Annotated in this window: 99 protein-coding genes and 2 pseudogenes (2 of these 101 running past the window's edge); 38 read left to right on the forward strand and 63 right to left on the reverse strand. The window is 58.4% G+C overall.

The annotated features are described in order from the left end of the window. Positions 1-589, forward strand: partial view of a M16 family metallopeptidase gene (locus ACWYRN_RS01275; protein WP_488690757.1) — the 3' portion only. Its footprint begins 827 nt before the window's first position; the window shows 589 of its 1,416 coding nt (coding positions 828-1,416); the start codon falls outside the window, past its left edge; its stop codon occupies positions 587-589. Between the two features lie 205 nt (positions 590-794). Here the strand turns inward: ACWYRN_RS01275 and ACWYRN_RS01280 are convergent, their stop codons facing one another. The 11 genes from ACWYRN_RS01280 to rpsO all read right to left on the reverse strand — a co-directional run bounded on the left by ACWYRN_RS01280 (position 795) and on the right by rpsO (position 14,291). Then, positions 795-2,330: a BCCT family transporter gene (locus ACWYRN_RS01280; RefSeq protein ID WP_488690758.1), complete on the reverse strand. Its 1,536-nt coding sequence runs from the start codon at positions 2,328-2,330 to the stop codon at positions 795-797. Between the two features lie 95 nt (positions 2,331-2,425). After that, on the reverse strand, positions 2,426-3,388 hold the full coding sequence (locus ACWYRN_RS01285) for a hypothetical protein (protein WP_488690759.1): 963 nt from the start codon (positions 3,386-3,388) through the stop codon (positions 2,426-2,428). A gap of 606 nt (positions 3,389-3,994) precedes the next feature. Further along, on the reverse strand, positions 3,995-5,884 hold the full coding sequence (locus ACWYRN_RS01290) for a hybrid sensor histidine kinase/response regulator (protein WP_488690761.1): 1,890 nt from the start codon (positions 5,882-5,884) through the stop codon (positions 3,995-3,997). Next, complete coding sequence (locus ACWYRN_RS01295; RefSeq protein WP_488690762.1) at positions 5,881-7,227, reverse strand: ATP-binding protein; 1,347 nt, start codon at positions 7,225-7,227, stop codon at positions 5,881-5,883. Before ACWYRN_RS01295 ends, ACWYRN_RS01290 begins: the two co-directional genes overlap by 4 nt. Beyond that, entirely contained in the window at positions 7,224-8,255 is a 1,032-nt protein-coding gene (locus ACWYRN_RS01300; RefSeq protein ID WP_488690764.1) for an ATP-binding SpoIIE family protein phosphatase, read from the reverse strand. Before ACWYRN_RS01300 ends, ACWYRN_RS01295 begins: the two co-directional genes overlap by 4 nt. Continuing rightward, complete coding sequence (locus tag ACWYRN_RS01305) at positions 8,243-8,704, reverse strand: anti-sigma regulatory factor (protein ID WP_488690765.1); 462 nt, start codon at positions 8,702-8,704, stop codon at positions 8,243-8,245. Before ACWYRN_RS01305 ends, ACWYRN_RS01300 begins: the two co-directional genes overlap by 13 nt. Beyond that, entirely contained in the window at positions 8,701-9,060 is a 360-nt protein-coding gene (locus tag ACWYRN_RS01310) for an STAS domain-containing protein (protein ID WP_488690767.1), read from the reverse strand. The genes ACWYRN_RS01305 and ACWYRN_RS01310 overlap by 4 nt, the downstream gene beginning before the upstream one ends. A 3-nt stretch (positions 9,061-9,063) precedes the next feature. Then, positions 9,064-9,924 (reverse strand): STAS domain-containing protein, encoded by an 861-nt coding sequence (locus ACWYRN_RS01315; RefSeq protein WP_488690768.1) that lies wholly within the window; start codon positions 9,922-9,924, stop codon positions 9,064-9,066. A 170-nt stretch (positions 9,925-10,094) separates the two neighbouring features. Continuing rightward, entirely contained in the window at positions 10,095-11,300 is a 1,206-nt protein-coding gene (locus ACWYRN_RS01320) for a DUF1444 family protein (RefSeq protein WP_488690769.1), read from the reverse strand. A 446-nt stretch (positions 11,301-11,746) separates the two neighbouring features. Beyond that, the gene (gene pnp, locus ACWYRN_RS01325) at positions 11,747-13,849 is read right to left on the reverse strand and encodes a polyribonucleotide nucleotidyltransferase (RefSeq protein WP_488690770.1); all 2,103 of its coding nucleotides are present in this window, start codon (positions 13,847-13,849) and stop codon (positions 11,747-11,749) included. A 172-nt stretch (positions 13,850-14,021) separates the two neighbouring features. Next, entirely contained in the window at positions 14,022-14,291 is a 270-nt protein-coding gene (gene rpsO, locus ACWYRN_RS01330; protein WP_229438611.1) for a 30S ribosomal protein S15, read from the reverse strand. Between the two features lie 184 nt (positions 14,292-14,475). On the opposite strand from rpsO, the gene ACWYRN_RS01335 reads away from it, so the two are divergent. Beyond that, a complete protein-coding gene (locus tag ACWYRN_RS01335) occupies positions 14,476-14,973 on the forward strand; it encodes a hypothetical protein (RefSeq protein ID WP_229438612.1) in 498 nt (165 codons plus the stop codon). A 31-nt stretch (positions 14,974-15,004) separates the two neighbouring features. On the opposite strand, the gene ACWYRN_RS01340 is transcribed toward ACWYRN_RS01335, so the two are convergent. After that, positions 15,005-15,892 carry an alpha/beta hydrolase gene (locus ACWYRN_RS01340; protein ID WP_488690771.1) on the reverse strand — a complete coding sequence of 296 codons (888 nt, stop codon included), beginning with the start codon at positions 15,890-15,892 and terminating at the stop codon, positions 15,005-15,007. A gap of 133 nt (positions 15,893-16,025) precedes the next feature. On the opposite strand from ACWYRN_RS01340, the gene ACWYRN_RS01345 reads away from it, so the two are divergent. Further along, complete coding sequence (locus ACWYRN_RS01345) at positions 16,026-16,784, forward strand: hypothetical protein (protein ID WP_488690773.1); 759 nt, start codon at positions 16,026-16,028, stop codon at positions 16,782-16,784. Positions 16,785-16,843: 59 nt separating this feature from the next. On the opposite strand, the gene pssA is transcribed toward ACWYRN_RS01345, so the two are convergent. From pssA to ACWYRN_RS01390, 9 genes are all read right to left on the reverse strand, one after another. Beyond that, positions 16,844-17,710, reverse strand: coding sequence for a CDP-diacylglycerol--serine O-phosphatidyltransferase (gene pssA / locus ACWYRN_RS01350; protein ID WP_488690775.1), 867 nt, complete (start codon positions 17,708-17,710; stop codon positions 16,844-16,846). A 152-nt stretch (positions 17,711-17,862) separates the two neighbouring features. Further along, positions 17,863-18,633, reverse strand: a complete 771-nt coding sequence (locus ACWYRN_RS01355) for an SIMPL domain-containing protein (RefSeq protein ID WP_488690777.1) — start codon at positions 18,631-18,633, stop codon at positions 17,863-17,865. Between the two features lie 376 nt (positions 18,634-19,009). Beyond that, positions 19,010-20,026, reverse strand: coding sequence for a ketol-acid reductoisomerase (ilvC, locus tag ACWYRN_RS01360; RefSeq protein WP_229438617.1), 1,017 nt, complete (start codon positions 20,024-20,026; stop codon positions 19,010-19,012). A gap of 176 nt (positions 20,027-20,202) precedes the next feature. After that, on the reverse strand, positions 20,203-20,694 hold the full coding sequence (gene ilvN / locus ACWYRN_RS01365; RefSeq protein ID WP_488690779.1) for an acetolactate synthase small subunit: 492 nt from the start codon (positions 20,692-20,694) through the stop codon (positions 20,203-20,205). Next, a complete protein-coding gene (locus tag ACWYRN_RS01370) occupies positions 20,695-22,434 on the reverse strand; it encodes an acetolactate synthase 3 catalytic subunit (protein ID WP_488690781.1) in 1,740 nt (579 codons plus the stop codon). A gap of 626 nt (positions 22,435-23,060) precedes the next feature. Further along, positions 23,061-23,951, reverse strand: coding sequence for an ABC transporter permease (locus tag ACWYRN_RS01375; RefSeq protein WP_488690782.1), 891 nt, complete (start codon positions 23,949-23,951; stop codon positions 23,061-23,063). Then, positions 23,948-24,775: an ABC transporter ATP-binding protein gene (locus ACWYRN_RS01380; RefSeq protein WP_488690784.1), complete on the reverse strand. Its 828-nt coding sequence runs from the start codon at positions 24,773-24,775 to the stop codon at positions 23,948-23,950. Before ACWYRN_RS01380 ends, ACWYRN_RS01375 begins: the two co-directional genes overlap by 4 nt. A 1-nt stretch (position 24,776) precedes the next feature. Then, positions 24,777-25,781: an ABC transporter substrate-binding protein gene (locus ACWYRN_RS01385; RefSeq protein WP_488690785.1), complete on the reverse strand. Its 1,005-nt coding sequence runs from the start codon at positions 25,779-25,781 to the stop codon at positions 24,777-24,779. 12 nt (positions 25,782-25,793) lie between these two features. Next, positions 25,794-26,669, reverse strand: coding sequence for a TauD/TfdA dioxygenase family protein (locus ACWYRN_RS01390; protein ID WP_488692757.1), 876 nt, complete (start codon positions 26,667-26,669; stop codon positions 25,794-25,796). 223 nt (positions 26,670-26,892) lie between these two features. Here ACWYRN_RS01390 and ACWYRN_RS01395 point away from each other — a divergent pair, with 223 nt between their 5' ends. The 4 genes from ACWYRN_RS01395 to ACWYRN_RS01410 are packed head-to-tail and all read left to right on the forward strand — an operon-like array spanning position 26,893 to position 29,225. Further along, positions 26,893-27,462, forward strand: coding sequence for an RNA polymerase sigma factor (locus tag ACWYRN_RS01395; RefSeq protein ID WP_229438623.1), 570 nt, complete (start codon positions 26,893-26,895; stop codon positions 27,460-27,462). Beyond that, entirely contained in the window at positions 27,459-27,872 is a 414-nt protein-coding gene (locus ACWYRN_RS01400; RefSeq protein WP_229438624.1) for a DUF3619 family protein, read from the forward strand. The genes ACWYRN_RS01395 and ACWYRN_RS01400 overlap by 4 nt, the downstream gene beginning before the upstream one ends. After that, positions 27,869-28,705 (forward strand): DUF3106 domain-containing protein, encoded by an 837-nt coding sequence (locus ACWYRN_RS01405; RefSeq protein ID WP_488690786.1) that lies wholly within the window; start codon positions 27,869-27,871, stop codon positions 28,703-28,705. The genes ACWYRN_RS01400 and ACWYRN_RS01405 overlap by 4 nt, the downstream gene beginning before the upstream one ends. Then, entirely contained in the window at positions 28,692-29,225 is a 534-nt protein-coding gene (locus tag ACWYRN_RS01410; protein WP_488690787.1) for an RDD family protein, read from the forward strand. The genes ACWYRN_RS01405 and ACWYRN_RS01410 overlap by 14 nt, the downstream gene beginning before the upstream one ends. Here the strand turns inward: ACWYRN_RS01410 and ACWYRN_RS01415 are convergent. The 13 genes from ACWYRN_RS01415 to ACWYRN_RS01475 all read right to left on the reverse strand — a co-directional run bounded on the left by ACWYRN_RS01415 (position 29,204) and on the right by ACWYRN_RS01475 (position 39,683). Then, on the reverse strand, positions 29,204-29,473 hold the full coding sequence (locus tag ACWYRN_RS01415; protein WP_488690788.1) for a hypothetical protein: 270 nt from the start codon (positions 29,471-29,473) through the stop codon (positions 29,204-29,206). The two genes, ACWYRN_RS01410 and ACWYRN_RS01415, sit on opposite strands and share 22 nt — an antisense overlap. Positions 29,474-29,800: 327 nt before the next feature. Next, positions 29,801-30,544, reverse strand: coding sequence for an RNA pseudouridine synthase (locus ACWYRN_RS01420; RefSeq protein ID WP_488690789.1), 744 nt, complete (start codon positions 30,542-30,544; stop codon positions 29,801-29,803). Next, positions 30,544-31,572, reverse strand: a complete 1,029-nt coding sequence (gene ltaE, locus ACWYRN_RS01425) for a low-specificity L-threonine aldolase (protein ID WP_488690790.1) — start codon at positions 31,570-31,572, stop codon at positions 30,544-30,546. Before ltaE ends, ACWYRN_RS01420 begins: the two co-directional genes overlap by 1 nt. A 5-nt stretch (positions 31,573-31,577) precedes the next feature. Then, entirely contained in the window at positions 31,578-32,492 is a 915-nt protein-coding gene (locus ACWYRN_RS01430) for a class I SAM-dependent methyltransferase (RefSeq protein WP_488690791.1), read from the reverse strand. Beyond that, positions 32,479-32,673 (reverse strand): Fe-S cluster assembly protein IscX, encoded by a 195-nt coding sequence (gene iscX / locus ACWYRN_RS01435; RefSeq protein ID WP_488690792.1) that lies wholly within the window; start codon positions 32,671-32,673, stop codon positions 32,479-32,481. The genes ACWYRN_RS01430 and iscX overlap by 14 nt, the downstream gene beginning before the upstream one ends. Before the next feature lie 22 nt (positions 32,674-32,695). After that, complete coding sequence (gene fdx / locus ACWYRN_RS01440) at positions 32,696-33,037, reverse strand: ISC system 2Fe-2S type ferredoxin (protein WP_229438633.1); 342 nt, start codon at positions 33,035-33,037, stop codon at positions 32,696-32,698. Between the two features lie 246 nt (positions 33,038-33,283). Further along, on the reverse strand, positions 33,284-35,173 hold the full coding sequence (gene hscA / locus ACWYRN_RS01445; protein ID WP_488690794.1) for a Fe-S protein assembly chaperone HscA: 1,890 nt from the start codon (positions 35,171-35,173) through the stop codon (positions 33,284-33,286). Positions 35,174-35,517: 344 nt separating this feature from the next. Then, positions 35,518-36,033, reverse strand: a complete 516-nt coding sequence (hscB, locus tag ACWYRN_RS01450; RefSeq protein WP_488690795.1) for a Fe-S protein assembly co-chaperone HscB — start codon at positions 36,031-36,033, stop codon at positions 35,518-35,520. Between the two features lie 5 nt (positions 36,034-36,038). After that, complete coding sequence (iscA, locus tag ACWYRN_RS01455; protein ID WP_488690796.1) at positions 36,039-36,362, reverse strand: iron-sulfur cluster assembly protein IscA; 324 nt, start codon at positions 36,360-36,362, stop codon at positions 36,039-36,041. A 40-nt stretch (positions 36,363-36,402) separates the two neighbouring features. Then, positions 36,403-36,789 carry a Fe-S cluster assembly scaffold IscU gene (iscU, locus tag ACWYRN_RS01460; protein ID WP_229438637.1) on the reverse strand — a complete coding sequence of 129 codons (387 nt, stop codon included), beginning with the start codon at positions 36,787-36,789 and terminating at the stop codon, positions 36,403-36,405. A gap of 36 nt (positions 36,790-36,825) precedes the next feature. Next, entirely contained in the window at positions 36,826-38,082 is a 1,257-nt protein-coding gene (locus ACWYRN_RS01465; RefSeq protein WP_229438638.1) for an IscS subfamily cysteine desulfurase, read from the reverse strand. Between the two features lie 34 nt (positions 38,083-38,116). Then, on the reverse strand, positions 38,117-38,608 hold the full coding sequence (gene iscR / locus ACWYRN_RS01470; RefSeq protein WP_229438639.1) for a Fe-S cluster assembly transcriptional regulator IscR: 492 nt from the start codon (positions 38,606-38,608) through the stop codon (positions 38,117-38,119). Between the two features lie 304 nt (positions 38,609-38,912). Then, positions 38,913-39,683, reverse strand: a complete 771-nt coding sequence (locus ACWYRN_RS01475) for a uracil-DNA glycosylase family protein (RefSeq protein ID WP_488690797.1) — start codon at positions 39,681-39,683, stop codon at positions 38,913-38,915. Positions 39,684-39,862: 179 nt separating this feature from the next. On the opposite strand from ACWYRN_RS01475, the gene ACWYRN_RS01480 reads away from it, so the two are divergent. Further along, positions 39,863-40,294, forward strand: coding sequence for a CBS domain-containing protein (locus tag ACWYRN_RS01480; protein ID WP_488690798.1), 432 nt, complete (start codon positions 39,863-39,865; stop codon positions 40,292-40,294). 129 nt (positions 40,295-40,423) lie between these two features. On the opposite strand, the gene maiA is transcribed toward ACWYRN_RS01480, so the two are convergent. Both maiA and ACWYRN_RS01490 read right to left on the reverse strand, forming a co-directional pair. Further along, on the reverse strand, positions 40,424-41,068 hold the full coding sequence (gene maiA, locus ACWYRN_RS01485; protein WP_488690799.1) for a maleylacetoacetate isomerase: 645 nt from the start codon (positions 41,066-41,068) through the stop codon (positions 40,424-40,426). Continuing rightward, positions 41,065-42,090, reverse strand: a complete 1,026-nt coding sequence (locus tag ACWYRN_RS01490) for a fumarylacetoacetate hydrolase family protein (protein ID WP_488690800.1) — start codon at positions 42,088-42,090, stop codon at positions 41,065-41,067. The genes maiA and ACWYRN_RS01490 overlap by 4 nt, the downstream gene beginning before the upstream one ends. 93 nt (positions 42,091-42,183) lie before the next feature. On the opposite strand from ACWYRN_RS01490, the gene ACWYRN_RS01495 reads away from it, so the two are divergent. The 4 genes from ACWYRN_RS01495 to ACWYRN_RS01510 all read left to right on the forward strand — a co-directional run bounded on the left by ACWYRN_RS01495 (position 42,184) and on the right by ACWYRN_RS01510 (position 44,717). Further along, positions 42,184-43,098: a LysR family transcriptional regulator gene (locus tag ACWYRN_RS01495; RefSeq protein WP_488690801.1), complete on the forward strand. Its 915-nt coding sequence runs from the start codon at positions 42,184-42,186 to the stop codon at positions 43,096-43,098. A gap of 67 nt (positions 43,099-43,165) precedes the next feature. Next, the gene (locus ACWYRN_RS01500) at positions 43,166-43,759 is read left to right on the forward strand and encodes a gamma-glutamylcyclotransferase (RefSeq protein ID WP_488690803.1); all 594 of its coding nucleotides are present in this window, start codon (positions 43,166-43,168) and stop codon (positions 43,757-43,759) included. 65 nt (positions 43,760-43,824) lie between these two features. Beyond that, positions 43,825-44,247 carry a hypothetical protein gene (locus ACWYRN_RS01505; protein ID WP_488690805.1) on the forward strand — a complete coding sequence of 141 codons (423 nt, stop codon included), beginning with the start codon at positions 43,825-43,827 and terminating at the stop codon, positions 44,245-44,247. Then, the gene (locus ACWYRN_RS01510; protein WP_488690806.1) at positions 44,244-44,717 is read left to right on the forward strand and encodes a hypothetical protein; all 474 of its coding nucleotides are present in this window, start codon (positions 44,244-44,246) and stop codon (positions 44,715-44,717) included. The genes ACWYRN_RS01505 and ACWYRN_RS01510 overlap by 4 nt, the downstream gene beginning before the upstream one ends. A gap of 31 nt (positions 44,718-44,748) precedes the next feature. On the opposite strand, the gene lpxD is transcribed toward ACWYRN_RS01510, so the two are convergent. From lpxD to ACWYRN_RS01525, 3 genes and pseudogenes are all read right to left on the reverse strand, one after another. Then, positions 44,749-45,798 (reverse strand): UDP-3-O-(3-hydroxymyristoyl)glucosamine N-acyltransferase, encoded by a 1,050-nt coding sequence (lpxD, locus tag ACWYRN_RS01515; RefSeq protein WP_488690808.1) that lies wholly within the window; start codon positions 45,796-45,798, stop codon positions 44,749-44,751. A 170-nt stretch (positions 45,799-45,968) separates the two neighbouring features. Then, positions 45,969-46,871: pseudogene (locus ACWYRN_RS01520) on the reverse strand (PA0069 family radical SAM protein); the annotation flags it as partial. A 199-nt stretch (positions 46,872-47,070) separates the two neighbouring features. Further along, on the reverse strand, positions 47,071-47,280 hold the full coding sequence (locus ACWYRN_RS01525) for a helix-turn-helix transcriptional regulator (protein WP_488690809.1): 210 nt from the start codon (positions 47,278-47,280) through the stop codon (positions 47,071-47,073). Positions 47,281-47,635: 355 nt separating this feature from the next. Between ACWYRN_RS01525 and ACWYRN_RS01530 the strand changes: the two genes are divergently transcribed. The 4 genes from ACWYRN_RS01530 (at position 47,636) to ACWYRN_RS01545 (ending at position 54,516) form a co-directional block, all read left to right on the forward strand. Next, entirely contained in the window at positions 47,636-47,932 is a 297-nt protein-coding gene (locus ACWYRN_RS01530; RefSeq protein WP_488690810.1) for an H-NS histone family protein, read from the forward strand. 3,093 nt (positions 47,933-51,025) lie between these two features. Further along, entirely contained in the window at positions 51,026-52,561 is a 1,536-nt protein-coding gene (locus tag ACWYRN_RS01535) for a sensor domain-containing diguanylate cyclase (protein WP_488690811.1), read from the forward strand. Between the two features lie 75 nt (positions 52,562-52,636). Beyond that, the gene (locus ACWYRN_RS01540) at positions 52,637-53,659 is read left to right on the forward strand and encodes a cyclic GMP-AMP synthase DncV-like nucleotidyltransferase (protein ID WP_488690813.1); all 1,023 of its coding nucleotides are present in this window, start codon (positions 52,637-52,639) and stop codon (positions 53,657-53,659) included. Positions 53,660-54,240: 581 nt separating this feature from the next. Beyond that, positions 54,241-54,516 (forward strand): TehB-like domain-containing protein, encoded by a 276-nt coding sequence (locus ACWYRN_RS01545; protein ID WP_488690815.1) that lies wholly within the window; start codon positions 54,241-54,243, stop codon positions 54,514-54,516. Positions 54,517-55,711: 1,195 nt separating this feature from the next. On the opposite strand, the gene ACWYRN_RS01550 is transcribed toward ACWYRN_RS01545, so the two are convergent. After that, positions 55,712-56,875, reverse strand: a complete 1,164-nt coding sequence (locus ACWYRN_RS01550) for a hypothetical protein (RefSeq protein WP_488690816.1) — start codon at positions 56,873-56,875, stop codon at positions 55,712-55,714. Positions 56,876-57,757: 882 nt separating this feature from the next. Then, the gene (locus ACWYRN_RS01555) at positions 57,758-58,219 is read right to left on the reverse strand and encodes a hypothetical protein (RefSeq protein WP_488690817.1); all 462 of its coding nucleotides are present in this window, start codon (positions 58,217-58,219) and stop codon (positions 57,758-57,760) included. 416 nt (positions 58,220-58,635) lie between these two features. Between ACWYRN_RS01555 and ACWYRN_RS01560 the strand changes: the two genes are divergently transcribed. The 3 genes from ACWYRN_RS01560 (at position 58,636) to ACWYRN_RS01570 (ending at position 61,799) form a co-directional block, all read left to right on the forward strand. After that, a complete protein-coding gene (locus ACWYRN_RS01560; protein WP_488690819.1) occupies positions 58,636-59,640 on the forward strand; it encodes a nucleotidyltransferase domain-containing protein in 1,005 nt (334 codons plus the stop codon). Positions 59,641-59,841: 201 nt separating this feature from the next. After that, positions 59,842-61,329: a ThiF family adenylyltransferase gene (locus tag ACWYRN_RS01565; RefSeq protein WP_488690820.1), complete on the forward strand. Its 1,488-nt coding sequence runs from the start codon at positions 59,842-59,844 to the stop codon at positions 61,327-61,329. A 62-nt stretch (positions 61,330-61,391) separates the two neighbouring features. Continuing rightward, entirely contained in the window at positions 61,392-61,799 is a 408-nt protein-coding gene (locus ACWYRN_RS01570) for a Mov34/MPN/PAD-1 family protein (RefSeq protein ID WP_488692758.1), read from the forward strand. Between the two features lie 619 nt (positions 61,800-62,418). On the opposite strand, the gene ACWYRN_RS01575 is transcribed toward ACWYRN_RS01570, so the two are convergent. Further along, positions 62,419-63,513 (reverse strand): SAVED domain-containing protein, encoded by a 1,095-nt coding sequence (locus ACWYRN_RS01575; protein WP_488690821.1) that lies wholly within the window; start codon positions 63,511-63,513, stop codon positions 62,419-62,421. Positions 63,514-64,163: 650 nt separating this feature from the next. Between ACWYRN_RS01575 and ACWYRN_RS01580 the strand changes: the two genes are divergently transcribed. The 6 genes from ACWYRN_RS01580 to ACWYRN_RS01605 are packed head-to-tail and all read left to right on the forward strand — an operon-like array spanning position 64,164 to position 69,355. Continuing rightward, positions 64,164-64,886, forward strand: coding sequence for a c-type cytochrome (locus ACWYRN_RS01580; protein ID WP_488690823.1), 723 nt, complete (start codon positions 64,164-64,166; stop codon positions 64,884-64,886). A gap of 6 nt (positions 64,887-64,892) precedes the next feature. Further along, entirely contained in the window at positions 64,893-66,179 is a 1,287-nt protein-coding gene (locus ACWYRN_RS01585; protein ID WP_488690824.1) for a c-type cytochrome, read from the forward strand. A 9-nt stretch (positions 66,180-66,188) separates the two neighbouring features. Further along, positions 66,189-66,359, forward strand: a complete 171-nt coding sequence (locus ACWYRN_RS01590) for a hypothetical protein (protein ID WP_488690825.1) — start codon at positions 66,189-66,191, stop codon at positions 66,357-66,359. Beyond that, positions 66,356-66,943 (forward strand): cupredoxin domain-containing protein, encoded by a 588-nt coding sequence (locus tag ACWYRN_RS01595; protein ID WP_488690826.1) that lies wholly within the window; start codon positions 66,356-66,358, stop codon positions 66,941-66,943. The genes ACWYRN_RS01590 and ACWYRN_RS01595 overlap by 4 nt, the downstream gene beginning before the upstream one ends. After that, positions 66,930-68,549, forward strand: coding sequence for a cbb3-type cytochrome c oxidase subunit I (locus ACWYRN_RS01600; RefSeq protein ID WP_488690827.1), 1,620 nt, complete (start codon positions 66,930-66,932; stop codon positions 68,547-68,549). The genes ACWYRN_RS01595 and ACWYRN_RS01600 overlap by 14 nt, the downstream gene beginning before the upstream one ends. After that, positions 68,549-69,355, forward strand: coding sequence for a c-type cytochrome (locus ACWYRN_RS01605; protein ID WP_488690828.1), 807 nt, complete (start codon positions 68,549-68,551; stop codon positions 69,353-69,355). Before ACWYRN_RS01600 ends, ACWYRN_RS01605 begins: the two co-directional genes overlap by 1 nt. A 91-nt stretch (positions 69,356-69,446) precedes the next feature. On the opposite strand, the gene ACWYRN_RS01610 is transcribed toward ACWYRN_RS01605, so the two are convergent. From ACWYRN_RS01610 to ACWYRN_RS01620, 3 genes are all read right to left on the reverse strand, one after another. After that, the gene (locus tag ACWYRN_RS01610; RefSeq protein WP_488690829.1) at positions 69,447-69,911 is read right to left on the reverse strand and encodes a response regulator; all 465 of its coding nucleotides are present in this window, start codon (positions 69,909-69,911) and stop codon (positions 69,447-69,449) included. Between the two features lie 708 nt (positions 69,912-70,619). Continuing rightward, positions 70,620-71,525 carry an OST-HTH/LOTUS domain-containing protein gene (locus tag ACWYRN_RS01615; protein WP_488690830.1) on the reverse strand — a complete coding sequence of 302 codons (906 nt, stop codon included), beginning with the start codon at positions 71,523-71,525 and terminating at the stop codon, positions 70,620-70,622. 16 nt (positions 71,526-71,541) lie between these two features. Then, positions 71,542-71,991, reverse strand: a complete 450-nt coding sequence (locus ACWYRN_RS01620) for a response regulator (RefSeq protein WP_488690831.1) — start codon at positions 71,989-71,991, stop codon at positions 71,542-71,544. Positions 71,992-72,479: 488 nt separating this feature from the next. On the opposite strand from ACWYRN_RS01620, the gene ACWYRN_RS01625 reads away from it, so the two are divergent. From ACWYRN_RS01625 to ACWYRN_RS01640, 4 genes are all read left to right on the forward strand, one after another. Next, the gene (locus ACWYRN_RS01625) at positions 72,480-74,111 is read left to right on the forward strand and encodes an SAVED domain-containing protein (RefSeq protein WP_488690832.1); all 1,632 of its coding nucleotides are present in this window, start codon (positions 72,480-72,482) and stop codon (positions 74,109-74,111) included. A gap of 8 nt (positions 74,112-74,119) precedes the next feature. Further along, positions 74,120-75,325, forward strand: a complete 1,206-nt coding sequence (locus ACWYRN_RS01630) for a nucleotidyltransferase domain-containing protein (protein WP_488690833.1) — start codon at positions 74,120-74,122, stop codon at positions 75,323-75,325. Positions 75,326-75,814: 489 nt separating this feature from the next. Beyond that, on the forward strand, positions 75,815-77,116 hold the full coding sequence (locus ACWYRN_RS01635; RefSeq protein ID WP_488690834.1) for a HesA/MoeB/ThiF family protein: 1,302 nt from the start codon (positions 75,815-75,817) through the stop codon (positions 77,114-77,116). Between the two features lie 4 nt (positions 77,117-77,120). Then, on the forward strand, positions 77,121-77,588 hold the full coding sequence (locus tag ACWYRN_RS01640; protein ID WP_488690835.1) for a Mov34/MPN/PAD-1 family protein: 468 nt from the start codon (positions 77,121-77,123) through the stop codon (positions 77,586-77,588). A gap of 243 nt (positions 77,589-77,831) precedes the next feature. Here the strand turns inward: ACWYRN_RS01640 and ACWYRN_RS01645 are convergent, their stop codons facing one another. Continuing rightward, positions 77,832-78,218, reverse strand: a complete 387-nt coding sequence (locus tag ACWYRN_RS01645) for a group III truncated hemoglobin (protein WP_488690836.1) — start codon at positions 78,216-78,218, stop codon at positions 77,832-77,834. A gap of 409 nt (positions 78,219-78,627) precedes the next feature. Between ACWYRN_RS01645 and ACWYRN_RS01650 the strand changes: the two genes are divergently transcribed. The 4 genes from ACWYRN_RS01650 to ACWYRN_RS01665 all read left to right on the forward strand — a co-directional run bounded on the left by ACWYRN_RS01650 (position 78,628) and on the right by ACWYRN_RS01665 (position 83,491). Beyond that, positions 78,628-78,870 carry a hypothetical protein gene (locus ACWYRN_RS01650; protein WP_488690837.1) on the forward strand — a complete coding sequence of 81 codons (243 nt, stop codon included), beginning with the start codon at positions 78,628-78,630 and terminating at the stop codon, positions 78,868-78,870. A gap of 257 nt (positions 78,871-79,127) precedes the next feature. Next, complete coding sequence (locus ACWYRN_RS01655; RefSeq protein WP_488690839.1) at positions 79,128-80,330, forward strand: GGDEF domain-containing protein; 1,203 nt, start codon at positions 79,128-79,130, stop codon at positions 80,328-80,330. Positions 80,331-80,951: 621 nt separating this feature from the next. Continuing rightward, positions 80,952-82,073: a sensor histidine kinase gene (locus tag ACWYRN_RS01660; RefSeq protein WP_488690840.1), complete on the forward strand. Its 1,122-nt coding sequence runs from the start codon at positions 80,952-80,954 to the stop codon at positions 82,071-82,073. A 440-nt stretch (positions 82,074-82,513) separates the two neighbouring features. Continuing rightward, a complete protein-coding gene (locus tag ACWYRN_RS01665; protein ID WP_488690842.1) occupies positions 82,514-83,491 on the forward strand; it encodes a sensor histidine kinase in 978 nt (325 codons plus the stop codon). Between the two features lie 76 nt (positions 83,492-83,567). Here ACWYRN_RS01665 and ACWYRN_RS01670 read toward each other — a convergent pair whose 3' ends face one another. Then, positions 83,568-84,002, reverse strand: coding sequence for a response regulator (locus tag ACWYRN_RS01670; protein WP_488690843.1), 435 nt, complete (start codon positions 84,000-84,002; stop codon positions 83,568-83,570). Positions 84,003-85,588: 1,586 nt separating this feature from the next. Here ACWYRN_RS01670 and ACWYRN_RS01675 point away from each other — a divergent pair. Next, positions 85,589-87,508 (forward strand): sensor histidine kinase, encoded by a 1,920-nt coding sequence (locus tag ACWYRN_RS01675; RefSeq protein WP_488692759.1) that lies wholly within the window; start codon positions 85,589-85,591, stop codon positions 87,506-87,508. Between the two features lie 128 nt (positions 87,509-87,636). On the opposite strand, the gene ACWYRN_RS01680 is transcribed toward ACWYRN_RS01675, so the two are convergent. Beyond that, positions 87,637-88,518: a hypothetical protein gene (locus ACWYRN_RS01680; RefSeq protein ID WP_488690845.1), complete on the reverse strand. Its 882-nt coding sequence runs from the start codon at positions 88,516-88,518 to the stop codon at positions 87,637-87,639. 661 nt (positions 88,519-89,179) lie between these two features. Between ACWYRN_RS01680 and ACWYRN_RS01685 the strand changes: the two genes are divergently transcribed. Further along, positions 89,180-89,470: a helix-turn-helix domain-containing protein gene (locus ACWYRN_RS01685; protein WP_488690846.1), complete on the forward strand. Its 291-nt coding sequence runs from the start codon at positions 89,180-89,182 to the stop codon at positions 89,468-89,470. Positions 89,471-89,678: 208 nt separating this feature from the next. On the opposite strand, the gene ACWYRN_RS01690 is transcribed toward ACWYRN_RS01685, so the two are convergent. From ACWYRN_RS01690 to ACWYRN_RS01755, 14 genes and pseudogenes are all read right to left on the reverse strand, one after another. Then, positions 89,679-90,191: an HAD domain-containing protein gene (locus tag ACWYRN_RS01690; protein ID WP_488690847.1), complete on the reverse strand. Its 513-nt coding sequence runs from the start codon at positions 90,189-90,191 to the stop codon at positions 89,679-89,681. A gap of 1,197 nt (positions 90,192-91,388) precedes the next feature. Continuing rightward, the gene (locus ACWYRN_RS01695) at positions 91,389-93,350 is read right to left on the reverse strand and encodes a hybrid sensor histidine kinase/response regulator (RefSeq protein ID WP_488690849.1); all 1,962 of its coding nucleotides are present in this window, start codon (positions 93,348-93,350) and stop codon (positions 91,389-91,391) included. Positions 93,351-94,111: 761 nt separating this feature from the next. Next, positions 94,112-95,158, reverse strand: a complete 1,047-nt coding sequence (locus tag ACWYRN_RS01700; RefSeq protein ID WP_488690850.1) for a nucleotidyl transferase AbiEii/AbiGii toxin family protein — start codon at positions 95,156-95,158, stop codon at positions 94,112-94,114. Then, positions 95,121-95,546, reverse strand: coding sequence for a DUF6088 family protein (locus tag ACWYRN_RS01705; protein ID WP_488690851.1), 426 nt, complete (start codon positions 95,544-95,546; stop codon positions 95,121-95,123). The genes ACWYRN_RS01700 and ACWYRN_RS01705 overlap by 38 nt, the downstream gene beginning before the upstream one ends. Positions 95,547-96,360: 814 nt before the next feature. Further along, the gene (locus ACWYRN_RS01710) at positions 96,361-96,696 is read right to left on the reverse strand and encodes a hypothetical protein (protein WP_488690853.1); all 336 of its coding nucleotides are present in this window, start codon (positions 96,694-96,696) and stop codon (positions 96,361-96,363) included. A gap of 124 nt (positions 96,697-96,820) precedes the next feature. Then, positions 96,821-97,093: a hypothetical protein gene (locus ACWYRN_RS01715; RefSeq protein ID WP_488690855.1), complete on the reverse strand. Its 273-nt coding sequence runs from the start codon at positions 97,091-97,093 to the stop codon at positions 96,821-96,823. Between the two features lie 410 nt (positions 97,094-97,503). After that, positions 97,504-97,983 (reverse strand): hypothetical protein, encoded by a 480-nt coding sequence (locus tag ACWYRN_RS01720; protein WP_488690856.1) that lies wholly within the window; start codon positions 97,981-97,983, stop codon positions 97,504-97,506. Continuing rightward, on the reverse strand, positions 97,976-100,135 hold the full coding sequence (locus ACWYRN_RS01725; protein ID WP_488690857.1) for a site-specific integrase: 2,160 nt from the start codon (positions 100,133-100,135) through the stop codon (positions 97,976-97,978). The genes ACWYRN_RS01720 and ACWYRN_RS01725 overlap by 8 nt, the downstream gene beginning before the upstream one ends. Before the next feature lie 14 nt (positions 100,136-100,149). Next, positions 100,150-101,955, reverse strand: a complete 1,806-nt coding sequence (locus ACWYRN_RS01730; RefSeq protein ID WP_488690859.1) for a hypothetical protein — start codon at positions 101,953-101,955, stop codon at positions 100,150-100,152. 92 nt (positions 101,956-102,047) lie between these two features. Further along, entirely contained in the window at positions 102,048-103,334 is a 1,287-nt protein-coding gene (locus tag ACWYRN_RS01735) for a tyrosine-type recombinase/integrase (RefSeq protein WP_488690860.1), read from the reverse strand. Between the two features lie 178 nt (positions 103,335-103,512). Beyond that, positions 103,513-103,800 (reverse strand): annotated as a pseudogene (locus ACWYRN_RS01740) (hypothetical protein); the annotation flags it as partial. Positions 103,801-103,877: 77 nt separating this feature from the next. Continuing rightward, positions 103,878-104,516, reverse strand: a complete 639-nt coding sequence (locus ACWYRN_RS01745) for a tRNA-uridine aminocarboxypropyltransferase (protein ID WP_488690863.1) — start codon at positions 104,514-104,516, stop codon at positions 103,878-103,880. Between the two features lie 51 nt (positions 104,517-104,567). Next, positions 104,568-105,134, reverse strand: a complete 567-nt coding sequence (locus ACWYRN_RS01750) for an NADPH-dependent FMN reductase (RefSeq protein WP_488690864.1) — start codon at positions 105,132-105,134, stop codon at positions 104,568-104,570. Positions 105,135-105,237: 103 nt separating this feature from the next. Next, on the reverse strand, positions 105,238-107,517 hold the full coding sequence (locus ACWYRN_RS01755) for a response regulator (protein ID WP_488690865.1): 2,280 nt from the start codon (positions 107,515-107,517) through the stop codon (positions 105,238-105,240). A 312-nt stretch (positions 107,518-107,829) separates the two neighbouring features. On the opposite strand from ACWYRN_RS01755, the gene ACWYRN_RS01760 reads away from it, so the two are divergent. Further along, positions 107,830-109,161 (forward strand): dienelactone hydrolase family protein, encoded by a 1,332-nt coding sequence (locus ACWYRN_RS01760; protein ID WP_488690866.1) that lies wholly within the window; start codon positions 107,830-107,832, stop codon positions 109,159-109,161. A gap of 142 nt (positions 109,162-109,303) precedes the next feature. Further along, positions 109,304-110,485, forward strand: coding sequence for an esterase/lipase family protein (locus ACWYRN_RS01765; RefSeq protein WP_488690867.1), 1,182 nt, complete (start codon positions 109,304-109,306; stop codon positions 110,483-110,485). A 12-nt stretch (positions 110,486-110,497) separates the two neighbouring features. On the opposite strand, the gene ACWYRN_RS01770 is transcribed toward ACWYRN_RS01765, so the two are convergent. After that, on the reverse strand, positions 110,498-112,402 hold the full coding sequence (locus tag ACWYRN_RS01770; protein ID WP_488690868.1) for a hybrid sensor histidine kinase/response regulator: 1,905 nt from the start codon (positions 112,400-112,402) through the stop codon (positions 110,498-110,500). 284 nt (positions 112,403-112,686) lie between these two features. On the opposite strand from ACWYRN_RS01770, the gene ACWYRN_RS01775 reads away from it, so the two are divergent. Next, a protein-coding gene (locus ACWYRN_RS01775) for an ATP-binding protein (protein WP_488690869.1) crosses the window boundary here: on the forward strand, positions 112,687-114,912 show its 5' portion. 27 nt of this gene lie beyond the right edge of the window; the window shows 2,226 of its 2,253 coding nt (coding positions 1-2,226); the start codon lies at positions 112,687-112,689; the stop codon falls past the right edge of the window.

Genomic DNA, 114,912 nt, shown 5'->3' on the forward strand with positions numbered 1-114,912 from the left:
GCGCGGCGGCAGCGTGCAGTCAACGATCCGCATCGGCGGCCCCGGCATCGCCGCCAGCGCGGGTGATCAGGTGCCGCTGCGCCTGGCCAGCACCATCCTCGGCGGCGGCTTCTCGAGCCGCGTGAACATCAACCTGCGCGAGGAAAAGGGCTATACCTATGGCGCCTCGGCCGGCGCGCGCATGAGCCGCGCGGGCGGCGCCATCGTCGGCGGCGCCGACGTGCGCAACGAAGTCACGGGCGCCGCGCTGACTGAATACTTCAACGAGTACAAGCGCATCGGCAGCGAGGCCGTGCCGGCCGACGAAATGACGATGAACAAGCGCTACGTCGCCGGCGGCTATTTGATCAGCAACCAGCTGCAACGCGCCGTGGCCGCCACCCTGGCCCAGAACTGGCTGGTCGGCCTGCCGCCGGAATTCCTCGGCCAGTACGTGCCGCTGATCGAGAAGGTGACGCCGGCCCAGGTGCGCGCGGTTTCGGCCAAGTATTTCGCGCCAGAGAAGCAGTCGATCGTGGTGGTCGGCGACCCGGCCGCGGTGGGCGAGCAGCTGAAGCAGTTCGGCAAGTTCACCGTGACCGACAAGTAAGGACGTTTTTGTCCGCATGTCGGATGGATGCAGCGCCCGCCTCGTGCGGGCGTTTTTCATGGTGCGGTCTGCATGGACACGAAAGACCGCGTGGGCACCAGTGCCTGCGCGGCCCGGCCCACCCTACAACGGCCGGGTTTCTTAGGGTGGACACCTGTGTCCACGCGGTATGACACCGCCGATCATGCGCGGCGCCGAACAACATTCACGACTCCTTCGACGACTCCTTCGCCGCCCATTCCCTCACCTTCTTGCGCAAGGCCTTTTCCTTGCGCTCGAGCTGGCGCTGGTCGTGCTGCATGGTGCGCCACAGCGACCACACCATCAGCACGATCACCAGCGCGAACGGCAGCGCAAACACGATGGTCGCCGTCTGCACGCCTTTCAGCCCGCCGGCTAGCAGCATGCTGATCGCGATCCCCGCCACCAGCACGCCCCACACGATCTTCACCCGCGGCGCCGGGTTAGGATTGCCGCCGGAACTCATCATGCCCAGCACCAGCACCGCCGAATCGCCCGATGTCACAAAGAACACCAGCACCAGCACGGTCGCCACCACCGACATCACGGTCCCGAACGGCAGCGCATCGAACAGGGTGAACAGCGCGGTCGAGGCGTCGGTTTTCACCGCTTCGCTCAGCGGCACGTGCTGCCAGATCTCCATGAACAGCGCGGTGCCGCCGAAGATCGAGAACCACACGAAGCCGGCCAGCGACGGCGCCAGCACGGTGCCGATGATGAATTCGCGGATGGTGCGCCCGCGCGAGACGCGCGCGATGAACAGGCCCACGAACGGCGACCACGCGATCCACCAGGCCCAGTAGAACACGGTCCAGGCGCCGACCCAGTTACTGTCGCGGAAAGGCGTGGCGCGCAGGCTCATGCGCACCAGTTCGCTCAGGTAGCTGCCCAGCGTGGTGCCGAAGGTGTCGACGATCGCCACCGTCGGCCCCACCAGGAACACCGCCAGCGCCAGCAGCCCTGCCAGCCCCATGTTGAAGTTCGACAGGTACTTGATGCCGCGGTCGACGCCGCTCACGGCCGAGGTCACGAACAGCATGGTGGTAATCACGATGATCGCCACCTGCGACAGCGGCGTCGTGTCGATCCCGAACACGGCCGCCAGGCCGCTGTTGATCTGCAGCGCGCCCATGCCCAGCGAGGCCGCCACGCCGAAGGCGGTGGCCACCGTCGCCAGCCCGTTGAAGGCGCCGGCAAAGCGGCGCAGCGGCGCCCAGGGCAGCGCGCGGATCGATTCGCTGATCAGCGCGGCGCGGCCGTGGCGGTACTGGAAGTAGGCGATCGCCAGCGCCACGATGCTGTACACCGCCCACGGGTGCAGGCCCCAGTGGAAGAAGGCGTAGCGCATCGCCGCCCCCGCCGCCTCGGGCGTGGCCGCCGTCAGGCCCGGCGGCGCGGTGGTGAAGTGCGAGATCGGCTCGGCCACGCCCCAGAACACCAGGCCGATGCCCATGCCGGCGGCGAACAGCATCGAGAACCAGGTGGCGTTCGAGAACTCGGGCTCTTCGTCGTCGTCGCCGAGCTTCAGGTTGCCGTAGCGGCTAAAGGCGAGGAAGCCCGCGAACAGCACCAGGCCGAGCACCAGCCACAGGTAGAACCAGCCGAAATTGCGCGTGATGGAGGCCAGCAGCAGGTCGAACAGGGCCGCCATGCTGGCCGGGGAAAAGATCCCCCAGAGGACGATGAGGAAGATGAAACCGGTTGTGAGGAGTAACTGCATGCGAAGGAGTCGGCACCGAAGCCTTGACAGAAGATTATCACATCCTACGCCTTTCGTGCCTGACTGTCAGTTGCAGCGCGCCAGCCGTGCGCGCCTCAGTGGCGCAGCGCAATGCCGGGTTTGCGCCGCAGCGCGCTGAGCACCTCGCGCACCGGCAGGTGCCAGTTCAGTTCCGTGTTCGTGTGGTGCCAGGCATTGCGCGGCCGGTACTCGACGCTGATCGCCATGTTCGAATTCATCTCCCCGAACCAGTCGACCTCGCCCATCACGTCGATGATGTTGCGGTAGCGCGGCGGCATGGCGATCGCCGCCGAGATCGTGACGATGGCCAGGTCGCCCAGCTCGTCGTCGCGGTGCTCGTCGTGCAGTGCGTACAGCGCTTCCGAGATCACCAGGTTGCCCTTCGAATGCCCGGTCAGCAGGCCAAAGCGAAAGCGGCGGTCGGTCAGCAGCTGGCACAGCGTGCGCGTGTCGAGGCTGGCGCGCGCCATGTTCATCGGCTCGGCCGGCCAGCTCATCTCGAAGCGGTTGCCGCGCGCCAGGTCGTCGATCTGCTCGTACAGGTGGCGCATGCGGTTCAGGGCGCCGAACCAGAACCAGCCGCCGAGCGCCTCGGTCATCATGTCGGCCAGGCCGTAGCCCGACACCAGCGCCGCCACCGGCTCGCCGAAGGCATCGGCCACGTTGCGCGCAAAGGCCGCCGTGCCCAGCGCCGAACTGCCGACGCCGGCCACCGCGAGGATGCGGGTATGGATGCCGCCTTTCGCCGCGAATGCATCGATGTCGGCGCACTTGGTCAGCGCGCCGTCGCCGGACGGCGGCACGATCAGCAGCGCGCCTTCGCGCGCCGGCCACGGCGCCACCTCGGCCGCCTCGTCCGGCGTGACCACGCCGACGTCGTAGAATATCGCATCGAGCACGGCGTTGCGGCGCCGGTAGCCCTCGAGCGTCGCCTCGCGCAGCGGCGCCTTTGCCTGCACCACCTCGGTCGCCGTATTGCGTTTCAACTGGACGGACGCCAGCACCAACGGCGTACTGTTCCTGTTCTCCTCAGCCATGACCGACCTCCCATCGGGCATGCGGACCGCACGCGATGCGCGGCCCTACCCGCGTAAGAGAGCATGTGCGGCGCAAAGTTCACCGTCGGGGCAGCATGAGCTGCCTGCTGGCTTGCGTGAACCTGCAGCGTCGACCGTACGGTGGGCACTCCGTGCCCACGCGGAAAGTCGCCCAGTGTTGGCCAGGTTTGAATGTGGTGGCCCGCCCCGAGACACTGTGTCTGAATGAAGGCACTGCGGCTTTAACAAGGCCAACATGACGCACCGTTCCGCGTGGGCACAGCGTGCCCACCGTACGGTTACGGCCGCAGGCCGGAGACGATCCGATCACGGCCGCAGGCCGGAGACGATTCGATCACGGCCGCAGGCCGGAGACGATCCGATCACGGCCGCAGGCCGAAAACGATTCGATCACGGCCGCAGGCCGGAGACGATCCGATCACGGCCGCAGGCCGAAAACGATTCGATCACGGCCGCAGGCCGGAGAGGATCCGATCACGGCCGCAGGCCGAAAACGATTCGATCACGGCCGCAGGCCGCAGACGATTCGGTCACGGCCGCAGGCCGGAAACTATTCGACCACGGCGCAAGCCGATGGCGATCGCCCTAACCGCGCAGCGCCTTCTCCAGATCGTCCAGCTCCGCCGGCTTGACCAGATGCGCATCGAACCCGGCCTCCTGCGCCTTCCTCCGGTCCTCGGGCGAGCCGTAGCCCGTGTGCGCCACCAGCCGCGTATGCTTGAGCTCCGGATGCGCCTTAATCATGCGCGCCAGTTCATAGCCGTCGGCGCCGGGCAGGCCGATATCGAGCACCATCACCTGCGGCTGGTGTTCCAGCGCCAGCGGCACGATCTGGCTGGCGTCGTGGGTGGTCCAGGCCTGGTGGCCCATCTCGGCCAGCAGGAAGCCCATCATTTCCATGGCGTCGATGTTGTCGTCCACCAGCAGCACGCGCAGGCCGCCGGCCGGCGCCGCGGCGGCTTGCTGGGCCGCCTGGTCGGCCGCGGCCCCGGTCACGCGCAGCACCGGCAGCTCCACGGTAAACGTGGACCCCATGCCGATGCCCGGGCTCTCGGCGCGCAGCTGGCCGCCGTGCATCTCGAGCAGGCGCGAGACCAGCGACAGGCCGATGCCCAGGCCTTCCGGCGCGCGGTCCGGCGGTACCGCCGCCTGGGCGAACATGCCGAAGATGCGCGGCAGGCTGTCGGCGTCGATGCCGATGCCGTTGTCGATCACGGCAATGCGCACATGGTCGCCGTCGACCTTTACCTCCAGGCGAATCCGGCCGCCCTTGGGCGTGAACTTGGCGGCGTTGTGCAGCAGGTTGCCCATCGATTGCGCCAGGCGCACCGGGTCGCCCGCCACCCACACCTGGCCGTCGGGCTGCTGCACGTCGAGCTGGTGCTCGCGCGCCGCGATCAGTGGGCCGGCGGTCTCGATGGCCTGGGCAATCACCGCACCGAGGTTGACTTCCTCGCGGCGCAGCACGATCTTGCCTTCCGAGATGCGGGCGACGTCGAGCAGGTCGTCGACCAGGTGCGCCAGGTGGTCGACCTGGCGCAGGATGACTTCGCGCGCGTGCGCCTGGCGCTCCGAGGCGTTTTCGCCGGCGATGCCGAGCAGCGTGGCGGCATTCCGGATCGGGCTCAGGGGATTGCGCAGCTCGTGCGCCAGCGTGGCCAGGAACTGGTTCTTGTTGGCGTCGGCCGCGCGCAGCAGCGCTTCCATTTCCTTGCGCGCGCTGATGTCGCTGGTCACGCGCGCCACGCGGTAGACCTCGCCGCGCGCATTCCTCACCGCGAACACGCGGTCGCGTACCCAGCGCGTGACGCCATCGGGCAGCTGCAGGCGGAATTCCTCGTCATAGTAGGGTTGCGTCGCCAGCGCCGCCCAGCGCCCGGCCAGGCGCGCGCGGTCTTCGCCGTGCACGGCTTCCAGCCAGCTGCCGTGCTTGTTACGCAGCGACTCGGTGCTGCGGCCGAAGATGGTGGCATACGCCGGGCTCACATAGGCCAGCACGCCGTCCGGCGCCGAGAACATCCAGAATACGTCTTCGATGTTGTCGGTCAGCTGGCGAAATCGCTCCTCGCTCTCGCGCAGCTCGTCCTGGGTCTGGCGCATGCGCAGCAGCGCATTCACGTTGGCGATCAGCTCGTCGGCCTCGATCGGCGCGGCCAGGTAGTTGTCGGCGCCGCCTTCCAGGCCGCGGATCTTGTCGGCGCGGCCGGTCAGCGCGGCCGAGGTCTGCAGCACCAGCACGCAGTTGGTGTCGGGGTCGGCCTTGATGCGGCGGCAGACCTCGATGCCGTTGATGTCGGGGAGCTTGACGTCGAGCAGCACCAGCGCCGGGTCTTCTTCGCGCACCATCGCCAGCGCGTCGGTGCCGTTGGCCGCTTCCATGACGCGGAAGCCCGCGCTTTGCAGGATGCGGGTCTTGGCGTAGCGGGCGCCGTCGTTGTCGTCGACGTTGAGGATGAGTGTCTGGTTCGCGGTCATGATTCGGTGTCGTCTGCGCTGCCGATCAGCGCGGCAGGAAAGCGGCGCGGCAGCGTGAGGGTGAAGGTCGAGCCGACGCCGGTCCGGCTGACCACGTCGACGCGCCCGCCGAGCAGGTCGGCCAGGCGCCGGCACAGCGGCAGGCCGAGGCCGGTGCCCTTGATGCGGCGCTGCAGCGGGTGCTCGACCTGGGCGAATTCTTCGAAAATCAGTTGCAGGTGGTCGGGCGCGATGCCGATGCCGGTGTCGGTCACGGCAAACACGATGTCATCGGTGTCGGCCTCATACGAAGCCGTCACGCGTACCGAACCCTGCTCGGTGAACTTCAGCGCGTTCGAGATGAAGTTGCGCAGGATCTGGGAAATCTTGCCTTCGTCGGACTCGAAGGCTTCCTCCACGCCGCCGTTGTCGAACACCAGTTCCACGCGCTCGGACGTCACCAGCGGACGCAGCATGCCCTTCAGGGCGCGGAACAGGTTGTCCACGACCACCGGCGCCAGGTGGGTCTCGACCTTGCCGGCCTCGATCTTGGCCAGGTCGAGCAAGTCGTTCACCAGCTCCGACAAATCGGTGGCGGCGTTCTCGATGAAGCGCACCTGCCGCTCCTGCTCCGGCGTCAGGTCGCCGTCCATGCGGTCGAGCAGGAGTTTTGAGAGCGCGCGGATCGAGGACAGCGGCGTGCGCAGTTCATGGCTGGTGTTCGACAGGAAGCGCGACTTCATTTCGTCGGCCTTGCGCAGGCGCTCGGCCTTGTCCTCGATCTCGGCGTACAGCGCGACGATGCCGCGGTTGGTGTCTTCGAGTTCGCGCGTCAGCGACAGCAGGTCTTCCTGACGCTCGCGCAGTTCGGCCAGGGTTTCGACCAGTTCGCGGTTCTGCTGCTGCACTTCCTGCCAGGTATTGGGCGTGGGCGCGGCCGCCAGTTCGGCGCCGATCTGGGCCAGGCGCGCGCTGTTCAGCGGCGGCTGCGGCGGCAAGGCCTTGCGCATCACCACCGCCGTCGTGCCGGCGCCGTCGGCGATCTCGCAGGCGTCCATCAGGCGGTGCGCGGTGACGATCGCCGGGTCGCCGGCCAGGCTGGCCTCGACGCTGCCGAGATGGGCGCCGGCGTTGATGCTCACTTCGAGCTGCTGGGCGCCGCGCCCCTCGGCCAGGCAAAACACGGCGCGCGCGCCGGGGCCGCCGAGCGAGGCGGCGCGCGCCACTTCGGAGACGGCGGTGGCGATGCGCACCTGGTCCTGTTTCGAGAAGCCGAGCAGGTGCGAGACCTGGCGCGCACGCTGGCGCACTAGCACCACGTCCTGGTCGCTCTCCAGGGCCACGTTCAGGATACGCTGGCTCATGAATGGTCTTCCCTTCTGCGCACCACCAGCACCATGGCGTCGTCGCGGCGGCGGATGTAGTCGCGCATCAGCACTGCCGCGATCAGCGCCGGGCTGTGCCCGAGCAGGCCCGGGTATCGATCGAGGTCCCACTGGGTCTGGATGCCGTCCGAATGCATGATCACCAGGGCGCCCGGCGGGCAAGGCACGCTGAACTCCTGCACCTTGCGCACGTTGTGGCCGACGATGCCGTTGTGCGAGATGAGCGCGCGCCGCGCTTCGCCATCGATCACGTAGGCGCCGATGTTGCCGATGCCGGCAAAGCGCAGGGTGTCGCTCTCGAAATCGATGCGCGCCGCTGCCAGCGCCGCGCCGCGCGTGATGCGCAGCGCCTGGTGGGAGGCGTCGACCAGCTGCGCCGGCTCCGACGCCGGGCGGTGCTGCAGTTCGGCGATGGCGGCGTGCGCCGCCGTCGCCGCTTCCGGCCCGTGGCCGAGGCCATCGGCGGCGAGCAGGGTCGCCCCCGCGCCGTCGCAGGCCACGCCCCAGCCGTCGCCGCAGGCATCCTCGCCGGCCAGCGGCACGCTCAGGGCGCCGACTTCGACCCGGCACAGGCCGGGCGCCGCCTCGTCGCGCCACAGCCGCATGAAGAACAGCGCGCCCTGCCCGGGGCAGGAGTACACGTCGAATTCGCTGGCCAGGCGGCGCAGCGCGCCCAGGCCCGTGCCCGCGGTGCCGGCGGTGGACATGCCGTCGCGCAGGCAGGCGTCGAGATCGACGATGCCGGGGCCGTTGTCGACCGCCAGCACATCGATCCCGGGCACGCCTTCGGCCTGGGCCAGGTTCAGGTAAATGGTGCCCTCTTGCGCATGCTTGAGGAGATTGGTGCCGGCTTCGGTGACGATCAGCGCCAGCTGGCCGGCGCGGGTTTCGTTGAAACCAAGGTCGACCGCCAGCCGCTGCCCGGCGCGGCGCGCGGCGGCGATGTCGCTGGCATGGGTGATGGCAAACGACAGCTGGGTATCCAGCGACGAAATCAGCGTTTCCATTTCACGACCGCGACCGCGGTGCCCTCTCCCACGCGGGTGTCGATCTCGAACTCGTCGACCAGGCGCTTCGAGCCGCTCAGGCCCAGGCCCAGGCCGCCGCCGGTGGTATAGCCGTCGCGCAGCGCCAGGTCCAGGTCGGGGATGCCGGGCCCGTTGTCGACGAACAGCAGGCCGATGCCGTTGCGGAAACCGTCGGCCAGCTTGTCGAGGTGGCAGGCGCCGCCGCCGCCGTACTTGATGGTGTTGCGTCCGAGCTCGCTGGCGGCGGTGACCAGCTTGGTCTGGTCGACCAGCGACAGGCCGATGGCAACTGCGCGCTCGCGCACCTGCTTGCGCAGGCCGACCACGTCCTCGTCGCCGCGCAGCGGCAGCGTGACACGGTCGACGCGCAGCCGGGCGTTCAGCTCCAGCAGCCCGGTATCGAATTCAACTGCGGTTGCAGCATTCATCTAGTCAGGTTCTTTCCGAGCAGGGCCATGCCCTTTTCGACGTTCAGCGCCGTCTTGACTCCATGCAGGGTCAGGCCCAGCTCCACCAGGGTGATCGCGACGGCCGGCTGCATGCCGACCACCACGGTCTGGGCATCGAGCACGCGCGCCATCGCCGCCGTATTGCTGATCATACGCCCGATGAAGGAGTCGACCAGGTCCAGCGCCGAAATATCGATCAGCACGCCCTTGGCGCTGTCGCGCACGATGCGCTCGGTCAGGTCGTCCTGCAGGGTCATGGCCAGGCGGTCGTGCATGTCGACCTGGATGGTGACCAGCAGCAGGTCGCCCATCCGCAGAATTGGAATGCGTTCCATCGTTTATGCCTTGGCAACCAGCGCGGTACCGGTGCGCTCCAGCGCCACCACGAAGGCGTCGGCCAGGGTGGCCTTGGTCATCACGTCTTCCAGGTTCACGCCCAGGTGCACGATGGTCTGTGCGATCTGCGGGCGGATGCCGCTGATGATGCAGTCGGCGCCCATCAGGCGCGCAGCGGCGATGGTCTTCATCAGGTGCTGGGCGACCAGGGTGTCGACGGTCGGCACGCCGGTGATGTCGATGATGGCGATAATGGCGCCGGTGTCGACGATCTTTTGCAGGATGTTTTCCATCACCACCTGGGTACGCGCCGAGTCCAGGGTGCCGATCAGCGGCAGCGCCAAGATGCCGTTCCACAGCTTCACGACCGGGGTCGACAGCTCCAGCAGTTCCTGCTGCTGGCGCACGATGATCTGGTCTTTCGCCTTCTGGAAGACTTCGATGGTGTACAGGCCGAGCTTGTCGAGCAGGCTGCTGACCGACCACGAGGCGGCGGCCAGGGCTTCCGGCTCGCCTGTGAAGCCGGCGGTCATCTGGGCGAAGATCGGCTGCTTCAGCGAGAAGACAAACGTGGCGGTTTCGCTCGGGGTCGAACCCGACTTGGCGCGGCTGGACGAAATCTCGGCCAGCAGGTCGCGCACTTCATCCCACGAACGGTGGTCGACGTTTTCCAGTTCGCCGGCGCGGGTGGCGGCAGCGAATGCAGCCAGGAACTGCTGGCAGTGGCCGCGCAGTTGCGCCTTCGAGCTGGCAGTGCCGCGCACGGTCAGCGCCTCGAGCTGCGCAATCCATTGCGAGCCGATCTCGGCTTCGTGTTCCTGGATGAGCTGGCTGATGCGGGCGGCGTTGTCCTTCGTGGTCATCTCTTCGTCCTTGGTCGGTTTTTTGGAGTATTGGTCCGGGTCGTGTGCGCCGGTTGGACGCACCGCTCCCATGATTGGAAAAATGGCCAACTATAACACCTATTCAACTTTCACCACGGCACGCTTGTGCATACGAAAAGCGCGGAGATACACAATTGACAGGCTGTTTTTTATTCCGTGGCAAGCGCGCTCAGGGTGGCTTCATCGGGGAAAGCGGTGACGCGCCAGCGCGGCAACTGGAACCCCTCCTGGCGCACCATCAGGTGGCCGGCGGCGGCAACCAGGTCGGCCCAGGCCACGTTCCAGCGCCGCCCTTCCCGGCCCGGCTCGTCGGGGTAGCCGAGGACGATGCGGTCGGTCTCGGGCAGCAGCGCCTCGACGCCGGCGGTCCAGGTCGACACACTGAAGATGCGCTCGCCCTCGCCTTTCACCAGCATGTAGGTGGCGACGAAGACATCGGTTCCGTCCTTCTCGTAGCGCTGGTCGAGCAGGGTTTTCTGCTCGGCGTAGTCTTCCTGCAGCGCCATGCGCCGCAGGTCGGCCAGCTTGCGCGCCACCTCCTCGTCGGCCGGCAGATACCGGACCGCCTTGCCGTCGACGTACTCGTACATCAGGGTCGACACGCGCCGCCCTTCGGTCTGGATCGCCGACTGCGCGTAGGTCACCAGGGTCAGCAGGTCTTCGCGGTCGTGCGAGGCCGACAGCAGCATGCGCCCGCGCGTCGGGATCATCACGATCGGATGCTGGCCGGCCACGCGGTGCACCAGGTCGGGCAGCAGGATGCGCGAGGAATCGTAGGCGTCGTTCCAGTCGCTGGCGTACAGGTTGGCGCCCAGCTGGATGAATTGCTCGGCCGCCAGGTCGCGCAAATTGTCGAGGGCGATGGCGTTGGCGGCTTCCTTCGTCACGCCCCATTTGTCGAGCTGGCTGGTGTCGAGGATGCGGGTCAGGTGCTCGGTGTCCCAGGCCAGCAGCATCACAGTGTCGAGGCTGAAGTCGCTTGCTGCGAAGCCGGTGTTCAGAGCGGCGTCGGCTATCGGGCCGAGCTGGGCGGCCTGGAGGAAGGCGCCGGTGCGCAGCACAGGCAGCAGCTTGCGCTTTGCGCCCTCGAAGGTGTCCGGGATATCGGCCTGGACGAACAGGTTCGAATACTTGTCGACCACGGCGCGGCGGCCGGCGCGCGAGGCCTGGCAATAGTCGTGGTAGAAGTTGTGCAGGTTGACGGCGCCGCCTTCGGCGCCCGGCATCAGGATGCGGAAGTTGGGGGCGTCGAATTCCATCGGGCCCTGAAAACCGCGCTCCCTGGCGGCCTGCATGGCGATCTGCGCAAATTTTTCAGGTGAGGGCTTGCGGAAGAAAAGGTCGAGGATTCCCACGGTGTGCTCCGAGATGGCGATAGCTCGGCAGTGTAGAGGGACGGGAGCATGGCGTCCATTGATCAATCGTGTGTGCTCAGCTCCGAACCATTCGCAAGGCTGCGGGTTCCGGATCAATCGCGCTGCAACCCGTACGGTGGGCACCCCGTGCCCACGCGGTTACGTGCGCGTCCTTTTGCCGGCGGCAGCGACTATTCGCCCGCCGGCTCGAAGCCTGGATGCAAGCGCCGGCAAGACTCTTTTTGATGCGCCGCGAAGACGCAGCAATATCGATCAAATCGGCGCCAACAATAAACATCGTTCCGCGTGGGCACAGGGTGCCCACCGTACGGTTGCGGCCAACGGCTTCGGACACGTTTGCACAATCGAGACGACCAATAAAAAACCGCCAGGCTCACGCACTGGCGGTTTTTGCTATCTCAGCGGCAGCGCCGCCCGACAACTGATTACTGCGCCGCAGCCTCAGCCGGATCAGCCGCCTTCATCGACAGCTTCAGACGACCACGCTCGTCGGTCTCCAGCACCTTCACGCGCACCTGCTGGCCTTCTTTCAGGTAATCGGCAACGGCGTTCACACGCTCGTTGGCGATCTGCGAGATGTGCAGCAGGCCGTCTTTACCCGGCATGACTTGCACGATCGCGCCGAAGTCCAGCAGCTTGAGCACGGTGCCGTCGTAGGTCTTGCCCACTTCGACCGATGCGGTCAGCTCTTCGATGCGGCGCTTGGCTTCCTGGCCGGCGGCGGCGTCGACCGAGGCGATGGTCACGATGCCTTCGTCGGTGATGTCGATCTGGGTGCCGGTTTCTTCGGTCAGCGCGCGGATGACGGCGCCGCCCTTGCCGATCACGTCACGGATCTTCTCAGGGTTGATCTTGATGGTGATCAGGCGCGGTGCGAAGTCCGACAGCTCGGTCTTCACGGTCGGCACGGCTTTCTGCATCTCGGCCAGGATGTGCTGGCGGCCTTCCTTGGCTTGCGCCAGCGCCACCTGCATGATTTCCTTGGTGATGCCCTGGATCTTGATGTCCATCTGCAGCGCGGTGATGCCCTGCGCGGTGCCGGCGACCTTGAAGTCCATGTCGCCCAGGTGGTCTTCGTCACCCAGGATGTCGGTCAGGACGGCGAACTTGCCGCCTTCCTTGATCAGGCCCATGGCGATGCCGGCGACGTGCGCCTTCATCGGCACGCCGGCGTCCATCAGTGCCAGGCAGCCGCCGCAGACCGATGCCATCGACGAGGAACCGTTCGATTCGGTGATTTCCGACACCAGGCGCACCGAGTACGAGAACTCTTCCGGCGATGGCAGCGCTGCAACGAGTGCGCGCTTGGCCAGGCGACCGTGGCCGATTTCGCGGCGCTTCGGGGTGCCCACACGGCCGGTTTCGCCGGTGGCGAACGGAGGCATGTTGTAGTGCATCATGAAGTCGTCGGTGTACTCGCCCATCAGCGCGTCGATCTTCTGGCTGTCGCGCGCGGTGCCGAGGGTGGCGATGACCAGCGCCTGGGTTTCGCCGCGGGTGAACAGGGCCGAGCCGTGGGTACGCGGCAGGACGCCCGTGCGGATCGAGATCGGACGCACGGTGCGGGTGTCGCGGCCGTCGATGCGCGGCTCGCCTTCCAGGATCTGCGAACGCACGACCTTGGCTTCCATGTCGAACAGGATGTTGCCGACTTCGGCGGCGTCAGCCTGCACGCCCTGCTCGCCCAGGGCGGCCAGGACTTCGTTTGAGAGCGACTTCAGCTTTTGCTGGCGTGCCGATTTTTCGCGGGTCTGGTAGGCGTCGCGGATTTTCGCGTCGGCCAGGGCAGCCACTTGGCCGATCAGGGTTTCGTTCTTGGCCGGGGCGGTCCACTCGACTTCCGGCTTGCCGCCTTCGGCCACCAGGTCGTGGATGGCGTCGATGACGGCCTTCATCTGGTCGTGGCCGTAGACGACCGCGCCCAGCATGATTTCTTCCGACAGTTGCTGGGCTTCCGATTCCACCATCAGGACGGCGGTTTCGGTACCGGCAACGACCAGGTCCATCTGCGAGGTCTTCAGCTGGGTGGTGGTCGGGTTCAGGATGAACTGGCCATTCGCGTAGCCGACGCGGGCGGCGCCGATCGGGCCGCTGAACGGGATGCCCGACACGGCCAGGGCAGCCGAGGCGCCGATCATCGCAGGGATGTCCGGATCGATTTCAGGGTTGACCGACAGCACGTGGATGATGACCTGGACTTCGTTCAGGTAGCCTTCCGGGAACAGCGGGCGGATCGGACGGTCGATCAGGCGCGAGGTGAGGGTTTCCTTTTCGGAAGGACGGCCTTCGCGCTTGAAGAAGCCGCCCGGGATTTTACCGGCTGCATACGTTTTCTCGATGTAGTCGACGGTCAGGGGGAAGAAGTCCTGGCCCGGCTTCGCGTCTTTCTTTGCGACCACGGTAGCCAGCACGACGGTGTCTTCGACCGACACCATGACGGCGCCGGATGCCTGACGGGCGATTTCACCAGTTTCCAGGGTGACGCTGTGTTGGCCGTACTGGAAGGTTTTCGATACTTTATTAAACATGGGTAATCCCTTTCTATTTGCCGACAGATTTTCAGGAGCTGTCGTTCACCTCATTACTGACGCCCGGAAAGCGGCGTATTTACTTCGATGCTGCAAACGGCTGAAACAAAAAATGCCCGCGTCAGTGAGAACTGGCGCAGGCATTTCATGGCTAAACCGGCTGGCGCAAAAATTACTTACGCAGGCCGAGTTTGGCGATCAGGTCACGGTAACGGTTCAGGTCTTTGGCCTTCAGGTAAGCCAGCAGGCTCTTGCGACGGTTGACCATACGGATCAGGCCGCGGCGCGAGTGGTGGTCTTTCTGGTGGGTCTTGAAGTGACCGTTCAGTTCGTTGATGTGTGCGGTCAGCAGTGCAACTTGGACTTCCGGCGAGCCGGTGTCGTTCTGGCCACGAGCGTTGTCCGCGATGATCGCGGCTTTGTTGATGTTTTCTACGGACATGATGTTACCTTTCACATGCGGTGCAAGAGTCGCAACCCAACGCACCGTGATTGTTCGAAATTCTGCCCAAAACGGACAGACCCGCCAGTATATGCGAAAACAGTTGGCGTCACCAGCGTTTGCCATCGCAAAGCTGGGGCATCATGGCGTTCATGGCAATGATGCGAGGTGAATGATGCACAAAATGATAAAAATGGCAACGCTGTGTGCGGCAATCGTGCTGGGCGGCTGCACCGGCCCTTTCCTGCGCGAGGCGCCGAATGTGGGCGAGCCGGTGGCGGCCGTTACTGCCAAGCTGGGCCAGCCGACAAGTACCTACCCCGCCGCCGACGGCGGCCAGATGCTCGAATACGCTACCGGGCCGATGGGCCAGTTCACCTGGATGGCCCATATCGGGCCGGACGCGCGGTTGCTGTCCTACGAGCAGGTACTCACCGGCGAGAAATTCGCGACGATCAAGATCGACAAGGCGACCAAGGCCGACGTCCTGCGCACCATCGGGCGCCCGGCCGAACGTTCGGGCGTCGCCATGCACAACTACGAGGTCTGGTCTTACCGCTACAAGGAAGCGGGCGTGTGGAATTCGCTGATGCACGTGCACTTCGACCAGGCCGGCATTGTGCGCCTGATGCAGAACGGGCCCGATCCGATGTTCGAGCCGCGCGAACGCTTCAGCTGGTAATTCAACTGCTCATTCAAATCGTCAACCGCGCCTAACGCGCAGCAGCCTGGCGCCCGCCGTCGCTGCGCACGAAGTCGTCGATGGCGTCGAGCGTCGGCGCCAGCGTGTGCAGCGCGCGCGACAGCGAGGCCACCAGGGTGGCGTGGCTGACGCCGTCGTAGTACAGCTCGCGCACCGGCACGTGTTTTTCGCGCAGGCGCATGGCCAGGGCACCGGTGTTGCGCACCGGGTTGACGGTCTTGTCTTCGTAGGCGGCAATCAGCAGGGCCGGCGGCGCACCGGCGCTCACGTGCCGCACCGGCTGCGAATCCGGCGGCGTGTCCGGGTAGTTGAATACCGGGCGCGTGGTCTTGTTCTGCACCGGCAGGAAATCGTAGGGACCGGCCAGGCCGATCCAGCCGCGCAGCGCATCCGGCCGGACACCCTGCTTGCCGAGCCAGCGCTTGTCCAGCGCCAGCATGGCCGCGTTGTAGGCGCCGGCGCTATGGCCCATCACGAACACGCGCTTCGGGTCGCCGCCGTACTTGGCGATGTCGCGCGTGGTCCAGGCCACGGCCTGGGCGGAATCGTCAAGGAAGTCGGGATAGCGCGCTTCCGGATACAGCCGGTAATCGGGCACCACCACGACGTAGCCGCGTTTCGCCAGCGCCTGGCCGACGAAGGCATAGTCCTCGCGCTTGCCGCTTACCCAGTTCCCGCCATAAAAGAAGACGATGACCGGCGCTGCTCCGGCCTGCGCTGCCGGCTGGTAGACATCGAGTTTCTGGCGCTCGCCATTGCCGTAGTGGATGGCACTGGTGGCACGCGCATCGCCATCGGGCGAGACGGCATTCACCAGTTTCAGGGGAGAACAAGCGGACAGGCTGGCGGCCAGGACTGCCAGGGCCAGGACGGACAGGAAGGTCAAGGGTCGGAACATGGCGTCTACGTTGCAGGAAAGATGAGTCCAGTATATCCGGCTGGCATGCTTTTTTTGCATATGACAGCCCGATATTTGCGGTTCAGGCATACAAATGATTCAGGCGAATGTTCCAGCCCTATACTGTTACCTTATGGATAACACATACGCTTCCCTGCACCGGCCGCGCCAGGCTGCCGGGATCGGTATCTCGCTGGCCGTGCACGCCATGCTGCTGGCCATGTGGCAATTGTCGCGGACGACGCCTGCACTTGACACCACGACGCCCGAGGCCATGGTGGTGCGGCTGCTTTCCACGCCCTCCTCTGCCCCCTCATCAGAGCCAGCCCCTGCCGGCCCGGCGCGGGAAACCATGCCGTCACTGCGGCGCGGCGCCACGCCGGCAGCGGCACAGCAGCCGCCCGTGCAGGCGGCCGGCATGGCCCCGCCTGTAGGAAAGGTGACCGCGGAAGCGCCTGCGGAAGCAGCCGCCGCCGAAGCGGCGCCAACGGTAGCCAGCGACGTCCCTGCCCCCGCGGCATCCGGCAGCATGCTGGAACGGGCGCGCGCTGCCGCCGGCGGCGCCGACCGCGCCCTGCGCAAGGAGAATCCGACGCGCGGCATCGTGGCGCCGGTGGTCACGGCGCAGATGAAGCTGTCCAAAGGCATCGCCGAGGCCGCCGACCTGGTGCCGAACAAGTGGTATGAAGCGCCGAAGGTCACGGAAGTGCTCGACCCGGGCGGCTACGGCCGCAGGCGCTACCGCGTGGTCGGTGCAGCCGGCACCTATTGCGTGACCTACGAATCGAACCACGCGCCGGATGGCCTCGACACCATGCGCGACGGCATCAAGCCGAAAAAGACCACCTGCGACCCCGACTGGGGGCCAGCGACCATCCAGAAATGGGATTGAACGTTTTGAAATAAAAACGGCGCGTGCCGCACGCGCCGTTTTTATTCCAGCCTGAACGCTCAGCGCAGTCGCGTGTCGTCGATCGGATCGTCGTCGGTCGGGATGATGCTGACCGGCTTGCCCTTGGCGCGCTGCAGGACATACACCGCATAACCCGACAGGCCGTACAGCACGAAGATCGGCCACAGCACCTTGGTCGGGTCGCTCGCCACCAGCGCAAAGGCCAGCACGATCAGGAACACGACGATGAAGGGCACCGACTTGCGGAAGTTCACGTCCTTGAAGCTGTAGAACGGCACGTTCGAGACCATGGTGAGGCCGGCGAACACGGCGATGCACCAGCTCACCCAGTCGACCTGGCGCGCGCTGATGTTGATGTCCGGGTCGGTCATGAACATGATGAAGCCGACCACCAGCGCCGCCGCCGCCGGGCTGGGCAAGCCCTGGAAGAAGCGCTTGTCGACGACTTCGATATTCGTGTTGAAGCGGGCCAGGCGCAGCGCGGCGCCGGCGCAGTACACGAAAGCCGCGATCCAGCCGAGTTTACCGAGGCCGCGCAGCGACCATTCGTAGATGACCAGGGCCGGCGCTGCGCCGAACGAGACCATGTCGGACAGCGAGTCATACTGGGCGCCGAACTCGGACTGGGTATTCGTCAGGCGCGCCACCCGGCCATCCAGGCCGTCGAGCACCATGGCCACGAACACGGCCCAGCAGGCATAGTCGAAGCGCTGGTTCATGGCCATCACGATCGCGTAAAAACCGCAGAACAGGGCGCCGGTCGTGAATGCATTCGGCAGCAGGTAGATGCCGCGGCCGCGCTGCTTCTGCTTGTCCTCGGCCCGGCGTCCGAAGCGCCTGAGGCGGGAGAATCGTGGCGCGCGCGGCGCCCCTCCGTTTTTTTTGCGTCGTGGGAAGGCTGGCATAGTTGTCCGTATTCAAAGCTGCGCGATCGAGCGCCGTTCCCCGCATTATAGAGGCGCGGACGGCTTGTTAGCGAACGGATACTATTAGGAATGTGCTCATGCAGGCGCCGGCCCGTGCCGGCGCCCCTTGGCATGGGCGGCTCACCTGCGTGTTACTTGAACTTCACCTTGCCGACCAGGCGCATTTGCAACGTGGTTTCGCCCGGTTCGAAGCTCGGCTCAGGCATCTCGCTCGACACGTCGCGCTTGGAACGCGACATCATCATCGGGGCCGCAGCTTCCTGCTGCACGTAATTGCCCGAGCCCTCGAAGTCGACCACGTCCAGCGTTGCGTCGCCCGGCTGGCGGCCCATGGCGCGCGCGATCGAAACGATGCGCTCGTTCAGGTTGCGGTAGGTTTCGGCGATGCGCTGGTCATCCAGGCGCTTTTCCAGCGCCGGGCTGAGGCCGAAGCTGATGTTGTTGATCGACAAAACCTTCTGGGCGGAGGCGACGGTTTTTTCGAGCGTGGCGAGATTGGTCGTCTTCACTTCCAGGTACTGGCCGACGCGCCAGCCGATCGGCACCGGCTGCACCGGGGTGCGCGTGGCTGGCAGCGGCTGCACCGGCGGTTCCGGATAGACCGGATAGGTGAAGTAGCCCATGGTCTTGAGCTCGGCCTTCGGATCGGCGCGGCGCACGATCTCGGTGCCCTCTTTCATCTTGCGGTTGACGCGGGCGGCGGCGGCCTGCTTGTCCTTGTCGTGCTCTTCCACAATGAAGCTGACGATGGCCTGGTCGTTGGCGGCGCGCACTTCGCCGGTGGCGGGCACGACGACGACCGTGCCGCTTGTTGCGGGCATGCTGGTCGCGGGCGCGGTCTGCGCTTGTACGTGGGACGCCATCATCAGGCTGGCCAGGAGGATCATTTTTGGAAGGGACATCGGTTTTCTCCTATAAGAATGCATGTGTGCATGACTTATACGATACCGTCCCGTTCCTAGATAGAGTGATTTTGTAATGGAAAGTTGCAAATGGATGTTTGAGCGGTCGCGCCGTGCGCTTAAGCCGCACCGGCATCCGTACGGTGGGCACTCCGTGCCCACGCGGTTACGTGCGCATCCTTGCACCGATAACGGTGACTACTCGCCCGCGAAAATCAACAACGGCCACGACCCAATAAAGGGTTCGTGGCCGTTGCATGCACCGCGAGCGAGTCGGGTCTGCCAACGGTGCAAGGAAACGTGCGTACCGCGTGGGCACAGAGTGCCCACCCTACAGGATCTGCCAGCATAGACCAGCGGATCACACCCGCCGCAATCAGTTCTTCGACTGATCCACCAGCTTGTTCTTCGCAATCCACGGCATCATCGCGCGCAGCTTGGCGCCGACTTCCTCGATCTGGTGCTCGCTCGTCAAACGGCGGCGCGAGATCAGCGTCGGCGCACCGGCCTTGTTCTCGAGGATGAAGCTCTTCGCGTACTCGCCGGTCTGAATGTCCTTCAGGCACTGGCGCATCGCATCCTTGGTGGCCGAGGTGACCACCTTCGGACCGGTCACGTACTCGCCATACTCGGCGTTGTTCGAGATCGAGTAGTTCATGTTGGCGATGCCGCCTTCGTAGATCAGGTCGACGATCAGCTTCAGCTCGTGCAGGCACTCGAAGTAGGCCATTTCCGGTGCGTAGCCCGCTTCCACCAGGGTCTCGAAGCCGGCCTTGATCAGTTCGACGGTGCCGCCGCACAGCACGGCCTGTTCGCCGAAGAGGTCGGTCTCGGTCTCTTCGCGGAAGTTGGTTTCGATGATGCCGGCGCGGCCGCCGCCGTTGGCCATGGCGTACGACAGGGCGATGTCGCGCGCGGCGCCGGATTTGTCCTGGTAGACCGCGACCAGGTGCGGCACGCCGCCGCCCTGTTTATAGGTGTTGCGCACGGTGTGGCCCGGGGCTTTCGGGGCGATCATGATGACGTCGAGGTCCGCGCGCGGCACGACCTGGCCGTAGTGGACGTTGAAGCCGTGGGCAAAGGCCAGCACGGCGCCCTGCTTGGCGTTCGGCTCGACGTTTTCCTTGTAGACCTGGGCGATGTTTTCGTCCGGGAGCAGGATCATGATGACGTCGGCGTTTTTGACTGCCTCGTCGACTTCGGCGACCTTCAGGCCGGCTTGCTCGACCTTGTTCCAGGAAGCGCCGCCGCGGCGCAGGCCAACGGTGACGTTGATGCCGGACTCGGAGAGGTTTTGCGCGTGGGCGTGGCCTTGCGAGCCGTAGCCAATGATGGCGACGTTCTTGCCTTTGATGAGGGAGAGGTCGCAGTCTTTGTCGTAGAAAACTTTCATGGTCATTTCCTGTATTTGGGTTCGTTGTTTTTGCCAGAGTGGGTGGCTGTTCATTTGTGCGGCAAGTGGCTGATCATCGTTCCGCGTGGGCACGGGGTGCCCACCCTACGGACCGTGGCTCCGATCAGGGTCGGTGGCCAGCGGGCCGTGGCTTCGGTCGCGATGCTGGCCGTTCGTTAAACCTTCAAGATCCGCTCGCCGCGGCCGATGCCGGAGCCGCCGGTGCGGACGGTCTCGAGGATGGAGCTGCGGTCGATGGCGTCGATGAAGGCGTCGAGCTTGCTCTTGGCGCCGGTCAGTTCGATCGTATAGGTCTTTTCCGTGACGTCGATGATGCGGCCGCGGAAGATGTCGGCGGTGCGCTTCAGCTCTTCGCGCTCCTTGCCGACCGCCCTCACCTTGATCAGCATGAGCTCGCGCTCGATGTGCTGGCCTTCGGTGAGATCGACCACCTTCACCACCTCGATCAGGCGGTTCAGGTGCTTGGTGATCTGCTCGATGATGTCGTCCGAGCCGGTGGTGACGATCGTCATGCGCGACAGGGTCGCGTCTTCGGTCGGCGCCACGGTCAGGGTTTCGATGTTGTAGCCGCGTGCGGAGAACAAACCAACGACGCGAGATAAGGCACCGGCTTCGTTCTCAAGAAGAACCGAGATGATGTGTCTCATTTACAGGTCCTCCGAGCCGAGCAGCATTTCAGACAGGCCCTTACCCGCCTTGACCATCGGCCAGACGTTCTCGCTCTGGTCGGTGATGAAGTTCATGAACACGAGGCGGTCCTTCATGTTGAATGCATCCACCAGCGCGCCCTCGACGTCGCCCGGCTTCTCGATGCGCATGCCGACGTGGCCATAGGCCTCGGCCAGCTTCTCGAAGTCCGGCAGCGAATCCATGTAGGACTCGGAATAGCGCGAACCGTAGTCGATCTGCTGCCACTGGCGCACCATGCCGAGGAAGCGGTTGTTCAAGAGGATGATCTTTGGCGTCAGGTGGTATTGCTTGCAGGTGGCGAGCTCCTGGATGCACATCTGGATCGAGCCTTCGCCGGTGACGCAGGCGACCGTCGCATCAGGATTCGCCATCTGCACGCCCATCGCATACGGCAAACCGACGCCCATCGTGCCCAGGCCGCCTGAATTGATCCAGCGGCGCGGCTTGTCGAAGGGGTAGTACTGGGCGGCCCACATCTGGTGCTGGCCGACGTCGGACGTGATGAAGGCGTCGCCTTTCGTGACCTTCCAGAGCTTTTCGACGACCGATTGCGGCTTGATGACGAGGTCTGAATCCTCGTACTTCAGGCAGTTGCGGCCGCGCCATTCGTCGATCTGCTTCCACCAATTGCGCAGCGCGTCCGGGTTGGCGCGTACGCCGGCGGTATCGAGCTGGGCCAGGAATTCCGTTAATACGTCCTTCACGTTGCCGACGATCGGGATATCGACCTTCACCCGCTTCGAGATCGACGACGGATCGATGTCGATGTGGATGATCTTGCGCGGATGGGTGGCGAAGTGTTTCGGGTTGCCGATGACGCGGTCGTCGAAGCGGGCGCCGATGGCGATCAACACGTCGCAGTGCTGCATTGCCATGTTGGCTTCATAAGTGCCGTGCATGCCGGGCATGCCGACGAAATGCTCGCTGCTCGAGCGCGAGCCGCCCAGGCCCATCAGGGTGTTGGTAACTGGCGCGCCGAGCTTGTCGACCAGGCGGTTCAGTTCGGGCGAGGCATTCGCCAGGATCACGCCGCCGCCCGCGTAGATCATCGGGCGCTCGGCCTGTTGCAGCAGTTGCACGGCCTTGCGGATCTGGCCGGCATGGCCCTTGTCGACCGGCTTGTACGAGCGCATCTCGATTTCGCGCGGGTAGTCGTAGGCGCACTTGTGCATCGAGATGTCCTTCGGGATGTCGACCAGCACGGGGCCGGGACGGCCGGTGCGGGCGATGAAGAAGGCTTTCTTGATGGTGGTGGCCAGCTCGCGTACATCCTTGACCAGGAAGTTGTGCTTGACAACGGGGCGGGTGATGCCGACGGTGTCGCATTCCTGGAAGGCGTCCTGACCGATCGCGTGGCTCGGCACCTGGCCGGAAATCACGACCATCGGCACCGAATCCATGTAGGCGGTGGACAGGCCGGTAACGGCATTCGTCACGCCAGGACCGGAAGTGACGATGGCAACGCCGACGGTGTTGGAGCTGCGCGAATAGGCATCGGCCGCGTGCACGGCTGCCTGCTCGTGGCGGACCAGGACGTGCTGGAACTTGTCCTGGTTGAAGATGGCGTCGTAGATGTAAAGGACTGCGCCGCCGGGGTAACCGAAGACGTGCTTGACGCCCTCCTCGGCCAGACAACGGACGACGATTTCAGCGCCGGTGATCTGATTGGATCCCTGGCCTGATGCTTCGTTATTCATGAATCGTTCCTTTCAAGACCCATAGGGAGATTGATCGGATGCTCGTTCCTAACGAAATACGGTTTGCCCCACAGCGCTCCAGCTTCCCTTCTTTCTGCGCGCACGACGTTCGATCCGGGTATCGGCAGATACCGTTCACAACGACGCAAAACGCAACTCGTTTGGCTGAGTGTCTGTAGCGGCTCGACGCATCTCTCGCGCTTGTGGCGCGGGTTGGAGCAAACTGCCTACAAATGAAAGCGTGTCAAACAGTCCGACTTTGTGTGCCGGAAGGGATGACGGTGAAGCTTCGGGGGTGCAAAGCGTAAGGAACACCTTACTGCGTTGCACCATTTTGGTCAAGATAAAAAGAAAGAAACAATTTGCCGAGTAGAGGATGTGCTCGGTTGTGGAATTGGGTGCACTGGGATGGTGCGCTGCGGGGTTGTGCGTGCGTTTAGAATGGTGGGTTCAAGAACCCACCCTACATGCGTTCGCCGATGTTCTTAAGGTGAGACAGCGTGGGCACAAGTGCCCACCCTACAACGGCGGCGATTCCGTAGGGTGGGCACTTGTGCCCACGCTGTCGAACTCACGCACACCACAACCGTAGGGTGGGTTCTCGAACCCACCACTGCGAGCCCTGATTAACGCTGCATCCCCCACCGCCGCACCGTCACCCGCTCCAGCGTCTGGAACACCACCTGCTCCACCGCCAGCCCGATGATGATCACCGCCGCCAGCCCCGCAAACACCTTGTCCGTGAACAGCTCATTGCGGCTCTGGAAAATGAACCACCCCAGCCCGCCCTGCCCCGAAGTCGTCCCGAACACCAACTCCGCCGCAATCAGCGTGCGCCACGCAAACGCCCAGCCAATCTTCAACCCCGACAGGATCGCCGGCAGTGCCGCCGGAATCAAAATCTGCAGCACCAGCCGCAAACCTCCCAGTCCATAGTTCCGCCCCGCCATGCGCAGCGTCTCCGGCACCGCGCGAAAACCGGCACAGGCATTCAATGTCAGCGGCCACATCACCGAATGCATCAGCACCATGATCAGCGAACCCTTGCCCAGCCCGAACCACAGCAGCGCCAGCGGCAAGAGCGCAATCGCCGGCAGCGGATTGAACATCGAGGTCAGCGTCTCGATCAGCTCGCGCCCCACGCGGTTCGACACCGCCAGCCAGGTCAGCAAAAAGGCGCCGGCAATTCCCATCACATATCCTTGCGCCAGCACCGCGAACGACACGCCCACGTAACCGAACAGCTCACCGCTCAGGATGCCGTCGACCAGCGCCCTGCCCGTGGCCAGCGCCGTCGGCAGCAACAGATCGTTGTCGTACCAGCGCGCCAGCGCTTCCCAGAGCGCGGCCAGCACCAGCAGCAGCGCCGCCTTGCGCAGCCAGGCCAGCTCGCCAAAGACAGGCCGATGGGCAGGCGCGGGTTGGGCGGACGGCCCGAGCGGCGCGCCACCCAGGCTGGGCAGCGGCAAGGCCAGTTCGTATTCGGGACGGATCGGCGGTTCGCGGAAAGCGCTCATGGGTGTGCGTAGGCGGGAATGGAAACGGTGGATCGGGAAGCGTCATCGCCGAACAGCAGACGGTGAATCCGTTCGTTGGCCGCCTGGAATTCAACGCTGCCGGCACTGCCGAGGTCGAACTGGTGGCTGTTGAGTTCCGCACGCACGCGGCCGGGATGCGGCGACAGCAGCAGGATGCGATTGCCCACCACCAGCGCCTCCTCGATCGAGTGGGTCACGAACAGCATCGTGAATCCGATCTCTTCCCACAGCACCTGCAACTCTTCCTGCATCTTGCGGCGTGTGAGTGCGTCGAGCGCGGCAAAGGGCTCGTCCATCAGCAGGATTTCCGGCTGCATGGCCAGCGCCCGCGCAATCGCCACCCGCGCCTTCATGCCGCCCGACAGCGTGTGTGGATAGGCGTCGGCAAAGCGCGCCAGCCCGACCTTGCCGAGCCAGTGGCGGGCACGTTCGCGGGCCTCCGGCTTATTCATGCCGCCCGCCAGCAGCGGAAACATCACGTTCGCTTCCACCGTCTTCCACGGCGGCAACTGGTCGAATTCCTGGAACACGACGATGCGGTCCGGCCCCGGCGCCGTGATGGGTTTACCGCCCAGGCGCAGGCTGCCTGCGCGCGGCGCGATGAAGCCGCCTACCGCCTTCAGCAAGGTCGACTTGCCGCAGCCGGAAGGGCCCAGCAACACGAAACGGTCGCCGCGGTGCACGTCGAAACTCACGTCCTCGGTGGCGCGCACGGTGCCGTGCTCGCCGGCGTACTCGATCGTCACGTGCTCGGCGCGCAGCAGCGGGCCTTGCGGAACTACTTGCAGGGTGGGCAGGTTCACGTCAGCTCCCCTTGTCCAGGGCCGGATGCGTGAAGAAGTAATCGCGCCAGCTTTCCGGCTTCTTGCGGATCGCGCCCACCTGGTGCAGGAACTGCGCCAAGCCCAGCGTGTTCTGCGGTGCCACGCTGAACTGCACCTTCGGGTTCTTGATCACTTTCACCAGCAGCGCGCGGTCGATGCTGTTCTTGTTCACGCGCAGGTAGGCGTCGGCAGCCGCCTCCGGATTGGTCGACGCCAGCTGGGCCGCTTCCACCAGCGCATCGAGGAAGGCGCGGTAGGTCTTCGGGTTCTCCTTGACCCACTTCTCGGTGGCGTACAGCACCGTGGCCGAACTCGGCCCGCCCAGCACCTGGTAGGAGTCGAGCACGATCTTCGCATTCGGATTACCGGCCAGTTCCTGCTCCTGGAACGGGGGATTGGCGAAGTGGGCGTTGATCTCGGTCTTGCCCGCAATCACGGCGGCGGCGGCGTCCGGGTGCGGCAGCGCCTGGGTCAGTGGGTCGAGCTTGCGGAACTGGGCCTCACCCCACTGCCTGGCGGCGGCCATCTGCAGGATGCGCGCCTGCACCGACACCGTCACGGCCGGCAGAGCGATCCGGTCTTTCGGCCCGAAGTCGGCAATCGACTTCACGGCCGGGTTGGTGCTGATCAGGTAATACGGAAAGCTGCCGAGCGAGGCCACGGCGCGCACGTTCTGTTTACCTGCGGTGCGGTCCCAGACCGTGAGCAGCGGGCCGAGCCCGGCGCCGACCACATCGACCGAATTCGACAACAGCGCATCGTTGGTGGCCGCGCCGCCGGACAGCTTGATCCAGTCGACGTCGATGTCGACGCCCTGCCTCTTGCCGTGCTTTTCGATCAGCTTCTGGTCCTGCGCCACGTTCAGCAGCAGGTAGACCACGCCGAACTGCTCGGCAATGCGGATCTTGCCTTCGGCCCGCGCCGATGCGGAGGCAACCAGGGACAGGGCCGCCAGCACGGCGGCAAACTTGGTCAGGCGCTTCATGGATTCTCCTGGTCAGAACGGGACGTCGCCCGCGATCGTCGTGCGGTACAGCTTGCGGCGCTGGTCGGGCGGGCAGCCGGCGGCCAGGTGCATCAGCGAGCGGTTATCCCAGAACACCATGTCCCCGGCTTTCCACTGGTGGCGGTAGATGAATTCCGGCCGGGTGCTGTGCTCGAACAGGGCGTCGAGCAGCGCGCGGCTGCGCTCTTCGGGAATGCCGACGATGCGCGTGGTGAAATGCTCGCTGACGAACAGCGCGCGGCGCCCGGTTTCCGGATGCGTGCGCACTACCGGGTGGCGCACCGGCACCACTTCGTCGATCTGGGCTTGCGTGAGTTTGGGGCGCCAGGGGTTCAGCTTGCGCAGGTCTTCGTAGCGCGCCAGGTAGCTGTGCTCGGCCTGGGCATGCTCGACTTCGCGTTTCAGCCAGCCGGGCAGCGTGTCCCAGGCCAGGTGCTGGTTGGCGAACAGGGTGTCGCCGCCATCGGCCGGCAGCTCCTGTGCGTGCAGCATCGAGCCCAGGCTGGGCGTGGCTTTATAAGAGAGGTCCGAGTGCCACAGGTGGCCGGCGTCGCCCAGGCCGATCGGCTCGCCGTTTTCGCGGATGTTCGAGATGACCAGCACTTCCGGGTGGCCGGCCAACTGGAACTGGCGCAGCACGTGGATCTGCAGCTCGCCGAAGCGGCGGCTGAAGTCGACCTGCTGGGCCGGCGTGATATTGGTATCGCGGAACACCAGCACGTGGTAGTCGAGGTGGGCGCGGTGCACGCGGGCCAGGTCGGCGGTGCCGATCGGGCGCGAGAGGTCGAGGCCGAGGACTTCGGCGCCGAGCGGGGCGTTCAGGGGCCGGATGTCAAAGTCCTGGCGCTGGGTGGTGTCGAGTGGCATGGCAGTCAAGATGAATAATCGTTCAACTCAGCTTAGCCACGCCCCCTTGGCGCGACAACGAATCATTTCGACTATCGTCATGCAGTTTTTGACAAGACAGCACGCCTCCTGAAAAGGCTGGACTGAGCAATTCCGCTGCATGGCCGGTGGTTTTTTGCTAGGATTCGACAGTTTTCCATAAAGCACAGGCCAAGTACCTGCGCGCATCACCCCCTTTCATCGCATGGCGACAGACAAAGAACTCAACGACTTCCTCGAGAATGTCGAACGGCGCGCTTTCAAGCAAGCCGTGTACGCCGTGCGCAAGGACGAGGCCGCGCTCGACATCGTGCAGGACGCGATGATCAAGCTCGCCGAGAAATATGGCGACAAGCCGCCCGCCGAACTGCCGATGCTGTTCCAGCGCATCCTGCAGAACACCATCCTCGATTACTTCCGCCGCGAAAAGGTGCGCAACACCTGGGTCAGCCTCTTTTCGGGCTTCGGCCGTAAGGATGAGGGCGATGAGGACTTTGATATACTCAACGCGTACGAGGCGGAAGAAGGGTCGGCCGCGGCCGAGTCGAGCATGGACCAGGTCGAGCGGGCGCAAACCTTGCGCCTGATCGAAGCGGAAATACAAAAGCTCCCAACGCGTCAACGCGAAGCCTTCCTTATGCGTTACTGGCAGGATATGGACGTGGCCGAAACGGCCTTAGCGATGGGCTGTTCCGAGGGCAGCGTCAAAACGCACTGCTCGCGCGCGACACATGCGCTTGCCGATGCCCTGCGGGCCAAGGGAATTAAACTATGAATACCGACGACATCAACCTGGCGTACAAGCTGCGCCACGCCTTGAACGAGAATCTCGACGCGCTGCCGGCTTCCACCACCGAGCGCCTGGCCGCCGCACGCGCACTGGCGCTGTCGCGCAAGAAGCCGGATGCCGCAAGCACGGCGCCATTCGCGAAAAAAGACTGGCGCCGCAGCTGGTTCGATGTCAATTCGCTGTTTTCGAATGCCGCGCTGGGCCGCCTGGCGGTCGCGGTGCCGCTGCTGGCCCTGGTCGTCGGCCTGGGCGGCGTGTATCAGTATGAACAACAGCAGCAGATCGCCGAACTGGCCGAGCTCGACGCCGCCGTGCTGGCCGACGAGCTGCCGCTGACCGCCTACCTCGACCACGGCTTCAATGCCTACGTGGAGTCGCAACAGCGCCGCCAATGACGAAACGCACCTCCAAACCCCGCCGCGCCTGGATTGCAGTCGCAGCGGTGGCGGTGGCCATCATCGCGGCCTGGGCCATTTCTGAACGATGGAGCATCGTCTCCCCAGACGCGGCGTCGGCCAGCACCGCGGCAAGCGCCGGCGCTGCCCCGAACGCAGGCAAGAGCGGCCCCCTGATCCTCGACAAACCCCTGTGGCGCGACCTGACGCGCGCCCAGCAGCTGGCGCTGGGGCCGCTGCAGGCCGAGTGGGACGAAATGGACGGTGCGCGCAAGCGCAAATGGCTGGAGATGTCGCGCCGCTTCGCCTCGATGAACCCGGAAGAACAGGGCCGCGTGCACGAGCGCATGCGCCAGTGGATCCGCCTGACGCCGGAAGAACGCAACCTGGCGCGCGAAAACTATAGCAAGGTACGCAAACTCGCACCGGGCGAAAAGGCCGCCAGTTGGGAAAGCTACAAGCAGCTGAGCACCGACCAGAAGCGGCGCCTGGCGCGCACGCCGGTACGCAAGCCCGATGCCACGCCGACGCCGTCCGAACCGACCATCGTGGCGCCGACCAGTTGCCCGCCCGGCACCACCCGCCGCGGCGCGTCCTGCATCTCGCTGCATGCGCCGGGCACGCTGCCGAACGCGCCGGCGCTCACGCAGCCAGCCACGCAGCCGGCGCCCGCATCTGCTCCCTCCTCTGTTCCCGCCCCCGCTCCTTCCGCTCCGGCACCGGCTGAACCGGCGGCGCCGGCGCCCACCTCGCCGGCCGCGCCGGCAGTAACCGCGCCCGGCACGAGCGTCCAACCCGCAACCAATTCCACCGTATCGAATGCAAACGGCTAATCCATCCGCGATCGGCACGCCCACCGTCAAGCGTCGCCTGATCGCGATGGTGTACGAGGCTTTCCTGCTCACCGCCATCGAGGCGCTTGCCGTTTTCATCTTCATCTTCGCCACCGGCAACCGCCAGGAACCGGCCTGGCGCGCCGGCCTGATGGCTTTCCTGTTCCTGGTGACCGGCGCCTATTTCGTGCATTCCTGGCGCGGCGCCGGCTTCACGCTGGCCATGAAGACCTGGCGTATCAAGGTGGTCAAGGTGGGACATGCGAAAGTGCCGTTCAGGAATGCGGCAATCCGCTACCTGCTGGCCTGGGGCTGGTTCGCGCCGGCACTGGCCATCGGCGCCCTGCTCGATTTGCATCATTTCAAGGAATGGGCGATCCTGCTGTCGGCCGGCATGGTGGCCTGGGCGCTGACGGCCTTTCTCGACAAGGACCGCCAGTTCCTGCACGATCGGATCGCGGGCACGCGCCTGATTGCGTTGCCGAAGGCGCAGAAGGTTCAGAAGGCCCAGGCGAAGTAGCCGACCAGGAACAGCATGCCGGCCAGGGCGCACAGCACGCCGCCGAGCGTGACCTGGTAGCGGCGCGTGAGCAGGCTGGTCCAGGAACCGACCGGATCGCCCTCATACCAGTTCGCGCGCCAGGTCGTGAGCGCATACAGGTGCAGCGCCATCGACGCCGCCAGCAAGGCAATCGGTTCGCTTTGAACGGCAAGGACGACCGCCGCCAGGACCAGGCAAAACGATGCAGCTTTGCATTGCGTTTTCATACTCAGTTCCGCCCGCTTCACAGATGCCGGTTTTAACGATCGCGCCAGCACGGATATCAACAGGAACAACAAACGTCACAACTCATTGACTGAAGTTAATTCAATCAATTACGTGAGTCTATTTCTTTTGGGTGAAGTGCTGAGGCAGATCAAAGCGATCTCTGCCATCAAGACTGGCGGTCAGCGCAGCAGGCGCGCAGATGGTGAGACAGCGTGGGCTCGAGAGCCCACCCTACGAAAATCGGATTCCCGTAGGGTGGGCTCTTGAGCCCACGCGGAATGGTACCGCTGAAAAACCACAAAAGCGACCGAAGTCGCTCCTGCAGATCAAAAACGCTCATACTCCGCCAGATAGCGCCACTGGCCCTCAGCCAGCCCCGCCATCGGCATGCGCCCCACGCGCAGGCGCTTCAGTTCCGTCAGCGTCAAACCGACTTCCGCACACATGTGCTCGATCTGCCCCGGCACCACGCCCTTGGCGGCGAAGCGCAGGCGCCCTTCGCTCTGCCAGCTGACCTTCATCGGCGCGATCGGCTTGCGGTTGAAGGTCAAGCCATGGTTCAGCAGCGCCAGGCCGCCGTCCTTGATGCCGCCGTCGACCTCGGCCACGTATTCGTATTCCACACGCACCGCATCGTCGACCAGCTTGCGCGCGACGCGGAAGTCCTGGGTGTAGACGACCAGGCCGCTGGCATCGGTCTCCAGCGGCGTGCACAGGGTCAGGCGCGCCAGGTGGCGCTTCAGGAAGCGCGGCGCGCCGTGCGTGGCCACCAGCGATTCGGCCGTCACGCACTCCAGCGCATTCGCGCCACGCATGCCGACGCCGGCATTCGCGCCCGAGGGCTTGTGCAACAGGATCGTTACCGGCGCCGGTTCCTCGGCGCGGGCGTTCGGCAGCAGCACGACCTGCTGGCCCGGGTTCACGCGCGTGGCCGGGTCTTCCTGCACCACGCCGTCGACGCTGACCCAGCCGCCGGCGATGTAGCGCTCGGCCTCGGCGCGCGAGCACGGCACCAGTTCCGCCACGCGCTTGGCCAGGCGGATGCCTTCCGCGGACTTCTGTTCAACCATCACGCCTGCCAGTTCTTAAAGAAGGATTTGAAGGCGCCGATCGTGCGGTCGACATCGGCGGCCGACACATCCAGATGCGTCACGATGCGCATGCGCGGACCGACCGTGGCGCGGATGCCCGCTTCAAGCAGGGCTTTGCGCAGCGGATCGCAGGCGGCGGCCGGCACGTCGAGCCAGAAGATGTTGGTCTGCGGCGTGCCCACGTTCAGGACTTCGATCTCGGACAGGCCACGCGCCAGCGCGGCGGCGTTGTCGTGGTCGTCGGCCAGGCGCTGCACGTTGTGCTCGAGCGCGTACAGCGCAGCCGCGGCGATGACGCCGGCCTGGCGCATACCGCCGCCCAGCATCTTGCGCCAGCGCTTGCCCTGCTCGATGAAAGCCTTCGGTCCCAGCAGCACCGAACCGACCGGCGCGCCCAGGCCCTTCGACAGGCAGACCGACACGGTGTCGAAACCGAGCACCGCTTCGCGCAGGCCGATGCCTTGCTTGACGGCGGCGTTGCAGATGCGCGCGCCGTCGAGGTGGGTGGCCAGGCCGCGCACGTGCGCCAGCGTGGTGGCGGCGGCGACGTATTCCTGGCTCAGCACGCGGCCGCCGATGGTGTTTTCCAGCGCCAGCAGGCGGGTGCGCGCGAAGTGCATGTCGTCGGGCTTGATGTAGGCCTCGATGTCGGCCAGCGCGATCGAACCGTCCGGCCCGTTCGCGATCGGCTGCGGCTGGATCGAGCCCAGCACGGCGGCGCCGCCGCCTTCGTACTTGTAGGTATGCGCTTCCTGGCCGACCAGGTATTCGTCGCCGCGGCCGCAATGGGTCATCAGCGCGATCAAATTGGTCTGCGTGCCGCTCGGTGCGAACATGCCGGCTTCATAGCCGAACAACTCGGCCGCGTGTTCCTGCAGGCGGTTGACGGTGGGGTCGTCGCCATAGACGTCGTCGCCGACGTCGGCTGCCGCCATCGCGGCGCGCATGGCTTGCGAGGGTTGGGTGACGGTGTCGCTGCGCAGGTCGATCGGGTGTTGTTCGCTCATGGTGTTCAATTGTCGGTTGTTACAGCTGCTTCAGATTGGGCTCGCTCTGCCTGCGAGGTATAGAAACGCTGGCCCATCTCTTCCAGGCCGAGCGTGGACAGCACTTCCTGCAGGCGCTCGCTCGGGCGGCGGCGCGGCAGGTTCTTGTACGTGGCGACGATCAGCTCGTTCTTCATCGAGTGCTCCCAGCCGACCAGCTCCGTCACCGTCACCTGGTAGCCGTGGGCTTCCAGCTGCAGGCAGCGCAGCACGTTCGTCACCTGGCTGCCGAACTCGCGCGTGTGGATCGGATGGCGCCAGATTTCGGTGAGCGCGCTCTTGCCCAGGTCCTTGCCCTTGTTCTTGCGCAGCACGGTGGCTACTTCGGCCTGGCAGCACGGCACCAGCACCATGTGCCTGGCCTTCTTCTTCAGCGCGAAGTCGATGGCGTCGTCGGTGGCCGTGTTGCAGGCGTGGAGCGCGGTGACGACGTCGAGGGTCTCGGGCAGCTCGCTCGAGGTGGTCGATTCCGCCACCGACAGCGGCAGGAAGGACATGTTCTGGAAACCCAGGCGCGCCGCCAGTTCCGTCGATTTCGCCACCAGCTCTTCGCGGGTCTCGATGCCGTAGATGTGCGAGGCGTCGTCCAGCGTTTTGAAGAACAGGTCGTACAGGATGAAGCCGAGGTAGGACTTGCCGGCGCCATGGTCGACCAGCGAGACCGTGCCCTTCTCGGCGCGCACGTCGTTCAGCAGCGGCTCGATGAAGTTGACCAGGTGGTAGACCTGCTTGAGCTTGCGGCGGCTGTCCTGGTTCAGCTTGGCGTCGCGCGTGAGGATGTGCAATTCCTTCAGCAGCTCGATCGACTGGCCGGGGCGAACCTCGGGAGGGAGCTCCGGTGCTGCCGGGGCCTTGGTGGTGTTGTGCTTAGCGTGCTTCATCGATCCATGCTGCCTGAATGGCTTCCAGTACGCGCTCGCCGCCGCGCGTGCGGTCGTCGTCGAAGCCGTCCAGCGCGACGACCCAGTTGTGCAGGTCCACGAAGCGCACCGTCGCCGGGTCGACGTCGGGATACTGTTCGTAGAGTGCTTCGGCGATGCTCGTGACGTCGGTCCACTTCATGGCAGATCCTGTCAGTGGTGTATTAATGGTTCTTTTCGGCTGCGTGGTTGATCGTGTATTTCGGGATCTCGACGACCAGGTCTTCCTCGGCGATGATCGCCTGGCAGGACAGGCGCGAATTCGGCTCCAGGCCCCAGGCCTTGTCGAGCATGTCTTCTTCTTTTTCTTCCAGCTCGTTCAGCGAGTCGAAACCTTCGCGCACGATCACGTGGCAGGTGGTGCAGGCGCAGACACGGTCGCAGGCGTGTTCGATCTCGATGTCGTTCTCGAGCAGGACGTCGCAGACGGACTTGCCGGCCGGGGCTTCCAGGACGGCGCCGTCGGGGCAGAACGTCGGGTGGGGCAGGATGACGATTTGTGGCACTTTGTTACCTCGTAAATTATTTATACTATATTTGACTTGGGCGCAGGATCTCGCCAGGGTCGCTGACCGTAGGGTGGGCACCCTGTGCCCACGCGGAACGACGCGCTAACGAGACGTTTTTCCACGCGCGAACAATGCGCAGAGTTTGCAGTTCAAAAAGCGTCACCGCGGCGCATGCTTCCGCGTGGGCACGGAGTGCCCACCCTACGGTCGCCGCTGCGTTTCATTTCATACGGCTGCAGCCGATCAAACCTCGTCCAGCGACTTCCCGGCCAGCGCGCTGCGCACGCTCTTGTCCATGCGGCGCGCGGCGAATTCCTCGGTGCCGTGGGCGAGCGCCTGGACCGCATCGTGCAGCGCGTTCTGGCGCGCGCCCGGCTCCACGTCGGTGTCGTTCGAGCGGTGCACCGCGTCGCGCACGCCATGGATCAGCTTCGCCACCGCATCCTGCTCTTCAACGCTGAGCAGATCGGCATCCGAATCCAGCGCCGACTGCGTCGCCAGCAGAATCCGCTCGGCCTCGACCTGCTCTTCGCGCAGCGCGCGCATCTGCATGTCGACCTGTGCCGAGCTGTACGAATCCTGCAGCATGCGCGCCACTTCGTCGTCGCCCAGGCCGTACGACGGCTTGACCGTGATCGAGGCTTCCACGCCCGAACGCGTTTCGCGCGCCGACACCGACAGCAGCCCGTCCGCATCCACTTGATAGGTCACGCGGATACGCGCCGCGCCGGCCGCCATCGGCGGAATGCCGCGCAGCTCAAAACGCGCCAGCGAGCGGCAATCCGACACCAGCTCGCGCTCGCCCTGCACCACGTGCACCGCCAGGGCCGTCTGGCCATCCTTGAAGGTCGTGAACTCCTGCGCACGCGCGCACGGAATCGTCGAATTGCGCGGGATGATCTTCTCGACCAGGCCGCCCATGGTCTCGATGCCGAGCGACAGCGGGGTCACGTCCAGCAGCAGCCAGTCGTCACCTTCGGCGCGGTTACCGGCCAGCAGGTTGGCCTGGATGGCGGCGCCCAGCGCCACCACCTTGTCCGGGTCGATGTTCGCGTGCGGGATGGTGTGGAAGTAGTCGCCCACCGCGCGGCGCACGTGCGGCATGCGCGTCGCGCCGCCGACCATCACCACGCCGTCGACGTCTTCGACCGACACGTTGGCATCGCGCATGGCCTTGCGGATCGCGTTCATGGTCTTGGCCACCAGGTGTTTGGTGATCTCGGCAAAGGTCGCGGCAGTGATCGTCACGTGGACGATCTCGCCCGAGTTCAGGATGGCGTCGATCGTGGTGTCGTCGTTGGTCGACAGCAGTTCCTTGGCCTGGCGCGCTTTCACCATCAGGGTGGCCGTGTCTTCGTCGGACAGCGGGGCCAGCTTGGCCTGCTCGTTGATCCAGCAGAACAGGCGGTGGTCGAAGTCGTCGCCGCCCAGGGCCGAGTCGCCGCCGGTGGACAGCACTTCGAACACGCCCTTCGAGAGCTTCAGGATCGAGATGTCGAAAGTGCCGCCGCCGAGGTCGTAGACGGCGTAGACGCCTTCCTTGCCGTGATCGAGACCGTAGGCAATCGCCGCGGCGGTCGGCTCCGACAGCAGGCGCAGCACGTTCAGGCCGGCCAGCTGGGCCGCGTCTTTCGTGGCCTGGCGCTGGGCGTCGTCGAAGTAGGCAGGCACGGTGATGACCGCGCCGACCAGTTCGTCGCCGAGCGAATCCTCGGCGCGCTGGCGCAGCGTGGCCAGGATCTGGGCCGAGGTCTCGACCGGGCTTTTCACGCCGGCGACGGTCTTGATCTGGACCATGCCTTCGCCGTCGACGAAGTCGTAGGGCAGGTTCTCGGCGTGGGCGATGTCCTTCAAGCCGCGGCCCATGAAGCGCTTCACCGAGACCACGGTGTTCTTCGGGTCGGTGGTCTGGTGGGCGCGCGCCTTGTGGCCGATGTGGGCGTGGCCGTTCGGCAGGTAACGCACGATCGACGGCAGCAGCGCGCGGCCGTCTTCGTCGCTCAGCACTTCAGGGCTGCCGCTGCGCACCGTGGCGACGAGCGAATTGGTGGTGCCCAGGTCGATGCCCACCGCCAGCCGGTGCTGGTGTGGCGCGGTCGACATGCCGGGTTCGGAAATCTGCAAAAGTGCCATTGTGTGTTACCTGGTTGTTATTCTTGGGGTGCGTGACCTGTGCCGTGAACGTCTGCATGGCGATGGTTTCGTAGGGTGGGCACTTTGTGGTGCTGGCATTTAGCCAGCCCCACTGCCCACGCGGAACGATGCGCTAACGCGGCTCACTTTCATACGCGAACGCTGCGCGGAGTTTGCGGCTCAAGGAGCGTCAACGCGACGCATGCATTCGCGTGGGCACAGCGTGCCCACCGTACGGTCGAATTCGCGGCCGATTCATTCGGCACGACATTTCACCCGCCCATTGTACTAGTGGGCGGCATTTGCCGCCCACCTCATATCCCTCCGGCGCCGCGCGCCGCCACTTACGCCTCGATCGCCTCGAATGCGTACTGCACCTCATCGCCGAACTTGTCGAGGAACATCAGCGCGCGCACGCCTTCGGCCGCCTTCCCGTACTCCCCCGCATCGATCTGCGAACCGACCTGCGCCAGCATCGCCTTGCGTTCGGCGCGCACCTGGGCATCGAGCTCGTCCAACGCCGACGCATCCTTTGAAGCACGCGCGTCGCCAAGTGCTTCACGCCACTCCATCTGCTGCATCAGGAAGGCCATCGGCATCGCCGTGTTCGACTCGGTCTGCAAATCGACGCCGTTCAGCTCGATCAAATACTGCGCGCGTTTCTGCGGGTTCTTCAGCGTTTGGTAGGCCTCGTTGGCCCGCGTCGCCCACTGCATCGCAACGCGCTTCTCGGCGTCGGTGGCGTTCACGAAGCGGTCGGGGTGCACGCGGCCCTGCACTTCGCGGTAGGCCGCATCCAGCGCGGTCAGATCGACATCGAAACGCGCAGGCAGCCCGAACAGCTCGAAATGGTTCTGCATCAGACTCAGATCCGGAAGCTCTCGCCGCAACCGCAATTGTCCTTGACGTTCGGGTTGTTGAAGCGGAAGCCTTCGTTCAGGCCCTCGCGGGCGAAGTCGAGTTCGGTGCCGTCGATGTAAGGCAGGCTTTTCGGGTCGACGAAGACCTTCACGCCAAAGGACTCGAAGATATTGTCCTCATCCGCTGCTTCGTCGACGTACTCCAGCTTGTAGGCCAGGCCGGAGCAGCCGGTGGTGCGCACGCCGAAACGCAGCCCGAGGCCCTTGCCGCGGCGCTCGATGTAGCGGTTGACGTGCTTCGCCGCTTTTTCGGTCAGTGTGATTGCCATGTGGTTCCTCCAGCTAGTTCTACTGTGTACAACTGAGTGCTTACGCGCTCGGGTGCTTGGTCTTGTAGTCGGCGACGGCGGCCTTGATCGCGTCTTCGGCCAGGATCGAGCAGTGGATCTTGACCGGCGGCAGCGCCAGTTCTTCGGCGATCTGCGTGTTCTTGATGGCCAGCGCTTCGTCGAGGCTCTTGCCCTTGACCCATTCGGTCACGAGCGAGCTCGATGCGATGGCCGAACCGCAGCCATAGGTCTTGAACTTCGCGTCTTCGATCAGGCCCTGCTCGTTGACCTTGATCTGCAGCTTCATCACGTCGCCGCAGGCCGGTGCGCCGACCATGCCGGTGCCAACCGATTCGTCGCCCTTTTCAAAGGCGCCGACGTTGCGCGGGTTTTCGTAGTGGTCGAGTACTTTGTCCGAATATGCCATGGTGATGCTCCTGTATTCTTTGAATGCGTCTGTAAATTAGTGGGCTGCCCACTGGATCGAATTGAGGTCGATGCCGTCCTTGAACATGTCCCAGAGCGGCGACAGTTCGCGCAGCTTGCCGACCTTGGACTTCAGCAGTTCGATCGTGAAGTCGATGTCTTCCTCGGTCGTGAAGCGGCCGATGGTAAAGCGGATCGAGCTGTGCGCCAGTTCGTCGCTGCGGCCCAGGGCGCGCAGCACGTACGACGGCTCCAGCGAGGCCGAGGTGCAGGCCGAACCCGACGACACTGCGATGTCCTTGATCGCCATGATCAGCGACTCGCCTTCGACGTAGTTGAACGAGACGTTCAGGTTGTGCGGCACGCGGTGTTCCATGTCGCCGTTGATGTAGACCTCTTCGATCTCCATCAGGCCCTTGGCCAGGCGGTCGCGCAGTGCTTTCACCTTGACCAGCTCGGCGTCCATCTCTTCTTTCGCGATGCGGAAGGCTTCGCCCATGCCCACGATCTGGTGGGTCGGCAGCGTGCCCGAACGCAGGCCGCGCTCATGGCCGCCGCCGTGCATCTGTGCTTCCAGGCGCACGCGCGGCTTGCGGCGCACGTACAGGGCGCCCACGCCTTTCGGGCCATAGGTCTTGTGCGCGGTGAAGGTCATCAGGTCGCACTTGGTTTTTTCCAGGTCGATGTGCACCTTGCCGGTTGCCTGGGCAGCGTCGCAGTGGAAGATGATGCCCTTCGAGCGGCACAGCGCGCCGATCTCGTCGATCGGCTGGATCACGCCGATCTCGTTATTCACCAGCATCACCGAGACCAGGATGGTGTCCGGACGGATCGCCGCTTCCAGCTGGGCGATGGTGATCAGGCCATTGTCCTGTGGCTCGAGGTAAGTCGCCTCGAAGCCGACGCGCTCGAGCTCGCGCACCGTGTCGAGCACGGCCTTGTGCTCGGTCTTCACGGTGATGATGTGCTTGCCCTTCGTTTTATAGAAGTTGGCAGCGCCCTTGATGGCGAGGTTGTTCGATTCGGTCGCGCCCGAGGTCCAGATGATTTCACGCGGATCGGCTCCGACCAGGGCGGCCACATTCGCGCGCGCTTCCTCGATCGCCGCTTCGGCGGTCCAGCCATACATGTGGCTGCGCGATGCCGGATTGCCGAACTGCTCGCGCAGGAAGGGAATCATTTTATCGGCGACGCGTGGATCGATCGGCGTGGTGGCCGAGTAGTCCATGTAGATCGGGAAATGCGGCGCAGTCACGAAGCTCTGCTCGATTTTTTTGTCCAAAGGCGCGTTCATCAGTTCACTCCAGTTTGCTGTGCTTCAGTTTTGTTCAGTTCTGCTCGACTGCCGGGGCAGTGGCAGCTGCGGCGGCACGGTGCACCACCACGACGTTTTGTTCTTTCTGCTTTTGCTGGTCGACCAGGTCTTGCAGGGACACCGAGTCCAGGTAGTCGACCATCTTGGCGTTCAGCGTGGTCCACAGCTCGTGCGTCATGCAGCGCGTGCCGCTGGCGGCATCCGCCCCGTGGCAGTTTTCCTTGCCGCCGCACTGCGTGGCATCGAGCGGCTCGTCGACCGCGATGATGATGTCGGCCACGGTGACTTTTTCGGCTGGACGGGCCAGGCTGTAGCCACCGCCCGGACCGCGGATCGATTCGACGATCTCGTGGCGGCGCAGCTTGCCGAACAGCTGCTCCAGGTAAGACAGCGAAATCGCCTGGCGCTGGCTGATGCCCGACAGCGTGACCGGACCATTGCCCTGGCGCAGGGCAAGATCGATCATCGCAGTAACAGCAAAGCGGCCTTTGGTGGTCAGACGCATCACAACCCCGGTTAATGTTAAAATATTGCTCTTGTTCACTAATCCCATCGGCACCAACACTTCGTTGCTGCTTCTTAAAAACCGGATTAGTTGAACGATTTAGTCAAGTATAGCAAATTCCAGGGGCCTTGTCTTGGCACCCCCAAAAACCGCCGGAGGCCGATCAGCGGCCCATCCGCCGCAGTCTGCGGCCGTGACCGTAGGTGGACAGCTCCACCGGTAACACCAGATCATCCGCTGCGTGAGCGCTGCCCACGCGGTGATACGCGACGTTCGCCCACCACCGCACGCGCCGGTACCCGCTTTAACGTTTCCGCAACAAGCGCATCGGCCCGAACAAGGCCTGCATCCCTTGGTTGGCAATGAACGTCAAGTTATAAGGATGCTCAGCCACCGCCTGCGGAAACCTCCCCGTCTCCGGCAGCTTCCTTAACTCCTCCGCAATCTTCCCCCACAACACCAGCGTCGGCGGCGCGGCCTTCTGCGCCAGCACCTCGAGTACGACTTGCAGGAAAGGCAACCAGGCCCGCGCATCGATCACTGGCTTCACATGCGCCCGGAATACCAGCGACGCATTCAGCAGCAGGAAACCTTCGCCGGTCAAATTCGCCTGCAACTCCGGCAACGTCTGGATCGACCCATTCGACATGGCGGCAGCCGCCACCGGCGCCATCGCCTCGCCCCCGGTGGCGTCCGGCTGGAGTTGCCCATCCGCCACCAGCAGCATTTTCATGAAGTTGCGCAGCGAAGTGGCGCGGTTCACCGGCTTCGACAGCCCGCCTGCGCTCCACAGCGCGCCGACCGCGCCATCCATGAAGCAGACCCCGGTCGCACTCTCGGCGCGCGGATACGGCCCCTCCCCCACCAGCACATAGCGCACCTTTTCCAGCGGCTGGGCAAATGCGGCGAACAGGCGGCCTTCGGTGGGCAGGTAGCTGTCGACGGCCAGCGCCGGCAGGTAGCCCGGGTTGGCCTGCGCCACCGCTTCCAGGCCGCGCAGCAGATGCGGGCGCCAGGAGGCATCGGCAAGGTCGAGGGCATTCAGGATGGCGGCGGGAACAGTGGTCTCGGTCATCGTGTCGGTCATATCATGCAAGCGCGAAAAAAGGAAACGGATTGTAGCCCAGCATGCAGGTGCGGGGCGCCAGGGCGAGCCATGATTCCGCGCTTCAATCTGGCGCAGCGCGGCGGCGATTCAGGGCAGGATGTCCTTCCCGCGGCCTGGCCCGCCAATCGACTAGAAGGAGCGCAAGGATGCAAACGATTCAAGAGGTGATGACGCGTGACGTACAGACCATTTCCACGCAAGACAGCGTGCAGCGCGCAGCCCAGCTGATGGACGAGCTGAACGTGGGTGCGATCCCGGTCGTGGACGACGGCAGGCTGGTCGGCATGATCACCGACCGCGACATCACCGTGCGCTCGGTGGCCGTCGGCCAGGACCCAACGGGCACCCGCGTCGGCGACGTGATGAGCACCGACGTGCGCACCTGCACGGTCGACCAGGGCGTGGAAGACGTGCTGGCGCAGATGGCCGACGTGCAGATCCGGCGCGTGCCCGTGGTCGACGGCAACGGCCGGGTGATCGGGATCGTGTCGCTGGGCGACGTGGTGACCAAGGCGCCGGTCGAGGTCGAGCAGACGCTGGACGAGATTTCGACGCCGTCGGAGCCGGACCGGTCGTGAACCGGGTTGGATCGGGCCGCGACCGGATGGCAGTGCGTGCGGGGCCGCACAAGCGGCAGCGATCGACGCGTGGGCGGCGGACCCGGCAACGATGATCATCGTACCGGGTGGAGCCGACCACCCTACCGATTACTCCGCATCGGGCTGCTTCGAAGGATGGGCGGCGTCGAAGGCCGGCAGCGCGATGCAGTGGGCGTGGATGCGCGCGATGTTCGGATAATCGCTTACCTCGATGCCGAAGCGCTGGGCATTGAAGACCTGCGGCACCAGGAAGCAGTCGGCCATGGTCGGCGAGGCGCCGTGGCTGAAGGGGCCGGCAGCCGGGTCGCGCGCCAGGTGGGCTTCGAGGCCAGCCAGGCCTTCGCGAATCCAGTGCTGGATCCACTCGATCTTGGCTTCCTCGCTCAGTTTCAGTTCGCCCACCAGGTGGCGCAGCACGCGCAGATTGTTCAGCGGGTGAATGTCGCAGGCGATGATCTGCGCCAGCTCGCGCACGCGGGCGCGGCCCGGGGCGTCGCTCGGCATCAGCGGCACGGCCGGGAAGCGCTCGTCGAGGTATTCGATGATCGCCATCGACTGGGTCAGCGTGATGCGGTCGTCCTGGAAGGCCGGCACCAGGCCGCTCGGATTGATCTTGCGGTATTCCTCCTGGCGCTGCTGGCCGCCGTCCTTAAGCAGGTGCACCGGCACCGCGTCGTAGGTCAGGCCCTTCAGGTTCAGCGCGATCCGCACCCGGTAGGCTGCCGAGCTGCGGAAATACGTGTAGAGCTTCATTCCTTCCTCCCGTGGTAGTGCGCGACTTCGTGGTCGATGGCGCCGAAGATGCTGGCACCGGTGACGTCCAGCATCTCGATGCGCACGCTGTCGCCGAAGCGCAGGAACGGCGTTTTCGGCGCCCCGTGTTCGATGGTTTCGTACATCCGCACCTCGGCCAGGCAGCAGTAGCCGACGCCGCCGTTGGCAATGCTCGATCCATGCAAATTGCCCTGCTTGTTCGACACCGTGCCGGAACCGATGATGCTGCCCGCGCCCAGTTCGCGCGTCTTGGCGGCGTGGGCGATCAATTGGGCGAAGCTGAAGGTCATGTCTTCGCCGGCGTTCGGCTTGCCGAAGAGTTGATCGTTCAGGGTGACGCGCAGCGGCAGGTGCAGTTTCGAATCGGCCCAGGCCTCGCCGAGCTCGTCTGGCGTGACGGCGACTGGCGAGAAGGCGCTGGCCGGCTTCGACTGGTAGAAACCGAAGCCCTTGGCCAGTTCGCCCGGAATCAGGTTGCGCAGCGAGACGTCGTTGACCAGCATCACCAGGCGGATCGATTCGGCTGCCTGTTCGATGCTGGCACCCATCGGCACGTCGCCGGTCACGACCGCCACTTCGGCTTCCAGGTCGACGCCCCACTCTTCCGACAGCACGGCGATCGGGTCGCAAGGGCCGATGAAGGCGTCGCCGCCGCCCTGGTACATTAGCGGATCGGTATAGAACGAAGCCGGCACCTCGGCGTTACGCGCCTTGCGCACCAGCTCGACGTGGTTGATGTAGGCCGAACCGTCGGCCCACTGGTAGGCGCGCGGCAGCGGCGAATGGCATTCCATCTCGATAAAGGAGTCGGCCGCGTCGGCCGTGCCGTCGTTCAATTGATCATAGACAGTTTGCAGTTGGGGGGCGACGCGGTCCCAGTCGTCCAGGGCGGCCTGCAGGGTGCGGGCGATCTCCGGGACGGCCTGGCAGGTGACCAGGTCACGGCTGACGACCACCAGCGTACCGTCGCGGCCGCCGGATTTGAGAGTGGCGAGTTTCATGGCGTTCCTTTGTTTTGCATTGTTGCCGCCATTAAAGATGAAAACGGACTATCATACAAACAATATTTTCCGGCTCATTTATCGGATTATCTTATGAATCCCACCCTGCGCCAGATGCGGGCCTTCGTCGCGCTCGCCAAGACAGGCAACTTTACGCTGGCGGCGCAATACATGCACGTCACGCAATCAGCATTGTCCGGTTTGATCAAGGAACTCGAACAAACCCTGAACGCCCGCGTGGTCGACCGCTCCACCCGCAAGATCACCCTGACCGACATCGGCCGCGAGCTGTATCCGCTATTTAGCCAGATGATCGACGATCTCGACGGTGCGCTGGCGAACGTGGCGGACCACACGCAGCTGCGAAAAGGCATTGTCCGCATTACCGCGCCGCAACTGATGTGCTGCACCCTGCTGCCCGAAGCCATCGCCGCCTACCGGACCAATCAGCCCGACATCGAAGTGCGCATCGCCGACAGCGAGGTCGACGGCGTGATCGCGCGCGTGCTCTCGGGCGAATCCGACATCGGCATCGGCCCCGAGCGCGAACCGCTGCCCCAGCTGGAAGCACGCGAACTGTTCGAGATGCCGTTCGCCCTGGTCTTTCCGCAAGGCCACCCGCTGGACGCCGCCGAGCGCGTGACCTGGCAGGACGTAACGCGCTACCCCTTCATCGCCCTGCAAGGGCAATTTACCGAGCGCCTGCTGGCCGACATGCATGCCGTGCTGCGCGAAGTGCCGCTGAAACCGGCGAACGAAGTCACTTTCATGACCACCGCCCTGGCGATGGTCAGCGCCGGCCTCGGCATTACGGTCTGCCTGCCCTACGCCGAGCCACTGGCGCGCCTGTACCAGCTGCGCATGCGCCCGCTCGAGGAACCGGTGCTGACGCGGCGCTTCTACGTCTACACCCGCGCCGGGCGTTCGCTGTCGCCGGCGGCGGAAAGTTTCATCGATTTCCTGTTTCCGTATGTGGCGTCGAAACGCCGGGCCGTCGGGGGCGGCTGACCAGCCGCCTGCCCGCTTTTCCCAGCTGCGCTAGAATCGGGCGATCCTCTTTACCAGGTTCGTACCGATGTCGCACAACACCATCGCCATCAACCAGCGCATGGACAGGTTCAACAGCCACGCCAGCGTCTGGCTGTTCGGCTACGGCTCGCTGATCTATAAAGCCGACTTTCCCTTCCTCGAACGCCGCCCGGCCAGCATCACGGGCTGGACGCGCCGCTTCTGGCAGGGCTCGCACGACCACCGCGGCACCGAAGCCGCCCCCGGGCGCGTGGTGACGCTGGTGCCGGATGCGCAGGCCATCTGCCACGGCATGGCCTACCTGGTCACGCCCGAGGAATTCGCCCACCTCGACCACCGCGAAAAGAACGGCTACCTGCGCCTGGCCACCGAGATCCGCTTCGAGGACGGCAGCAGCGCCGAGGGACTGGTGTACATCGCCACCCACGAAAACGCCGCCTTCCTTGGGCCGGCCAGCGAGCAGGCCATCGCGCGCCAGATCGCTGCCTCGCGCGGTCCGAGCGGGCCGAACAGCGAGTACCTGCTGGAACTGGCCAAGGCCCTGCGCGAGCTGGGCAAGGACGATCCGCACGTGTTCGAAATCGAGCGGCACCTGATGAAACTGGCCCCCTCTCCGGTGAAGGTTGTCGCGCGAACTTAAGTGTCCCTTTCCTGCTCAAAGCAGAGTAGCGATTGCACTCTGCCGCAGGTCTTTCGGGGAACATCGTGCGCAAATGGATCATCAGCGTGTGCTTGCCGCTGGCTTGCCTGCCCGTGCTGGCGCAGGACGGCGCGAGCGGCATGAGCAGCAGCCGTCAACTCGAATCCGCCGGTAACTTCCGGGTGCTGGTGCCGAAGGACCTGCCTGAGGAAAATCGTGAGGAAACGAGACGGCTGCTCAAGCAACTGCAGCAAGCTTGCCCTTCCTGCTCCGACGGCGGCACGGTTGGCACCACCGGCGGGGGCGTCATCATTGGCCCTGGATTGAACCGCCAGCCAGCCAGACCGTTATGGCCGACCGGCAGCGAAACAGCAAAGGACACTTACCTCACACCCTACGTCACCATCCCGCGCAGCGAATACCGGGAACTGAGAGCGACCGCCGACAAATACAACGCCTTGCTGAAAAAGCTGGAGACTGCGCCATGAAAGCCGCTCACTTCCTCGCCATCCTGCTCCTGGCGCCGCTGTTTTTCTGGCTGCATCCGGCGCAAGCCCAGAACCCCTATGTGGAATACCGGGCGCGCACCTATGCCATCCAGGAAGCCTACCTGAAGCGAGTGACCGAGCATCAGGTGCGGGTGATGGAAGACTTCGAGAAAAAGCTGGAACAACAGAAGTGGCAAACTACCGTGGTGTCGATCATGGTGGTCGTCATGGTCGGCTGCGGCGTGGCCCTGAGCGCACTGCAGTTCTATTCCGACTTCCGCAGCCGGGGCCAATCCAGCATGACCCTGAAGATTGGCTCCGGCAGTTTCGAATTGAGCAGTACGGTCATCGGCCTGGTGATCCTGGCAATGAGCTTCTGGTTCTTCCAGACCTACATCGATCGCGTGTATGCAATCAACATTACCACCCTGCAGCCGCTGGATGTGACGACGTTCGGGCTGAACGGGTAAGGCAGCCAGGCCGCGTGCCACACCCACCGCTTTACTTACCTTCGCTCAGTGCCCGGACTGCTTTTTCGAGCGCGCGCACCTTCTCGCGCATGCTCGACAAATTGCGCACCAGCACCGCATTGCGTTCCCACTCCGCATTCCTGGCAACCGGGAAGTAACCGGTATAGCGACCCGGCTCGGTGAGCGAATTCGGCACCATGGTGGCGGCCGTTACGTGGACGTTGTCGACGATCTCGATGTGGCCATTGATCATGGCCGCGCCGCCGAAGGTGCAATGCTTGCCGATGTTGGCGCTGCCGGCCACGCCCACGCAGCCGGCCATGGCCGTGTGTGCGCCGATGCGGCAGTTGTGGCCGATCTGGATGAGATTGTCGAGCTTGACCCCGTCTTCGATGACGGTATCGTCCAGCGCGCCGCGGTCGACCGTGGTATTCGAGCCGATATCGACGTCGTCGCCGATCACCACGCGCCCGGTTTGCGGAATCTTGATGTAGCTGCCGCCGTCCACCGCAAAGCCGAAGCCGTCGCCGCCGATGACGGCGCCCGAGTGGACGATGCCGCGCGCGCCGATGATGCAGCGGGCGTGGAAGGTGACGTTGGCAAAGAAATGCGTGTCTTCGCCGACAACCGCCTCGCGCCCGATGTAGCAGCCGGCGTCGATGACGGCGCCGGCCTTGACGATGGCTCCCGCCTCGACCGTGACATGGGAACCGAGATGGGCGCTGGCGTCGACCCGGGCGCTGTGGTGCACGAAGGCCGTCGGATGCACGCCGGGCTCGGGCGCAGGCGTGCCCAGGGCCACGAAGAATTGCGCCGCGCGTGCGAACCAGGCATACGGATTGGCGGTGACGATGCGCGCGCCCTCGTAGCTGGCCGCCACCTCGGGCTCGTCGCCCGGCGCGAGGATGAGCGCCGCAGCCCGGCTGAGCGCCGCAAGGGAACGCAGCTTGCTGTTGCTCAGGAAGCTGATCTCGGATGCGCCGGCACGGTCGAGCGGCGCGATGGCCGTGACTTCGATGCCGGGGTCGCCTGTCAGCTGGCCGCCGAAACGTTCGATCAGTTCGCCCAGACGGATAGCCATGTTGTTCGCCACGGTCACGCTCCTCGCAGATGATCGTCGATCAATCCGGATTGGACACCCAGCCCAACCCGGCAGTTCCGCAACTGGCCAGGCGCATCGGTCTGTCAATCATCGGCCGCGCATCAGTTCGACCTCAGCCAGGCACCAGCTGTGTCAATATAGAACGCTGATCAGAACAAGTCCAGCTGTCCAGCTCCCGATTTAGCGCCTTTTGCAACGCCCTTTCCAGCGCCCTTGCCCGCCGCCGCCGGCACCACCAGCGGCCGCCGGAACTGCGACGTATCGAGCCGCTCGAAGCGCCCGCGCAACGCACCCAGCCCCATGCGCTCGACGGTTTTATTGAAGCGCTGGCGGATCAGGTCGGACCAGACGCCCTCGCCATGCATGCGCCTGGAAAAGTCGGCATCCTAATCCTTGCCGCCGCGCATGTCGCGGATGCGGTTCATCACGCGCCCGGCGCGCTCCGGGAAGTGGGTCTCCAGCCATTGCTGGAACAACGGGTTGACTTCCCAGGGCAGGCGCAGCACCGTGTAGTGGGCGCTGACGGCGCCGGCGTCGCGCGCCGCCTCCAGGATGCGTTCGATTTCCGGTTCGGTCACGAAGGGGATGATCGGCGCCACGCTCACGCTGACCGGAATGCCGGCATCGGTGAGCGTGCGGATGGCGCGCAGGCGCCGCGCCGGGGCCGCCGCGCGCGGCTCCAGGGTGCGCGAGATGTCGGAATCGAGCGTGGTGAGGGTGATGGCGGCGCAGGCCAGCGAACGCTCGGCCATCGGCGCCAGCAAATCGATGTCGCGCTCGATCAGCGCGGACTTGGTGACCAGCCCGACCGGATGCCGGCATTCGTGCAGGACTTCCAGCACTTCGCGCGTGAGGCGGCGCTCGCGCTCGCAGGGCTGGTAGGCGTCGGTGTTCACGCCGATGGCGATGTGCTCGGGCTTGTACCCGGGATGCGCGAGTTCGCGGCGCAGCAGCTCGGCCGCATTCACCTTGGCGAAGATGCGGGTCTCGAAGTCCAGCCCGGGCGACAGGCCGAGGTAGCTGTGCGTCGGCCGCGCAAAACAATAAATGCAGCTATCTTTTATGTGGACATTAACTGTTCACCGCAGTCAGCCCGTCATAAGTGAAAAATGGCTAAGCGAAGGGAAACAATGTTCATGAACACTCGGGCCCGCAAACTGTACTTGACCGTCTCCGCCGCAGGCGTACAACGAGACTCAGGTAGCTGTGCTATGGGGTCACGTAGCGACTGCCTTCTGACCCGAAGTTGCTCTAATTTTTGGAGCGATGTGGTCCGAACATTGCTACTTGTTCCTCCAGCCAGACCTCGACGTCAGCGCGACGCCATCGAAGCATCTTGGTGCCGGGGATGTGCATTTTGGACGGAACGTTTCTCGCAGCAAGCCTGAGATTTCGTCGGATGGTGGTCGAGCTGGTTCCAAGCAATTCGGCTAGCTCATCAATATCAAGGTAATTCGGCATCGCAATAGATTCCGCAGCGCTAAACTGTCAGCTTCCACGACAGTATTTTTGAAAACTCGTATAGCGCATGCGTTTATACCTGCGAACAAATATGTTTGGGAACGAATAATGCGTTTTCCAACTTAAGCCTCTGTGTGACGCGCTGCTTGAGCACGTACCAGGCCTACACCCCAACCACGAAACCTGAATACAAATGGCGAAGGGCCAGAGAAACAACGCTTTGCCTCATGCATCCCAGTGGCTACGTTGTACCTCATTGTTCTTTTTCGAACACCGTTGTAACCATTACTGCATCTGGTCGTTCTGTGCTATATTTCCTGGCGGTTTCACCTTAACCTAATTGAAGAGTGAAGAAATGCCGACATACAAGGACTATCAAAAACAAATCGCCGAATTGCAAACGCTTGCTGAGCAGGCCCGACAAGCCGAGATTGCGGAGGCGAAAGCGCGTATTAGAGAACTAATGGCCGCCAACGGATTAACCGCCGAGGATTTGCAAGAATCGAAGGGTGCGCCTGCCGTAAAGAAGGGCGCCGTCGAGGCAAAATATAAAGACCCGGCGTCGGGCCAGACATGGACAGGCCGCGGTCGCGCTCCTCGTTGGCTTGATGGCAAAAACAAAGAAGAATTCCGAATTCAAAACGCAGGATAAGCGGGCTGATGCTGAGCGGCTGCTGCTATAGGAGAGCTTCTTCCAGTCGCTTCTAGCCTCGGCTGGCGTTCGATTAGTTTGATAGCAAATAGGTTGCGCCAACAAGACCGACTATCGTCACAATAAAGAGCTCGCGGTGTTGCTACCGCGAGCTCTTTAGTTTCCATACTTGCACTCTTCGTGCAAAAGCCAGACTACAGTTAACGTTTGTTGTCGTTTTTGTGAATTTGGCAACTGGCCTCAGCATGCCATTCAAGTGAACCGCTAAGCGTTTGAGTAAACGCACTCAGCAAATTTCGGCAAACTGGCTGAAGTAAAATCCGCAAATTTCTGCCCGCTTTAAAATGCGCTTCAGCCTAACGAGTGAACTGTTGCGCCCAACTTATTGGGTTCACGGACCTGCATGGGTGGCCGGCAAGCAGTATCCTCGCAATAACTTTGCGAGGTACTCCCTCACGCGCGAGAAGGTTTTCGGCTTGGCGTAAGTCAAATTGCTTGATAACTAACGCCGCATTGACGTAGGCGGCATGCACATGATTGCGCCTGCGGCAGCTAGTCGGATGATTGGCTTCCATGAGCTCATCATGAGCCGCATCGCTCTCAAAGACAACTAGGTTTAGCCAATGCTTCGCCTGTACAACATTATCGGGCCAGCTGCTTCCTAATGGCTAGCTGCTCAGTTCGAGTCAGGATGCCTAGACCTCTCAGACGCTCTTGGCCTACCGCTGGTATCGTCGTTCCTGTGCACAACACAGCATAAGAGTATCCGCACGTCCGCTTTTGTCCGCGCCCCCTGCTCATCTCATCAGTAGTGTTGGATAGGCTTCCATCGATGGACGTAACCGAGCACGAAGTGATGTAGGAACGTTTACTCGTGTAAAAAGGTCGTTGAGAGTGTTCGCTACTGCATCTACCAATGTCGGCCGGTCGTTCTCGTTGGCAGCAAAGTCCGAACCTACACTCGCACTACCTCTGCGGTGTGTTGGAGGTTGTCGAGTGATGGGAGCGGGGTCCCGAACTCGATTTGAGAAAACATCTTCGATGTCAACTGTCGCGTCTACTTGCCCTTGAGTCACCCCCGGCCGAGTTCCCGCTCCAAGCTTCGTACGGCCAATCCGAATGCTCAAAACAGGCCGTCAATGGTTTCGACGTCTTGACGCGCGTTTTCTTTCATGAAGACAACGTAGTCAATCTCTTCGCCTCAGAGAGTATGACGCAAAACGATAAATATGTTGATGTGATATGCCGTCTAGCGTAAGATGGCGACCTGGTAGCGTCCGACCATGAAAGTCCTTCGCTGCGCAAAAAAGCTAGCGCGCAGATGCTTCTCCGTCCCCTTCGCGCGACCTTGAAGCTGCCTGTGGCTCGGCCTGCTGTCTGGACTGTACTTACGGACGTCGGAAGCACTGTCAAGGTTGCGCTGACCGGTCGACAGCACGCACACGGGCTTACGACAAAATTTTCACGAAATGCAACTACTGTGTAAGCACAGTCATGAACAAGATGGCGCCCCAATCAGAAGCAAAACCGCAACGGCACAAGCGGTCGAAATACTCTTCGCCAAAGAAATTGTTCGCCTTCGCTAACGCCAAAATCGTTGGCATCTACAAGTGTTCATGTAATTGCGTTCACTATGGAATAACCGAGCAAGATGCTCTCGCTTACGTAGCCAGCACGAACGCCTATTTGTCGTCGCTTGATGACATGGAACTCCGCGTTTCATCTGGTGCTCGCTCTATCTCGGTAGAACGTTTTAGACGATGCTTTTTTTGCTCTGCCCAGGCTAGCGAAATGACCCTCATATCTCAAGACGAGGAACTTTATTCGGTCTCTCATCAACCAGTCATTGTCGACTCGGTGCAAGACGAGATTGTTTAAACCGCAAGCCCAGTTTGTGAATGCTATGGCTTTACGGGCGGGCTTAGACATCTAAGCGCCGCCATCGCCAACGTCGCCGGGCCTAGAAAGCGACGTAGGCGAGCTTTGCTTGCACCGTACTACAAAGGATTCTTCTGTTGGGCACGGGCGGTCGAGCGCGCCGCCGCGTGCTTCCTCACCCGAAAATGCGTCACCTTCTGGTTGACGCTCAGAGTCTGTACGTTCGAACGAAGGCTGCGAACCTGTGTTTATCGCACATAGTTTGTAGACGGCACTTCGTTGCCAGTCTATATCGTCACCAATACTCCGGCAGCGATTACAGAAGCTCACTGTACATCGGATGACACAATCCGATGACGATGCTCAATCCAGCAACGGCGCTCTACACATTTTTGTGCCTTAGCTAGAAGACGCCACAAGCCATCGACGCAACACTAAATTTCTGAGAGGCACAGACACGAGACTAGCAAACTCAGTGTCCTTGTCTCAACTTTTTTGCGACACAAAGTGATTCATGCACAATCCGCAGTGACTTTGCCTCTAGTCGGCTAAACACACAGCACAATCTGAGTAACTTTGTCTTCATCCGCGTCTACGTTACAGTAGCGCTCATGCACAATTTGGCAGTTTTTTCTATCTTTGGACGAAAAATCAGCAGGAATTTGACGAATTTGCTGCTCTAAAATGTGGCATCTCGCGTCTATCAGCGCTCAGCTCGCTTATAGCTAAACCAGCACAAAATTAGTGACTTTGCGTCTCCGCTCACCCTGTCGTCGAAGACCAGCTCGGCATCTGCATAGGACGTTAGCCAGTCAGTAGCCGGCGCAGGGTTGCCTGGCAGTTCTACAAGTGGAATGTTTGCACATGCACTGTAGAGCTTAGTTCGCCGACCGTAGTAGGCGTACAGCTTCGTCAAGACCGTTACTTTATCCGCAGCAGTTCGCCGCCAGAACAGATTTTGCATACGCGCGTACTGGGTGCATGTACAGGTAGCGCATCCAGGCTCTGAGCCCCAGGTACGTGAAGACGCCAAGTCAACGAGGTTCGATGCTAGCACCTCGTGTAACCACGAAGAGCTCGCCGTCTGGTCGTTTCTACGGCGACGACGGATTGCTGTGTTGGTTTTACCCTTCTATTCTCAAGAACAAATTTTTCCTATGGGAACTATCATCTCAAGTAGGTAGAATCGACGTTGCCGCGCGCCGAGATGGGAAAATGACTAAAAATGAAGCAAAAATGCTGAGAAAATCACTGAAGTTTAAAGCAACCTTGTTGGTCGTGCTAATAACTGCCGTAGTAGTAGTCGCTACCGCGTTGGAAATATTTCTAGATTACCGCGACACGGAGCAACGTAGTTATGAGACCGCAACCGATATCACTCGCGTTGTAGAGCGGCAAACACGTGACACAATTACCTATGTCGACCACGGCCTCGAAGCTGTTTCCAACCTGGTTCGCGCGCCTGGAGGCTTAACTGCAATTCGGCAACCGAGCACTTGGAAAGTTTTACGCGCCTACTGCACGACACTCATTGGCTGTAACGCAATAGGAGTCATCGACGCAAATGGCAAAGTCATTACACAAACCCGCAACATAGACGCTGATATCCACGATGTGTTGGACCGGGTATATTTCCAGCGCGCGAAAGCCTCAGGTGGACGCTATATCGATACAGCAATTGTTTCACGCCTTCCTGGTTCCCCTATCCTTTTTACTATCTCCAAACCGGTGTACGGTCGCCACGGCGAACTTCTCGCAGTGGTCGCTATCGGCATGGAAACGAGTCAACTCACATCTTTCTATTCGCTTTTTGGCTTTTCAGTCGCGCCAACCGTTGCTGTGTATAAAGGCGACGGAGGCTTAGTCGCCCGAAATCCTGGTATGGCTAAATATGTTGGAAGAAGCAATGCGAAAAGCAAAATTTTCACAACGCTTTTGCCAATTGCGCCGTTCGGCCCTTTCGACTCGTTGTCTCCAATAGATGGGAAACGACGACTAGCTGCCTACCGTTCTCTTCCCGACTTGGACCTCGTAATATTCTCGGGTATAGAAAGACCTGCAGCATTTGCGCCATGGGAGGCGCGTACTATGCGCAGACTAGCGATTGTCGCAGGGGTTCTGCTTTTGACATGGAGCGCACTTTTTGCTGCATACCGGGTCATTGCCGAGCAATCTCTTTTGCGTAAGGAGAACAGGTATTTAGACGACTTGGTATTTAGGGACCCGCTGACAGGTATCGGCAATCGACGACTTTTCGAACAGACGCTCAAACGTGACTGGGGTAAGCACTGTCGAAGTGGTGCCTCCCTATCAGTCGTGCTCATCGACGTTGATTACTTCAAGTCGTTCAATGACCATTATGGACACCAAGCGGGAGATGAATGCCTGCGCGCGGTCGCAGAAGCTCTCCAAGACAGCCTGCACCGTGAAGGTGATTTGGTGGCTCGCTACGGTGGCGAGGAGTTTGTTGCTGTGCTTGATTGCGACCATGACGGCGCACTCCTCATGGCTGAAAGGATGCGGCATCAAATAGAATCGCTCCAAATTCATCATGCCTGCTCGGAGATTAGTTCAGTGGTCACAGCGAGCTTCGGCGTAGCGAGCACACAGAACACTCGAATGCAAAACGCCGAAACACTCCTGGCCGCAGCCGACGACGCACTTTACGCAGCAAAGAAAAGCGGACGAAACAAGGTTCTCTCTGCGGAGGCGTCGTCTAGCCACCTCATCGCAACTCCTCGCAATACTTGACATTCTGACAGTATGTGAGATGCTGCAATCAATACTTGAGTAACCGAACTTCATTTTTTTGCGCTCTCGCCACGCATGCAACAACTTATTGGTCTCGCCGCCTTAGTTTTCGGCGCCTCGTGGTTAATGGACGGCCGTCGGGAAAAGATGCCTGCGATACAAGCATCCTTCGAACGCTTTCACGACCGCATACGACTTGGCGAAGAAGACGCGAAAGCAAACTTACGGGAGAAGCGGCACATCATCCTTGATGCCCTGCGGAGTCACCTTGCCCCCGAGGTTCCAAACTTTGAGTATTTTCATCAAGGCAGCTATGCCATGCATACGGGTACGGTCCCGCCAGACGGTGACTACGACATCGATGTAGGGCTTGCCTTCGATTGCGCGGCGTCGAAATATCGCGACCCGGTTGCTTTAAAAGTAGCAGTCCGGGACGCACTCGCGAGGAACGGCCGAACCGTGAGCATCCGAAGGGCTTGCGTCACAGCTTATTACTCGCTCGGCGGTCAGCCCAATTACCACGTCGACTTGGCGGTATACATGAAGCGTCCCGACGGCTTGCTTGATATTGCGAAAGGCAAAGAACACTCACGAGCTGAGCATCGATTCTGGGAGAGGTCTGACCCCAAAGGGCTCACGAAGGCTCTCGGGAATCGATTCCAGGATGCAGAACTGCGTCAGTACCGGCGGTGCATCCGTTACTTGAAACGCTGGCGAGACCTCCAGTTTTCATCCGGGGCACCAGTTAGCATCGCTTTAACGGTAGCAGCGTATCGATGGTTTAAGCCTTATCATCATTTCGTCGGCGGAGCCCCACAGGACCTGCTCGCCTTACGACATTGGACGGGTACGATGCTGGACCAGTTCGCAAGCGTTACAACAGCAGAGGGTACGCACAAGCGTTTGCGTGTTGTGTTACCTGTTGAAACTAGGGTCGACGTACTCGAAAAGATGACAAAAATTCAAATGGCTCGCTTTCAGGTTTCGCTGGTTTCGCTACATGAGGCTTTGAACCAGGCCTATGACCAAGCAAAGACGGAAGACTGTTTGCACATTCTCGCTGAGCAGTTTGGCACTGATTTTTTCTGCGACGTATAACAATAATTCCTCGGCCTTCAGTTAGTGCTAAGCATCGGCCTCCTGCGCGGTTGGCAACGTCATTACGATAGCAAGTGAATACTCTTATCTCATTGTAGATTCAACAATGGCTCATCCAAATATCCAAAAACGAGTACTCATCATAGCTAGCAATACTGAGGCAGCAGAGATTTTAAGCATCCTTCTTCGGGCGCACGAATATGATGTCGTGGTGGAGCACGCCGGGTTAAGCGGTTTAACAGTTGCCAAGTCGTATTATCCGGACGCCGTCATCCTTGACTTAGAAACGTCCGCCACGGACAATTATGAAATAGCTGCACGATTAAGGTCAATGTCGGAATTGCGCCGTGTTTACTTAATATCAGTATCAAATAGTAGTAGCGCACCATCTCTAGACGGTGTGTCTCGAATCGATTCCCACTTAAACAAGCCTATAGGGTATAAAATGATTCCCGTACTACTTTCACATCATTTTTTAAATCGAGAAATCGGATAGAGCAAATAGCCTCACTTCAGCACGAAGTCGGTTGTGACCTCGCAGGTTTTGCAAAGAGCGTCTGTGACACAAACAAGGAGAAATCGTGAAGTTGTTACCCGAGTCAGTTCGATTCTATAAAAGCACCCCGGAATTTAACGAAACTAGCGTTCCCGCAGCCCTTCAGCGCGACCATACCACGGCGGCAGGGGTATGGGCAAAGATAACAATCCTCGAAGGCAATCTTGAGTATTGCATAACCGAACCTGCTCCGGAGCAACATCTTTTGAGTGTCGGAGTTGAGGGAATCATTGAACCGCAGATGAGGCACTACGTGAAGATTTCCGGACCAGTGCGTTTCCGTGTCGACTTCTATCGCTGAGCTAAGCGCAGGTGGTTCAACCGGCCACGCCTGGATGGGAAGACGCAATTCTCAAAGACATTCAACCGCATCTGGCGGACACGGCCAACCCAGCATTTCAGCCGCTCTACGGATTACCCATCTCGCCTCGGATTCTGACGTCCAACGAGTCTGGATTAGCCGTGGAAGGTACTGAGCAAGAATTTCGACTTCGGTCATGTGTGAGCGCTTGCCATTCTTTGATTCGACGGAGCTAGCTGACAGTTGCCTGGCGAGGTCTTCACAGATATCCCATCTTTCGTACAACTCGGGAGGAGTTTGTCCAGGAACGTAAAAATGTCCATTCCACTTAGTCATCAATAGTTTCGGTTGCGCTCCCGGTACCGCACCATGGTACTCAGGTTTTGGAAAATCTCGCGGCACCTTAGAGAATAACGCGAGCTCTTCGTCTGGAGCAAAGTCTTCCATATCAGGTGAGATTAATGATTGTTCATTCCGCTACCGTACCGTCACGACGTATTTCAGTCAACAAGAATAATTACTACGGTTAGCCACGAACAATGGGAATATCTAGCTGGCATATCCTCGCTTGCAAAAAATGCTGGCTTTACTGTGCAAAATTATGAATTGCATATTTTACTGTGCATCGAACTTCTATTCTGGTGGACACTTCTCCTTATATTTGGTTAAGTATTGCTGATAAATACGACAGCTGCAGACCAGCGTGCACGCACCGCATCCTACTTCTATATAGAAGTTGCTTCTTTGGACCAAGTTGCCCCATACACTTCGCGCTCACCGCGAAGTTCGCATCTCAGCCCAAAGAGACATGCTAAATGTCACTCGGACATCTCGGTTCACGCAAATGTGCCGAGATTCCAGCCAGACTTCAGGCGGATTTGCCCGCCCCTACCTCACCTCTAGCTGCTTCCCAGTGTGCGTCCGTGGTATCCCGCTTGACGCGCTTACAGATTTTCGGCAGCGGGGTATCGAGCCCTCTCCTCCGATGTAGCGTATACAACGTCGATTTAGCCTTTTGTTTCGTTTACGTCAGCCTCTGTCGCCCTATCGAAGAAGAGCTGAGGCGGAAAGTATCGTACATAGTCAAACGCGCGCTTCATGTCGGTGGCGCCCGCCAGGGTCTCGTCGTCATACGGCGCTCGACGAGTTTGTACAGGGTGTAAGCCGAACAGCCACTGCGTATCTGTCACGTTCTTCAATGGGACTGCGTAGCCTTCATGAGCACAAAGTGCAGCGAGTTCACGCGATATCTTTCAGCCGCCGTAGGCTCCGCATAACGGGCCAGCGATATTGCATCGACGTAGAGGTCTCGCGCTTTTTTCGGCTCTCGGGAGAACACTGCAATACGCGCGTGCATTGCCTTGACTTGATACTCAGCGATGCCATTGTTCGCTTTGACGAAATGCTTGAGCTCTTCAAGTGCTGACAAAGCCTTCTCACGGTCGTCCGACGCCCTTGTGGTCGACTGCCTGCATAGCAGAAGGTCTAGGATAGTGAACGACTCCGGCACGCCCAAGTTTGTGATACGGCTGTTGGACAGTTCTATAAATGGCCGTCTTGCTGTAGCGAGGTCAAAGCCGCGTCCCAAACATGCTGCAATCTCTCGCCGAAACTCGGGCCCGGCCTCTTCTAACAGCAGTGCAATCCAAAACCAAAGCCGATAGCGCGTGTTTTGGTTCATGCCATACAGGTCCCTAATCAGTGGCAATGAGTCATGACGCGGCCTGCTTCTGTCGTTTTCCCATCTGTCCATCAGCCCCTGCACGTCAACAGGGTCTCTGCCTGAGGCTACTGCGGCTTTTGCAACGGAATGTCCTTCAAGCTTTCGAATCCATCTCAACGCTGTTGCAACTGGACTATAACTCCGAGTGCTAGAGGCATCTGGGGACTTCGGAAGCATACGCGACAGGAGGCCCACACCCCACCGTTGCTCAAGCCAGCTCAGGTCCACCGCGATGCGCTGGGCAAAGAAAATCGGGCGGAGAATAGACATAACTTCGCGAGTCTCAATGTTTGCTGCCGAGATAGCTCTGACGAAATCCTCTAAGTAAGAGCGAATATAGTCAGCAAGTCTCTTTGCTACTTCCGCGGCGATTTCCGGTGTCGCCCATGTTCGAGCCAACTCCTTCTCTAGTGCCGAGGCGACGCTAGGCAAATCTTTGGCATTGTTTTTACTCGCATCCGATGGGCTATCCCAATACCTGTAAAAGCGTCGTTTCCCAGTAGCTAGCTGCCTTATGTCGGCATACATAGGGGCCGATTTCGGTATGAGCTTGCTGGCCCTGACGAAGGCTAGAACAAGCGTTTCTACTGAAGGATACCCATAACTGGTCTTCTCCCTGTCCTTCACTGAATCCATCGCTACTTGGTTCCCCTACGATTGTTTTCATTCTTCATTGCTTTCGACATCGCGTCTGCAGCGAACGATTCTTTCTTCACAGTGCCGTCCCCATGCCTCGCAGTAGCGCTGGCCACGCGGCTCGCCGCTTCTATGGTCCAGGGCGTCGTCCACTTCCCCTGAGCTGATTTAGTACTTGCTTTACCGCTGCCATTCTTACCCACGCTTGTATCGTTTGCCGTTGCTGGATGCGTACTCGCTACCGTGCCGCGGACCTGTTTGCCGGCGCCAGGCGGAGTATGCGATGGCCTGGTGGCCTGCACAGTTGGCGCGACCTTAGCCAGGTTCGCTATTGGTCGTTGTGCTGTGGCTCCGGAGGAGACGGCTTTCTTCGCCGTAAGGATTGGTGGTTTGTTATGGCTATGACGGCCGGGTGTTTTGGTAGCGGACATTCGCTTCTCCAGTATAGGGTCGATGAACTCACGCGTCAGTTCGGTGAGGTGTCTGGCCGTACTATAGGATTACGCAACGGGGTCGGATACCGGCAAATCGGGGAATTCTTTTTGTTTTTGTCCGCGAGACAGGCGCTGTGCGACATTGGCCATTCATCGGTGGAAACGACTGGATAGTACGACCGAACGCTCGCTGCTTGTAGAGCACCTTCAAATCGACTTGCCATTTGGGCTCGTACGGTTCGAACTTGCGCTAGGGTGAACCGCGCGGTGGCATCAAGCTGGACCAACGAGCATTTGGCCGTCCCGACGTTTTCGGTTAGCCGACCTGCTGCAAAATTTTTCCAACCTGATTTTGAAGTGTTGCAACGTCTCAGCCAGTGGCATGTTGCACTGGCGCTTTAGAAGGACCGTCCCGTGATTGCTCACGGAGACGGTCGTTAGAAAATGCTCAGCTCGAGACTTCAGGCTCTGGCGAGGACGCTACGGTTTCTTGGACAACAGGAAGATACTTCTCAATTAATCTCGCCAAGGCTTGAGATTCATCTGGAGCCGGAGGTGGGAAGGGGCATTCTGTTGAGAGGCGATTGCGCTGGCTGTGCATGCGACTAATCAAGAGTAGCTCTGCCGCGTGCATGTCCAAACTTTTGCATACGACATAGCCACCGGATACACGGAGTTCGCCTGATGCTCGCACCTCATAGTACTCGAACATCGCTTGGAGCAGTTGCGACAAACCCTCGTACACAGCTCCAAAAGCCGAGTTGGTCAGGCCTGCCTTGGTAAGAACTTCGTATGCTTCTAGGTGCTCGCGGACATTTTGCAAGAGCGCCTGTGCCGCGCCTTTCGTTGCCGGCGCTTGCTCAAAAAAACCTTTGCTAATAAGGGTGTCGAATTCGACTGGTCGTTGCATATATGTCCTCACTATAGAGCAGCTAGGCCTTGCGACCTTAAGCTGTTGTTGTCGTATGAGCAGCTTAAAAGCTGCCAGCTGCCTCATGTAGCGAGTCAATTTATATGCGGCGCCATTGCGCGAACCTGGCCTGCAGTACCTAAGAGGCATATTTCGCGGCGTCGAATTCGTTGACATAGCAGAAGCGACCGCCCTACCCTAACACTCTATCAACATTTGTTATTAACACGGCATCACATACAGACCAACGTGCTCAAACATTTGCCGGGAACCAACACCATCGGGGCACCGAAGCACAGCGTCTTGACGACGATTTTCCCGATGTGTATATTTGTTAGCACTCTCCCTCGACGAGTGCTAATGCATCAAAGCTCGAGGTCTTTCGGCCGTATGGCTGCATCTACTTTGGGCTCAAAATGGCCGCTATCCAGACACAGTTCGAACATTTTCACGCTAGCATCAAGCTCGGCGAGAACGACGAAAAAGCTAACCTCAGGGCGAAGCGCGACACGTTGATTAACGCGCTCGCAGCTCGTCTCCCAGACGACGTACCGGACTTCGACACCTTCCACCAGGGCAGCTATTCTATGCATACCGGGGTGCGACCACTCGACGGCAACTACGATATCGATATAGGCGTAGTGTTCGATTGCACACGTGATACGTATCCCGACCCCGTCCAGCTGAAAAAGAAAATCAGAGATGCGTTGGACACTCATGGCCGAAGCGTCAACATTCGTCGGCCTTGTGTAACTGTTAATTACATGCGCGGTGGCGAAATTGATTACCACGTTGACCTGGCTATCTATGCCAAACGTGCGGACGGGTTCTTGGACCTGGCCAAAGGCAAAGAGCACTCGACGGCCGAGAACCGGGTGTGGGAGGCCTCTGACCCTGAACAACTGACCGAGCTCATCTGCACTCGATTCGAAGGTGCCAATGTGAAGCAGTATCGCCGTTGCATTCGATACCTCAAGCGCTGGCGCCAAGTTCGTTTTTCGTCCGGCGGACCGCTCAGCATTGCTCTTACCGTTGCCGCATACCGCTGGTTTAAGCCTTACCAAACAACCTCTGGAACGATGGTCGACATCGTTGCTTTGCTCGATTGGGTGAACACGATGCTGCAACACTTCTCGTACGTTCTGACCGATGAGGGGTTTTACCCGCGTCTCACTGTCACGCTGCCAACGACCCCATATTCGGACCTGATGCAAGCGATGACCAAGCTTCAGATGGAGAACTTCAAAGCGGAACTCGAGGGACTGCGAGACGCTCTTCAAGCCGCATACGAAGAGACGCTCCCGGAAGAAGCCGCGAAAAAAATGGTAAAGGTTTTCGGTGACGACTTCCCTGTCCCGAGCAAAGCCTCAACCGCCAAAGCTGTCGGAACCGCGTTCATCGGCACCGGGAACTCCGCCTAAATGGACGTGGTATCGCAGTCGCTAGCAGAATGCTTCGCCAAAACACAGGAGCTGTGCGGCGCTGTAGGAGCTAGCGTTGTCGAAGTGACCTCGAGCCGCAACAATTCGTTAGGACTTGACGTCTCGAGGAACGGCAACCAATGGAAGTTGACTGTCGTCTGCGATTGGCCGCCGCTCGGCTCCCTACCCGCGGTGCACCTGGTGGACAACGAGCAATTGTTAGCCCACGTTTCGTGCACGGGCTGGGTTTGCGTAAACGATTCAGAAGCACTTTCAATCGACCTTTCGCGACATGCGGATACGGTCGCTCAAACCGTGGTCGCCACGCTCGACTTGCTGGAGCACTCGTTAGATGACATCAGCCAGGGATACGTCGAGTTCTTCAACGAACTAGAAGGTTACTGGAGCAACCTCCCGGAAACGATTTTGGGGAAGACCGCCGTCGAGGTCGACGAGTGCTCGAGGGTGGTCAGCTCCTACTCCGAGACGGAAGACATCTCCTCTATTCCGTATTTCTTGGAGGTTTCCGCTAAGAAGCCTATTGAGTTCCCCAAAGAGGAAACTTGCGTTCACCGGGCTATTTATGTCGCGCTGGCATCGCCGGTGTTGCCACCGGCGCCGAAGCAATCGCTGACCGTCGACTACCTGCAGAAACTTGCTGATGGGTTTGACTCATCTCAACAGTCTCTTTGGAACACACTGCTCGGCAATAGCCCAGAGGCAGAGCGAGTGGCGCTGCTTGTTTCGATGCCACGCTCGGCCGGCGGCCGCTCACTCATCGGATTTACTTTCGGCGTGATGAATGGTCAGCCTACCCCCGATTCGCCGATTGTCAATTTGTTGATGGTCAGGCATACAGTTAGTCACATGCGGGAGCGAGGTGGCGCTGATTTACGGCTGGGCAGTCGTCATGTAGCGGTCTTCGGCTGTGGCTCAGTAGGTTCAGAAGTTGCTGATGCTTTGGCTACGAGCGGCGTTGGCAAACTTACGTTAGTGGACCCACAATTATTTGCTTCGGATAACGTATTTCGGCATGCGCTTGGGCCCTTTTGGATTGGAACACCCAAGGCCCGAGCGCTTCAAGCTACGCTCCTGACAAGGTATCCAGGAGTTGAGGTCGAGGCTGTTGCGGACAGTGCTTACCGATGGCTGTTATCCAACACGAAAACAGATGTTGACGGCTTTGTGGTCGCCTTGGGTATGCCAACGTTGGAACGTCAGTTAGCTCGAGCACTACGGCAATGCCATCCAAGTGTTCCGGTAGTGCACACGTGGCTAGAACCCCTCGACTTGGGTGGGCACGCGATATTGGTGAACTCGAGCGGTCGTGGTTGCCTAGACTGCTTATACCGTGACGACGAAGGCATTGACTCGCTCTCTTGCAGGACCTCGTATTTGGAACCAGGTCAGACTTTGACTCGCAATTTAACTGGGTGCGCGAGCACCTTTACTCCCTATGGGGCAATCCAGTCACGCCGCACCGCGCTCCTGGCAGCCGAGCAGATGTTGGAAGCTCTCAACGGCGCCGAAATGCCCCAGTACGCTTACTGGACGGGAACAGGTGCCGCAGCTGCCGCTCATGGCTTACGTGTCACTGCGTGGTGGCGCAAAGCAAAGTCGAACAACGCCCCGGATATGACGAGGTCGATGTTCGGAAGCGGCTGCAAGCACTGTAGGGCAACTACATGAGGTTGACTTTTGCGATTACTGCGGACCAGCGACTCATCATCACTGAGGAAGCAGCTGCTCAGATGCGCGCGTTTGCGCAACACTGCTGGTATCAAAGCGAGGCAGGGGGCGTGTTACTTGGACGCCATCTCCTCGAGTCGGAGGACATAGTAATTGATGAGGTTACTACTCCGCAGCGCAAAGATAAGCGCTCCAGATTCGGGTTCTTCCGGTCGACGAGTCATCATCGGTTGGCGCAGGAGAAGTGGAAGCTTTCTAACGAAACGCTTGCATATCTCGGCCTCTGGCATACCCACCCTGAGGATGACCCTTCGCCCAGCGGAGTAGACCGACACGACTGGGAAAAGGCGGTCGAAACACATGCCTTCCACGGTGACCGGCTTTTCTTTCCTATCGTTGGACGAGAACACATCAGGGTCTGGACCAAAAGCAGAACAGAACCGATTCGCGAGCTGACTGTGCTAGCCTAGCCTGCGCGATTCTTCGGTGACGATGTCCACGTCACGGAGCGGCTCGTTATACGACCGTCGAGCTGACCAGACACTCAGGGGGAGGTATGCGCCTCGTTGCATTCCTTGAGGACGGACGCTTAGACAGTTCAGGACGAGGATACAGAGCGCGCCTTATAGACACGCGCGGAGCGCCTGCTTGCTGGAGCTGTTCGCATGCTGGCGGAACCACTCGAACGCAGGCGAATAGTGCCGCGTTACCGGGCCCGGCCTACCTAAACGCGCAAGGCACAGGCGTAAGAAGCCGGGCTCTAAGGCGCGTTTCGTGGCACCTAAACTATGCGTGTGGCTAAATCAACGAAAAGCAAAAAGGCGGCATGTATGCCGCCTTTTGAAGTCAGCTCAAAGCTCTACTTCATAAGGGAAATGGCCATAACAGCGACAATCAAGCCGACGGCCATGGTTGCTACCGAAGCTTCGATGAGCACTCTCTGTGCCCGGTCCTCATCTTTAAGAAATTCTCGAATCAAACGAGCCATTTTGAGTTCCCCTCCTTGCTAGATACATCATTTTGAGTGTTTTGGCACGTTGCCGCAACCGGGCGAGGCTCCCAGTCTCCCGGTTCGCTACAGTTTGAAAGCTAGGCCGTTTCGACAACACTTGCTTGCGGTTTGCCATGGGACGGCACATGCAGGCCCCAGGGATATACCGGCCTAAGTGACCGCTCGTACTGGTACACGATAAGGTCTGGGTGCAGCCGGCGGTCGTAAGACATCCCCATGCGGATTGCCAAGCTTGACGGCGCCGCCAGGAGAAGGTGAATGCGCTTGACGCCTGTGTTCAACAGATGCTGTACAGCATCTCTAAATTCGACGACGAATGCTACCTGTTTTTCCTCAGACCAGAATCTGTCGGTGAGCTTCTCTTCGGCGTCGAGACGAACGACAGGAAAGCTAGGAAAAGCATCAGCAACGTCTTGCTCATCGATATTGTAAGAGCACGAGACAACTAACACGACCTCCGAGCTCGGTATGTTCACGTTCGACACCATCGGACGAAAACGCTTGCCGTCGTCGAGGCCGCGGGGTACCTGCCAAGCCTTAAAATCACGCTGCCAATCAAAGATTGTGACGTTGGATTCGTCGTCTAACAGGACCCCGGCAAGGAAGAGCGCAGGCACTGCAGCGAGTCCACCAACCGCTACAAACACATCGGAGGAATCCCGACCTGCCGAGTGGCTTTCAATCATTGTCATCAAGGTGGCGAGCTTCTCCAGTACCAGTTGCCTGTCAACGAGGTCACCACTTCGCTTTGGACGAAAATCAAGAATTATCGAATGACGCTGCCCCAAAAAATCGCGCATGACGACGTCTCTTGCAGGGGTGTCGGGCCCCCCATGAAGACCCTTTAGCTCCACTACTAACAGAAGCTGACGCCGCTCCTTCTTGATATCCAGGGCAACCTGACGTACCAACAAGGCAACACCCAGAAAAATCAACCCAGCTCCAAGCAAGTATGCCCCGTTTACAGCAAGCGCAGGCAACCCTCCAGATGTGCCCACATGGACATTGAAAGATGAGTCATCACTTTTGTATTCAGCCCCGAAAACGATGTCCGCGCCGAGTGCAGTCACCAGGATTGCTGCACCATACTTCAAGAGTTGTAGGCCAAGTGAGCGAGGCCGAAAGACCCACTCTATGCCGCGGTCGACGAATTTGTAAAACAGCTGAATCATGTTGATGCTCGAGTGCAGGCCAGAGAGTCCGTAACTCTGCCGTAGGCGTCTCGTCCTGACAAGCACATTATGCTGTTGAGAGCTATCCTCACCTCACAAATCGCCTTCACCACTTCGTACACCCCATGTCATCAGGCAGAAGCGTGCGTAACCTCGTCGAACCTAAACAGGGGAACTTGCCGCTACATGCGCGCTACTGTTGGAAGGATGCAAGAATTGAGCTCGACATTACGTTGACTCTTGTCAAACCACCAAACGTCTGACGCTTTTCTGTTCACGCAAAAAAAAGAAAGCCCTGGCAAGAGCTTTCAAAGCGGAACGAATGGATAGAAACTGAATGGTGAAGGTCATTGTGCCTCACAACAGACAGAGCGTCTACCGTTCGCAGGCTATGCGCTACGCAGGGTTCTATTTCATTCTTGACGTACCAAAGCGCCTAATGATGGAAACATAAATGTGATAAAAGAAAGACGAACTGGAATGTATGCACAACCAATTGTGCGCTATCAAAGTCAGGATATACTCAACGCAATGATTTCAAAATGACACTCTTCGTCACAAGTTGCCAACGAGCATGAACCTTTATCGCATTGATGCTTTCGGGCAAAAGTGTTTGATGTAGGCTCTTCTGTGGAATCGCGAGCATATTTATGAAATTAATAGCAACGTCCTGTTTGGGAGCATTTCTTCTTTGTATAGTCTGGTCTGCCCATGGACAAATACGGACTTCGGACGCTACCCCCGCTTTCAAGAAGCTAGACTCTGTAGAGGCACGCGTCCAAGGTTGCGTGACGTGCCACGGCCAACAGGGACAAGGAACCGCAAATGGCTACTTCCCCCGAATTGCGGGTAAGCCCGCAGGATATCTCTACAATCAGCTCATCGCCTTCCGTAATGGCACCAGGAGCTATCCGCCGATGAATTACCTAGTGGCGTATCTTCCGGATGCTTACCTCAAAGAAATGGCCGAACACTTTGCTGCTCAGAGACCTGCCTACAACAATCAAGAACGACCTGTTCAGGATGCTGCTGCGGCCGCACGTGGGCAGATGCTCGTCACCACTGGAGACGCGAAGAAGGGATTACCCGCCTGTATTGCATGCCATGGCGCGAATCTGACAGGGATGGAACCGGGCATTCCAGGCTTGGCCGGCCTACGTCCAGCATACGTCGTGGGTCAACTTACTAGATGGAAAGTCGGTGAGCGCCGGGCAGCGGAGCCGGACTGCATGAAACGCATTGCGTCTCGCCTTACCGACGAAGACATCTCTGCGGTAGCCGGCTATCTTGCGCAAATAACGCCGCCGGCTAATGCGTCGCCGGAACCCTCCAATTTAGTCCGAATGCCATTTGCATGTGGCAGCCAACGGTAGGTGTCTATGCGTAAAAGTGCTCGTATCGCTCTCATACTAGGTGCTGTCGCTCTTGCTGCGGGAGGCGCGCTTTATTTGCTTCGACCGGGGCCACTCCACAAAGACAGCGCGGCCTTGCGGCTCGATGCATCGACCCAACTCATCAACAAAGGCGAGTATCTCGCTCGTCTTGGCGATTGCATAGCATGTCATACCGAGCCCAATGGCCCTGCTTTCGCTGGCGGCCGAGCTATGCCGACTCCGTTTGGAGCACTTTACGTTCCAAACATTACGCCTGATGATGAAACAGGCATCGGACAATGGACTGCGGATGAGTTCTATCGAATGATGCACACTGGCATCACGCGTGACGGTTCTTTGATGTATCCAGCAATGCCATACCCGTCCTATACGCAGGTGACTCGAGAGGATTCCGACGCGATTTATGCGTATCTAATGTCCATAACGCCGGTTAAGCGGAAGAACCGCGAGCATGAGCTGCGGTTCCCCTATAACAACCGCGACCTGCTCATTGGCTGGCGAACCCTTTATTTTAAGGAAGGGGAATATCAACCCAACCCTAAGCAATCGGCAGAATGGAATCGTGGTGCCTACCTAGTCAAGGGATTAGGACACTGTGCAATGTGTCATACGGCTGTCAACGCCCTCGGCGGCTCAAGTGAAGCGAAGGCGTTTGAAGGTGGAATGATTCCAAACCAAAACTGGTACGCCCCTTCGCTCACGTCAAATAGAGAAGCTGGGTTAGGAAACTGGACCATTAAAGAAATTACTGACTTACTGCAAGCAGGTGTTTCGCACCGAGGAACTGTCTACGGGCCAATGGCTGAGGTTGTATTCAACAGTCTGCAGTATATGACTGACGAGGATGCGAAAGCGATGGCCGTCTACCTAAAGGCTTTGCCACAAAAGGATAGCTCTCCCCCTCCGACGAGTCAGGCTCGACTTGTAAGTCCTGAAACCATGGAACTGGGCAGAAAAACCTATGTCGCTCAGTGCGCCATGTGTCACGGCGAGGATGGGCGCGGCCATCCGCCGGACTACCCCCCCTTAGCGGGGAACCAATCGATAACGATGGAATCCCCCGTCAACTCGATTCGCATGGTTCTCAACGGAGGTTATCCGCCTGGTACGAAAAAAAACCCGCGTCCGCATGGGATGCCGCCCTTTTCGCACATCTTGAACGATGAGGAAGTCGCGGCTGTAACGACCTATATCCGCGTCGCATGGGGCAACAGTGGGACTCCAGTAAATGCAAAGCAGGTCAACGACCTGCGAACCTTACTGCCGGAATGAGGAGAAAGCATGCTTACACCTGAAGAAAACGACGACGAGCTTGGGAAACGAATAGATGAGATTGTTAGTCGCGGCCCCTCGGGCGCTTTCGCAGTGGCGGGCGTCGCGACCGCCATCGTGGTCGCAATGTTCTTTCTCTTCTACTTCGTCGTCTATCTTCCTCGAGGCACTGTTCAATGACACCACTAAATCCTGTCGACCAGAGTGATGATAGACACCACGCGTCCGAGGTCATTGCTAACGCGGCAGAACGCCGTTGGGCCATTATTGTTGTTCTAATTATTGGTTCCTTGATTGCGATGATGGTCTTCACGGGCGTTCACTGGGCGTCGATGCCTCCATCGCGAGTGGAGACAGTGGATGTGAAGACTCTCCATCTAAAGGGTGAATTCGTCGAAAACAACTTGGGCACCTCGATTGAAAAGGACGGTCGAGTCATAGTGAGGCTCATCGCACAGCAATATTCCTTCGCCCCACAGTGTATCGTCGTTCCTGCTGGTATATCAGTGACATTTCGGGGAACTAGCACTGATGCAATTCATGGTTTTGTTGTCGGTCGCACCAATGCCAACACCATGTTGATTCCAGGCTTCGTGTCGACGTTCACGACATCATTCCCGAAAACAGGTGAGCAACTTATGCCTTGCCACGAGTATTGTGGCACTGGTCATGAAGCTATGTGGGCTAAGGTCCAGGTCATTCCTCCCGATGAGTTCTTTGCCAAAGCAAAAGCGGCAGAAAGGTTGAGCTGTGTTCCTCGTTAAGAGACTGGTTCTAGCGCACTTCTGGGTAGCGTTTATCGCCTTTTTTGCCGCTATCCTCTTGGGTGAGTGGCAGATGTTCGTTCGTAGCCCACTGTCGCCGTGGGTGAACAACCCTGAGCATTATTACCGCTCAGTTACGGCTCACGGCACTGTGATGGGTTACGTGCTCCCCACCTTGGTTGCCATGGGTTTCGGTTATGCAATCTCTGAATTGGCGTTGAAGCGTCCGTTAAAGGGTTTGCGATGGGCCTGGGTGGGATTCTGGCTGGTAATCGCCGGGACGCTGATGGCGGCTACGACGACTGCAATTGGCAAGTCATCGGTGCTGTACACCTTTTACCCTCCAATGATTGGAAGCACGTTCTACTACCTGGGTGTGGTGTTAGTCGTTGTGGGTTCGTGGATTTGGGTCGCACTCATGTCGATAAACCTTTATGCATGGAAGAAGGACAATCCAGGTGCGACTGTTCCACTGGCCATGTACGGTAACGTTGCCGGTGCCTACCTTTGGGCGTGGACGTCCGTGGGCGCAGCCGTCGAGATTCTGACGCTCATCCTGCCTGCTTCCATGGGGTTTACTGACACAATTAATGCCGGTCTGGCCCGCGTGTTCTTTTCATGGACGCTGCACGCCATTGTCTACTTCTGGCTCATGCCGGCTTACATCGCCTTCTATACCCTCTTTCCTCGCGCCATCGGCGGACGACTCTACAGCGATACCATGGGACGGGTAGCGTTCGCGCTCTTCCTCGTTTTCTCAATGCCAATCGGTATTCACCATTTGTTCGCTGACCCTCAGGTGGGTGCAGGCTTCAAGTTCGTACACGCTGCCATGACCGCAATGGTGTCCATACCAACTCTGTTGACCGTATTCACCATTGTTGCGACGGCAGAGGTTGTTGGGCGTCTTCGGGGTGGAAAAGGACCGTTCGGATGGGTAAAGGCATTGCCTTGGGATAACCCGATGATGCTCGCGGTGACGTTTGCCTTCATCATGCTCGGATTCGGTGGAGCTGGTGGCATCATCAACATGAGTTACCAGCTCAATGAATCCATTCATAACACGCAGTGGGTTACTGGACACTTCCACCTGATTTTCGCCGGCGCTATCGTAATCATGTATTTCATGGTCGCGTACGAACTGTGGCCTCAACTACGAAATTCAGGTCCGTTGTCTGCAAAATTGGTTAAGACGCAACTGTGGCTCTGGTTCTTGGGGATGATGATTCTGACGATGCCGTGGCACCTCGTTGGCCTGCTTGGAGCTCCGCGCCGCATGGCCTACTACGACTATACCCATCCAGCACTGGAACCCCAAGCGATAACGGTAACGATTTCGACGTTCGGTGGACTGCTTCTTGTAATCTCTGCGGCACTGTTCTTGTTCATCCTGGCGACAGCCAAGCGACAAGCTGCTCCGGTCTTAAGTTTCGCGTTCAGCAAGGCAGTTCATCCGGATACAAAACCTCCTGCTGTTCTCAACTCGCTAGGCTTATGGGTTGCGATGATGATAGGACTTACAGTCGTTAATTATGGCTACCCTATCGTACAGTTAGCACTAACGCCAGAAGCTTTAGTTCCTATCATTCCAGTCGGAGGGCGGTGATGCGAGAACAAGGATTTTTCTCCCGGACGAACAGATGGACATGGGTCAGCGTCGCGGCCCTTGTAGTGTTGACTGTTGCATCAGTCCTAATCGGCTTTGGGCTGTTGCCATCTGCTCAGGCGGACTTCCGAGCGCAGGGTCTCTGGGACAGTATTTGTCGCGCTGCTGGTGTGCCGAGCAAGTGGCTTGACACGACTGAACAGAAATCGCCGATAGTCTCTACAAATGTCGTGCTCTTGCCAGAAATGGCGAAACAAGCGTCGTCCGCTTCTATCGGTCGTGGCGCCACTCTCGCGCTGAACTGCACAATGTGTCACGGTGCACAAGGTATGAGTCGGTCAGACGCTCCGAATCTTGCCGGTCAGTATCCGGAAGTAATCCGCAAACAGCTTTTGGATTACAAAAACGGGGACCGTGCTAATCCAATTATGGTGGCCCTTGCGAAGGGACTTACAGAAGAAAACATTGCAGACCTGGCAGCCTACTACGCTAGTCTTCCAAAAGCGCGTACGGCACCGACAACTTACGACGAGTCCCTGCCAGCTCTTGTACGCGTTGGCGACCCGTTGCGGAACATTGCACCATGTATTTCTTGTCATGGAGGAGTCGACCAAAAGCTCGGTGCACCCTGGCTCGAAGGAATGCCTAAGGAATACTTGGTTCAACAACTGCAAGCGTTCAAAGAAGGGTACCGTCGCAACGACCCGCAACAACAAATGCGAAACGTAGCACGTCCCATGACTGCCGAGGAAATCGATGCTGTCTCGACTTTCTACGCCAGGAAGGCTGCTATCGCTGGGCATTGAACTGTTGACAGGATAGAACACAGCAAAGTTTAACGCTTCGCTGTTTGATTCGAGGTAACGCTAACGGCCGTTACTTTTTCATCCCCGGACTTCAGTGCAAGAACTTGTGAGGAGGTTTGTCGATGTCGATTGTCGAAGTTCCATGCTGTTTTACGAAAAGCGCTAGTTTCTTGCGCTCTTTAATTCTATCCAGCAGCGAGAGCAATACATAAATACTAACCGGCTTCAAAAGATATTTATCAAAACCTGCTACCGCAATTTTTTCCTCGATGGCATTTTCCGAGTGTCCGGTCAGTGCCACAATCATCGTGGAAGCGGTTTCGGGCATTGCCCTTAACCGGCGACAGAGTTCAAACCCATCCATATCTTTAAAGACAATAGAGCTGAAAACAACATCAGGCACCTGCTGTTTTACCATGTCAAGTGCCTCGACCGGTTCACACGCAGCACTGACCGTGCATTCTGCGCCTTTGAAAAGAGTTATAAACAATTTACGGACTTCGTCATCTTGTTCGATGAGAAGAATGTGTACGGGTGCGGCTATGCTCAACTGCATTTTATGTTCACCATGTTAAATGGCTAATGGAGACCAACCATAACTGTACCAAAATTTCTCAGGACGTGAGGCCGCCAACTTTCGGACGAAGCGTTTACAGAACGCGTTTGGGTGGTGGAGCTGAAGGGCCTGGCACAACCGTGCTCTGCTCAGCATTACTATCCATCTCGAGGCTGCCGTCGTGACTTGCTGATATTGCTCGCACATACGGAAGGTCTATGGCCCGGCCTTGCTGACGTGCCAGCTGCGGTTTACTACTCATCTACAAATCCGGAAAGTACTATCCAACTAATACTTATCAATAGGTTCTTTGTAGCAACAATCTGTGATATGCGCGCTCCCTGCCCTGCTTGCCCGCCCGTTTCGATGAGGGCTGCATGGGTTAGCTTTCTCGCGTTTTTTAATCTGTTGCGCACCCTAGCCCCCCCCTCCTGGAAGGACGGCCCCGCGAATGTCAAATACTCGCTGTGAGCGCAACGATAGTCCTTCATGCTCTGATTTCTGGTCAGTTGCCAAGGTCATAGAATGGGTCCTAAGAGCGACTGGAAGCTAGTCCGTCTTCCGAGACTAACTGTAAGTGGACTCCGGGACAAACGGCTGAGCGTTTTAGATGGAGGATTCTGCGCCTTTTACAAGGCTAACGCGTCCGCTCTTCGTTACCACCTTGTCCGTAAAGCCGCGTGCCCAATGCTCCTAGCCACACCTTATCTAACGCGCAGGAGGGAGCCTGCGACTCCGGTACGAAACAACGGTGGTAGCCGACTGCTGAGCCTGCAACGCAGCTATTGGAGCCTGTCTGTAGACGTCGAATTGCTTAGATTCGTGCAGAACCTGTCGCCAACTACTGCAGCCGTAACGGCTAGGCGTTTGTTCAGGAACACGTTGCCCCATCCATACAATAGCAGAGCTTAAGGAAGTCCAGCCATCTTGCGCAAGCTCCGCCTCGGCATCTCGAAGACCTTGGACAATACCACTCACACTCCAGTGCACTGTGCCGTCAGGAGCAATGCCGTCGGAGATAAAGTTTTGGAATGTGGACGACTCAAAAACAGAAGCTATTAAAGTCTGAACCTCAGCCATTGTTTTTGCCCACTGTTTAAGCGTCGAGAAATGGTTATCAATGCTTCGGTAACTGCTCTCCAAGAAGGCATCTGCTGCAGCGCAACTGTCAATGCAAGTGATATCGAATCTTTCTACGAAATGGTGAGCTAGCTCATTCCGCAGGCCCACTAAACTTTTGAGATTCGATTTAATGGACTCGTAGCATCCGACATCGAAAACTAATTGGGTTCGGCTACTAAACCATACGATGTCGCTCTCTTTGGGAAGGCTGTGGTTTAGATGTGGGGAATCTAATATGTCTGGCTGGAGGTATGTCTCGGTTAGCATACCTACCAGAGTCCCCAACGTTCTATTTCTCAAAGAACGGCTTGCCTCATCTATCAGAGCAGGCAGTTGTGCGGGTTGGCCGGAGAACGATGCGTAAGGAAGCAGGCGTTTAAGCATTGCTTCGTACTGTTGCAATCGAAGCATGCAGCGCCCCAATTTACGTTGCACTGAGTGCTGCATCTCGCTTAAACGAGAAGAAAATTCGTCGGTTTGTGATTCATCCATTTGAGGCACACCACCGCTAAATGAGCTGATATTTCCTTATCACGTCGTTAAGGATTGAAACACAGCAGGGCTTAACCACATACCGATGAAATCCCGCCGCAAGCGCTTCGAACTGAATATCGGGCTGACTGTACCCCGAAAGCGCAACGAAGTAAGTAGATTGCAATGCAGGTATCGTTCGAGCCTGACGCACCATGTCACAACCGCTTACGCGCGGCATGGCGATGTCGATGATTACGATGTGTGGTAAGTAGTCACCAATAATTTCAAGCGCGGCAATCGCACCGTACTCGACATGCGTTTCGTGTCCTTCTGAACGGAGGAACATCCCGAGCAGGTCGGCCGAGTCAACGTTGTCGTCAACTACCATAATGCGCAACGGCTTCGTCAAACCCGGCACACCTATGGCTCCGTTGGAAGTCGATTCGATATACGTCGCTGGGCGCGGTACCACAAAATCATTCATGCACCCCAATCTGTAAATACAAGGCTCGAACGCAGTGAGGACATTAGTCTGTGGTTCGAACGCTAGCATAACACCTATGCAAGGCATCTGCGGAATGAGAGGTGCAAATACACGAATGAATCATGACTTACAACGAGCGCAAGCCGCAGTTAAGAATATGGGACTGGCGTCACCCAACTGTTCAGTAATACCACAATCTAGGAGAAATTTTCTTATCATTTGCGAAAGACGAGGACAAACATTCGTTGAACGATATCGAACTGCTTGACTATCCACTGCGCGACGCAAGTCGAATCTCCACTGCGAGAACCGCAGTCTACCGCGGAATGCCTACTCTATCTTGTTGTTAATACCGCTTGTCAATCCAGCATGGACGTGAAATTTCAAGGTCGAAATGGCCGCATGGAAATCCGTATTGCTGTAGCATATCGTTTGGCACCGACGTCCGGTACCGTTGATGATTGTGCAACCGAAAAGAAAGGCGACACATGACTACTTTGCAATCCGCACCAACTGCATCAGTAATCGTTGGGGCGCCAAGTTCTTTACTTGTCACTATCCCGTCGCTTTGGGATGGCGAGTTAGCTTCTAAATTTCGCACCATTCTTGCGGCCGGGAGTAACGTATTGTTCGTCGCGAACAAGTTCAAGGTTGCGATGTTCGAGAAACCCAGCAGTGCGCAAGCCTGGGTGCTTGTTGCAAGCGGAGAGTTTGGTGATGACTGCATCTCCGCTGTGACCGCAAGCGCGAGTACGAAGCGCGTGTATTGGGATGCGACTATGCTTGCTGAGCCGCAGTCCGTAGACCTGTCTATTGTTACGCCAGTTCTCGTCAAGAAACCGCTTATCGCTAGCTGGGCCAAGGTTGCAGACCAAATTACCGGTCGGCTCGGCCATGTATCTCCTGAAGTGAAGAAGGAAGTGGCATACCTCGCGGCGAACCACTGCCAGTTCCCGGGCTGCGGGAAAGACCTCGGCAAGCACGCAGTTACTGGCGAAAAAGGTGTCTTTAGCTATTTCGCTCATATTGTTGCCGCGTCCGCTGACGGACCGCGCGGGGACACGGTGCAGTCGCCGCTGCTTGTTGATGAGCCATCCAATTTCTTATTGCTTTGCGATGAGTGTCACCGACTCATCGACAAGGCAGAACCCGAAAAGTATACGGTCGAAGTGTTGCGAGAGATGCGTACCCAATCCGTCCGCGAAATCAAACGTCTCCTGGGAGCTCTTCGCTATCCGGAGGCTGATGTGCTTTCGTTCCTGGGTAATGTGACCGGGCAGGTCCCGCACATTAGTGACCGCGACATGGACGAAGCGCTTTGGACGGCCGGTTTGCGTCGTTCTAGCAAGAATCCAGAGTCCTGCTTCGCGTTCGGGGGGCAGCATCATGCGCCTCATGAAGCCAGCTACTGGAGCGCTGCCTTCAGCGCATTGAAGTTCGACCTGCCTGCCCTGCAGGCGAAGCTCAACGGCGTACGCACTGGCGGTGGCCCCCGGCCGCGCCTCGCGATTTTTCCGTTCCACGGCACCTCGGTGTTGTTGCTCGCCGGCCGTCTTCTCGGCGACATGGCTGGAACTCATGTGTTCCAACCGCACCGGAACAAGGTTGGAGAGACTTGGGGCACGCGATGGGCATGGCCAGATGATGCCGTGGTGCCGACTCAGGAGAAATACCGGGTCAAGACCTTGAAGGACCACACTGGTGCAGAAGATGAGGCTAATCTCATCGTGTCGCTCACGTTCCCTGTGCCGACTGCAAGGCTCGCTCCGGCTTCGGCAACTGATGGCAATCTAACTCTGCCTACCCTGGAAATCTCGGTTGAGAATTTCGGACACTCGACCGTTCGTCACCCTTCAGATTTGACGCTGTTCGGCGCCGCTGTGGACGAGGCCTTGAGGTGCTTGCAGAACGTGTGGAACGTGAAGACAGTACACCTCTACGTTGGTGCCCCGGCCGCTGCAGCACTGCTCGTCGGTCAAAAAATGCAAGCTCGTCATCACGCGACGTTTGTCTGCTACGAGTCGCTGCCGGGTAATGGCCCGTTCGCTCCGACCATCGAGATTTCGTCGCAAGAGATACGTGCAGTTGACCAAAACTTGGCGGTATCCCTTCAGACCTGAGAACTAACATGACTTCATCGCTAACATTGTCGAAACGAATCGTCGATTCGCTTATCGCCCGCCAAGACGAACAGCAGTGGGAACAGCTCATCACCACGCTCCTGAAGCGGCTCGAACTCAACGCCGCAGATAAGGCTGATGCTGAGCGCGAATACAAAATCCTCGGCGATTCAATCGCACAGAAACTGAAGCTGCCGCGTCACGACGTCATCGTGTCGCCGCAAGGGTCCATGCGCACGCAGACCACCATCAGCCAACGGTATCCCGTTAATTTTGACATTGACATCTTTGTCGAGCTCGCTGGCCCTGGGTACGACACGATGGCTCCGGAGGTGATGTTCCACAGTTTTGGGAAAGCCCTCGAAGGTAACGAATCCGTTACCGGCGAGCGGAAGGAAAAGCGCCGGTGCTGGCGGCTGGAATATCCTGGCAAACCGTTCTATTTCGACGTCACCCCTGCGGTGCGCGGTACTACCTACGCCGGTGGAGTTTTGCGCGTTCGCGACCGCGACACCCAGTGGGCCCCGACCAATCCTGGTGAATTCGCTGAATGGTTTTGTGCTAATGCTGCTCAACGGTTTGTCTTCACAACGCCACTGCTGAAAAGTGAAGGTGTCATCGCACGCTCGGGCGTCGAACCGCTTCCTAGCGAACCTGTAGGACTTGACGACATCTTGCGTCGCACGGTCCAGTTGATGAAACTTCATCGCGATAACATGTACTGGTTTGCAGAAGAGAAGCGTAAGGAGGCGCAGCCGATTTCAATCATCATCGTGACGCTTGTAACGCACGCCTACGCTGAACTCATCCGCACGCAACGCTCGGCATTCCGTTCACCGTTGGAAGTTGTGCTCAAGCTCGTCGAACTGATGCCTGACTTCATCGACTCTCGAAGTGGCAAGTACAGTGTGCCAAACCCGATGCTGCCACTTGAAAACTTTGCAGACCGCTGGAACAGCGATAACGGCGCGCGGGCTGCTGAGTTCAAACGTTGGCACACCAGGCTTGAGAAAGACCTCGACAAGTTGCTCCATAATGCCGCCAAAACGGCCCCGGAAGCTGACATCCGAGAAGTCTTCGGCAACGTTGGCGTCGAAGCGTGGAAAGCGAGCCGCCCCAAGGCCAACGTACTAGACGGTTTGATTTCCAGCGCCGGCCCCCTCTCGAACCCGAAGGCACCAATCAAACCTGGTTCTTCAGACACACTCGGCTAATCCTGCGTGTCGTCTTTCCGTTTCCCCGCCGCCGTACGTACCGTCGAGTCTTGGCTTGACGGAACAGCGAACTCGTTTGCAACGAAGCTGACGCGTAATAGAACATCCACACGCTTGGAATGGGAGCTGGACCTACGGGGACAAGGCTATCCTATTCAAACTGTTCGTCTGCGCTTGGATGCCCTGTTCCCAGCTGTGCCATGTGAGCTCTACGTTTCAGTTGACCTTTGCTTGCAGCTGCCTCATGTGGAAGAAGACGGACGAGTCTGTCTTGGCGAAGAATGCCAGCCTGCAGACTTTGACAGACCCATTGAGGCCGTCGTCAGGGCAATCACGCGATTTCGCACCGAGCTTCTTGAACGCTCGGCGAACCTCGAGTGGTGTGAAGCTGAGCTGCATGCGGAACGACTCTCATATTGGAGCCGGTTCTGCGACCAGCGGCAGATGTCTCCTCGCGGACGCCCAAGGCCACGTACGACGCTTGTCAGCATGGATAAATTCGATAAGTGGGCGCAGGGTCAAATTGCTGCGTTCATCCCGAAGAACAGCCGGTACCATCGTATTCAAACGCAGGTCGTTACGTTAGGCCAGGCTGACCCCAGTGAACTTGCGCGTCGACACGGGTTCACTCCTGGCACCCTCCTTCGAGGTGACGCGGCATTCGTACGGTTGCCCGACGACCTTAAGTGGAGTCCGCTAACATGGCCGAAAAATTTCATAGAGCTCGACCACCTGGTCTGCGCTGTCACGACAAATAAGCATTCGGTTGTGCATTGGCTGGAAGGGCGCGGTTGGAGCGATGGCGCCGCCGAAGCTGAAAAGATATCGAAAACTGATAAGGTCGTAATCGGTCTAAAGCCACTGCTCGTCGTCCTTTGCCATGGCACCGAGCTCTACGGCTACCAGATTACTCAGCCAACCGTTTCCTTGGTTACCCCGCCTCATGCGGCGCCAATTAAACTGAAGCGCATTGACCCCACCTGGGCGCTGACGCGCGACCATGCGACGACCATCTTCAATCAACGACAGGAAAAACGAATCCTGGTGTTGGGCGCCGGCTCCTTGGGGAGCCCGATAATTGACGTGCTTGCCCGCGCGGGCGTCGGTACCATCGACATAGTCGACTCGCAAATTTTTGACTCGCCTAACGTCTCCCGACACTTGCTTGGGATGTCGTCCCTCTTACAGAGCAAGGCGAGCGCTATCGCTACTCGCCTGCGAAAACAGATACCCGGCCTTCAGGTACGAGGCTTTGCCGATGACGCCCGCCGCTGGTGTGCTGAGAACTGCACGCCAGGTAAATATGACCTCGTTGTTGACCTGACTGCCGAATCGTCAGTCCGAATATTTCTGGCCCATACGCGCACGGTATTGTTCGGCCATTGTCCGGTGATTCACGCGTGGGTCGAGCCATATTGTGCTGCGACGCACGTGGTAGCGACAACGTCGAGCGCTCCTTGGCCGGCAACCGACCCGGCCGGAGCAAGAGTAAACGTTGCTGACTATTCTGCTGCGCAGGTCCGCGTCAATCTTCCAGCCTGCAGCGATGGCTTTCATCCATACGGGAGCGCAGACATCCTCCAGGCAGCGGGATTTTCCGCAGAGCGGATTCTCGACATTGTCGACAACGGGCTTCTAGAGTCAACCGTGTGGAGTTCTGTCCGAACACGTGCATTTTTCGATTCGCTCGGCCTGCCGATAACTACGCAGCCCATCGTTCCTGCCACCGGCGGACCGCGTGATGGAGTCATGCTCACTCGCCTGCTAGAGGAAGTACTTCGTGACGAATGAATGCATGAGATTTCGTCTCGACGGCGCAAGCTGGGACCTCGAGTTCGACCCAGGCGCAACCTCAGTGATGTACGCCAACGCCCAAGTCAAGCCGACTTCGGCCGAGTCCGTCGGGCAGCTCTACACTCGCGACCTGACAACCTCAACCGTCCTTATAGAACACGCTAGCCTGCTGAAACCGCAGCGCGCCAGTCGGGGCCGCGTCCAGTTCGACCCCAAGACCGCGTATGCCGAACGTGTTACGCTCTTCAAGCAAGGCCTGCATTGCGTCGGCATTTGGCATACCCATCCCGAACCGTACCCGTCTCCATCTGGCGAAGATAAGTTGCTGGCGCGTGACTATGCAGCTGCTGCGAAGCCTGCGCTCACTGGTATCGTTTTCGTAATCGTGGGGACGCTGCCGCCACCAGATGTATTCAGAGTCTGGGTGGATAACGGACAACAGCTGAGGATTGCGGAGTGTGTCCCTTAGCTTTGCTACCAGTCCTTCCCCCGCGTAGTTAGCTTAATCTTCGGCGTTCGTGGCACAGGCTTGCTCGGTGGGCAGTACGTCGTACAACACAGAAGAAGTAGTCGCTTATACAGTCCCGCCCAGAGTTGCTCTTGGGAACTCAAATCTGCGTACTGTGACTTCCAGGAATTTCCGGTTGAGCACTATAAATCTGGTTTACTCACGTCATGAGCGCCAAGAATACCCAATATTTGACCTTATTTCCTATACCGCTGGAGCGTGAACTTTGACACTGCCAAAGAAGCCAAATTGTAGACTATCGGCAATTCGTTCAGCCACTTGAACTGGCTCCTTCGCATCTTCGTCGCCGAAGACTTCAATCGCCGTTTTCCTGAACAGCGCGAGCCAATGGGCAAAGTGTTCTTTTTCGATACCGCTCAAAACCATGTGCTTTCCAAAAACGTTGCCTTGAAACTCACCGGTTCCTAGTAGAACTTTCGTCCAAAATGCGTACATTCTTGGCATATGTTCATGCCACCTGCCTGCCAATTTATCTTCAAAAACCGGCGATAGCACAACATCCTCTCGGACCCGTGCATAAAATTCATCGACTAAACGTACTATTGATGATTGCGTGATAGCGGCGGTCATGGTTTTCCTCTGTGCAGGTGCTCGTGCAAGGAACGATGGTCTCCCAACAGCAGTCAAAGGAAGAGCATGTTTCCACCAACAGCACAATTCTATCAAAGTTGCGTTTCGAATGCATGTTAATGCTGCCGTTAACTCACACGATAGTCTGCTGGCTCAAGGCAGCAGTTCGCATGTCCAAGCCTCGTCACAGACACAGAGCTAGAGCCAGGTCACGAAAACTGCGTCGCTACATATAGTCCTTCTTCAGTTTGCTGCCCGGGGCACCATCAGTCAGCTGCAAATAGCCTTCACCATCGAGTAGGTCTTCTCTGCAGTTAGTTGCAGTCAATTTATGCAACGGAGCAGATGGAAGACTCAATTTGTTAAGCGGGTGTCGCTATACATGGCAGAGCCAAACAAAGGAACTGACATGCAAGAGTTTATTATTAACGCCGGTATCATTTTCGCCCTCTGCTCACCGACTATCGCAATCATTGCATTTAGCATCTACAAAGGAGATTTTGCGCAAACTAGGGAGGCACCGCTGCCGCCAGACGAACTTGAGTTGCGTAGAAGAGAGAACGAAACCATGCTTCGCCATGAAAGAAGAGCGGCTCATGAGCGTCACTTCAACAACCTTGCGAGGCAACAGATGTCGGCATTCGAAAAGTGATTCAAGCCCCTTGAGCAACCGCTCGAGGGGTTTTTTCCAAGGGTTCAGTAAGCCGGTTGACCAGAGGTCAGCAGGCCCGTCTCGCGCCCCAGTCGAGGGAAGCGGCCGACCGTAGGTCTACTAGAATCAGTAGTTTCGGTTGTCTGTGTTCACATCTCGAACCCGGCGCCCTGATGCTCCGGACTTTCGCCGGAAACCAACAACGACACGCTCCTCATACCCGGTTTTATAGCTTCAACGCTCATGAGCGTGAGACAATGTCCGCACAGAAACCTTTCAGCCCGTTGATGAATCTGCTTGCACAATTGCGGAAGTTGAAGCCTGCACCCTATTTCGTGATTCCCGCGTTCGCCACAGAACGCGGTCAAGCTATCGCACGTCTTTGCTGGGCCCCAGCCTTCGCCACGTATTTGTCTATGCATGTCGAACTTAGAGACACGCCACAGTACACGACAGCATGGATGCTCACAGTCGCCCACCTCGTCTTCGCCCTTGTGACATGGAGCTTGGTGTTCAAGAATTTTGGAAGCAGTCATGTGCGTAGAGCAATCGTCGCGGTTTTGGACCAATTGCTGATTGCAGCAACGCTCTATCTCACTGGGGAAGTTGCAGCTCCTTTCATATTGATGCCTTTGTTGCTCACATTTGGAAGCGGCTTACGCTACGGTAGGACTTATGCCATTTTCTCCAAAGTACTCAGCTCGACATTGACCTGTGCGGTACTGCTACACTCACCCTACTGGAGGCAATTTCCACCAATCCAAGCTGGGTTAGCAATTGCGATTGCCCTCCTCCCCTTCTACGTCTTCCGCTTGACCGATGCGCTTGCTTTAAAGATGCGCACTGACTCGCTGACCGGTCTGCGCAATCGGGTCAGCTTCGATGAACTACTGGACGATGTTTGCCGCGGCGCCGCTACAGCAAGCCGCGGCAGTGCTGTCGTGTTCCTCGACTTGGACGGGTTCAAACAAATTAACGATGTTCAAGGACACGATGGCGGCGATTTGGTGCTCAAGCATGTAGCTCACTGGCTTAGCGTTGAGTTAAGCCCGTTCGGAGTTGCCGCCCGGTTCGGCGGTGACGAATTTGCAGTCATTGCCAGCACGCTAAATGCAAGGGAAGAGCTAGAAATCGCGTTAACCCGATTCCTGAAGCGGACAGTCGATGTGGGCGCGCTTTTCGACAGTCCATTAGGGGCGAGCATCGGGGTCTACTACATTGAGCCGGCCACAGCTACAACTCCAGGATTTGTTTCCAAAGCAGCCGACCAGCTGATGTACAAAGCAAAAAAGCTGGGGAAGAGCCAATTTGTCACCTCGACAAATCGCATTTTCACCAAGGACGGCGAGTTGATTGAGAAGATTGCGATGTCGCTAGCTGTAGAAAAAGATGGGCTCGCTGCCGCCCACTCGGTGCTTCTAGACAACCGACTTGACGACCTGGTGCGTTCACAATTGTAGGACCATATCGCAGAAACGGTCGCCATGGCACCAAGCAGTCAGGTCAAGGCACCCAAATGGCTGTCACTCTGTTCTGCTATTCTAAGTCGACTAGTGTATCCACTAAGGTCGAAATCTTTAGCGTACGAAAGGTTGACCTACCTCCATTTCAAGTTTCCTGATATCACGGCCGGTAACGGGTGAGCCTCGTCTTAAGTACAACCGCTGAGTGTGCCGATTGACAATCCGCTGATGAAGTGTGGCATAGTTCAATCGTGAGTTGCATTTCAATCAGAAGCACTCATAAATTGTTCATGCATGTGAGCGCGGCCTCAAGAACCGAGACCGCTGCTTAATGGTGTCACCTATCGCTCGCATTTTGACTGCGCTCCTAGGTGTCAACTAACAAAATTCTCGAAAAGCGTCGGGACGTGCGAGTTGCGAAAGCCATAGTCCTCTCATCATTTCACTGGCCACCTTCACTTTCGCAATGTCTGGAGGAATAGTACGTCCACATTCTCATCCACATGTACGCCGCCCCATTCTTACCAGAAGTTACGTCCAGGCGACCTTGCTGATGTACACTTAGTCTCTACTCAGAAATTGCATTCGTTCCAATGTAGCAAATCAGGGAGCATACGCATGGACGACTCAACCGCTGTAAACGCATTGTCTGGTGCGGCTGATGTACCTGACCGCCTTTTCGGATTGCGCGACGTCATCTTCAATCGTTGGCAAGATTGCGTTCGCCATACAATCCCTGAAGCATCTAGCCTTGATGACAAGATTCTTACAAATGCACTAAAGCGATTCTTTGACGAACTAGTCTTTGCCATAAGGAAGGGTGCTCCTTATTCCGTTGGAACGTCCGGGGTTGGCCCAAGCGCTTCACATGGCCGGGAACGAGCCAACTCAACTGCATATGGACCAGAAGAAGTACTGCTAGAACTACAATTATTCCGGCAAACCCTTCTCGAGGTCGCCGACGCTAATCACGTGATATTGAATCGAACTCACCGGTCTGTCATCGGACGGTCTATTGACACAGCGATGCGTGATGCAATCAATGCTTTTGCAATTGTTCAGAAAGAGGCCGGAGAAACTTTTATCACCTCTCTCTCTCATGACCTACGCAATCCACTTCATGTTGCAAACGCTTCTGCGCAACTAATTCAACTAAAAACGCATGATGACAGTGTGTTGACCTTAGCTCGTCGAATAAGAAAAAAATTAGCTGATGTTGACGAAATGATTGAAACACTGCTTGATGCAGCATTTATTAAAGGAAGAAAGAAATTACGTTTAGTCATACATCAATTTAATATGGCTGCACTCGCCAAAGAAGTTTGTTCTGATATGTCTTCCGATGAGCGTCCAATACAATGCACTGGAGAAGACGTTGAAGGTTATTGGTGCTCATCGTCAATGAGAAGAGTTTTCGAAAATTTATTATCGAACGCAATAAAGTATGGTTATGCAAACACATCCATCGCCATAAACATAAAACAACTTGACGGGATTGTTTGCATCTCGGTCCATAATGAGGGCCACCCAATCCCTGAACATGAGCGCCATCTATTATTTAGCACATTTCACCGCTTTGAAGATATCACTGTAACTGGATGGGGACTAGGTTTGCCCTTTGTTCGGTTAGTAACAGAAAGCCACGGCGGTGTAATTACTGCAAAGAGCACTGCGGCGGACGGGACCACATTTTGCATCAACATGCCAATTGATTGCCGCTCATATAACGCAAGCAGCTGATAGGTGTGTTTAGCTAACAGAACTTGAAGCTCCGATAGCAATTCTTTCCAAACCTCATCTAGTTACAGCAACTCCGCGATAACTTTGGTTATTCTCTATTTCTAGTTTAGCTTCGATTGTTACCACAACAGCGGTCGGTGCGACAGTTTGTGTCTTGTACCAGTACTGTCATGGTAAAGTTCAGTGTACGCAACCGAGGCTTGGTCTCATCTTCTGTCGTGCACTCGTTTGCTTATGACAAGCAGCCTGCATCTGGAGCCTTGCTTCCTAAAATTTGTACTTGAGAGAGTTTGATGACCTTTGGGACCGACCAAAACAGTAACAATGGTGACCTGTCGGCAACGTCTACGCAGTTCCTAGCTATAAAAGACGCTGTGATGATTCGATGGGAAGCTGAGACGCGTCTACGAGTAAAGGGAGCCGACATATTATTGAGTCCTATGCTGACAAATACACTGCCCGCATTCTTGGAAAATATCGCCGAATCGTTAAGCGCGAACTATCCACGCAATCTTGCGACAAGCAACACAAACGCTGCGGCCGTGCATGGCGGAGAACGTGCTCGTACCACTCATTATGGCCCAGGTCAGGTAATTCAAGAGTATCAGATTCTACGTGAATCGATTATGCTAGAGGCAACTGGGAAGGTAATGCTGACTACGTTAGATTGGGCAATTATTGACGAATCTATCAACTCGGCTGTGCGCGAAGCCGTTCAGGAGTTTTTTACTCAGCAAGACAAGCTTCGCCGAACAGTTGCGGCAGCTCTTTCGCACGACATGCGTACGCCTCTCTCAGTGGTGTCACATGGTGCTCATCTAATACAAACGTCAACAGATATAGCGCTTGCTCATCAAATAGCGGGGAAAATTTCGTCCAGCGCTACTCGACTTAGCGAAATGATGGGCGAGTTACTAAACGCATTAACAATCAATACTGGAGAAAAGCTTCCGTTAAATCTAAGTGAATTTGATATGTCCGACCTTACACGTGAGGTTTGTCTCGAATATAGTAAAGACACCGGTGCGGCAGTCGAAGCCAACGCAGAATCCACCCGCGGCTATTGGTGTCGGAGTGCTGTAAGAAGAGCACTTGAGAACTTATTGAATAACGCAATCAAATACGGCGACGGCAATTTAGTCAATATTGCATCCAAACAGCAGCGCGGCAGACTTATTTTATCGGTTACCAATACCGGCAACCCAATCGAAAAATCTCGAATAGAAACTTTATTTGAACAAAGGTTTCGCCCTGGAGCAAGTCATTCAAGCGGCGGATGGGGAATTGGGTTACCTTTCGTCAAACGTGTCGCAGAGAGCCATGGGGGAAGCGTCGCAATCGATAGCTCTGAAGCAACCGGTACGGCTGTGCTAATCGACATTCCTGTAGACTGCAGACCGTTTGTACATCCAGTATAGTTTTCAATCCTCTCTACAAGCATCTCACCTCAATTTTACTTTGTTGGTAGCTTCCCGCTCCTTTCTCTCTTTGAATTCAATGCTTAAGCGCAAATATTTCAAATAGCCTTTGAATTGCTATTGGTTTCACAAGGTGATAACTAAAACCTTCAGATGCTGATTTTTTTAAATATGCCTCAGAGCCATATCCTGTATGTGCGGCATACACGGCATTACATGTATTGGGTTTTGCACGGAGTTGCGCTGCGAGTTCATAACCATCCATCTGCGGCAATCCAATATCAAGTAAACAAAAATCAAAAACTTTTGTATCGGCGCATTCTAACGCCGCTTGCGGTGTGTGCTCAACTAATACATCGTGTCCAAGATGACGCAGAAGCGCAGCAGTCGTTACCGCTAAATCTACGTTATCATCTACGACAAGAATGCGCAGAGGAACTAATTTAGTTTCGTGATTTTCGCCCAACATGGCTTTAACCCCTTGGCCGCAGCCAATAAACTTGAAACGCATACTTTGCACAATTGAGCCGCGACAGTTGTGCGCACTTCGGCAACTAGGTGAACTGCAGAGATAAAATTTCAAAAGCTGTGAACGCCCGCACGCTCAGCGACGATGTTCATTTAAACCTATACCGCATTGTACGCTTATAATGCGGTGACAGGTGTTCAGAATGCGTCGTTCGCAGCTGAGTGCTCAACTTTCCAAGATATGAGTGGCTCAAAAGCCAATTTGAAGTGCTATTTTAAGCACGCTCGGTGACACTTGGTCGCCATGAAAAGGCCAGTAAGCGAAAACACGAGTTGAGAGATTGATGGAATCAACATCGATTGACTCCGGAAGGCTTCGGAGTATGGACTTTTGGTGCGATGATGTATGGCCCAGGACTATCTCAATACTGTAATCCAGCGTCTACAAAGGCGGGGGCTGGGTGCGGTCGGGTGCGTCGATGCTCGATGGTAAAAAACAAGGGGAATTCCGCACATATATTGAAGTGTTCTAGCACCCGTCAGCGGCCCCTACTGCGCTTGGAATTATTGTATGAGACCGTGTTCGGCTTTCAATTACAAAATCGTTTTGCGGACCACGTAGTTCGAAATCGTTAAATTGAACTAAATATCAGATTGCGATAAATATTTCGCGAGTTCACGCGACGGGCAGCAACAACCCAGGAACAATATAGATTATTTTTTTAATGTCGCTCTTATACCTGGCAAATGTGGAACGCAAACGCACACGTTCGCGTTTAATTTGTCAGCAGCGACTTTGTCGAAGATATAGAAGGCAGGTCACGATGCCTGCCAAATTTAAAAATTACCGATTTCCGTCATTCTTATGACTTTGGCGCCCTGCCTCGGCGTGTTGCTCAGGCGTACCGCCACGGGTTCCGGAACCTGAGTTGGCAGAACCTGATTGCTGGCTACCTGTATTTTTGTGGCTCTGACGCCCTGCTTCAGCGTGCTGTTCTGGAGTGCCGCCACGGGTATTGGAACCCGAGCCGCCGGAGCCAGACTGTTGACTACCATCATTTTTGTGGCTTTGACGACCAGCTTCAGCGTGCTGCTCCGGAGTGCCCCCGCGGGTACCTGACGATTTGTTACCGTTGTTTGAGCTCATTTCAACCTCCTAAGTTAATTTCGCTAAAATCTGAATGTGAACGCGTAATGAACACCATCCATTCCGGCATGATGCGCTCGCTTGCGCTAAGCCGGCGTAGGCGCATACGCTGCTGCCTTGTAGGAGTAATTCACACCTACCAGCAAGGATTTTCTGGTCATCCCGAGCCAGTTGATGAGGGCTCTGGGTACTACGAAACAACAGAGTGATAGTGACGGGTGACGTCACTGACCGCTCATCTTGCACTCCTACCTGAACGGTGGTACTGGAATCCGCGAGCTCACTTCGGTAGCGTTTGCTTCCTTGAACCGCACAGCACGACATGTCAATCGCGCGGGTTTCATGTACAGTCTGTTTGCCTGTTCTAGGTCTGTACGCAGCCACAAGCGGCAGCTTTCCCGCAATTTCGTTTTCGAACACCATCCATGGACCTGTCAGTCTACAAAGCTATCTTCCGGTGCTCTCCGTACCCATATCTTGTTATGGACACAAACTTAACAATTCTTGGCGCCAGTGGAGCTTATCTTCGCTCTGTCGGAAGAACTGAGGTGGAACTTGTAGGCAGGTATGCGTTTGACGCGTTTCCTCCTAACCCTGCAGACCCAGGGTCAACCAATATGGAAGAGGTGAAAGCGTCGATTGCTCGTGCGTTAGCCAAGGGACAGCCCGACACCACGCCATTTCTTAGGTATTCGGTTCCGGTTCAGACGCCAACGGGTACAAAGTTTGAGAAGCGTCACTGGAGCACCGTTCATACTCCTGTGATGGACGAGTATGGCAAACCATTTTTGTTGCTTCAGAATGCCATTGACGTAACGACGTTATATCACGTTGATGAAGAATCAAATGAAGTCGTACTAAAAGAGAAACCTTTCAGCAGTAATCAAACTGAAAACTTCAATCAGGCTCAGATGCATGAGGCCCTCTCACGCATTTTAAATAATGAACGCGAGCACTTGCGTAGTTTATTCGACCAAGCCCCAGGCTTCGTTGCTGTTCTCATGGGCCCCAAACATGTATTTGAGCTTGCTAACAAAGCTTATTATCAGCTCGTTGGTCATCGAGAAATCGTCGGGAAGCCTGTCTGGGAAGCATTACCAGAAGTTGCCGGTCAAGGTTTTGAAGAATTCCTTGAAAGAGTCTACTCATCAGGTGAAACTTGGGAAGCTCGAAATGTACCGATTTCTGTACAGAGGGAACCAAATGGACCTATTACACAGAGATACGTAGACCTTGTTTACGAACCATATCGAGACAAAGACGGCCAAACGATTGGTATTTTTGCTCAAGGATATGATGTCACCTCGGCAGTTGAAGCTGAGGTTGCGCAGCGTGAAAGTGAGGAACGTCTCAAAGATGGATTGGACGCAGCCAAGATGGTAGTGTGGGACTGGAATTTGACATCAGGTGACCTGGAATATTCTGACAATGTTGCTAGCGTCATGGGCTTCACACCAAAGAAAATGGGAGTGGTTGCGGACAATATCCATCCGGATGACCGCGAAATCATCCGAAGAGCTCACGAGAAAGCACTATCTCATGTTGGGTCTTATCAAGTCATCATTCGTTTCGTTCGTCCTGACAATGGCAAGCAAATATGGGTCGATAGCCGAGGACGAGTGCGGTATGACGCTCAGGGCAAGCCTATCGGCATTCGCGGTGTGACCGTCGATATTACTGAACGTCATCGAGCCGAGCTCGACTTACGGGAAAGTAATCGGCGCAAAGACGAGTTCTTGGCAATGCTTGCACACGAACTTCGGAATCCGTTAGCACCTATTTCATCCGCGGCCGAGATGTTGAAGTTTGTGGCGCATGGCGATGCGAAAATCACTCGAGCTAGCGAAGTAATTAATCGTCAAGTTAAACACATGAGTGCACTTGTTAATGATTTACTCGATGCATCTCGCCTCACGCGCGGCCTTGTAGAAATCGAAAAGAAAGTAGTTGACATTCAATCGGTCATAGACAGTTCCGCTGAACAATCAAGACCCCTAATCGAATCGAAAAAACACTCACTCATTATTTTGAATAACGCTCACCATTGTTTAGTGCTAGGAGACCAGACTCGCCTGGTTCAAATCATTACAAATCTTTTAAACAATGCCGCCAAATACACTCCGAACAACGGCGAAATAATTCTAAAAGTTTCGACAGAAAACCAGCGAGTGCGCATTGAGGTAAATGACAACGGAATTGGAATTGATGAAGATTTGCTTCCACATATATTCGACCTCTTCACTCAAGCAGAACGTACCCCTGACCGTTCTCAAGGCGGACTTGGCATAGGATTAGCGTTAGTAAAGACTATGGTGCACCTACATGACGGAGAAATAGAAGTCACTAGTAATGGTCTCGGACGAGGAAGCAAATTCACGGTTCTATTACCCCTTGTGAATTAAGTGCCGCGCCACTTCTCGCCAATCGAACTTATACTTGTGAGATGGTCAGCCTTTTCTATTAGATGTGCATTGTGTTCGCAAGAGAGGAGCATATTCATCACCTCTCTTGTGCCACTATTACTATGAAGTTACTTCAATTTCGAACTGTTGTTGGTGCTGATGCGGGAGCGCAGTTCCGCTAGGCGCTGTGCGACAGCGGCGCAGTCAGCTGCTTGAATGAGGCCTTGGCTGTCCGCCTGATAGAACGGGTAGCGCAGGGTGTAATCGCGCGCGAAGCCGGTGAAGCAAGCAGATTCCATCAGGAAGTCCGGCACCAGGTACTTGCGAACGTACTCGTTTAACCGGGGTGCCGCCAGCGTCCCGTCCGAGCCCGCAACCTTCTGCGAATCCGGGACCTTTGCGTCCATCAGCGCCTTCAGCGTCGTCGGCGCGGCCGGGTCGAAGGTTGCGGCCGTCCAGGCGCCGGCTACGATAGGGGCGCCGCTGCCGTCGACACCTGTCGCGGCATAGTCGCTCTGCGCCGAAGCACCGAGCACGCGCGTCACGTCCTTCGCTGGCAGGTCGAACATCACGCCTAAGGCTTCCAAGCCCTGGAGCAGTTGGCCAGCGTCCAGCGACTGCATGTCGTAGTACTGAACGTCGCTCTTGACCGCGCCCTGGAGCAGGTTCAGGTATACGGTACTGTCCGACAGCAGCGACAGGTTCGCGGAATCCAGTTCGAGCACGTTGCGGGCGCCAGCCGAGAAGGCATTTGCCAGGGTTTCACCCTTTCTGGCGCGGCTTGCCATTGCACTCGCGGCGATGTCGGTTAGCGGCGAAACCTTAAAGTTGTTGTAGCTGGTCGTGACGAACGGAGCCACCAGCTGCTGAGTGCCCGCCGGCTGGGTGGTGTTGTCCAGCGCACGAACCGTAGTGCCGCCGGTTGCCACCAGTCGAATCATGCCCATCGGGGCTTCGTTCGTGTTGACCGTGAAGTAGCCGTCTTTGTCAGCAGTGACCGCAGCACCCAAGGCGGCGCCTGAGGAGCCGTTCGCCTGCACCGCATATGCAGTGACGGTCGCGCCAGCCGCGGCAGTGCCGTGGATGACTTTGGTTGGGCTACCGGGTGCGGCCGTGCCGGTCAGCGGGTTAGTGATGGTGGTCGGGGTCGGAACCGGTTGGGTGGGGTTCGTGCCGCCAACAGGAGGAGTCGGGGTAGCGCTGGTTGAGCTCCCTCCCCCGCCTCCACACCCGGCCAAAAGTGCTAAAAACGCTATCCCTAACGATTTATTTCGTGCATTCATTATTCTACGTAAATTCCGGAGGGGCGCCAGCTCGGCACTGGCACCTTTCATGGATGAGAGAAGTCACACAGCCATATGTACAAAGACGTTCTTGGCACATGAATGTCTATGGACTGACGAAGCAGAATGGCGGCTCAGATTGCTGAAGCAGCAGGGAGCGGCGACCGTCTGTCTTTGTGCGTGCGTCATCTGCAAGATGTTTCGCACCAGCAACTCTACGGCAATTATCGTATTACATCAAGTTTCTTGATGTGTTATGCCATTTGATTTGTGTAGGTAACAGTAGACGATGTTGCATTTTTGTGAGGTCTACATGTCTAGAGTGCCTAAGGCAGCTAGTGGTACCGCCCTTGGCGTTCGAATCGGTCAGAACATAAGGTCTGCTCGCATGGAGATGGGCTTAACTCAGGGTCAGCTTGCAGAGGCGTTGGACATTGAGAACGTGACCATGTCCCGCATTGAAACCGGCGCGCAGATACCATCCATCACTCGACTTCAGCAGGTTGCGGATATACTTGGGACTACGCTTTCAATGCTGGTTGCAGAAACCGGCGAAAATAGCGATATTGCGATACTGCTCGCAGACGTCATCGTCGGATTGCCATCCAGAGAACGAGACTTTGTACGTGATTTTGTTTCGACCTACGCTCGTCATTGGAAAACTGGCCAGCCGAACTAGAGGTTGAGCAATCACTGCGAGCGGTCAGAACTACTCACTCAAACTGGCTTGTTGCTGCGGTATGCTTGCACTCTACGAGCACACACTACGCCAGACTAACGGATTCGAGAAACGCTGCTGACCTGCGCCTGGCTCGAGTGAGGCGACGCAGCGTAAGAAATGAAGTAGGTAGCTTGTTAGTTGCGCTACAACTGCACTCGAAAGAGCGTTAAGGTTTTTGAGCACACAGAGCCGATAGTTTAGCTTGGAGCTCTTCAGCGATACCGGGCTCAGCGAGGCCAAGTAGCCGGTCGACGGGCGCCACGACCCGGTGCAGCTCGTTCTTCGGCCAGCAGTACAGGTCGTCGTCCAAAGCGAGCCATCGTTCGAAGCCCCGCTCTTCTGCGTCAATTTGAATACAATAGTATCGCGCAGGCGGCTGAAAGCGCATGCCTGGGCGCCAAGTTGCGCCGATGACCCGCGCCCGTAGGTTTGGCGTCAGCTGCTCGAGCGCAAACTCTTGACCGAACTCCCTGACCCAAGACGTTGCGAGAATGATGCGTAGCGCTGGAAACGGCTGTAAGAGAGACTCAAGCAATTCGACATGCTCAAAAAGCGGATGAGATGTCGGCTTTCCTCGAATATAGACTTGTGGCCAGCGCAGCGCGTCGGTCGTGACTCGAACATCAGCTGGATGCAAGACGCCGTCATAGTCGAGGTAGAGTACAGTTTCATTGGTCATCTGTCCGAGTATACGCCATCGTTGGTACACTATCTCAATCACTTACAAAATTACACTGAGGCAACCAATGAAGCGCTACATAGACGGATTTTTAGAAAAATACATGTTCACCGTTGCCGGACGCATCAAAGTAATTCAAGCACTAGGGAATTTCGGCGTCGTTGGCGGAATAATTGTGACAGTTTTACTTCTATCAGCGACCTTCCTCTAACCTTCCTTTTTTCACACAATTACGTCGCATGAATACAGTAGAGAACTCTAAAAAAATCGAGTTGGATGACGCTTCATGCGAAACATTACCTAAACGCTTGCGAGGTAGACCAACATTCCAACCTGGATACGTTTATCATGTCACTCGTGGAACAAACCTTCCGAATATCAAACGATGCGGCTTGATTGCGCAAGACAAATCTGAGCATCATTATCCTTCGAAGAAAAATTGGTTCTCACCAAACTTGAGGCAGGCATATAAACTCTACGGCATCGATATAGTATATTCGAGGTATCGCTTCTTCTCATTTTTCGGTGGGAGCAAGTTTTCCGAAAACTATTTTCAAGGTATTGCAGTTTTGCGTTGCCGACCTGCACATCTTCTAGCACTCGACTACGTAGTCGACCGTCAATTGTCATTAGTTGGAGAAAAAAGAGTCGGACCGCAAACCATGGAATTATTTATTGACGGGCGCTGGATGTGGCTCAATAGAGTTAATTTCAAGTGGACTTTGTGGCCAACACTTCATAAGTGTACGAAATTTCTAAGAACTAGACCTTAACTCGAAGATTGCGCCTGACTGTCACCATAAGAACAACGCCAATACTCTCCAGTGCGCCTTGTCAACAGCGCTTGATATGCTTGACGCGTGAAGACACAGTGCCATGAAGACACAGTGCCAATTTGTGTGTTAGCCGCTGACCTCTAGTCAGCGGTTTTTTTTGAATTTATGGATGAGATTACGTCAATGACAAATGATTATAAGAATCGACAAGACTACCGCGCTCAAAATTGACCTTGTAATCAATTTGATGGCATCTCATGGCATATTGGCTGCAGCGCGTTTTCTCGGTAAAAATGAAATCCCACTCGACGTTTCCCTTCGAATACTTGGGCAGACACAGGGCGAGAAGCGCAAAGTCATCAGTTCGGCGTCGAGGTGAGAAAGATTTTAGTCCGTTTGACAGGGTTCGTGTCGTGTTTTGTCAGTGTTCGGTTTTTGAAAATACAGCGAGCACATCGTCGAGCATCACAGGTTTAACCAAAAAGTGGTCAAAGCCGGCATCGCTTGCGCGCTCTCTGTTTTCAGTTTTTCCGTAACCCGTTAACGCAACGAGCGTAGAGAACGCCGTGGCTGGATGCGCGCGCAGCCGACGCGCCAACTCATATCCATCGATATCTGGTAAACCAATATCTAAGAAAAAAACAGCCGGCGCTATTTTGTCAGCGATGGCCAGAGCATCCTGCGCGTTATAAGCAATAGCAACATCATGACCAGTGGCCTCCAACACCAATTGGAGCGTTTCTGCTGCATCTTTGTTGTCATCGACAACTAGCACTTTTGTGGTCATTAACGATAGCGGAGAAGATTTTTCTTCGTCAGATTGTTGAGCTGAATCAACAGGCGAAGCACGGGGCAACCATACGGTAAACCGACTGCCCTTTCCCATTCCGTCGCTATAAGCAGAAACTTTCCCGCTTTGCAGCTCAAGCAAACTCTTCACAAGTGAAAGCCCTAGCCCTAGCCCACCTTGCGCGCGGTCAGGAGTTCTTTCTGCTTGAGTGAATAAATTGAAGATATAGGGTAACAAAGTCGAGGAGATACCTACACCGTTGTCTTCAACAACAATCGTAACCTGGGCATCGTCTGCAACAACATTTAACGCTATGTGACCGTGTTCAGGCGTGTATTTTGCAGCGTTGTTTAAAATATTTGAGAAGACCTGAATCAGACGAGTCTTGTCACCACTCACGAACCACTGTGTATCAGGCACTTGTATGGCCAAGCTCTGCTTCTTCGCCTCGATGAGTGGGCGCACTTGCTCTACAGCCCCATTTACAAGACTACTAATGTTCAGTATTTCTTCCTGTAATGTTACAAGACCTCGAGTGACACGTGAAACGTCGAGCAAGTCGTCGACCAGCTCAGTCATATGCTCAACTTGACGAGTGATGACGTCACTACTCTTTCGCACACGCTCCTCATCAGAAGAGCTCAACTTGAGCAATGCAGCGGCAGTCGCAATTGGAGCGAGCGGATTGCGGAGCTCATGGGCAAGCATGGCAAGGAACTCGTCCTTTCGACGACTTGCCGCCCGTAGTTCATTTTCGCTATTCCGTAATGCTCTGTGGGCCGTCACCGTCGTAGTGACATCGCTGCCCTCTACGAAAATACCGGTAATGCTTCCGCGGTGGTCACGTGTCGGCTGATAGATGAAATTAACGAATCGTTCCTCAAGAGCGCAATTCGATTGACGCTGCAGCATGACCGGAACTTCGTTGCCGAAGTATGGCTTTCCCGTTTCATACACTTCGTCTAGGATTTCGTAGAATCCCTGGTTATAGAGTTCAGGAAGCGCCTCACGAATCGGCTTTCCAAGAATATCGCGACGTCCAACTAGTGACATATATGCATCGTTGGCGATGTCAAAAATATGATTCGGCCCTCTCAAAACCGCGATAATGCCTGGAGCCTGCTGGAACAACTGCTCAAGCCGCGTGATTTCCGCAGCACGATGGCGTTCAGCCAAGACTTGCTCCGTCGTTTCAGTGCATGCGCAAAACATACCGGCCACCTGGCCGCTTTCATCACGTACAGGCGAGTACGAAAAAGTGAACCAAGTCTCTTCGTCGTGCCCCGTCCGGTTCATGGTAAGGGCTAGGTTTTCATGGTAGACGGCCTGTCCACCCATGGCCTGCTCAATGATGGGAAGGATGTCGCTCCAAATCTCTGACCAAATGGTTTGGAAACGGCCACCCAGTGCCTTGGGGTGCTTTGCGCCCAAAATTTCCGCATAGGCATCATTGTATAAAAATCCTAACTCTGCTCCCCAAGCCAGGAACATCGGGAACTTCGAGTTAAGCAGCAATCCCACAACCGCGCGCAATGATTGTGGCCACGAATCGGGAGAGCCAAGAGGAGACGTCGACCAGTCGTGGGCTCGCATCAGAGCACCTACTTCTCCACCGTCGACTAGAAAAGTGTGGATTGGCACAATCGGGGAACCCATGCTGTTGCAACCTTTTTGACGAAACTGCGAGTTGAGAGACCCGAAGTATAGGGGAAGTAGCACGTAAAAAGTACATACTGTTCAGCTCAAACTGGACAAATCCACACAATTTGATGGTGGCTCGGCGATAGCCGCGCCGACGAAGCAATGCCCGCTCCCGTGCCAGCTTGCAGACCATTGGAAGTAGGTTAGCACGAGCTGCGTGCGAAGAAGAGAAGACTGCTCTTGCCTTCAAACAACGACGAACGTGGTGTCGACGGACCTCTGCCGCTTGTCAGAAGTGAAGCAGCTGGGTGAGACGCTCAAAGCGATTGCTACACAAAGCACACCTGCAAAATGCAAAGCAGCACTGTCGGCAGTTGGCGGCCACGGGCGACGGTTAAGAAGTGAGACACTGGGCAGCACGGGTACGTGTTGGCCTAACTCAGCTGCTCTTGGGTCAGCATTGCAACAACGGCTCGTTCTGAGGGAGTGTGTAGGAACTAATGCTCTGCCGAAGAAAAATCGAAGCCGCGAGGTACCTCGTGAAATGTACTTCAGCAGTTGCAGGTAACGCTTGGCGGCGTCGTAACTACAGGTATGGGAAAGAGTATTCCGGCCAGAGCGTATGACGTGCTCGCTAACGGCCGCCTAAACGACGTGTAGCGTTCCAGCCGCTGCGCGTTAGATGACCCTTAATCTTCTTCTCATGCCTTCGGCTAGCATGCTGCAAGGAAGTCGCTAGCTACTTGCTCGAAGACTGTAAAGGCTTCTTGGAAAGAAGGCGGCTCAATATCGTACACAAGTGGCATCAGGTGCTTAGTGTACTGCTCGTCCAGCTTGCCGTTAGTCTTAGCAGCAACGAGCGTGCGTTTGAGAACGCTGGCAGGGTCTGCATCAAACTCAGGGTTTTGCCCTTTAAACTCGTCCCGGTCGCTCTGCACTAATTGTGGGAAGATAAGGCGAGCGTCTTCAAGAGAGGTACCAGAGCTCTCGGCAATACGGGCCACATCGTAGACATGGCGCACCAGCGCTGGGTCCATGTCCCCCTTCGTCTGGTGGCCGTCCCACTTGTACGCGCAGCGGCGCAGTAACGAAAGAACCTTTTCTGCAGCCGTCTCTGCGATGGAAATGCAGTCAATTTCCAATGTTGCGGTAGGTTGCAAATTAGCCAGAGACTCGTAGAGGTAGCCAAATTGACGTCGCTCCACCGGCAACAACGGCTTACGCTGAATAAGCTCGAGTTTGAGCTCAGGACGTAAACTAGGAAACTCTCCGTATGCGCTCTGGTAGCCGGCACCGACGACATAGTAACGATGCCCATCCCGAATGCGCGGATTGTCTGCACCGTCAGCATACTCGAGTAGCGGAAAGCCCAGTTCTTCGAAGAGCTGAGGGATGCGCTCATGCAACGCCTTGAGACGCATTCGGTCGCCCCGCCCCTTCTTCAGAGGCTTCTCTGGCGGTGTGAGGATAACTTTGATATCGATGTCTTCCGACATCCGATTGATGAGACCATGAGCCTTGGAGAGGCACGTACCTCCTGCGAACACCAGTTGAATCCCCTGGTCATGCCGAGTCGTCTGTCCCTTACGCGCGTCGAGGTCACTGAAGTGGTCGTGATGGACCTCGAGTTTGCTCAGTCCTCGGAGTAGCTCAGTGATGTGAATGTCTTTTTCAGCGGTCTGGACTGGAAGGCCGCGTAGAAGGCCTTCTGCGGATAGGTCTTCAAGCGATTGCTTCTGTTCGGCTGAAATTGTTCTCATACTTCACTGAGCGGCCTCCTACCGCAATTTTCCTACTGATACGACGGTTCCCAGTGTTTGCAACAAAAGCACCAGGTAACTGTGTTGTCCGACCAGTGTTGTATGAGACGGCTGCCTGTCCTGCACTAACCTCGACTCCCATTTTTTTGAGAGCTTCTGAAGCTAGCGTTTCCAAGCTTCCTGCTGGGATAGTAGCTCCTGTCACCGAGCTCTTACGTGTCTTGGCATACACACCAGTTCCGATGCGGACAATCACACCGGTCTCTTGAAGGGTCTTCAGCGCTTCAGTGACCTGGCTAGCACTACCAAGCTTTGACACTTCTGCCCGAAGAATAACATTGCCGTTTCGTTGCTTGATAGACCGCAACATTCGCTCTATGAGTTTCATGGTGTAGCCTCCATAGTGTAAGGAGCAAAGTATAGCAACATGGTTTGGTTTGTCAAACATTACCCTTGTAAGACAATGACTTACATATACAAACCTTGCCGGCTACGGGGCAACTTGTGCATGAGGAACGATGCTTGCACATCGCCTTCGGCTGTGTTGATGAGACTGTCCGATGCAATAGTTGCTCTCAACGATTTGACCTCGAAGGAAGAGCACCAGGCCCAACCTCCCTCCAACGCTTGGCGCGGTAGCCAAGACTACCTGCTGGACTGTTAAGCAAGTGACAAAGAACTGTTCAATAAGAGGTCAGTCATGCCCTGCCCTCGCATCGAACAATGAACGTCACCAGGAGTCAGGACGACGACGAGCATGAATGGCGGACGTGCACTCCCACGCTGGCAAACCTCACATCGCAGCAACTTCCTCCACTGCTGCGTCCGTTCCGATTTCGTGAGCTTAGGTAGAGAGGCCGCAACCAGAGAAGGTATCGGCCTAGCACTCATGCCTCGTTAGAGTCCCGAAGCAGATTGAGGCCAGCTAGAGCATCGCGATTCACTGCCTTTGCTTCCAGCATCGTTCTCACGATTTCCGGTCTGAGGACCACTCGGTTGATGAGGCTAGATTTGCCTCATCGAAAATCCCGTTATGCAGAACCATGATTGCGACATCGCTAAACGTCATCTGCAATTGCTGAAGACATATTCACACGCAGTCTCACACCTGCGTTACCCCTTCAGCAGAACATTGAGTCCCATACGCAACTCCCTCACGAGGCTCGTTGCAATACGGGGCCAAGGGATGCTGTATTCATGATTCAAAATTTCAACCCATCACCGACTTGTATTATTTCGTTCGTCCAAGCGATTAAAAGACAAAGACCCAAATTTTTGACTCCCCATTTTCGGTACTCATCGCCCGCGTAACCGCCATAAATTTGGTTAAGCCGAGCTTCGTACTCTTCTCGCGCACCCTCATAGATATTAATCAGCGAAACATCAAAGTCTTCACCGGCTCGCTCTTGAAGCATCTCGACAACACGCTCTTCGTCTATAGCACGATGAACGTCCGAAATCGAAATATCCGAGTATTTCCCTGAATCTACAAGCTTATTCAATTGGAGAATCATTAGAGTCAAAGCATGAATATGCATCGCAATCCTTGTAAAAAAATTTAGCCACAAAATTTATAAGACACGAAAAATGAATTGAAGCAAACCGATTTGCTCGACTCAAGCCTTTTAATGGGACGCCTACTTTTAATAAAAAGCCTCACCTCTACTGAGCACACTCAGAAATTAATCTGAATATGAAAAAGTCGTCATCTGAAGGGAACTGGGCAACTGCGGCCAACGCCTCTGAAGTAGGTGGGATAGCGAAGGATACGCCGCTTTCCAAATAAACCAAAGTAATTCCTCGGCGTCGAATTTCTTGAGAAATAGCTGAGACGCTCGCACTTGAAAATATTACAGTGTCACTGACTGATAAACTGGCCAGCTGCTTGCCGCTGTCTTGCCGGAAAGATAGATAAGCGCTCTTATACAGCTTCATGGCATCGCCCTAAATTTACTAAGTCAACTTTATATCTAGTCAATAGATTGCAAGCATCATTGTCATCAATTTCCCTGGCAGCAAAGACTACTAAACCGAACTTTGCTCCATTTCCTCTCAACGGTAAACACATAGAAGAGTTTCATTAACCTTAAGAAGCCGGAGTGCCATGAATTTTCTCGGCCGGCGGGCAGGCAGCAGTTTTTTTGTGCTGCGCTCGCTTCAAGATATCATCTTCTCGTCAATAATACGCCACATTGAAACAAATTAGAGCACAGGTGACACTGGATTTTCCGAAAGACAATTAGAGCACGAACAGTCGCAAAGGCCGAGCAATATCATGTCAGTAAGTCTACTTACGAAAGACCTCAACCAACCAACGAGATGCCATCAACATTGCCAGTTGAACACTACAAATTATCGTTTCGAACGATGCTGGCAACTTTCCCTAGGTCAGCCAATTCTTTTACGAGTTTCGCATTGGCAGCGTTGGCAATCGCGGCCGCCTTTTCTGCTTTCACCCGTGCTGTGAAGTTTTCAAGAGCCTCGGATTTGTAGAGATTAAGCTGGCGGGACAGTTCTTTCTTATCCGCTCTTAGCGCGACAATAAGCTCAGTATAAGTAGTTGGTAAAGTATTCTTCGCAACCTTTGCCTCTTCAATTTTCTTTCTGACGCGAGGGTAACGGCAATCCTTCTCTTTACCTATCAGAGTTCTTGAGTGTCCTGCTTCAAGCGATACAGTCGATGGGTTAAGTGCCAACGCCTTGCGGGCCGCACGTTCTTTTAATCCTTTATTTCTTGGCTTTCCCTCTTGTATCCGAACAATTGCGTCAAGGAAGTCTTGTTCTATGGCGTCGATAGGTGGTTCAGTTATACGTTTCTTAGGCATCCATCTTCTCCAATTCGCGTGCAAGCTTGGAATCTATGTCCTCCATCTCCACGCCTATTTTTTTCAGAATTGCGAGCGCTTGATTCGCACGAAACTCGATTACACGCAGCTCTGGCGCAAGGCTACCGCGCTGTTTCCGCTCGACCGCTAACGAAAGAGCGTAGCCGACATATCGGTTGACCCAAAAATCTTTATGGCTTCTGTCCATGACCGCGTTCGCGCAACCAGCACATAAACTGGGCTCGCGGGTTTCGAGGTTCGGCTGATGCCGGACCCAAATTGGCGTTTCGGTCTCGTCGTGACACCGCATTTCGCTACGTTTGAGCGGTGCACACGTTGCGTACGGAGAGATAAACATCTTAATCTGGTTTTCGTCTATCCACTCTACGGTCTTGCTCCATCGCTCCGAAACAGGTAACCCATCCATTCTCTCTCGTAGCTTCTGAGCCTCGTTTTCGAGATGCTCGCCCATTCGACCAGCAAAAACGGAATGCTGATTGATTAAATCGAAAATGCCGTGATTGGTCCGCTGACGACTAATTGAGTCGAGAGCGTCGACAAGGACAGGATTCTTACCAATATACCCGCCTTCCGTCATCGCCAAACTGACGTGATGGAACTGCATTTGAATAACTGGCAGCAGTCGCGAATCACATGCCAACGTAAAGTTGGCCCAGCTTTTGCGAAGCATATGCGTTGTGAATATCGCTCCCTTGCTTTCACGCCAACGTACCAAGTCGTTATCGCTAATTTTGCGCGCGCTCTCGTCAGGCAGGTTGGACAGGTCGACGCAACGCTCCAGGAAGCGCTTCATGACCCTGCGTACACCGTCTCCCTTAATATCAGTTAGCGACGTCGAAGGCCGCGGTAGCGTCATGCCTGCGCGAGCGGACAAAATCAACTTCGTAGTCTTCGCCGCCTCTCGCCAGGGAGCGAAAAGCTTGTTTAGAATTATCAGCGCCCGCACAGCCAGTGGAATTTCCGCGCTTCCCATTGGTCGCATGCCCACTACCCAGTCAACTTCGTGGGGCGCCCCTTCCTTGGTCTTAGACAGTTCGGTCCGGATGACAAACCATTCGTACAAGCCCGTAAGGCTTGCTTCCAAGCGAACGCCTTTGGGAAGTCCCGTATTCTCGTCGATGCCTTCTTCAATGCCACATAATTCGCTAACACGCATACCCGACATGCCTTGCACAATGATAGCTGCAGCGTCGCGGACGGAATCATAGATTTCACGCATCTCGACCATTGCGGCACTATTTTTGACAGCAAGCGGCTTACGCCACGGTTGGGATTCTCCCGCCTGTATCGAAAATGAAAATTCGCGCAAAAATCTATTTTCCGCCTTCAAACGGTCTTTCTTCGCTTTCCCTTGCTCCCGGTCGTCTATGCCTGATACTTCGAAAACCTCCAGAAGTCGAACTACGTCATCGGCCGGAGCACCGAGCCAACGAGTCGCTGAATTAAAAAGAGGAATAGCCACCTCATCGGGCAAGGGCATAATCCAGCCTTGAGCCTTTGTCGCCAGCTTCAAAGCAATCGAATGCGCGCCCTTGCCGTCAAAAGGATGGTGGGGCAGTGGCTCAACATTAAAAAGTTTGAGGTGCTCACGCTGGTCCCACAAGCGTATTAGCGGCGCGAGCGCCCTATCGAAAACTGCAACACCGATACCCTCGTCATCTGCATCTTCATAGTGCTCGCGGGCTGAAACAAAAGCAGGAAGCTCGCTGATGTACTGCTCAATGATAAGCGGTGAGAGCTCATCGGGAGTCTGAATCCCTCGTGCGGACATCCATGACAGGAAGACGTTTAGCTCATTTTGAATTCCACCAACTGTGCCTGGACTAGGTGCCCTCCCCTTCGCAGGCAACGTAAGGAGCGATAGCATCAGTATTTTGGCCCAAGCAAGCCGAATCCTGTGTCGCTTATCGGTCAGCTTTGACTCATCAAACAGAGTCATTGCCCAGTTGATAGTACTGGTAGTGTTCCTGGAACCATTGGTTAGATTCGCAAATACCCACCGTACATCTTTAAACTGGCTGTGTTCGCTCACCCAATGGTCTGCCAATTCTTCCTGCGTCAATTCGTGCAAGTTTATTGGCTTCGGATGGACCAGCGTGCTGCTGGCCACCACTTCCAGGCTCTTTCTCATCGAACGTCTTTCCTTTATCCAACAAGCGGCAGTCGGACAACTACCTGCTGCGACCGCAAGAGAACATCTTCTGGGACAAGAGCAAGCAACGCTCGAAGGTCGCTCAGAACCGGCGCCCAGCGCCTAAGCCAAGTTTGCGAACTCATAATCGCCTGACTTTTGAAAATCGAATCGACAAGTGCGTTATAAAATGCAACGCTATCCGGGTCTTGAGGGAATGCACCCGCAAGAGGACACGCAGGACAGCCGCCATAATCGCTGCATAGTCGCCCAGGTAACTGATTAGGCCGCGGACTAGCAAATGGGTCTACGCACATGAAGCCAGGGGTTGCCGCTCCCTTATCTGCCTGTGCCGTCCGGATACGTGGGTCCACCCGGCCCTCGCTATCAAACCACCGGTCTCGCAGCAAGAGAATCTGTCCGATACGTTCGCGATATTGTTTCCTAACCCCGTCACTGGTGTAATGGGTCCAGGTAGTTCTCACGCTTCCATGATTTCCGACGCGAGCCGCAGCTTCTAGGCTGCCATCAAGAGTTTGAACGAGATTGAGCACTGTTGGTCGCAATTGTGACAGCGTAAAGCGTTTAAGGTTGTTTTGCTCAACAAAGCTCTTCAGACTAAACTGCCAAACGGAGTCGTTACTTGGCCCCTGAAAGGTAGAGCCCAACTTACCCCAACTTTTGGGATTCTTAATGCCAGTACTTTGTAAGAATATAAAGATGAAGTCTTCATGTCCTTTGCTTACAAAAGGCCGCATGCGCGCTGTGTAATTACGCAACAACGTAAGCAGACGAGATAGACTTATTGAAGAGCTCACACCGGCGTTCGGGTCCAGAAGCCGCACAAGGTTATCTGTCGCGCGTTCTTTGACTCCGATTATTTCTATCATAGGAACGCCGGCGACATCTTTTTGCATATCGATATTATTCCATTTAAGCCATAGAGCTGTGTCCGGGTTAAAGACGGCCGCTATGGTAATTAGGATTGCAAATGGAACCAAATCATGACTGGATGGATGAAAGTATCTCGAAAGGTCAAGGCCATGCTTTCTTGCTAATCGTCTCATTGACAAAGAGAGGCTCTTGTGCTCATCGGCAACAACCGATATCTCTGGAATTACTCCGGGATACAGTTCATCCAACGTCGCGAGCGCGGTATCGAGTTCAAATGAAGTTCTATGTGAATAACCAGCAGATGCCTCGACATAGGCTAGTTTTCGTTTACCAAAATCAATGAGCTCCGACCCTCGGAGGTACCGAGCTTCCACAGCCAACACTTCCTTTTCGGCTGCCTCCATGATTCTTAACAACTCGTCGAGCGATAATACTTCTGTAGGGATAATCGTCTTAACACGGCCGATGGGTCCGGCAGGTACGCGTCTTGCTATTCGTTTTCCAAGATTAGCCAGAGGTTCATTTGTTAGCGAAGCCAAAACGTTTCTCAACGAACCAAGATAGTCCGCGATTGTTCCGCCCGAAAGCGCTCTACCGCTTCTTCCTTTTTCAAGATTGAGATGAGAACGATAAGCCAATAGGATTACATCATCAATTTCTTCGGGATGAAGGCGTTCACCATATCTTAGTCGAACGAACTTAAAAAAACCGAGTTTCAAACTTCCTGCTACGGCGCGGTAGGTTCCCGCCTTCTGCCCGGAACAGTATGCGAGAAATGCTGGCCCGAACAACGGCAACAGATTAGGAAATTCCAGCATGAAGCTGATATCGATACGAATCGGCTCGAACCCACCAGGCTGTGGAAGGACAGCATGGTAGGTAGGGCGGCCGGTCTTCGAATGAACACCGTGTTCCAGGCGCCTCATCGGCAACTCTGGAATATGGCCCCTAGCTTCCTTTCGCCGAGCTGCTTGAACGGCTACGCTGGCGCCGGCGCTTACCTTTGACGTCTTCCTACTCATGCAAGGCCTAGTGAACGGTGCAGACTAAACAGACCCGGTTGCGAGTTAAAGATTTGCACATGAGCCAAATACGTATTGATTGTGGTTTTCAATCTAGCATGGCCGAGCTGAGCTTGAATTTTCTTCCAAGGTTCAGAAATGCCATCTTTAACCGCGATGTGATAGGTATAAACTGCATAGGTATGGCGAAGGTCGTGAATACTATACCGAGCCACTTTTTGTAGGTATTTCTCACCTGTGTCAATGTCAGTTTTTTCGTCAGTGTCAACCAGGCCAATAGCAAGACACGCACGCTCAACCATTTTTTGGATTGCGCCCCTCGTTATCGGAACACCTTGTCCATTATTCGAATTTAGATTACCTAGAAGAAGCTGAGTAGAAATGCCGCGATGAGTCTTTTTTCGATTCGCAAGAGCTTGTTCGCGCTCGGTATGAATATACTCGAGCGCATCAAGCACAAGCCAAGCTGGGATTGCGACTTGTCTAACTACATTCCCTTTCCCGCAGATTGTCAATTCAAAGGAAACGTAAGGCTTTGCTGGGTCAGGATTAAGATTGAGGAATTGTAGCGTTGTGAGCCTAGCTATCTCGGCAACCCTGAGACCTACGTACACACCGATATCAAAAATAAGCCGGTCTCTACAGTTACGCATATCGCCGTTACGTCGAGTGGCTTGCGGACCAACGTAATTCAAAAGTGCTCTGAGGTCATCAATTCTAAGGCAACGAATCTTTTGATTTCTACCGACTTTTGGAAGTTCCCGGTCCCGTAACCTGGTTTTAGCTATGCGTGTATGAGCTAATGCATCTTCATCGGCTCTGGGATTGCTGGTCTCAATGTCATCGAATACGTCACTGCCGTTTCCGATATCACCGAAATACCAACGCTTGCGAGCTGCATATGCGTAAAATTCCCTCACGACCACCATCGTGTCGCGAATGCCTTTTGGCCCATAGAGTTCACCAGTATGAGGAGATATAGCGCTTTCGAAGTCGTCTCGAAAGTCTGTTCGGTCCACAGACGTCGCGCTTCTCCAGTCTTTCCCAAGTGCTTGGCAATATTGAAACCAGGTCTTGAGACAGTACGCTGCCTTTCCCCATGTATGGGTCGAAGGAGATGAGCCCGCGTTGACAAAGTGCTCGTAGAGGAAGGTGGTCGGCTCCTCGAACAGCTTGACGTCTTCGTCAGTCAGCAAGAAGAAGCCGGGCTGGCCTTTGACAGCCGTCGGACGGTAGCCACGTTCGATGAAAAGCTCGATTTGACCATGTAAAAAAGTGTTCACGGACACTTCCGCCCCTATCAAAAAAACTGAACAAAGTTCAGCCAACCCAAGACACTGCTCCCCTATGAAATCAAAGAGCAAATGAACACTTCTTCATGTCCAAATTTAACTCATACATTGTAGGGTGTCAACTTCAGGCTTAGAAGGAAGATGAGGCTATCTTCTATGTCTACATAACGTGCTCGCAGCCGCGGTAGGGATTCAGCGAGACATTGAAGGGGATGTCGGGCGAGGTATTGCGCGACAGGATGGACTTGGCGATCTCGTCGGTGACCACGGTCTTGACCGGCGCCGCGGCGCTGTCTTCTACAGTCCAGCCGTCGTCGAAGCGCTCGCGCCCCTTCAGTTCGTAGCGGCCCTGGAGGTTGGACACCGCGCCGTGCCCCTTTGTCGCGGCGAGCGGACGCGGCAGGACGATTTCTTCCGCACTGTATTCGCGGTCGACAGTTCGTTCGGAGTAAGCCATTCGGCACCTCATACTGTATATTTATACAGTATGGTACGCCGCTCTTCCCGCCAATTCAAGCGCAGCCGCGTGCGTGCTCAGGCCGGCGGCAAAGGATGTGGTAAATAAGCAGCCTGTTGCCCGACGAAACCGTCGAAAGCGGCAAACAAGGGAGCGTAGCGCGCCGCATCGCCCTCGATCTGCCCCAGGGCATGGGCGCCGGCTTCAAGCGTGGACAACTGGTCGGGCGCGTGCGCCTTGCGGATGCGGTAGTGCGAGGCTGGCATGTCGCTCAGCGCCAGGCGCGGCAATTGCCGCAGTACTGGATTCAGGTGCAGCATCTTGCGGCTCTTGCGCCAGGTGGCGTCGAGCACGACCAGGCGCAGGCGTTCAGGTAGCGGCAGCGGCGCTGCGGCCGGCGCGGCCGGCGTGGCGACGCCCGGCGTAGCGACGCCCGGCGTCTCGGGATACAGCAACACCGGCGTGCGCCCGCCGGCATGCAGCAGCGTACCGAGCGCGTCCGCATCGAAAGCCTCGCCCACGGCCAGCACGCTCCCCGCCACGCTCAGGTGCAGCAGGCGCGCGCTGTTCTTGGCGTTCGCCACTTCCAGCGGATGCTGCAGGATCAAGAGTTCGACGGGCGAGACGAGCGGCCGCACCCAGCCGCAGATGCAGGCCGACTGCGCGCGCAGGCAGGCGGCGCAGGTGGCGCGGCGGGGAGGCAAAGGCTGGTTCATCGGCGGCTCGGCAAGGAAAAGGCGCCGATTGTAGCAGCCGCGCCAATGCCTTCAGTCGGCCCCCTTGCGCAGCCCCGCCAGCGCGCCGCTCCAGGCTTCCACCTGCTCCAGCATGGCGTGCACCGATTTTTCCTGATGGGGCGCCGGCTTGAAGGTCGTCATGTTCTCGAAGTCGGTGAACAGCGACAGCATCACCTGGGCGCGCACGTCGGCCACCATCAGTTCGCCCATCACCAGGCGCAGGTTCTCGATGGCGCGCGCGCCGCCGACGCTGCCGTAGCCGACGAAGCCGGCCGCCTTGTTGTTCCATTCCTTGTACAGGAAGTCGATGGCGTTCTTCAGCGCGCCCGAGGTGGCATGGTTGTATTCGGGCGTGACGAAGACGAAGCCGTCGAATTCGGCGATCTTCGCGGCCCAGGCCAGCGTGTGCGGTTGCGAATACTGGCCCATCGAGGGCGGCACCGGCTCGTCGAGCAGCGGCAAGTTGAAATCCTGGATATCGACCAGTTCATAGCTGGCGCCGCTGCGTCCCTGCGCCGTGTTCATTACCCAGCGCGCCACGTCGAGCGCCTTGCGCCCCGGCCGGGTGCTGCCGACGATTACCGCGATCTTGACCATGTCCCTCTCCTGTCGTGTGTCCGCAATAAACCCGGACCCATTCTAGTCAGCGGTGAGGGAAAGGCGCGCCGCCTTGCAACGCGACAAAAACCGGCCTGCCCGCTCAGCGCCGTCCGCTCAAGCGTCCCAGCAAGCCGATCAATTGCTCGACGTCATAAGGCTTGGCCAGGATTTTGACGCCCGGAATCGACACGCGCCGTTCGGTGTAGCCGGTGGCCAGCACGACCGGCAGCGCGGGCCAGCGTTCGCGCACCGCCGCGGCCAGGTCGATGCCGCTGACGCTGCCCGGCATGACGATGTCGGAAAACACGATGTCCACCGCCTGCCCGGCCTCGAGCTGGGCCAGCGCATCGTCGCCGCTGACGGCCACGCGCACCGCGAAGCCGGCCGCGCCAAGCGCCTCGACCACGGCCTCGCGTACCAGTACGTCGTCTTCGACGAACAGCACGCTCACGCCGGCTGGCGCGGGCGCCGCATCCGCTGCCGCCGGCTGGTAGGGCGGTGGCGCGACCACGTCCGGCGCCGTTGCGCCTGCGGAGGCGCCGGTGTTGGTGCCAGCCTGGGCGGTGCCTGGCGCGGCGGCATCGGCGCCGTGCGCACGCGGCAGGTAGATGTGCACCCGGGTCCCCTTGCCCGGCGTACTGTGCAGGGCCAGCAGACCCTGCGCCTGGGTGGCAAAGGCATAGGCCTGCGGCAGGCCGAGCCCGGTGCCCTGCCCTGGCGACTTGGTAGTGAAGAAAGGATCGAGGGCGCGCGCCATTACCTCGGGCGCCATGCCCACGCCGTCGTCCCTCACGCTCAGCTGCAGGTAGTCGCCCGGCGCCAGGCCTTTGGGCGGCGCGTCGGGCGCGGCCAGTGTGAGATTCCGGGCGCCGATCCGCAGCCGGCCGCTGCCGCCCATCGCATCGCGCGCATTGATCGCCAGGTTCAGCAGTGCCAGGTCGAACTGCAGGGGCTCGACCCGGACCGGCCACAAGCGGCTGTCGAATGCGGTCTCGATGACGATGCTGTCGGCCACGGCGCCACGGATCAGTTGCAGCGCGCTGTCGAGCTGCGCAGCCGTATCCACCGTCACCAGGCGCCCTTCCTGCACCCGTCCGAAGGAGCCGAGCTGGCCGGTGAGCGTGGTGGCGCGCGTGACGGTGCGCTTGCAGGTGTCGATCAGGCGCTGCAGCTTCGGTTCCGTCGCCTGCATCGCGGCCAGCTGCAGCGCCGTGGTGAGCGTTTGCAGCAAATTGTTGAATTCGTGCGCGATGCCGGCCGTCAGGCGCCCCAGCGACTCGAGCTTCTGGCTGCGCAGCAGGGCGCCTTGCGCCTGTTCGGTGGCGAGAATGGCTTCGTTGACGCGGTGCTCGAGGTCGCGCGTCGAGCGGCGGATCTGCTTGCTCGCCTCGACCATGCGCCAGGCCACGGTGTCGATTTCTTCCAGTCCGTGCGGGCGGTAGGGAATTTCCTCGCCGTCGGCCAGGCGGTCGGCGCAGCGGCCCAGGTATTCGATCGGCGCCACCGCGCGGCTGGCGAACCAGCGCCCGGCGGCCACCGCCAGCACCAGCAGCACGGCCATCATCCCGGCCAGCAGCGCGGCCGCTTCCATCGGCACGCGGCGAATCTCGGCGCTCGGGATGGCGATCAGGACCTTCCAGCCGGAATTCGGCACCGTCGTGATCTGGGCCCGCACCGGAACCCCGGTCAGGGTATGGCTGGGGAAGACCAAGTCGCGGTCGGTGGTCGCCGCCAGCTTGCGCGTGCGTTCGCGCAGCAGGGTGCCGACGTAGTGCTTCGGCTCGCTGGAGCGGGCGGCGATGCGGCCGTTGCGGTCGAACACGGTAGCAATCCAGGCCTGCGGGAACTGCTGGCGCTCGAGCAGCCGTTGCAGGATGCCCACATGCATGCCGAGCGTCAGGTGGTAGCGCGGCTTGCCGTCGACCAGCACCGGCACCTGCATCATGAAGTCGTAGCGCTGCACCGGGGGGGCGTAGAACACGTCCAACACCAGGGTGCGTGCCGTGCCGTAGCGTTCCATCAGCGCCGGCAGGTTGGACGGGTCGCGCCCCGTCAGCGCCACGCCCAGCGGGCGGCGCGTATTCAGGATCGGCTTGCCGTCGAGGTCGTACAGCACGGCTACCGCATCCACGGCCTCGGCCGCGCCCCGGGCATGGCGATAGAACTCGCCGAAGTCGCCCGCCGCCAGCGCCGGCGACGCGGCCAGGGTGCGCAGGATGCCTTCCTGGTGGCGCATCTCGTTATCGATCAGCAAGGCAAATGCGCGGCCGGTCTCGGCGATGCTGCGCTCCTGGTCCTTTTGTTGTTCGACATAGACATAGGCGACCGCCAGCGCCGCGCCGATGAACGAAGGCACGAGCAGAGCGACAACAAGGATCAATAGCCGGTTCCGGAAACGCATCGGTGCTGGGTCCTCCTGCTTGGCGGTGAGGTTGCAAACAAGTGCCGCAGAAAAACCGGCTCAAGCGATTATACAAGAGGCAAGCTTGCCCACCTGCTCATACATTTCGCTGTGCTTTGGCCAACATTTTGAACGTTCGCTATTGATATACGTAAGCATCTTTACCACACACAAAAATTTACCTCTGGAATTGCGTAAACGGATATTGCTCTCAGTGTTTTCGGTGCCTAGAATCAATTTATTCCTTCAAGCAATGCTGTCGCACCGGCAGACACTTTTCCAGAGTCGCCCATGTTCCGAGTTCGCACCGCCGCAGTCCGCAAGACCGTTACCGCCTTCCTTGCCGCCCTCGTCATGTTGCCGGGCGTGGCAATCGAACAAGAGCTCCAGCTCGACTACCGCATGAACGAACGTGTCGTGCAGGTTCCTGCCGGCCGCGACAACCGCGCCATGCTGGAAACCACCGTGTTCCAGCCGAACGGCCAGGGTCCCTTCCCGCTCCTCATCATCAACCACGGCAAGGACCCGGGCAGCCCGAGCGCCCAGCCGCGCGACCGCTTCTACTACATGGCCGCGGCCTTCGTGAAGCGCGGCTACGCCGTGATGGTGCCGATGCGCCAGGGCTTCGCCAACTCGACCGGCCGCTACCGCGACCGCGGCTGCGACATGACCACCAACGGCTACCTGCAGGCCGAGGACATCCGCTCGGCGGTGGAATACGCACGCACCCAGCCCTGGATCGACAGCGGCCACATCGTCGTCGCCGGCCAGTCCTACGGCGGCCTGGCCACGATGGCGCTCGGCACCGAACAGCTTGCCGGCGTGCGCGGCCTGATCAACTTCGCCGGCGGCCTGCGCGACGACAGCGCCGGCTGCGGCTGGCGCTCGTCGCTGGTTTCGGCCATGGCCGAGTACGGCGCGAACAACAAGATCCCGAGCCTGTGGATGTATGGCGAGAACGATTCGCTGTTCGGGCCGGACCTGGCCAACCGCATGCACGAAGCCTATGTGGAAGCCGGCGGCAAGGGCCGCCTGGTCGAGTTCCCTTCGTTCAAGCGCGATGCCCACGGCATGCTGGCCAGCCGCGACGGCGAAAAGATCTGGCTGAAGGACACGATCGCCTTCCTGAAGGGCATCGGCATGCCGACCGAGGTGATCTACAACGTGCCACCGCCGCCGACCCCGGCGCGTACCAACTACGCAACGGTGGACGACATCGAGGCCGTGCCCTTCCTGTCGGAAAACGGCCGCCGCGCCTATGCCGACTATCTGACCAAGATGACGCCGCGCGCCTTTGCCGTGTCGCCGAGCGGCGCCTGGACCTGGGCCGAGGAAGGCGAGGCGCCGGAAGCGCGCGCCCTGGCCACCTGCTCGGCCAAGAGCAGCCAGCCCTGCAAGCTGTACTCGGTGGACGACTACGTGGTCTGGAACGGCGAACGCATCGACGCCGCAGAACGCGCCACGATGATGGCATCGTCGTCCGTCGCGGCCCCGGCCGATCCGAACGCGCCGGGCGCGGTGGGCAGCACGGTGCCGGCGGCATCGGCCCAGCCACAGCCGGACGCATCGGCCAACGCATCGGCCAATGCAGTGGCAAACCCGTCGGTTTCCGAAGCGCACTGATTCAATCCAGCACCCTTCGTCAAGCCATCTGCGCACGCTCCCGGTGCGCAGATGGCTGCTAACGCATCCGCACACGACCTGGCGCAAACCGGCGCCGCTGTCCCGCTCCGACAATGTGGCAAGCGACCTCCCGGACCTTGCCATGCCACGCTTTATCCCCTTCCTGTTTTCATTGCTGATGCTGGCCCTGCTGCCGTTCGGGCCTGCGCGCGCCGCCAACAACGATCCGGTGGTGCTGGTGCACGGCTTCCTCGGCTTCGGCCCCGAACAGTTTCCCGGCACCGGCTACCTGTACTGGGGCGGCTACCACGACATCGCCTCCCACCTGCGGGTCTATAAAGGCCCGCGCACCGTGGTTACCGCCACCGTCGGCGCCATCAGCCCGAACTGGGACCGCGCCGCCGAACTCTACGCGCAGATCAAGGGCGGCTGCGTCGACTATGGCGCCAGCCACGCGCGCACGCCTCCCGTACGCGAGCAAAAGCCGCCCGGCAAATGCTGGGCCGCCGACCACGCCCGCAATCCCGAGGGCTACCCGCTGGCGCTGTATCCGGCCTGGGACGCCGATCACCCCATCCACCTGATCGGCCACAGCCAGGGCGGCACCACCATCCGCGCGCTGGTCGAGCTGCTCGAGCACGGCGCGCCCGACGAAGGCGACGGCGATCTGTACGCGGGCGGCAAGACCGGCTGGGTGCGCAGCGTCACCACGCTGTCCTCCCCGCACAACGGCACCACCCTGCGCGACGCCGTGCTCGACATCCTGCCCCAGCTGCGCTCGCCGCTGCGCGACTGGTTCCAGGCCGGCATGTGGAGCTGGGAACTGGCGCCCGACGGCGCGCGCAGCTTCAACCTGTGGGCGCGCACCTCGCCGCATGTGGTGTACTTTTCCCTCGGCACCCAGGCCACCGAAGCCGGCGCCTGGTGCTGCAACGGCACCGACCGCGCCATCGCCCCGGTCCAGGCCTCGAACTACCAGTACCCGCGCATCGACATGTTCCCGTACTACAAGACCTATGCCGGCGAATGGATCGTGCCCTCGCTGCGCCAGCACGGCATGGGCGGCTACACGCAAAGCGCGCCGGGCCGGGTGCGCATCGACAGCGAGTGGTTCGCCAACGACGGCGTGGTGAACACGGTGAGCATGCGCGCACCCGCGGGCCACCCGGTGCGCGACTACGACGGCACGGCGGTGCGCGGCAGCTGGAACTATCTCGGCACCTACCGCGGCTACGACCACTTCGACATCCTGAACTGGCCGAACAAGGGGCCGTCGGCCGATCCGATCTACGAGCGGATCAGCGACATCATTTTTGGATTGTGATCGGGCAGGCGGCTACGCCGCCGACCGCAAGGCCCGCGCCAGGTCCGACAAGCGATACGGCTTGTTCACGAACGCGAATTCGCTCAGGTTGTTGTGCTCGAGCTTGAGCGCCGGCAGCGGATAGCCCGAGGCCAGGATGATCTTCATGTCCGGATAATGCTTGCGCGCATAACTCGCCAGTTCGACCCCGTTCATCCCGTTCGGCATAATCACGTCGGTGAACAGGATGTCGATATGCCGGCTCGCCAGCAGCGCCAGCGCTTCCTGCGCGCCGGACGCCGTCAGCACCTCATAGCCCATGCTGATGTACAGCGCCGAGGCCACGTCCATCAGATCCGGTTCGTCCTCGACGATCAGGACCATCTCGGTGGAGTCCTGCTGGGCCGGCGCATCCTGGCCCGGCGCGGCCGGCAGGTAGATGGCGATGGCCGTGCCTTCGCCCGGCGCGGTGCGGATCTTCACCTCGCCGCCCGACTGCTTGATGAAGCCGTACACCTGCGACAGCCCGAGCCCGGTGCCCTTGCCCACTTCCTTCGTGGTATAGAAAGGCTCGAAGGCGCGCTGCGCGGTTTCCGGCGACATGCCGGTGCCGGTGTCGGACACCGTCACCTGCACGTAGCTGCCCGGCGCCAGGCCGTTGACCTCGCGCTCCTTCAACTCCACGTTGGTGGTCTCGATGCGGATGCGCCCGCCCTCGGGCATGGCGTCGCGTGCATTCACCACCAGGTTCAGCAGGGCCGACTCGAAGCGCGCGCTGTCGATGACGGTGGAGCGGATTTCCGGCGCCAGGTGCACCTCGAACTCGATGGCCGCGTGCACGGCGCGCCGCAGCACCGACTCGAAGCCCGACACCAGGCGGTTCACGCTGTGGGTTTCCGGCTGCAGCGGCTGCTGGCGCGCAAAGGCCAGCAGTTGCTGGGTCAGCGTGGCGCCGCGGTCGATGGCGCGGCGCATGCTGTCGAGGGTCTTCACGTCGCTCACCGCGCCGCGCAGGGTCAGCACCTCGAGGCCGCTGGACAATACCGAGAGCAGGTTGTTGAAGTCGTGGGCGATGCCGCCGGTAAGCTGGCCGATCGACTCCATCTTCTGGGCCTGGAACAGGGCCGCGTTCGCCTCGGCCAGGGCGTCGGCCGCCGCCTTCTTTTCGGTGAGGTCGCGCGTGACCTTCGCAAAGCCGATCAGTTCGCCCGACTCGTCGTGGATGGCGTCGATGATCACGTGGGCCCAGAAGCTGGTGCCATCCTTGCGCTGGCGCCAGCCCTCGGCCTCGTAGCGGCCTTCGCGCACCGCGGTGCCGAGGGCGCGTGCCGGCAGGCCGCTGGCGCGGTCGGGCTCGGTATAAAAGCGCGAGAAATGCTGGCCGACGATTTCCTGCTCGGAATAACCCTTGATGCGCTGGGCGCCCACGTTCCAGTTGCTGACCACGCCCTCGGGCGAGAGCATGTAGATCGCATAGTCCGACACGCCCTGCACCAGCAGGCGGAAGCGCTCTTCGCTGGCGCGCAGCGCGTCCTGCGCCTTTTTCTTTTCGGTGATGTCGCGCGTGATCTTGGCATAGCCGAGCAAGGCGCCGTGCTCGTCGTAGATCGGGTCGATGATCACGCTGGCCCAGAAACGGGTGCCGTCCTGGCGCACGCGCCAGCCCTCGGCCTCGTACTTGCCTTCGGTGAGCGCGGTGGCCAGGGCGCGCGCCGGCAGGCCGTTTTCCCGGTCTTCGGGCGTATAGAAACGCGAGAAATGCTGGCCCAGGATCTCCGGGGCCTCGTAGCCCTTGAAGCGGCGCGCACCGCTGTTCCAGCTGCTGACGTGGCCATCGGTGTCGAGCATGTAGATCGCGTAGTCGCGAATGCCGGAAATCAGGTAGTGGAAACGCTGTTCGTCGGTCAGGTCGTGCCTAATGGAAATTTTATTATTCATGGACGGTGACAGAGCGCGGCACAGGAAGCAGGATCAAAAACGTCTTATGATAACTCCAACTTCCACTCTGCTGCCACGCACACCCGCGCTGCCGCGCCGCACGCCTGCCAGGCTCGTCAATATCCATTCGGCTCGATCGCTTTGCAGATCGTTCCAGCGCATTTCCGGCTGCCCTGTTTCTCAGGAAAATGGCGCCTTCTTCCGGCTCGCTGCATGTCTTTCAGGCTAAAATACCGGTTCCGTAACCTTGCCGTGCCTGGCTCGCATCGATCCCAGGCCTCCACATGACTTCAGGACCCACCGTACCGCTCGACCTGTCCAGCTGCGACAAGGAACCGATTCGCACGCCCGGCAGCATCCAGCCGCACGGCTTCCTGATGACCCTGTCGCCGCAGCTGACCGTATTGCAGGCCAGCGCCAACCTCGGCCGCTGGCTCGGCATCGAGGCCGATGCCGCCATCGAACGCCCGCTGACTGAGGTGATCGGCGAGACCGCCGCCGCCCGCCTCGCGCCCGCGCTCGAAGGCGGCAAGCTCGGCAACCGGCCCTTCTACCTCGGCACCGTCACCGCCGCCAACGGCCAGCACCTCGACGTCCTGGCCCACGCCTGGGACAGCGTGCTCATCGTTGAATTCGAAGCCGTCGAGCGCGACGCGCCGGCCGGCTTTCGCGAGCTGTATCCGCTGCTCGGCGACTTCCTGCTGAACGTCAACGAGCGGGCCTCGGTCGAATCGCTGGCGACGCTGGCGGCCCACCACGTGCGCAGCGTCACCGGCTATGGCCGCGTGATGGTCTACCAGTTCGACTCCGACGGCCACGGCCACGTCATGGCCGAATCGAAGGAAGATGAGTACGTGTCCTATATGGGCCAACGCTTCCCGGCCTCGGACATCCCGGCCCAGGCGCGCGACCTGTACACGCTGCAGCACATCCGCCTGATCCAGGACGCCAACTACGTTCCGGCGCCGCTGGTGCCGGCGCGCAACCCCGTGACCGGCGCGCCGAACGACCTGTCGTTCGCGGCCCTGCGCAGCGTTTCTCCGGTGCACCTGCAATACATGCGCAACATGGGCACGCTGGCCTCGATGTCGGTCTCGCTCATCGTCAAGGGCAAGCTCTGGGGCCTGATCTCCTGCCACAACGCCGGCCCGGCCCCGCTCGAATTCGAAAAGCGCACCGCCTGCGAACAGCTGGGCCAGGTGCTGGCGCTGTGCATCGAGTCGCGCGAAGACGCCGCGGAACTCACCTTCCGCCTCGAGGTGCGGCGCACGATGGTGGAAATGCTCGGCAACCTCACCAAGGGCGCCGACATCATCGACAACATGCGCGGCGTCTTCCCCGAGCTGCTGCGCTTTGCGCGCGCCGGCGGGGTCGCCATCGTGGCCAACGAGCGCGTGCTGACCTACGGCGACACGCCCGACGACGAAGCCATCGACGCCATCGTCGGCTGGCTCGAACAGCAGGGCCACGGCGCCGAAGTTTTCCAGACCGACGCCCTGGGGGCGGTCTGCCCCGCCGCCGTCGGCCTGGAGCGCAATGCCGCCGGCCTGCTGGCGATGCCGATCTCGCGCGTGCACAGGCATTACCTGCTGTGGTTCCGCCCCGAGCGGGTGCATACCATCGAGTGGGCCGGCAATCCGCGCGGCAAGGACAGCGCGCCGACGCCGGACGCGCCGACCCAGCTCAGCCCGCGCCTCAGCTTCGACGCCTGGCGCGAGGAAATCCACGGCGTCAGCCTGCCCTGGCACGTGGCGGAAGTCGAACTCACCGGCGAGTTCCGCAGCGCCCTGCTCGGCATCGCTCTCGAACGCGCCGAGCAGATGGCGGAACTGGCCGAGGAACTGGGCCGCGCCAACAAGGAACTCGAAGCGTTCTCGTATTCGGTGTCGCACGACCTGCGCGCACCGCTGCGCCACATCGTCGGCTTTTCCGACCTGCTGCTCGAATCGAGCGGCAGCGAAGACCAGACCCTGCGCCAGCGCTTCCTCACCAACATCAAGGAATCCGCCCGCCTGGCCGGCAAGCTGGTCGACGACCTGCTGAGCTTCTCGCAAATGGGCCGCGCGGCCCTGCGTCCGGTGGAAGTCGACATGTCGCACCTGGTCACGTCCTGCATCGACAAGCTCGGGCCCGACCTGCAGGGCCGCAACATCGACTGGCAGATCAAGCCGCTGCCGCGCATCGTCGCCGACCCCACCTTCCTGCACCTGGCCATGCTCAACCTGCTGTCGAACGCAGTGAAGTTCACCGGCGGGCGCGACCCGGCCGTGATCCGCATCTGGGCCGAGCAGGATGCCGTCGAGACCGTGTTCCACGTGGCCGACAACGGCGCCGGCTTCAACATGGACTACGTGCACAAGCTGTTCGGCGTGTTCCAGCGCCTGCACCGTATGGAAGACTTCCAGGGCACCGGCATCGGCCTGGCCAACGTGCGCCGCATCGTCGAGCGCCACGGCGGCCGCGCCTGGGCCGAGTCGGTCCAGGGACAGGGCGCCACCTTCTCCTTCAGC

The organism is Massilia sp. BAP21 (genome assembly GCF_057801335.1).

What these genes read in the sequence shown, in the direction of transcription:
- ACWYRN_RS01280 (WP_488690758.1), bottom strand. Translation starts at nt 2,330, where the DNA reads ATGCAGTTACTCCTCACAACCGGTTTCATCTTCCTCATCGTCCTCTGG.
- ACWYRN_RS01285 (WP_488690759.1), bottom strand. Translation starts at nt 3,388, where the DNA reads ATGGCTGAGGAGAACAGGAACAGTACGCCGTTGGTGCTGGCGTCCGTC.
- ACWYRN_RS01290 (WP_488690761.1), bottom strand. Translation starts at nt 5,884, where the DNA reads ATGACCGCGAACCAGACACTCATCCTCAACGTCGACGACAACGACGGC.
- ACWYRN_RS01295 (WP_488690762.1), bottom strand. Translation starts at nt 7,227, where the DNA reads ATGAGCCAGCGTATCCTGAACGTGGCCCTGGAGAGCGACCAGGACGTG.
- ACWYRN_RS01300 (WP_488690764.1), bottom strand. Translation starts at nt 8,255, where the DNA reads ATGGAAACGCTGATTTCGTCGCTGGATACCCAGCTGTCGTTTGCCATC.
- ACWYRN_RS01305 (WP_488690765.1), bottom strand. Translation starts at nt 8,704, where the DNA reads ATGAATGCTGCAACCGCAGTTGAATTCGATACCGGGCTGCTGGAGCTG.
- ACWYRN_RS01310 (WP_488690767.1), bottom strand. Translation starts at nt 9,060, where the DNA reads ATGGAACGCATTCCAATTCTGCGGATGGGCGACCTGCTGCTGGTCACC.
- ACWYRN_RS01315 (WP_488690768.1), bottom strand. Translation starts at nt 9,924, where the DNA reads ATGACCACGAAGGACAACGCCGCCCGCATCAGCCAGCTCATCCAGGAA.
- pnp (WP_488690770.1), bottom strand. Translation starts at nt 13,849, where the DNA reads ATGTTTAATAAAGTATCGAAAACCTTCCAGTACGGCCAACACAGCGTC.
- rpsO (WP_229438611.1), bottom strand. Translation starts at nt 14,291, where the DNA reads ATGTCCGTAGAAAACATCAACAAAGCCGCGATCATCGCGGACAACGCT.
- ACWYRN_RS01335 (WP_229438612.1), top strand. Translation starts at nt 14,476, where the DNA reads ATGATAAAAATGGCAACGCTGTGTGCGGCAATCGTGCTGGGCGGCTGC.
- ACWYRN_RS01340 (WP_488690771.1), bottom strand. Translation starts at nt 15,892, where the DNA reads ATGTTCCGACCCTTGACCTTCCTGTCCGTCCTGGCCCTGGCAGTCCTG.
- ACWYRN_RS01345 (WP_488690773.1), top strand. Translation starts at nt 16,026, where the DNA reads ATGGATAACACATACGCTTCCCTGCACCGGCCGCGCCAGGCTGCCGGG.
- pssA (WP_488690775.1), bottom strand. Translation starts at nt 17,710, where the DNA reads ATGCCAGCCTTCCCACGACGCAAAAAAAACGGAGGGGCGCCGCGCGCG.
- ACWYRN_RS01355 (WP_488690777.1), bottom strand. Translation starts at nt 18,633, where the DNA reads ATGTCCCTTCCAAAAATGATCCTCCTGGCCAGCCTGATGATGGCGTCC.
- ilvC (WP_229438617.1), bottom strand. Translation starts at nt 20,026, where the DNA reads ATGAAAGTTTTCTACGACAAAGACTGCGACCTCTCCCTCATCAAAGGC.
- ilvN (WP_488690779.1), bottom strand. Translation starts at nt 20,694, where the DNA reads ATGAGACACATCATCTCGGTTCTTCTTGAGAACGAAGCCGGTGCCTTA.
- ACWYRN_RS01370 (WP_488690781.1), bottom strand. Translation starts at nt 22,434, where the DNA reads ATGAATAACGAAGCATCAGGCCAGGGATCCAATCAGATCACCGGCGCT.
- ACWYRN_RS01375 (WP_488690782.1), bottom strand. Translation starts at nt 23,951, where the DNA reads ATGAGCGCTTTCCGCGAACCGCCGATCCGTCCCGAATACGAACTGGCC.
- ACWYRN_RS01385 (WP_488690785.1), bottom strand. Translation starts at nt 25,781, where the DNA reads ATGAAGCGCCTGACCAAGTTTGCCGCCGTGCTGGCGGCCCTGTCCCTG.
- ACWYRN_RS01390 (WP_488692757.1), bottom strand. Translation starts at nt 26,669, where the DNA reads ATGCCACTCGACACCACCCAGCGCCAGGACTTTGACATCCGGCCCCTG.
- ACWYRN_RS01395 (WP_229438623.1), top strand. Translation starts at nt 26,893, where the DNA reads ATGGCGACAGACAAAGAACTCAACGACTTCCTCGAGAATGTCGAACGG.
- ACWYRN_RS01400 (WP_229438624.1), top strand. Translation starts at nt 27,459, where the DNA reads ATGAATACCGACGACATCAACCTGGCGTACAAGCTGCGCCACGCCTTG.
- ACWYRN_RS01405 (WP_488690786.1), top strand. Translation starts at nt 27,869, where the DNA reads ATGACGAAACGCACCTCCAAACCCCGCCGCGCCTGGATTGCAGTCGCA.
- ACWYRN_RS01410 (WP_488690787.1), top strand. Translation starts at nt 28,692, where the DNA reads ATGCAAACGGCTAATCCATCCGCGATCGGCACGCCCACCGTCAAGCGT.
- ACWYRN_RS01415 (WP_488690788.1), bottom strand. Translation starts at nt 29,473, where the DNA reads ATGAAAACGCAATGCAAAGCTGCATCGTTTTGCCTGGTCCTGGCGGCG.
- ACWYRN_RS01420 (WP_488690789.1), bottom strand. Translation starts at nt 30,544, where the DNA reads ATGGTTGAACAGAAGTCCGCGGAAGGCATCCGCCTGGCCAAGCGCGTG.
- ltaE (WP_488690790.1), bottom strand. Translation starts at nt 31,572, where the DNA reads ATGAGCGAACAACACCCGATCGACCTGCGCAGCGACACCGTCACCCAA.
- ACWYRN_RS01430 (WP_488690791.1), bottom strand. Translation starts at nt 32,492, where the DNA reads ATGAAGCACGCTAAGCACAACACCACCAAGGCCCCGGCAGCACCGGAG.
- iscX (WP_488690792.1), bottom strand. Translation starts at nt 32,673, where the DNA reads ATGAAGTGGACCGACGTCACGAGCATCGCCGAAGCACTCTACGAACAG.
- hscA (WP_488690794.1), bottom strand. Translation starts at nt 35,173, where the DNA reads ATGGCACTTTTGCAGATTTCCGAACCCGGCATGTCGACCGCGCCACAC.
- hscB (WP_488690795.1), bottom strand. Translation starts at nt 36,033, where the DNA reads ATGCAGAACCATTTCGAGCTGTTCGGGCTGCCTGCGCGTTTCGATGTC.
- iscA (WP_488690796.1), bottom strand. Translation starts at nt 36,362, where the DNA reads ATGGCAATCACACTGACCGAAAAAGCGGCGAAGCACGTCAACCGCTAC.
- iscU (WP_229438637.1), bottom strand. Translation starts at nt 36,789, where the DNA reads ATGGCATATTCGGACAAAGTACTCGACCACTACGAAAACCCGCGCAAC.
- ACWYRN_RS01465 (WP_229438638.1), bottom strand. Translation starts at nt 38,082, where the DNA reads ATGAACGCGCCTTTGGACAAAAAAATCGAGCAGAGCTTCGTGACTGCG.
- iscR (WP_229438639.1), bottom strand. Translation starts at nt 38,608, where the DNA reads ATGCGTCTGACCACCAAAGGCCGCTTTGCTGTTACTGCGATGATCGAT.
- ACWYRN_RS01475 (WP_488690797.1), bottom strand. Translation starts at nt 39,683, where the DNA reads ATGACCGAGACCACTGTTCCCGCCGCCATCCTGAATGCCCTCGACCTT.
- ACWYRN_RS01480 (WP_488690798.1), top strand. Translation starts at nt 39,863, where the DNA reads ATGCAAACGATTCAAGAGGTGATGACGCGTGACGTACAGACCATTTCC.
- maiA (WP_488690799.1), bottom strand. Translation starts at nt 41,068, where the DNA reads ATGAAGCTCTACACGTATTTCCGCAGCTCGGCAGCCTACCGGGTGCGG.
- ACWYRN_RS01490 (WP_488690800.1), bottom strand. Translation starts at nt 42,090, where the DNA reads ATGAAACTCGCCACTCTCAAATCCGGCGGCCGCGACGGTACGCTGGTG.
- ACWYRN_RS01495 (WP_488690801.1), top strand. Translation starts at nt 42,184, where the DNA reads ATGAATCCCACCCTGCGCCAGATGCGGGCCTTCGTCGCGCTCGCCAAG.
- ACWYRN_RS01500 (WP_488690803.1), top strand. Translation starts at nt 43,166, where the DNA reads ATGTCGCACAACACCATCGCCATCAACCAGCGCATGGACAGGTTCAAC.
- ACWYRN_RS01510 (WP_488690806.1), top strand. Translation starts at nt 44,244, where the DNA reads ATGAAAGCCGCTCACTTCCTCGCCATCCTGCTCCTGGCGCCGCTGTTT.
- lpxD (WP_488690808.1), bottom strand. Translation starts at nt 45,798, where the DNA reads ATGGCTATCCGTCTGGGCGAACTGATCGAACGTTTCGGCGGCCAGCTG.
- ACWYRN_RS01525 (WP_488690809.1), bottom strand. Translation starts at nt 47,280, where the DNA reads ATGCCGAATTACCTTGATATTGATGAGCTAGCCGAATTGCTTGGAACC.
- ACWYRN_RS01530 (WP_488690810.1), top strand. Translation starts at nt 47,636, where the DNA reads ATGCCGACATACAAGGACTATCAAAAACAAATCGCCGAATTGCAAACG.
- ACWYRN_RS01535 (WP_488690811.1), top strand. Translation starts at nt 51,026, where the DNA reads ATGACTAAAAATGAAGCAAAAATGCTGAGAAAATCACTGAAGTTTAAA.
- ACWYRN_RS01540 (WP_488690813.1), top strand. Translation starts at nt 52,637, where the DNA reads ATGCAACAACTTATTGGTCTCGCCGCCTTAGTTTTCGGCGCCTCGTGG.
- ACWYRN_RS01550 (WP_488690816.1), bottom strand. Translation starts at nt 56,875, where the DNA reads ATGGATTCAGTGAAGGACAGGGAGAAGACCAGTTATGGGTATCCTTCA.
- ACWYRN_RS01555 (WP_488690817.1), bottom strand. Translation starts at nt 58,219, where the DNA reads ATGCAACGACCAGTCGAATTCGACACCCTTATTAGCAAAGGTTTTTTT.
- ACWYRN_RS01560 (WP_488690819.1), top strand. Translation starts at nt 58,636, where the DNA reads ATGGCCGCTATCCAGACACAGTTCGAACATTTTCACGCTAGCATCAAG.
- ACWYRN_RS01570 (WP_488692758.1), top strand. Translation starts at nt 61,392, where the DNA reads ATGCGCGCGTTTGCGCAACACTGCTGGTATCAAAGCGAGGCAGGGGGC.
- ACWYRN_RS01575 (WP_488690821.1), bottom strand. Translation starts at nt 63,513, where the DNA reads ATGATTCAGCTGTTTTACAAATTCGTCGACCGCGGCATAGAGTGGGTC.
- ACWYRN_RS01580 (WP_488690823.1), top strand. Translation starts at nt 64,164, where the DNA reads ATGAAATTAATAGCAACGTCCTGTTTGGGAGCATTTCTTCTTTGTATA.
- ACWYRN_RS01585 (WP_488690824.1), top strand. Translation starts at nt 64,893, where the DNA reads ATGCGTAAAAGTGCTCGTATCGCTCTCATACTAGGTGCTGTCGCTCTT.
- ACWYRN_RS01590 (WP_488690825.1), top strand. Translation starts at nt 66,189, where the DNA reads ATGCTTACACCTGAAGAAAACGACGACGAGCTTGGGAAACGAATAGAT.
- ACWYRN_RS01595 (WP_488690826.1), top strand. Translation starts at nt 66,356, where the DNA reads ATGACACCACTAAATCCTGTCGACCAGAGTGATGATAGACACCACGCG.
- ACWYRN_RS01605 (WP_488690828.1), top strand. Translation starts at nt 68,549, where the DNA reads ATGCGAGAACAAGGATTTTTCTCCCGGACGAACAGATGGACATGGGTC.
- ACWYRN_RS01610 (WP_488690829.1), bottom strand. Translation starts at nt 69,911, where the DNA reads ATGCAGTTGAGCATAGCCGCACCCGTACACATTCTTCTCATCGAACAA.
- ACWYRN_RS01615 (WP_488690830.1), bottom strand. Translation starts at nt 71,525, where the DNA reads ATGGATGAATCACAAACCGACGAATTTTCTTCTCGTTTAAGCGAGATG.
- ACWYRN_RS01620 (WP_488690831.1), bottom strand. Translation starts at nt 71,991, where the DNA reads ATGAATGATTTTGTGGTACCGCGCCCAGCGACGTATATCGAATCGACT.
- ACWYRN_RS01625 (WP_488690832.1), top strand. Translation starts at nt 72,480, where the DNA reads ATGACTACTTTGCAATCCGCACCAACTGCATCAGTAATCGTTGGGGCG.
- ACWYRN_RS01630 (WP_488690833.1), top strand. Translation starts at nt 74,120, where the DNA reads ATGACTTCATCGCTAACATTGTCGAAACGAATCGTCGATTCGCTTATC.
- ACWYRN_RS01635 (WP_488690834.1), top strand. Translation starts at nt 75,815, where the DNA reads ATGGATAAATTCGATAAGTGGGCGCAGGGTCAAATTGCTGCGTTCATC.
- ACWYRN_RS01640 (WP_488690835.1), top strand. Translation starts at nt 77,121, where the DNA reads ATGAGATTTCGTCTCGACGGCGCAAGCTGGGACCTCGAGTTCGACCCA.
- ACWYRN_RS01645 (WP_488690836.1), bottom strand. Translation starts at nt 78,218, where the DNA reads ATGACCGCCGCTATCACGCAATCATCAATAGTACGTTTAGTCGATGAA.
- ACWYRN_RS01650 (WP_488690837.1), top strand. Translation starts at nt 78,628, where the DNA reads ATGCAAGAGTTTATTATTAACGCCGGTATCATTTTCGCCCTCTGCTCA.
- ACWYRN_RS01655 (WP_488690839.1), top strand. Translation starts at nt 79,128, where the DNA reads ATGTCCGCACAGAAACCTTTCAGCCCGTTGATGAATCTGCTTGCACAA.
- ACWYRN_RS01660 (WP_488690840.1), top strand. Translation starts at nt 80,952, where the DNA reads ATGGACGACTCAACCGCTGTAAACGCATTGTCTGGTGCGGCTGATGTA.
- ACWYRN_RS01665 (WP_488690842.1), top strand. Translation starts at nt 82,514, where the DNA reads ATGCTGACAAATACACTGCCCGCATTCTTGGAAAATATCGCCGAATCG.
- ACWYRN_RS01670 (WP_488690843.1), bottom strand. Translation starts at nt 84,002, where the DNA reads ATGCGTTTCAAGTTTATTGGCTGCGGCCAAGGGGTTAAAGCCATGTTG.
- ACWYRN_RS01675 (WP_488692759.1), top strand. Translation starts at nt 85,589, where the DNA reads ATGGACACAAACTTAACAATTCTTGGCGCCAGTGGAGCTTATCTTCGC.
- ACWYRN_RS01685 (WP_488690846.1), top strand. Translation starts at nt 89,180, where the DNA reads ATGGAGATGGGCTTAACTCAGGGTCAGCTTGCAGAGGCGTTGGACATT.
- ACWYRN_RS01690 (WP_488690847.1), bottom strand. Translation starts at nt 90,191, where the DNA reads ATGACCAATGAAACTGTACTCTACCTCGACTATGACGGCGTCTTGCAT.
- ACWYRN_RS01695 (WP_488690849.1), bottom strand. Translation starts at nt 93,350, where the DNA reads ATGCGAGCCCACGACTGGTCGACGTCTCCTCTTGGCTCTCCCGATTCG.
- ACWYRN_RS01700 (WP_488690850.1), bottom strand. Translation starts at nt 95,158, where the DNA reads ATGAGAACAATTTCAGCCGAACAGAAGCAATCGCTTGAAGACCTATCC.
- ACWYRN_RS01705 (WP_488690851.1), bottom strand. Translation starts at nt 95,546, where the DNA reads ATGAAACTCATAGAGCGAATGTTGCGGTCTATCAAGCAACGAAACGGC.
- ACWYRN_RS01710 (WP_488690853.1), bottom strand. Translation starts at nt 96,696, where the DNA reads ATGCATATTCATGCTTTGACTCTAATGATTCTCCAATTGAATAAGCTT.
- ACWYRN_RS01715 (WP_488690855.1), bottom strand. Translation starts at nt 97,093, where the DNA reads ATGAAGCTGTATAAGAGCGCTTATCTATCTTTCCGGCAAGACAGCGGC.
- ACWYRN_RS01720 (WP_488690856.1), bottom strand. Translation starts at nt 97,983, where the DNA reads ATGCCTAAGAAACGTATAACTGAACCACCTATCGACGCCATAGAACAA.
- ACWYRN_RS01725 (WP_488690857.1), bottom strand. Translation starts at nt 100,135, where the DNA reads ATGAGAAAGAGCCTGGAAGTGGTGGCCAGCAGCACGCTGGTCCATCCG.
- ACWYRN_RS01730 (WP_488690859.1), bottom strand. Translation starts at nt 101,955, where the DNA reads ATGAGGCGCCTGGAACACGGTGTTCATTCGAAGACCGGCCGCCCTACC.
- ACWYRN_RS01745 (WP_488690863.1), bottom strand. Translation starts at nt 104,516, where the DNA reads ATGAACCAGCCTTTGCCTCCCCGCCGCGCCACCTGCGCCGCCTGCCTG.
- ACWYRN_RS01750 (WP_488690864.1), bottom strand. Translation starts at nt 105,134, where the DNA reads ATGGTCAAGATCGCGGTAATCGTCGGCAGCACCCGGCCGGGGCGCAAG.
- ACWYRN_RS01760 (WP_488690866.1), top strand. Translation starts at nt 107,830, where the DNA reads ATGTTCCGAGTTCGCACCGCCGCAGTCCGCAAGACCGTTACCGCCTTC.
- ACWYRN_RS01765 (WP_488690867.1), top strand. Translation starts at nt 109,304, where the DNA reads ATGCCACGCTTTATCCCCTTCCTGTTTTCATTGCTGATGCTGGCCCTG.
- ACWYRN_RS01770 (WP_488690868.1), bottom strand. Translation starts at nt 112,402, where the DNA reads ATGAATAATAAAATTTCCATTAGGCACGACCTGACCGACGAACAGCGT.